Annotated in this window: 72 protein-coding genes; 18 read left to right on the top strand and 54 right to left on the bottom strand. The window is 70.6% G+C overall.

Annotated features, from left to right (window positions below):
• Nucleotides 1-406 precede the first annotated feature (406 nt).
• Nucleotides 407-2,617, bottom strand: a complete 2,211-nt coding sequence (locus IE107_RS10600; RefSeq protein ID WP_189543469.1) for a HelD family protein — start codon at nucleotides 2,615-2,617, stop codon at nucleotides 407-409.
• A 100-nt stretch (nucleotides 2,618-2,717) separates the two neighbouring features.
• Nucleotides 2,718-4,367: a serine hydrolase domain-containing protein gene (locus IE107_RS10595; RefSeq protein ID WP_189543428.1), complete on the bottom strand. Its 1,650-nt coding sequence runs from the start codon at nucleotides 4,365-4,367 to the stop codon at nucleotides 2,718-2,720.
• A gap of 92 nt (nucleotides 4,368-4,459) precedes the next feature.
• Here IE107_RS10595 and IE107_RS10590 point away from each other — a divergent pair, with 92 nt between their 5' ends.
• The 3 genes from IE107_RS10590 to IE107_RS10580 all read left to right on the top strand — a co-directional run bounded on the left by IE107_RS10590 (nucleotide 4,460) and on the right by IE107_RS10580 (nucleotide 6,650).
• Nucleotides 4,460-5,086: a TetR/AcrR family transcriptional regulator gene (locus IE107_RS10590; protein WP_189543427.1), complete on the top strand. Its 627-nt coding sequence runs from the start codon at nucleotides 4,460-4,462 to the stop codon at nucleotides 5,084-5,086.
• A gap of 127 nt (nucleotides 5,087-5,213) precedes the next feature.
• Nucleotides 5,214-5,384 carry a hypothetical protein gene (locus tag IE107_RS10585; protein ID WP_189543426.1) on the top strand — a complete coding sequence of 57 codons (171 nt, stop codon included), beginning with the start codon at nucleotides 5,214-5,216 and terminating at the stop codon, nucleotides 5,382-5,384.
• Nucleotides 5,385-5,843: 459 nt separating this feature from the next.
• Entirely contained in the window at nucleotides 5,844-6,650 is an 807-nt protein-coding gene (locus IE107_RS10580; RefSeq protein ID WP_189543425.1) for an SGNH/GDSL hydrolase family protein, read from the top strand.
• 214 nt (nucleotides 6,651-6,864) lie between these two features.
• Here the strand turns inward: IE107_RS10580 and IE107_RS10575 are convergent, their stop codons facing one another.
• Nucleotides 6,865-7,254: a nuclear transport factor 2 family protein gene (locus tag IE107_RS10575; protein WP_189543424.1), complete on the bottom strand. Its 390-nt coding sequence runs from the start codon at nucleotides 7,252-7,254 to the stop codon at nucleotides 6,865-6,867.
• A 41-nt stretch (nucleotides 7,255-7,295) separates the two neighbouring features.
• Nucleotides 7,296-8,132: a class I SAM-dependent methyltransferase gene (locus IE107_RS10570; RefSeq protein ID WP_189543423.1), complete on the bottom strand. Its 837-nt coding sequence runs from the start codon at nucleotides 8,130-8,132 to the stop codon at nucleotides 7,296-7,298.
• Between the two features lie 70 nt (nucleotides 8,133-8,202).
• Between IE107_RS10570 and IE107_RS10565 the strand changes: the two genes are divergently transcribed.
• Entirely contained in the window at nucleotides 8,203-10,077 is a 1,875-nt protein-coding gene (locus IE107_RS10565; protein ID WP_189543422.1) for a S9 family peptidase, read from the top strand.
• Nucleotides 10,078-10,209: 132 nt separating this feature from the next.
• The gene (locus tag IE107_RS10560) at nucleotides 10,210-11,097 is read left to right on the top strand and encodes an SURF1 family protein (protein WP_189543421.1); all 888 of its coding nucleotides are present in this window, start codon (nucleotides 10,210-10,212) and stop codon (nucleotides 11,095-11,097) included.
• A gap of 166 nt (nucleotides 11,098-11,263) precedes the next feature.
• Here IE107_RS10560 and IE107_RS10555 read toward each other — a convergent pair whose 3' ends face one another.
• The 8 genes from IE107_RS10555 to IE107_RS10520 all read right to left on the bottom strand — a co-directional run bounded on the left by IE107_RS10555 (nucleotide 11,264) and on the right by IE107_RS10520 (nucleotide 20,344).
• Complete coding sequence (locus IE107_RS10555; RefSeq protein WP_308434218.1) at nucleotides 11,264-12,427, bottom strand: hypothetical protein; 1,164 nt, start codon at nucleotides 12,425-12,427, stop codon at nucleotides 11,264-11,266.
• Nucleotides 12,428-12,627: 200 nt separating this feature from the next.
• Complete coding sequence (locus tag IE107_RS10550) at nucleotides 12,628-13,203, bottom strand: SigE family RNA polymerase sigma factor (RefSeq protein WP_148840622.1); 576 nt, start codon at nucleotides 13,201-13,203, stop codon at nucleotides 12,628-12,630.
• 357 nt (nucleotides 13,204-13,560) lie between these two features.
• Nucleotides 13,561-14,625, bottom strand: a complete 1,065-nt coding sequence (locus tag IE107_RS10545) for an aspartate-semialdehyde dehydrogenase (protein ID WP_189543420.1) — start codon at nucleotides 14,623-14,625, stop codon at nucleotides 13,561-13,563.
• Complete coding sequence (locus IE107_RS10540; protein WP_189543419.1) at nucleotides 14,622-15,893, bottom strand: aspartate kinase; 1,272 nt, start codon at nucleotides 15,891-15,893, stop codon at nucleotides 14,622-14,624. Before IE107_RS10540 ends, IE107_RS10545 begins: the two co-directional genes overlap by 4 nt.
• A gap of 420 nt (nucleotides 15,894-16,313) precedes the next feature.
• Nucleotides 16,314-18,428 carry a LamG domain-containing protein gene (locus IE107_RS10535; protein ID WP_229866825.1) on the bottom strand — a complete coding sequence of 705 codons (2,115 nt, stop codon included), beginning with the start codon at nucleotides 18,426-18,428 and terminating at the stop codon, nucleotides 16,314-16,316.
• Nucleotides 18,429-18,533: 105 nt separating this feature from the next.
• On the bottom strand, nucleotides 18,534-19,193 hold the full coding sequence (locus tag IE107_RS10530; protein ID WP_189543418.1) for a DUF5063 domain-containing protein: 660 nt from the start codon (nucleotides 19,191-19,193) through the stop codon (nucleotides 18,534-18,536).
• Nucleotides 19,194-19,324: 131 nt separating this feature from the next.
• Nucleotides 19,325-19,924, bottom strand: a complete 600-nt coding sequence (gene recR / locus IE107_RS10525; RefSeq protein ID WP_124719582.1) for a recombination mediator RecR — start codon at nucleotides 19,922-19,924, stop codon at nucleotides 19,325-19,327.
• Between the two features lie 84 nt (nucleotides 19,925-20,008).
• A complete protein-coding gene (locus IE107_RS10520; RefSeq protein WP_189543466.1) occupies nucleotides 20,009-20,344 on the bottom strand; it encodes a YbaB/EbfC family nucleoid-associated protein in 336 nt (111 codons plus the stop codon).
• A 357-nt stretch (nucleotides 20,345-20,701) separates the two neighbouring features.
• On the opposite strand from IE107_RS10520, the gene IE107_RS10515 reads away from it, so the two are divergent.
• Nucleotides 20,702-21,481, top strand: a complete 780-nt coding sequence (locus tag IE107_RS10515) for an SLATT domain-containing protein (protein ID WP_229866822.1) — start codon at nucleotides 20,702-20,704, stop codon at nucleotides 21,479-21,481.
• A 68-nt stretch (nucleotides 21,482-21,549) separates the two neighbouring features.
• On the opposite strand, the gene IE107_RS10510 is transcribed toward IE107_RS10515, so the two are convergent.
• The 3 genes from IE107_RS10510 to IE107_RS10500 all read right to left on the bottom strand — a co-directional run bounded on the left by IE107_RS10510 (nucleotide 21,550) and on the right by IE107_RS10500 (nucleotide 24,573).
• Nucleotides 21,550-22,200: a putative DNA-mimic protein gene (locus IE107_RS10510; protein ID WP_189543464.1), complete on the bottom strand. Its 651-nt coding sequence runs from the start codon at nucleotides 22,198-22,200 to the stop codon at nucleotides 21,550-21,552.
• A 101-nt stretch (nucleotides 22,201-22,301) separates the two neighbouring features.
• Nucleotides 22,302-23,060, bottom strand: coding sequence for a GntR family transcriptional regulator (locus IE107_RS10505; protein WP_189543417.1), 759 nt, complete (start codon nucleotides 23,058-23,060; stop codon nucleotides 22,302-22,304).
• A 148-nt stretch (nucleotides 23,061-23,208) separates the two neighbouring features.
• The gene (locus IE107_RS10500; protein ID WP_189543416.1) at nucleotides 23,209-24,573 is read right to left on the bottom strand and encodes an aspartate aminotransferase family protein; all 1,365 of its coding nucleotides are present in this window, start codon (nucleotides 24,571-24,573) and stop codon (nucleotides 23,209-23,211) included.
• Between the two features lie 363 nt (nucleotides 24,574-24,936).
• Here IE107_RS10500 and IE107_RS10495 point away from each other — a divergent pair, with 363 nt between their 5' ends.
• Both IE107_RS10495 and IE107_RS10490 read left to right on the top strand, forming a co-directional pair.
• A complete protein-coding gene (locus IE107_RS10495; protein ID WP_189543415.1) occupies nucleotides 24,937-26,904 on the top strand; it encodes a serine/threonine-protein kinase in 1,968 nt (655 codons plus the stop codon).
• A 235-nt stretch (nucleotides 26,905-27,139) separates the two neighbouring features.
• The gene (locus IE107_RS10490; RefSeq protein WP_189543414.1) at nucleotides 27,140-29,128 is read left to right on the top strand and encodes an Ig-like domain repeat protein; all 1,989 of its coding nucleotides are present in this window, start codon (nucleotides 27,140-27,142) and stop codon (nucleotides 29,126-29,128) included.
• 252 nt (nucleotides 29,129-29,380) lie between these two features.
• On the opposite strand, the gene IE107_RS10485 is transcribed toward IE107_RS10490, so the two are convergent.
• The gene (locus tag IE107_RS10485; RefSeq protein WP_189543413.1) at nucleotides 29,381-30,211 is read right to left on the bottom strand and encodes a phosphotransferase family protein; all 831 of its coding nucleotides are present in this window, start codon (nucleotides 30,209-30,211) and stop codon (nucleotides 29,381-29,383) included.
• Nucleotides 30,212-30,281: 70 nt separating this feature from the next.
• On the bottom strand, nucleotides 30,282-31,418 hold the full coding sequence (gene dnaN / locus IE107_RS10480) for a DNA polymerase III subunit beta (RefSeq protein WP_189543412.1): 1,137 nt from the start codon (nucleotides 31,416-31,418) through the stop codon (nucleotides 30,282-30,284).
• Between the two features lie 338 nt (nucleotides 31,419-31,756).
• Here dnaN and IE107_RS10475 point away from each other — a divergent pair, with 338 nt between their 5' ends.
• Nucleotides 31,757-33,241, top strand: coding sequence for a PucR family transcriptional regulator (locus tag IE107_RS10475; RefSeq protein ID WP_189543463.1), 1,485 nt, complete (start codon nucleotides 31,757-31,759; stop codon nucleotides 33,239-33,241).
• Nucleotides 33,242-33,251: 10 nt separating this feature from the next.
• Here the strand turns inward: IE107_RS10475 and IE107_RS10470 are convergent, their stop codons facing one another.
• The 11 genes from IE107_RS10470 to IE107_RS10420 form a co-directional block, all read right to left on the bottom strand.
• Complete coding sequence (locus IE107_RS10470; protein WP_229866820.1) at nucleotides 33,252-34,058, bottom strand: M48 family metallopeptidase; 807 nt, start codon at nucleotides 34,056-34,058, stop codon at nucleotides 33,252-33,254.
• A gap of 4 nt (nucleotides 34,059-34,062) precedes the next feature.
• Nucleotides 34,063-37,755, bottom strand: a complete 3,693-nt coding sequence (locus IE107_RS10465) for a type I restriction endonuclease subunit R (protein ID WP_189543411.1) — start codon at nucleotides 37,753-37,755, stop codon at nucleotides 34,063-34,065.
• A 151-nt stretch (nucleotides 37,756-37,906) separates the two neighbouring features.
• Nucleotides 37,907-38,173 carry a hypothetical protein gene (locus IE107_RS10460; protein ID WP_189543410.1) on the bottom strand — a complete coding sequence of 89 codons (267 nt, stop codon included), beginning with the start codon at nucleotides 38,171-38,173 and terminating at the stop codon, nucleotides 37,907-37,909.
• Nucleotides 38,173-38,499: a hypothetical protein gene (locus IE107_RS10455; protein ID WP_189543409.1), complete on the bottom strand. Its 327-nt coding sequence runs from the start codon at nucleotides 38,497-38,499 to the stop codon at nucleotides 38,173-38,175. Before IE107_RS10455 ends, IE107_RS10460 begins: the two co-directional genes overlap by 1 nt.
• A gap of 192 nt (nucleotides 38,500-38,691) precedes the next feature.
• Entirely contained in the window at nucleotides 38,692-38,880 is a 189-nt protein-coding gene (locus tag IE107_RS10450) for a DUF397 domain-containing protein (RefSeq protein WP_189543408.1), read from the bottom strand.
• A 13-nt stretch (nucleotides 38,881-38,893) separates the two neighbouring features.
• Nucleotides 38,894-39,736, bottom strand: coding sequence for a helix-turn-helix domain-containing protein (locus tag IE107_RS10445; RefSeq protein WP_229866818.1), 843 nt, complete (start codon nucleotides 39,734-39,736; stop codon nucleotides 38,894-38,896).
• A 15-nt stretch (nucleotides 39,737-39,751) separates the two neighbouring features.
• A complete protein-coding gene (locus tag IE107_RS10440) occupies nucleotides 39,752-41,011 on the bottom strand; it encodes a restriction endonuclease subunit S (protein WP_189543407.1) in 1,260 nt (419 codons plus the stop codon).
• Nucleotides 41,001-43,727: a type I restriction-modification system subunit M gene (locus IE107_RS10435; protein ID WP_189543406.1), complete on the bottom strand. Its 2,727-nt coding sequence runs from the start codon at nucleotides 43,725-43,727 to the stop codon at nucleotides 41,001-41,003. The genes IE107_RS10440 and IE107_RS10435 overlap by 11 nt, the downstream gene beginning before the upstream one ends.
• 97 nt (nucleotides 43,728-43,824) lie before the next feature.
• Nucleotides 43,825-44,562: an RloB family protein gene (locus IE107_RS10430; protein WP_189543405.1), complete on the bottom strand. Its 738-nt coding sequence runs from the start codon at nucleotides 44,560-44,562 to the stop codon at nucleotides 43,825-43,827.
• Nucleotides 44,562-45,830 carry an AAA family ATPase gene (locus IE107_RS10425; RefSeq protein WP_189543404.1) on the bottom strand — a complete coding sequence of 423 codons (1,269 nt, stop codon included), beginning with the start codon at nucleotides 45,828-45,830 and terminating at the stop codon, nucleotides 44,562-44,564. The genes IE107_RS10430 and IE107_RS10425 overlap by 1 nt, the downstream gene beginning before the upstream one ends.
• 106 nt (nucleotides 45,831-45,936) lie before the next feature.
• On the bottom strand, nucleotides 45,937-47,220 hold the full coding sequence (locus tag IE107_RS10420) for an adenylosuccinate synthase (protein ID WP_189543403.1): 1,284 nt from the start codon (nucleotides 47,218-47,220) through the stop codon (nucleotides 45,937-45,939).
• A 186-nt stretch (nucleotides 47,221-47,406) separates the two neighbouring features.
• Here IE107_RS10420 and IE107_RS10415 point away from each other — a divergent pair, with 186 nt between their 5' ends.
• Nucleotides 47,407-48,264 carry a diacylglycerol kinase family protein gene (locus IE107_RS10415; protein ID WP_189543402.1) on the top strand — a complete coding sequence of 286 codons (858 nt, stop codon included), beginning with the start codon at nucleotides 47,407-47,409 and terminating at the stop codon, nucleotides 48,262-48,264.
• Nucleotides 48,265-48,485: 221 nt separating this feature from the next.
• Here IE107_RS10415 and IE107_RS10410 read toward each other — a convergent pair whose 3' ends face one another.
• Nucleotides 48,486-49,016: a GbsR/MarR family transcriptional regulator gene (locus IE107_RS10410; RefSeq protein ID WP_189543401.1), complete on the bottom strand. Its 531-nt coding sequence runs from the start codon at nucleotides 49,014-49,016 to the stop codon at nucleotides 48,486-48,488.
• A gap of 100 nt (nucleotides 49,017-49,116) precedes the next feature.
• On the opposite strand from IE107_RS10410, the gene IE107_RS10405 reads away from it, so the two are divergent.
• The 3 genes from IE107_RS10405 to IE107_RS10395 all read left to right on the top strand — a co-directional run bounded on the left by IE107_RS10405 (nucleotide 49,117) and on the right by IE107_RS10395 (nucleotide 52,296).
• On the top strand, nucleotides 49,117-50,040 hold the full coding sequence (locus IE107_RS10405; protein WP_189543400.1) for an ABC transporter ATP-binding protein: 924 nt from the start codon (nucleotides 49,117-49,119) through the stop codon (nucleotides 50,038-50,040).
• Entirely contained in the window at nucleotides 50,037-51,671 is a 1,635-nt protein-coding gene (locus IE107_RS10400; RefSeq protein WP_189543399.1) for an ABC transporter permease, read from the top strand. The genes IE107_RS10405 and IE107_RS10400 overlap by 4 nt, the downstream gene beginning before the upstream one ends.
• A gap of 295 nt (nucleotides 51,672-51,966) precedes the next feature.
• A complete protein-coding gene (locus IE107_RS10395) occupies nucleotides 51,967-52,296 on the top strand; it encodes a hypothetical protein (protein WP_189543398.1) in 330 nt (109 codons plus the stop codon).
• A gap of 112 nt (nucleotides 52,297-52,408) precedes the next feature.
• Here the strand turns inward: IE107_RS10395 and IE107_RS10390 are convergent, their stop codons facing one another.
• The 16 genes from IE107_RS10390 to IE107_RS10315 all read right to left on the bottom strand — a co-directional run bounded on the left by IE107_RS10390 (nucleotide 52,409) and on the right by IE107_RS10315 (nucleotide 68,526).
• Nucleotides 52,409-53,638, bottom strand: a complete 1,230-nt coding sequence (locus IE107_RS10390; protein WP_189543397.1) for a cytochrome P450 — start codon at nucleotides 53,636-53,638, stop codon at nucleotides 52,409-52,411.
• Nucleotides 53,639-53,709: 71 nt separating this feature from the next.
• Nucleotides 53,710-54,387, bottom strand: a complete 678-nt coding sequence (locus tag IE107_RS10385) for a response regulator (protein WP_189543396.1) — start codon at nucleotides 54,385-54,387, stop codon at nucleotides 53,710-53,712.
• Nucleotides 54,384-55,712: a sensor histidine kinase gene (locus IE107_RS10380; RefSeq protein WP_373302420.1), complete on the bottom strand. Its 1,329-nt coding sequence runs from the start codon at nucleotides 55,710-55,712 to the stop codon at nucleotides 54,384-54,386. Before IE107_RS10380 ends, IE107_RS10385 begins: the two co-directional genes overlap by 4 nt.
• A gap of 106 nt (nucleotides 55,713-55,818) precedes the next feature.
• The gene (locus tag IE107_RS10375; RefSeq protein WP_189543395.1) at nucleotides 55,819-56,694 is read right to left on the bottom strand and encodes an alpha/beta hydrolase family protein; all 876 of its coding nucleotides are present in this window, start codon (nucleotides 56,692-56,694) and stop codon (nucleotides 55,819-55,821) included.
• A 122-nt stretch (nucleotides 56,695-56,816) separates the two neighbouring features.
• The gene (gene kynU / locus IE107_RS10370) at nucleotides 56,817-58,010 is read right to left on the bottom strand and encodes a kynureninase (protein ID WP_189543394.1); all 1,194 of its coding nucleotides are present in this window, start codon (nucleotides 58,008-58,010) and stop codon (nucleotides 56,817-56,819) included.
• Entirely contained in the window at nucleotides 58,003-58,851 is an 849-nt protein-coding gene (locus IE107_RS10365; protein WP_189543393.1) for a tryptophan 2,3-dioxygenase family protein, read from the bottom strand. The genes kynU and IE107_RS10365 overlap by 8 nt, the downstream gene beginning before the upstream one ends.
• Nucleotides 58,852-59,002: 151 nt before the next feature.
• Nucleotides 59,003-59,416 (bottom strand): DUF3151 domain-containing protein, encoded by a 414-nt coding sequence (locus IE107_RS10360; protein WP_072487865.1) that lies wholly within the window; start codon nucleotides 59,414-59,416, stop codon nucleotides 59,003-59,005.
• A 56-nt stretch (nucleotides 59,417-59,472) separates the two neighbouring features.
• The gene (locus tag IE107_RS10355) at nucleotides 59,473-60,999 is read right to left on the bottom strand and encodes an MFS transporter (protein WP_189543392.1); all 1,527 of its coding nucleotides are present in this window, start codon (nucleotides 60,997-60,999) and stop codon (nucleotides 59,473-59,475) included.
• A 69-nt stretch (nucleotides 61,000-61,068) separates the two neighbouring features.
• A complete protein-coding gene (locus IE107_RS10350) occupies nucleotides 61,069-61,362 on the bottom strand; it encodes an ankyrin repeat domain-containing protein (RefSeq protein WP_189543391.1) in 294 nt (97 codons plus the stop codon).
• A gap of 11 nt (nucleotides 61,363-61,373) precedes the next feature.
• Nucleotides 61,374-62,549, bottom strand: coding sequence for a MalY/PatB family protein (locus IE107_RS10345; protein WP_189543390.1), 1,176 nt, complete (start codon nucleotides 62,547-62,549; stop codon nucleotides 61,374-61,376).
• 90 nt (nucleotides 62,550-62,639) lie between these two features.
• The gene (gene fbaA / locus IE107_RS10340; RefSeq protein WP_189543389.1) at nucleotides 62,640-63,671 is read right to left on the bottom strand and encodes a class II fructose-bisphosphate aldolase; all 1,032 of its coding nucleotides are present in this window, start codon (nucleotides 63,669-63,671) and stop codon (nucleotides 62,640-62,642) included.
• A gap of 212 nt (nucleotides 63,672-63,883) precedes the next feature.
• Nucleotides 63,884-64,423 carry an orotate phosphoribosyltransferase gene (gene pyrE, locus IE107_RS10335; RefSeq protein WP_189543388.1) on the bottom strand — a complete coding sequence of 180 codons (540 nt, stop codon included), beginning with the start codon at nucleotides 64,421-64,423 and terminating at the stop codon, nucleotides 63,884-63,886.
• Between the two features lie 31 nt (nucleotides 64,424-64,454).
• On the bottom strand, nucleotides 64,455-65,282 hold the full coding sequence (locus IE107_RS10330; RefSeq protein ID WP_189543387.1) for an aldose epimerase family protein: 828 nt from the start codon (nucleotides 65,280-65,282) through the stop codon (nucleotides 64,455-64,457).
• Between the two features lie 25 nt (nucleotides 65,283-65,307).
• Entirely contained in the window at nucleotides 65,308-66,258 is a 951-nt protein-coding gene (locus tag IE107_RS10325) for an SRPBCC domain-containing protein (RefSeq protein WP_189543386.1), read from the bottom strand.
• A gap of 63 nt (nucleotides 66,259-66,321) precedes the next feature.
• Nucleotides 66,322-67,920 (bottom strand): polyamine aminopropyltransferase, encoded by a 1,599-nt coding sequence (locus IE107_RS10320; RefSeq protein WP_189543385.1) that lies wholly within the window; start codon nucleotides 67,918-67,920, stop codon nucleotides 66,322-66,324.
• A 63-nt stretch (nucleotides 67,921-67,983) separates the two neighbouring features.
• Nucleotides 67,984-68,526 carry a DUF2617 family protein gene (locus tag IE107_RS10315; RefSeq protein ID WP_189543384.1) on the bottom strand — a complete coding sequence of 181 codons (543 nt, stop codon included), beginning with the start codon at nucleotides 68,524-68,526 and terminating at the stop codon, nucleotides 67,984-67,986.
• 719 nt (nucleotides 68,527-69,245) lie between these two features.
• Here IE107_RS10315 and IE107_RS10310 point away from each other — a divergent pair.
• Nucleotides 69,246-70,415 (top strand): pyridoxal phosphate-dependent aminotransferase, encoded by a 1,170-nt coding sequence (locus IE107_RS10310; protein WP_229866816.1) that lies wholly within the window; start codon nucleotides 69,246-69,248, stop codon nucleotides 70,413-70,415.
• 69 nt (nucleotides 70,416-70,484) lie between these two features.
• On the opposite strand, the gene IE107_RS10305 is transcribed toward IE107_RS10310, so the two are convergent.
• The 3 genes from IE107_RS10305 to clpB form a co-directional block, all read right to left on the bottom strand.
• Nucleotides 70,485-71,045, bottom strand: a complete 561-nt coding sequence (locus IE107_RS10305) for a type III secretion system chaperone family protein (RefSeq protein WP_189543382.1) — start codon at nucleotides 71,043-71,045, stop codon at nucleotides 70,485-70,487.
• 71 nt (nucleotides 71,046-71,116) lie between these two features.
• Entirely contained in the window at nucleotides 71,117-72,382 is a 1,266-nt protein-coding gene (locus IE107_RS10300; RefSeq protein WP_189543381.1) for an MFS transporter, read from the bottom strand.
• 424 nt (nucleotides 72,383-72,806) lie between these two features.
• On the bottom strand, nucleotides 72,807-75,407 hold the full coding sequence (gene clpB / locus IE107_RS10295) for an ATP-dependent chaperone ClpB (RefSeq protein WP_189543380.1): 2,601 nt from the start codon (nucleotides 75,405-75,407) through the stop codon (nucleotides 72,807-72,809).
• Nucleotides 75,408-75,639: 232 nt separating this feature from the next.
• Here clpB and IE107_RS10290 point away from each other — a divergent pair, with 232 nt between their 5' ends.
• Nucleotides 75,640-76,044, top strand: a complete 405-nt coding sequence (locus IE107_RS10290; RefSeq protein ID WP_189543379.1) for a pyridoxamine 5'-phosphate oxidase family protein — start codon at nucleotides 75,640-75,642, stop codon at nucleotides 76,042-76,044.
• Nucleotides 76,045-76,166: 122 nt separating this feature from the next.
• Here IE107_RS10290 and IE107_RS10285 read toward each other — a convergent pair whose 3' ends face one another.
• On the bottom strand, nucleotides 76,167-76,487 hold the full coding sequence (locus IE107_RS10285) for a Rieske (2Fe-2S) protein (RefSeq protein WP_189543378.1): 321 nt from the start codon (nucleotides 76,485-76,487) through the stop codon (nucleotides 76,167-76,169).
• Complete coding sequence (locus IE107_RS10280; protein WP_229866814.1) at nucleotides 76,484-76,777, bottom strand: 5'-nucleotidase; 294 nt, start codon at nucleotides 76,775-76,777, stop codon at nucleotides 76,484-76,486. Before IE107_RS10280 ends, IE107_RS10285 begins: the two co-directional genes overlap by 4 nt.
• 84 nt (nucleotides 76,778-76,861) lie before the next feature.
• Here IE107_RS10280 and IE107_RS10275 point away from each other — a divergent pair, with 84 nt between their 5' ends.
• The gene (locus IE107_RS10275; protein WP_189543377.1) at nucleotides 76,862-77,875 is read left to right on the top strand and encodes a helix-turn-helix transcriptional regulator; all 1,014 of its coding nucleotides are present in this window, start codon (nucleotides 76,862-76,864) and stop codon (nucleotides 77,873-77,875) included.
• Nucleotides 77,876-77,996: 121 nt separating this feature from the next.
• Here the strand turns inward: IE107_RS10275 and IE107_RS10270 are convergent, their stop codons facing one another.
• The 4 genes from IE107_RS10270 to dnaK all read right to left on the bottom strand — a co-directional run bounded on the left by IE107_RS10270 (nucleotide 77,997) and on the right by dnaK (nucleotide 82,217).
• Nucleotides 77,997-78,443 (bottom strand): heat shock protein transcriptional repressor HspR, encoded by a 447-nt coding sequence (locus tag IE107_RS10270; protein ID WP_072487850.1) that lies wholly within the window; start codon nucleotides 78,441-78,443, stop codon nucleotides 77,997-77,999.
• Between the two features lies 1 nt (nucleotide 78,444).
• On the bottom strand, nucleotides 78,445-79,626 hold the full coding sequence (dnaJ, locus tag IE107_RS10265) for a molecular chaperone DnaJ (RefSeq protein WP_189543376.1): 1,182 nt from the start codon (nucleotides 79,624-79,626) through the stop codon (nucleotides 78,445-78,447).
• 93 nt (nucleotides 79,627-79,719) lie between these two features.
• Complete coding sequence (gene grpE / locus IE107_RS10260; RefSeq protein ID WP_189543375.1) at nucleotides 79,720-80,370, bottom strand: nucleotide exchange factor GrpE; 651 nt, start codon at nucleotides 80,368-80,370, stop codon at nucleotides 79,720-79,722.
• Nucleotides 80,367-82,217, bottom strand: coding sequence for a molecular chaperone DnaK (gene dnaK, locus IE107_RS10255; protein WP_189543374.1), 1,851 nt, complete (start codon nucleotides 82,215-82,217; stop codon nucleotides 80,367-80,369). The genes grpE and dnaK overlap by 4 nt, the downstream gene beginning before the upstream one ends.
• 318 nt (nucleotides 82,218-82,535) lie before the next feature.
• Here dnaK and IE107_RS10250 point away from each other — a divergent pair, with 318 nt between their 5' ends.
• Nucleotides 82,536-83,225 carry a sugar transferase gene (locus IE107_RS10250; protein WP_373302419.1) on the top strand — a complete coding sequence of 230 codons (690 nt, stop codon included), beginning with the start codon at nucleotides 82,536-82,538 and terminating at the stop codon, nucleotides 83,223-83,225.
• 88 nt (nucleotides 83,226-83,313) lie between these two features.
• A partial coding sequence (locus IE107_RS10245) for a (Fe-S)-binding protein (protein ID WP_229866813.1) occupies nucleotides 83,314-84,986 on the top strand: 1,673 nt, incomplete at its 3' end.

Raw genomic sequence — 84,986 nt, 5'->3', positions numbered from 1 at the left:
CGCCGCATGACCCCACCACACCCAAACCACCCCAAACCCAACAGGGGCGCCTTGACGAAAGACATAGAGGCACCCCCGACAGCCGTAAGACCAGGTCAGGCCCGTGCTGAGAGATCAGCGCGGGCCTGTTCTGCTGTGCGGCCCATTCCGTGAGCGGGACTCCCTGCGGATCGGCGTCGATGGCAGTGCCTCGGTGAATCACGGTCTTCAACGAAGTCACCGACGGTGCGAAGAGCCGGACGGTCCAGCCGGTCGTACCCGGACCGGTCGGCGCCCGGAGCGATGACGCGCCCCGTGGACCTGAACCGCGTCGAAGAAGTCGTACCGGCCGACGCCACCGGAGTCCGGGAGGACGAACTCGGTGGCGGGCTCGTCCGCGCCTTCCACGTCCACGGCGCCCCTGGCGTCAGCGCAGCGGCTCGGGCAGTTCTTCCCGGTGGACGATGCCCAGGCACTGGGTCGCCCGGGTGAGCGCCACGTACAGGTCGCTGGTTCCGAAGCGCCCCGGCTCCACGACCAGGACGTGGTCGAATTCGAGCCCCTTGGCCTCGCGCGGGCCGAGCAGCACCACGGTACGGGTGAGGTCGGGTTCGGCGCCGGCCGTGACTCCGTCGAGCGCGGATGCGACCTCCTCGTGCAGGGCGCGCGGCGCGATCACCGCGAGGCATCCCTCCTCGGGCGTCAGCTCCGCGACGGCCTCCGCCACCGCGCCCGCCAGATCCGCACCGGCGTCCCGTGTCCACGGCGTCCGGCCGGTGGACCGTACCGATCCGGGCGGTTCGAACGAAGGATCCTCGGCACGTACGACCCCGGCGGCCAGCTCCATGATCTCCGCAGGCGTACGGTAGTTGACCCCCAGCCTCACGTGCTCGAAGCGGTCACCGACGTACGGCTCCAGGATCCTTTCCCACGAGCCGACGCCCGCTTCCTCGGAGGTCTGCGCCGGATCGCCGACCAGGGTCATCGAGCGCGTCGGTGACCGGCGCATCAGCAACCGCCATGCCATCGGCGACAGTTCCTGTGCCTCGTCGACGATGATGTGCCCGAACGCCCACGTCCGGTCGGCAGCGGCCCGCTCGGCCGCGCTCCGGTGGTCGGCCTCCTCGTGCCGCTCGGCCATCCGTTCGGCGTCGATGACGTCGTGGGCGGCCAGGACCTCGGACTCCTCGTCCTCGAACTCGTACGTCTCCGAACCCCGGGACAGATCCAGGAAGCCCTGCGCATAGGCGACCCGCTGCAGGCGATCGGCCTCGGCGGCGGCCCGCTCGGCGCTGTCGTCCGAACCGAGGAGCTCGGCCGCCTCGTCGAGGAGCGGCACATCGGCCGGGGTCCACTCACGGTCGCCGGGAACGCGCCGGATGGCCTCGGCGTCCTCCTCCGGCAGGTACAGGGGCTCGGCCAGATAGCCGGCGAGGAAGTCCTCGGGGGTGAGCACCGGCCACAGCTCCGCGACGGCGGCGTGCACCTCCTCGCTCGCGGCGACACCCTTGCCGAGCTGGGCGATGTCGTCCGGGCCGAGGAAGTTGGGGCCGCCGTACGGATCGGCGCCGATGCGTTCGGTGAGCTGTGCGGTGAGCGCGTCGATGACGTGGAACGCGAAGTACGGACGGGCGAGGTTGTGCGGCAGACGGGTTTCGCGGGCCGCCTGCCGGGCCTCGTAGGCGATCTCCCAGTCCAGGACGAGGTCCCCGTCGTCGTGCGGGATGACCACCGGCGCGCCGGGCTCGGGCAGCACCTGCCGGTCGCGTACGGCGAGGGCGAGCGCCTCGGCCATCCCCGCGCCGCCCTTGACGGCCGCCGCGCGGGGGGTGTCGGTGCCGTGGGCGTGGACACCGGGAAAGAGCTCGGCCTGCGTGGCGAGCATGACCCCGGTCTCGCCGAGGGCGGGCAGCACCTCGCCGATGTAACGGAGGAAGGCCGGATTGGGACCCACGACCAGCACCACGCGCTTGGCCAGCAGCTCACGGTGCTCGTACAGCAGGAAGGCCGCACGGTGCAGGGCGACCGCCGTCTTGCCCGTGCCGGGGCCGCCCTCGACGACGAGGACACCGCGGTGCGGGGCACGGATGATGCGGTCCTGCTCCGCCTGGATGGTCCGCACGATGTCGCCCATGCGGCCGGTACGGGCGGAGCCGAGCGCGGCGAGCAGCACGGCGTCGCCGCTCGGGTCCTCGAAGCCGCTGCGCTCGCGATCCCCGAGATCGAGGATCTCGTCGTGCAGCTCGGTGACCGTGCGGCCCTCGGTGGTGATGTGCCTGCGCCTGCGCAGCCCCATGGGCACATGTCCGGTGGCGAGATAGAAGGGCCGGGCGACCGGTGCCCGCCAGTCGATCAGAAGGGGCGTGTGTTCGGTGTCGTCCTCGCGAATTCCGATACGGCCGATATGGTGCGCCGTACCGTCGTGGAGATCGATTCGGCCGAAGCACAGTGAGCCGTGCACCGCGTTCAGGGCTGCCAGCAGACCGGAACGTTCGGCGACGAGCACATCGCGTTCGAGACGGGCCTGCTGCCCGTTCCCCACCGGGGTCGACGCGTCCTCGACGTGCTGCGCGGTGACCCCGCGCAGCGTGTCGACGCGGTCGTAGAGCCGGTCGATGAATTCCTGCTCCTTCTGCAATTCGCCGTTTGCGCGAGTTGACAAAATCGCTCCCTGCCGGATAAGGTGATTCTTGTCGGCCCCCTTTTCGAGGGGCCTTTTTTATGGCATACAGAACCATTCAATATACGTGAGAAAATCCCCGTTCCGCAATTGTGGAACGGGGATTTCCTGTGCTTATGGCGCGGTCCGCGGGCGTCGTAGGTCCCAGGCGGCAAGGGCCGCACGCTCCGCGGCGAGCAGCAGGGCGAGCGCGACGGCGGTCACCAGGCTCCGTCCCACGTCGGGGATCCACAGCAGTGCCATGGCCGGCGTGCCGCCCATGATCGAGGGCAGCCACCACAGGAGCGCCGCGAGGGTCAGCGTGGTGGCGAGCGACGCGGTGGTGGTCAGCGCGATCCTGCGCCGGGAGCGGGCGCGGGCCGCCGCGCGTCGTCGGGGCAGGCGGCGCAGGGCCGGGGCCCAGGCAGAACAGGAGGACAGCGGCGAGGCCGGCCGTGGTCCACGGCAGGACGAGGGCGAGGGGGTCCGTCGGCGTGGTGCGGGGACTCGCTCCGGAGAGCATCCGCGCCGCTCCGAACGCCGCGTCGCCGAACTCCTGGGCGCGCAGCTGGTGGTAGGCGTTCTGCAGGACGATCACGGCCCGGTCGCTGTCGGGCAGCATGATGACCATGGCGTGGTGACCGGGCAGCGCTCCGTCCTTCCAGACCATGCGCTCGCCGGTGCCCTTGAGCGTCCCGACCGACCAGCCGAGGCCGTAGCGGCCGACGCTGCCGGCGACATGGCCACGCTGCGTGTCGGCCGTTCCCTTCGCCGAGAGCACCCGCCGCCCGTCCAGCCGGCCGCCGTCGAGTTCGGCGCGGACGAAGCGGGTCAAGTCCCTGAGGCTGCCGCCCACATGGCCGAAGGGGACGCCTGCGGTGTCGTACGGGGCGTCGAACCGCACCGGGACACCGAAGAAGGATCGGTGGCCGGGCGTCACCCGTTCCCGCTCGAAGTCCTGCTCGGTGGCGACGACGTGGTCCATGCCGAGCGGATCGAGGATCTTCTCGTGGAGGTACGTGCCGAACGGTCGCCCCGAGACCTCCTCGACCAGCGCGCCGAGCACGGCGTAACCGGCGCTGGAGTACGCGTACGACTCACCCGGCGGGGCGGTCGGAGCGATCCGCGCGAGATCACGGACCGAGTCGGCGAGGGCGCCCGGTGCGTTGTCGTAGCGGTCGCCGATCTCGCCACTTGCGGAGGCGGGGATGCCGCTGGTGTTGGTGAGCAGGTGCCGGACCGTGATGCGGTCGGACATGTCCGGGTCGGCGAGCCTGAACCGGGGGAGGTACGTCCGCACAGGTTCGTCGAGGTTCACCCGGCCCGCCTCCACGAGCTGCATCACGGCGAGGCCGGTGACCGGCTTGGACACCGAGCCCCAGAGGAACGGAGTGTCCGGTGTGACGGCCCGGCCCCGGCCGTCCTCGCCGAAGCCGCGCTGGTGCACGAAGCGGCCGCCCTCGATCACGGCGAGTGCGGCGCCGGGCGTACCTGTCGCGTCGAGCCGGTCGCGGACGAACGCGTCGATCCTCCGCATGGCCCCTGCACCGTCGGCGTCCGTGGTGCGGGAGGCCGCGCCCGTCGGCGCAGTCGTCCGTGATTCCGCGCCCTGGGCTGCCGCGTCCGCAGGAACGAGCCCCGCCAGCGCACCCGCCACCAGTACCGCCCCGACCGACTTCCCCAGCCCTGTGCGCCATCGGCGCCCCTGTGTCCTGCCTGTCGCCGCCATGTCCGCAGCCACCCCCGGTTCGCATCCGTTTTTACAATATGAGCATATTGTTTAAGCCTCCTGCGAGATCGGTCGACGGTTACCCTGGCGGCATGCCGAAGGTCGTCGATCACCAAGCCAGGCGCGTCCAGGTCGCCGACGCCGTACAGGAGCTGATCACCGAGCAGGGGCTCGACCGGGTGACCGTGGCCCGGACCGCCGCCACGGCGGGCGTCTCCGTCGGCCACGTGCAGCACTACTTCTCGACCAAGGACGAGATGCTGCTGTTCACCCACGATCGCGTCGTACGGAAGATCCTCGACCGGGTCTCGGCACTCGGCGAGCGCGCGACGCGTCAGCGGCTGCCGATTCGCGACGTGGTCGCCGAAGGGCTCGCCGAGTGGCTCCCGGTGGACCCGCGTCGCCGCTCGGCACATCGGGTGGTGCTGGCGTTCCTGGGCCGCACCATCGACAATCCGGAGCTCGCGAGCGCCCATGCCGAGACGGGCCGGCTCATCCGCTCGATGCTCGCCACGGCCGTCCACAACGGACAGGAGTGCGGCGAGGTCCCGCCGGACACCGATCCGGCCCTCGCCTCCCTCGAACTCCACTGCCTGACCGAAGGCCTGGCCCTGGAGCTCGGCTCCGAGCCCGACGCCGATGCCTCCCGCGCCGCTCTCGACCTCGTCGCGGCGCGCGTCCGGGCCGCCTTTCCCGGCCGGTGCCGCCAGTACGAGTGATCTGCCACCGGATCCGGACCCCGGAGGGAGTCGCACCCGGCACCCAGCACCCGGAATGCACCTTTCGCACCCGCATGCGAGTCTGGTGATGGCCCATCGTCCGAGATCCGCAACAGGAGGCACGATCGTGGGCAAGAAGCAGAGTCGGCAGAACCGAGGCGCCCGCACCGGCGGCCACGAACGCAGCGCCGCTCCGGAAGCGAAGGAGCGGACGCGGCCGACGACCGAGCAGGAGACGGTGCGCTCGATCTCAGAACAGGTCTCCCACCGGAAGCAGCGGAGGTTCGGCCACAACTGACCCTCTGACCCACTCAGAACCACGACAACCGCCCTCTGCGGCGGCACCCCCTCGGGGACAGCCGCCGCAGAGGGCGGTTTTTTTGTGTTGCGGACACCCACTCAGGGGGTGCTGGACGGGATGCCGAGGAGCCGGGTGAGATGTGCCGAGGGGCACCACCGGGCGGGGCGCCCAAGGGGGCATCGAGCGGGGTGCTGAGCCGGTCCGCTCCCCGGATCCCGTAGGCCCGCGCGCCCGTTGAACAGCCGCGCGATGCCGCGTGAACTCTGGCCGAAATATCCCCTATTCAGGGTGCGGCCGGAGGTTTATCTACGCGCGGAGCCATGACGCCCGAACGATCATTCGGGCATATCAGACCAGTTCTTCCGCAGCTATTACCGGCCGGTACCGACAGCTGCTAGAAACATGGCGCTCCATCAACCCCCCACCCACCCCCCACACTTCGGAGGGCTGACAGCCATGTCAGTACGGAGATTCTGGGCGTCTGCATCCACTCTGGTCCTCGCCGCCGTGGCCGCGCTGGGCGTTGCCCAGCCGGCCTCGGCAAACTCCTCGGCCGCCACCGGCGGGTACGTTGCCCTCGGCGACTCGTACTCCTCCGGTGTCGGCGCGGGCAGCTATCTTTCCGACAGCGGCGACTGCCGCCGCAGCACCAAGGCCTACCCCTACCTCTGGGCGGCTGCGAACTCGCCCTCCTCCTTTGCCTTCGTGGCCTGTTCGGGTGCCACGACCAGTTCGGTGGCCGGGACCCAGCTGGGGGCGTTGAACTCGTCCACCGGCCTGGTCAGCGTCACCGCGGGCGGCAACGACGTCGGGTTCGCCGATGTCATGCAGGACTGCGTGCTGTCCGGCGAGGCCACCTGCCTCAGCAGCGTCGGCTCGGCCGTCTCGCAGATCCAGAACTCGCTTCCGTCCGGACTGAGTTCGCTCTACGACGCCATCCGGTCGCGGGCCCCGCAGGCCCAAGTCGTGGTGCTGGGCTACCCGCGCTTCTACCAGCTGAGCGGCAGCTGCATCGCCGGGCTCTCGGAGAAGGAGCGGTCGGCCATCAACAATGCGTCCGACGTGCTGAACGGGGTCATCGCCAAGCAGGCCGCCGATGCCGGGTTCACGTTCTCCAGCGTGGTCGACGAGTTCACCGGGCACGAGCTGTGCTCCGGTGACGCATGGCTCCACAGCGTGTCGTTGCCGATCTACAACTCGTACCACCCCAAGGCCGCCGGTCAGTCCGGTGGTTACCTTCCGGCCTTCCGCTCGGCCGCGTAGGACGCGGGCGACGGAGGTGCAGAAGCGCGGCGGGCTGCCGGGGGTTCTCCCGGCGGCCCGCCGCACTGCTGTCACGGCCCGGCGACGGGAGCAGACGGCGCGGCCCCCGGCCGGTGCAGGGCCAGGGCGGTGATCGCGGCGAGTACGGCGGTGGCCGCGGCTTCAAAGTCGGCGTCGGTGTTGGAGTCGGCGGAAGGCCGCCGGTGCGCCGGGCTCAGTACCGCTCGGCGAGATGCTCCCGGCCCGCCGGGGGCTCGTACGGCTCGGGCCAGAAGTCGGTGATCTCCGTGATCCGCCCCGCCGCGTCGAACACGAAGAAATGAATGGCGGGCAGCTCCTCGCCGCCGGCCGTGAACCGCGTACGAACGGCGGCCTGCCCGCCCTGGCCGTCGGCCACCACCTGCTCGACGCGGACACGCCAGTCCCCCGGGTACTCCCGGTTGAATCTCAGATACCGCTCCTTGCCGCGAATGCGCTCGCGGGTCTGCGGCAGGTCGTACAACACCTCATCGGCCAGCGTCGCGGCGAAGGCGTCCCAGTCGCGGGCGTCGGCCGCGCTCCAGTACGTCTCCACCACGGCGCGCAGATCGGCAGTCGTCGTCATGGGTCCGAGTCTGGACCCCGCCACTGACAATCGGCCCTCGTTCAGGAATCGGCCGCCCTCGACGCCTTGATGGAGTACATCAGCGGGATCCGCGGCCGGTCGGCGGGGAAGCGGTAGGAACCGTCGTCCTGTCGTTCCAGATCCGAGAAACGGGCGAAGAGCGAGGCGTCGTGCTCGTGCAGGAACTCGATCCGCAGCCCTGCGGCGGCCAGCGCCGACACCACCTCGCCGATCGGGTGCTGCCATTCGACGCTGCGGTTGTGGAGGGTGGGCGCGTCGAAGTCCGCGTACGTGCCGGGCGTTTCTTCCACCCACGCGTCGCGGCTGAAGTAGTCGTACTCGACCTTCGCGCCGGTGGCGTCGTCGAGGCAGTCCGTGATCGGGTGGAACTCCGCGAGATAGAGGAAACCGCCGGGTGCCACGAGCGATGCGGCGGTCTCGGCCCAACGGCGGGTGTCGGGCAGCCAGTTCAACGCGCCGATGCCGGTGTAGACGATGTCGTACGACGAGTCGGGGACGGCGTCCGCGGCATCGTGGACGTCGGCCGTGACGAACGCCGCCCGGTCCTGGCCGAACCCGAGCTCGCGGGCCAGGGCTCGCGCGGTCTCGACGGCCGGCTCGGAGAAGTCCAGACCGACAACCTGTGCGGCGCCGTGCCGGGCCCAGGAGAGGGTGTCGACCCCGATGTGGCACTGCAGATGCAGCAACGATTTTCCCGTGACGTCCCCGACCTCGGCGAGCTCGAAGTCGCGCAGGGCGTCCTTTCCGGCGCGGAAGGAATCGAGGTCGTAGAAGTCGCTCTTGGCGTGGATGGGGACCCGCTCGTCCCAGTGCGCACGGTTTGCCTCGTGCCAGTCGGCAGGGGTCGATGCATGCATGCCGGGAGGTTATCCACAGGCTGCGGACGAAGCGAACGAATTATCGGCGTTCCGGCGCAGAATGGGGGACATGACTGAGACCACTGGCTCGACGACGACCCCTTCCGCCCAGCCCCCCGCAGCGGCGCCGGAGTGGGAGCAGCGCTTCCGGGCGCCACGGATGTCGTTGCCCGACTGGGCGGAGGACGCACCCGACCGCGCGCTGTTCGTCTCCAACGCGACGGGGACGTACGAGCTGTACGCATGGGACCGCGCCACCGGGCAGCAGCGCCAGGTGACCGACCGGCCGAACGGCACGACGGACGGGGCGCTGACACCCGACGGGGAGTCGGTCTGGTGGTTCAGCGACACCGACGGCGACGAGTTCGGAGTGTGGATGCGCCAGCCGTTCCATGTCGGCGGGGACGGCGAGCCGGCCGCCCCGGTGGACGAACCGGCCACGCCCGGTCTGGGCCCCGCGTACCCGGCCGGGCTCGCCATCGGGCGGGACGGCACGGCGGTGGTCGGCCGCTCGACCGACGAGGACGGGACGACGATCCATGTCGTACGGCCCGGAACGGAGCCCGTGGAGATCTACCGCCACCGCGAGTCGGCGTGCGTCGGCGACCTCAGCCACGACGGGACGCTGATCGCCCTGGAACACACCGAGCACGGCGACGCCATGCACTCCGCGCTGCGCGTGGTGCGCCCGGACGGGACGACGGTCGCCGAGCTGGACGACACCGAGGGCGGTACGAAGGAGCTGGGCCTGTCCGTGCTGGGCTTCGCCCCCGTCGCCGGGGACACAAGGCTCCTGGTCGGGCACCAGCGGCGGGGCCGCTGGGAGCCGATGATCTGGGATCCGACGACGGGCGAGGAGACGGACCTCGGGGTCGATCTGCCCGGCGACGTGGTCGCCGAGTGGTATCCGGACGCCTCCGCGCTGCTGATCGTGCACGCCTTCGAGGCCCGCAGCGACCTCTGGCGGTACGAGCCGGAGGCGGGCGGCACCCCCGTCCGGGTGGAGACGCCTGCGGGTTCGGTGTCGGGTGCCACGGCCCGGCCGGACGGGACGGTGGAGTACCTGTGGTCCTCGGCCGCGCAGCCGCCCGTCATCCGGTCCACCTCGGGTGCGGTGGTGCTCGATCCGCCCGGCGCGAAGGCCCCGGCGTCCGTGCCGGTGGAGGACGTGTGGGTGGACGGGCCCGGGGGCCGTGTCCATGCGCTCGTGCAGCGGCCCGCCGCGCCGGCCGAGGGGCCGTTCCCCACCGTCTTCGAGATCCACGGCGGCCCTACCTGGCACGACAGCGACGCCTTCGCCTCCGGCCCCGCCGCCTGGGTCGACCACGGCTATGCGGTCGTCCGGGTCAACTACCGCGGCTCCACCGGATACGGCCGCGCCTGGACGGACGCGCTCAAGCACCGGGTCGGCCTGATCGAGCTGGAGGACATCGCCGCGGTGCGGGAGTGGGCGGTGAAGTCCGGCCTCGCGGACCCGGAGAAGCTGGTCCTGGCCGGCGGCTCCTGGGGCGGCTATCTGACCCTGCTCGGCCTCGGTACGCAGCCGGAGCATTGGGCCCTCGGCCTGGCGGCGGTCCCGGTAGCCGACTACGTCACGGCGTACCACGACGAGATGGAGGACCTGAAAGCGCTGGACCGCACGCTGCTGGGCGGCACGCCGGAGGAGGTTCCCGAGCGCTTCGAGGCGTCGTCCCCGCTGACGTACGTCGACGCGGTCCGGGCGCCGGTCCACATCTCGGCGGGCGTCAACGACCCGCGCTGCCCGATCCGCCAGGTGGAGAACTACGTCGACCGGCTGAAGGACCGGGACGCGGTGCACGAGGTGTACCGGTACGACGCGGGACACGGTTCGCTCGTCGTGGAGGAGCGGATCAAGCAGGTCCGTCTGGAACTGGACTTCGCCCGACGCCACCTGTCCCCGGAGCCGGGCCCGACCGGCGCGTGACGGCCGGGTGGGACGGGGCGTGACGGCCGGTGGGACGGGCGTCCGTCCCCTCCTCCCGCGCGCGGCCCGGGACACGGCCCTCAGTCGGCACCCCGCTCCCGGCGACCGGAGCGGGGACCGTACCGTGGAGGGGTGTACCGGTTCCTGCTGACCCCGCGATGGTGGGGGATCAACCTCTTCGTCGTGCTGGCCATCCCGTTCTGCGTGTTCATGGGCACCTGGCAGCTCGGCCGCTTCGAGGACCGCGTGCAGACGCACGACGCCGCCGAGAAGCAGCCCGCCCCAGGCTCCAGGCCCGCCGAGCCGATCGACGAGCTCCTACCCGTCGACAAGGTGACCTCCGGCCGCCCCGCCACCGCCACCGGCCGGTACGCCGACCAGTTCCTGGTGCCCGGACGGAAGTTGGACGACAGGAGCGGCTTCTACGTCCTGAACATGCTCCGTACGGACAGCGGCAAGGCACTGCCGGTGGTGCGTGGCTGGCTGCCCGGCAAGCCCGGCAGCACCGCCGTGCCCGCCGCACCGACCGGCGAGGTCACGGTGACCGGCGACCTCCAGGCTTCCGAGAACGCCGGCACCCCGGGGGTCGACACGGCGGGCGGGCTCCCCGACGGCCAGCTGGGCATGATCAGCGCCGCGTCCCTGGTCAACCTCGTCCCGTACGACGTCTACGACGCATGGGTGACCCTCCAGGACACGGGCGCCGAAGCCCGGGCCGGAGCCGGGACCGGGGACAAGGCGGCCGACGCGCTGCGTCCCGTACCTGCTGCCATGGCGCAGGGCACCGGGCTCGACCTGAAGGCCTTCCAGAACCTCGGCTACACCGGCGAGTGGTTCGTCTTCGCCGGGTTCGTGCTGTTCATGTGGTTCCGGCTGGTCCGCCGCGAGGCCGAAGCGGCACGCGACCTGCAACTGGGCCTCGTCCCGGAAACGGAAGCCACCTCGGAAGCGGAGTCCGGGTCCGGGTCCGGGTCCAAGTCCGGGTCCGGCAAGGACGCCGTGGGCACCGGAGCAGCCTGAGACGCGCACAGACGCAGAAGCAGACACACGCGAGGGGCCCGCCGGTCGACATCGACGGCGGGCCCCTCGTCTCATGCGTCGCACGTCGTCACGACATCCCCGAACGACATCCCCGACATCACGCGGTCACGCCACCACACCGCCACGGCGTCACGGCGCCACGGCGTCACGGCGCCGGAGCGAGTACCCCGGTCCGGTAGATCGTGCCCGAGCAGGCGTTGGCGATCTTCGCCTCCGCCACCGGTGCCCCGGCTTCCGGCGTGTGCGTCACGGCGACGCTGCCGTCCTGCATCCCGCCGCCGTCCTCGCTGCCGAACTGCAGGGCCGTCCCCGTCGTGCCGTCGTCGCTCCCCGAACCGGTACCGGCGGCCGCCGCGCCACTCGCACCGCCCGCGTCGTCGGTCGGTGTCGGGCTCGGCGAGCCTCCGACGGTCGGACACGTGTCCTTCGGTACCCAGGCGAACTTCACCTCGTACGCCATCGACGGCTTCAGCAGCACCGTCCCCTGCTCCTGCGAAGGGTCGGGCAGTCCGGCCGCCGCGTCACCCGCGGTGTGCTGAACGACCGCGATCCTGGCCGGGTCGGCCGCGCCGATCGCCTGGAAGCCCACGCTGCCGCTGCCGCTCACCGAGCACTCCGTGCCGGAGATATTGGCGATCCGGAAGGTTCCGTAGACCGTGCCGTCGGCACCGGGCGCACCGGTCTCGGCCGAGGCGACACCGAGCTGCTGCGGGTCGCAGGCCGGCATGGAGACCGTCGCAGGGTCGGTCGTGTCGGCGCCCCCGCCCGACAGGTGCCCGTCGGCCCCCTGGCCACGGCTGTCGGAGGGGCTGCTCGAGCTCGTGGGCCGGTCCCGGTCACCGCCGGTATGCCCGTCGGCGTCGCCGCCGCTGTTCTTGCCGCCGGACTGCGAGCCGGTGTCCGCGCCGTTGCCGCCCTGCGCCTGCTCGCCGTGTCCGGCCATCTCGGGGTTGGCGGCGTTCGAACCGTCGGAGTTCGCGACATGGACGAAGGCCGGCACCGCGGTGCCGATGAGCAGCGCCGCAGCCGCCAGACCGACGACGGCCTGCCGCCGCTTCGCGCGCCGGACGGGAACCGCGCGCTGCAGATGGGCGAGCGTGCCGTCGCTGGGCTCGATGTGCTGGACGGCACCGCGCAGCATGCGGCGCAGCGCGACCTCGTCGAGGTCCGCACCGTCACCGGCTCCCGGGCCGCCGAGTAGGACCGCGTCCGGACCCGAGCCGAAGAGACTGCTCAGACTGCCGAGCTCAGCGGTCTCGGCCGCCCCGGCAGATTCAGCAGCCCCGTCAGCTCCGTCGATCCCATCCATCCCGTCAGTCCCGTCAGCCCCGGCGCCGACGGCCGCCGCGTCCGCGTCCCGGTCCACCCGCGAGGCATTCTCCGGCCCGTGGTTCACAATTCCTTTTCCAGTCCGGTCAATCCGACGCTCACGTTCGGGGCCGTGTTCACGTTCATCAGGGCCCTGTCCGCGTTCATCAGGGCCGTTCTCGTACTCGCGGTCGCGCCGGCTCATCCCTGTGCCTCCATCACGACGCGCAGCGCCGCGATCCCGCGGGAGCCGTAGGCCTTGACCGAGCCCAGGGATATCCCCAGCGTCTCGGCCACCTGGACCTCCGTCATGTCCGCGAAGTAGCGCAGCACCAGAACCTCCCGCTGACGCCGTTGCAGCCCCCGCATCGCCTTGATCAGCGCGTCGCGCTCCAGCTGGTCGTACGCACCCTCCTCAGCGCTCGCCATGTCCGGCATGGGCTTGGAGAGCAGCTTCAGCCCGAGGATGCGGCGGCGCAGTGCGGAACGCGAGAGGTTGACGACGGTCTGGCGCAGATACGCGAGCGTCTTCTCCGGGTCCCGTACCCGGTTGCGCGCCGAGTGCACCCGGATGAACGCCTCCTGCACCACGTCCTCACAGGAGGCCGTGTCGTCCAGGAGCAGGGCCGCGAGACCGAGCAGCGAACGGTAATGAGCCCGATAGGTCTCGGTGAGATGGTCGACGGTGGTTCCGGCAGCCACGCTCTCCTCAGCGCCCTCGCGCTGCGAGGGCAGCCGTGCGGGGCGCGCAGCGGGCATGGGCGCAATCACCGGCATACCGCCGGGTGCGCGGGGCCGTCGGAGCGGACGCACCGAAGCGCCGCGCAAGGAGCCCACCACTGTGATTTCGAGAACCTCTGCCACGCCAGTTGGACACGTTTCCCCCCGTCAGGGTTGTACGCGCGCGGCACCGCGTTCGGCGCTGTGCGACATGCCCTCATACGTACCTGCTCTTCCCCGAATACCCCGAATGTGCGCCCCGCCGCGCCAGAAGTGACGGCATAGACGCACACTCCCCGGCCAGTGGTTGCAGCAGGCCGAAAGTCATCGTCGGATACCCGACACCCCAGCTCAAGAGGTTGAGACGTTCAACTTACCCACAGAGCATTCACAGAGAGTACAAAACAGGTTCGATCAGGACCGGGGGAACTCCGCGGCCACCGCTTCGGCGATCTGCGCCACGTTCAAAGCCGCGCCCTTGCGGAGGTTGTCGCCGCAGACGAACAGCTCCAGACCTCGCGGATCGTCCAGCGACCTGCGCACTCTCCCGACCCAGGTCGGATCGGTGCCGACGACGTCGGACGGGGTCGGGAAGTCCCCCGCCGCCGGGCTGTCGTACAGCACCACCCCCGGTGCCGTCGCCAGGATCTCGTGGGCCCGGTCGACCGCGATCTCGTTCTCGAACCGGGCGTGCACGGACATCGAGTGCGTCGCGACGACGGGTACGTACACACAGGTCGCCGCGACCCTCAGGTCCGGCAGGTCCAGGACCTTGCGGCACTCCTCGCGGATCGCCAGCTCCTCCGACGACCAGCCGTCCCCGGCCTCGGTCCCGGCCCAGGGCACCACATTGAGGGCCACCGGGGCGGCGAAGGGACTGCCTTCCGTCTCCCCCAGGGCCCTGCGTACGTCCCCGGGCTTCGTGCCCAGTTCCGTACCGGCAACCATCGACAGCTGTTCGCGCAGCGCCGCGACACCGTCCCGGCCCGCCCCGCTCACCGCCTGGTACGAGGAGACGACCAGCTCCCGGACGCCGAATTCGGCGTGCAGCGCACCGACCGCGACGATCAGCGCGAGCGTCGTGCAGTTCGGGCTCGCGACGATGCCGCGTGGCCGGATCCGTACGGCATGCGGATTGATCTCGGGCACGACCAGCGGAACGTCCGCGTCCAGTCGGAACGCGGCGGAGTCGTCGATGACGACGGTGCCCTTGGCGGCGGCGATCGGAGCCCACTGCGCGGAGACCTCGTCGGGCACCAGGAACAGCGCCACGTCCACGTCGTCGAAGACCTCCTCGGTGAGTTCGAGGACCTCGCTCTCCTCGCCGCGCACGACCAGCTTGCGACCGGCCGAACGCGGCGAGGCGATCAGCTTCACCTCGCCCCAGACATCCGCGTGCTGCGAAAGGATCTGGAGCATGACGCCGCCGATCGCCCCGGTCGCTCCGACGACCGCGAGCGAGGGACGGCGCGCGGTCATCGGCCGGTGCCCCCGTAGACGACGGCCTCATCGGAGTCGCTGTCCAGGCCGAAGGCGGTGTGTACGGCGCGCACGGCCTCGATGACGTCGTCGGCGCGGGTGACCACCGAGATGCGGATCTCGGACGTCGAGATCAGCTCGATGTTCACGCCGGCGTCCGACAGTGCCTCGAAGAAGCCCGCCGTGACCCCCGGGTTGGTCTTCATACCGGCGCCGACCAGGGAGATCTTCGCGATCTGGTCGTCGTAGCGCAGCGATTCGAAGCCGATGCTTCCGCGGTTGCGCTCCAGGGCGTCGATGGCCTTGCGGCCCTCGGCCTTCGGGAGCGTGAACGAGATGTCGGTCAGACCGGTCGACGCGGCGGAGACGTTCTGCACCACCATGTCGATGTTGATCTCCGCATTGGCGATCGTGCGGAAGATCGCGGCGGCCTCGCCCGGCTTGTCGGGCACGCCGACGACGGTGATCTTGGCCTCGGAGACGTCATGGGCGACTCCGGAGATGATCGCGTGCTCCACCTTCTGGTCCCCTTGCGGCTCGTTGCTGACCCAGGTCCCGCGCAGTCCGGAGAAGGACGAGCGGACGTGGATCGGGATGTTGTAGCGGCGTGCGTACTCCACGCACCGGTGCAGCAGCACCTTGGAACCGGACGCGGCCAGCTCCAGCATGTCCTCGAAGGAGATCCAGTCGATCTTCCGGGCCTTCTTCACGACCCGCGGGTCGGCGGTGAAGACACCGTCCACATCGGTGTAGATCTCACAGACCTCGGCGTCCAGCGCGGCCGCGAGCGCGACGGCGGTGGTGTCGGACCCGCCGCGGCCGAGGGTGGTGATGTCCTTCTTGTCCTGGGACACCCCCTGGAACCCCGCGACGATCGCGATGTTCCCCTCGTCCAGCGCCGTACGGATACGGCCCGGCGTCACATCGATGATGCGCGCTTTGTTGTGGACCGAGTCGGTGATGACGCCCGCCTGGCTGCCGGTGAAGGACTGGGCCTCGTGGCCCAGGTTTTTGATCGCCATCGCCAGCAGGGCCATGGAGATCCGCTCTCCGGCGGTCAGCAGCATGTCGAACTCACGCCCGGCAGGGATCGGGGATACCTGCCCGGCGAGATCGATCAACTCGTCCGTCGTGTCGCCCATCGCCGACACCACGACAACCACCTGGTTGCCGTTCTTCTTGGCATCGACGATTCGCTTGGCGACGCGCTTGATGCCCTCGGCATCGGCTACGGAGGAGCCTCCGTACTTCTGCACGACAAGGCCCACGTGCGCTCCTCGCTCAGTCCATTACTGCGGTCGACTCAGTTTAACGAGCAGTCCGGAATCGCCCCGCTGATACCACATGGTGAGATGTCCCGCTCAGCACGTGATCATCGGCGTGCCGTCCGGACTGCTCGTTACAGGCCCTGCCCGCCGGGCAGCCCCGCACTCCCGTATGTGGTCCAGCCCACACGGCCGGCGGCCCGGGTCCACGATTCGGCCTCCCTCCACCTCCAGCGTGGACCGGAACCCGACCGTCCGCCCTTCGGGGCCCCGCCCTGCGCAAGCCGCTGCGCGTACTGCCTCCTGCTCCTCGCCCTGGCCGCGCCCCCCGCACGACGGCGACCTGCGGTGCGACGGGGGTGAGAACGGGGCACGCCGGGCGTGGGACCTGCCCGCCGCGCCCCCCAGCTCACGCGGCGCCCGCTACCACAGAGCGCTGATCTCGCTGGCGGTCAGCGCGCCGGAGAAGGCCCGGACCTGGTCCACGGCCCCGTGCAGGTACTCGCCCCACCCGTCGGCCGTACGTCCCCGGCCCACCTGGAGGCCGCCGCCGCTGGTCCAGCCGTCTCGGAACTCGGCGGTGCCCGCGGTTTCGGCGTAGCCGTCCACGAAGAGCGTGATCCGGTCCGCCGCGGTGTCGTGGACGACCGCGATCCGGTGCCCCGCGCCCTGGCCGCCGTCGGGCTCCGCGTACCGGGCGACCACCGTCTCGGCCGCTCCCGGCCCGTCCGCGTGGGACATCACCAGTTCCCAGCTGGCGGTGGACGGCTCGTAGCGCACCTTGAAGGCGTCGCCGTGCGCCCCTCCCTGGGAGAGGACGGTCATCGGGTGGTCCGGCTCCTGGTCGGCCAGCCGCACCGTCGCGCTCACCGTGAAGCTGTCACCGGTGTCGACGACCGGCTTCTCCGTGGCCGCGTAGCCCGAGACACCGTCCAGGTTCAGATGGCCCTCGTCCGCGAGGGGCCAGTCCCCGGGGTTGCAGTCGGGGTCCAGCGGATCGCACGTCTCGTCCGTCCGGAAGATCGAGGCGCCCGGGCCGAGCTTCAGCGGCTGCCCGCCGTCCGACTCGGCGCTGATGCCGCCGGGGGCCGTCTCCAGCGCCCAGTGGCCGAGCAGCTGTGCCTTACGGGTGCCGAGTCCCGCGACCTCGTCGGCCACCGCCACACGGTCGTAGACCCGTACGTCGCCGACCTCGCCCTGCCAGCGGTCCCGGTAGCCGGCCGCGCCCTGGGCCCGCCCGATCTGGAAGCTCCCGTCGCCCGCCGCCGGGGTCACGGTCCGCTCGTCGCCCACCGCCCTGCCGTTGACGTACAGCCGGGCCTTGCCCGTCCGGGCGTCGTACCGTCCGAGCACATGCGCCCACTCACCCGTCTCGGGCACGCCCCCGGTCAGCGGTGTACCGCCGACGGCGAACGACCAGACCGGCTTGCCGTCGTCCTGCCGGAGGCCCAGTGTGAATGCGGGCCCCTGACCGGTGTCCTGGCTGACGACAGTCCGGGTGCCGTCCACCGCGGCGGGCCGCACCCAGGCCCCCACCGAAAAGGTCCCGCCCGGCGCGACGACCGGGGCGTCCGGCGTCAGGAAACCGTGCCCCGTCCCGTCCAGGCTCACCGAGGAGGTCAGATCCGTGCCGGACGGAGCGGTCCCGGCGAACGCGGCTCCCGCTCCGGCACGGGCCACCGGACCGGCCTCGGCGGCGGCCGTGTGCGAGCCCGCCGCGTCGGCCAGCTTCCAGCGCGCGGCCGGTGCCCGCCCGGAGCCCACCCGGAACTGGTAGTTCGTGGGCGTGCTGCCGTTGCCCGCACGGTCGAACGCCTGGACCTCCAGGCCGTGGGGCCCGGCCGACTCCGGGAGGTAGTCGATGTCCGCCGCACGGTCCGGGCCCGACGCCTGGACGGTCAGCTGCCGGCCGCCCCGAAAGTTGTACCGGTAGAACTCGACGTCCTCGGACGGCGAGGTGACGTGGAAGGTCCCGTGAACACCGACGCCGTCCGTCCAGGCGTCACCGTCCGGATAGTCGGCCGACGACACCACCGGGGCCCGGGGGGCCTCGCGGTCGTACACGAACTCGCAGGCCGCGCCCGCGCCCTCGGAACTCCAGGGCGAAACCGTCCCGCCGCTGAGGGCACGCACGTGCCACGAGACCACGGTGTCGGCCGGGATCCCCTCGGGCAGCTGCCAGGAGAACACCGACCCCTGGGGCTTGGCAGTCGTGGTCGCCTGCCGGCGCTCGGTGCCGCCGTCGGCCGCCCACCACGCCTCGAACTCGGCCGCGACCGGAGGGGCGTCCGGCTGCCCGCCGTTCACCGGGTCCGACAGCACGGCCCGCAGCGACGGCGTGGCACGGACGTACGCCTTGGTCTCCCCGGCCCCGCACGCCCGGCCGCCGGTCTCCAGCTCCGAGGCCCACGACCGGTCGGGAGCCGGGTCGGCGACCGCGACCGCCATCCCCTGCGTCGTCAGCGCCACCCCCGCGACCAGCGACAAGGCCCCCAGCCGCGCCGATCTCCGACGGCCCGCACCACTTGTTTCACGCATACACCCTCCCTCGTCACGTTCTGTGAGCACCACAGAACATCGGGAGGCTAGCAACGCGCGCCGACAACGGCACGGATTTTCGAACGAGCGACGGGACAGGCCCCGCTACTGCACCGGCCGCAGCCCCAGCGGTCCCGCGATCTCCTCGGCCATCACGCGGCCGGCCTCCTCGGCCAGGTCGTCGTCGATGGTTTCCGAGTCGGTGTCCAGGCCGTCCAGGTCCTGGAGGGGCTGGTTGAGGCGGATGTGGGCGATCAGGGACTGGAGTGCGCGCAGGGCGGCGGAAGCGGTGGAGCCCCAGTTGGAGAAGTAGGAGAACTGCCACCACCACAGGGCCTCGGTGGTGCGGTCCTCCTCGTAGTGGGCCAGGCCGTGGCGCAGGTCGGTGACCAGGTCGGCCAGGTCGTCCGAGATCCGGGCCGGGACCGGGGCCTTGCGGGGCTCGTACGGGTCGAAGACCTCGGAGTAGACGTCGATCGGCTCCAGCAGGGCGGCGAAGCGCTCGCGCAACCCGTCGGCGTCCGGCTCCGCGCCCAGGTCCGGCTCGTAGCGCTCGTCGGGGACGATGTCCTCGTACGCGCCGAGCCGGCCGCCCGCCAGCAGGAGCTGGGAGATCTGGAGCAGCAGGACCGGGACGGCTTCCTCGGGCTCCTCGACCTTGGACACCTCGGTGACCGCGACGATGAATGTCTTGATCTGGTCGGCGATCTGGACGGCGAAGTCGTCCGGGTCCTGCGTGACGGAGTTCAGCGTGGCGTCAGACATCGAGGGGACCTCCCGTGGGCACGGTCGCGAACGGTGAGTAGAACATAGCGTCGCTGAACGTAAAGCCGCCGTGAGTCGTGGGAACGGTCGCGGGAAGGATCACCGGACGAACATCGGAAGACGTAAAGGCGTCAGACATCGAGCAAGCGCCTCCCCTCGAAGGCGCGGCCCAGGGTGACCTCGTCCGCGTACTCCAGGTCGCCGCCCACCGGCAGACCGCTGGCCAGCCTGGTGACCCGCAGGCCCATCGGCTTGACCATCCGTGCCAGGTACGTCGCCGTGGCCTCGCCCTCCAGGTTGGGGTCGGTCGCCAGGATCAGCTCCGTGATCGAACCGTCGGCGAGGCGGGCGAGCAGTTCGCGGATGCGCAGATCGTCCGGGCCGACGCCCTCGATCGGGCTGATCGCGCCGCCGAGCACGTGGTACCGGCCCCGGAACTCACGGGTCCGCTCGATCGCGACGACGTCCTTCGGCTCCTCGACCACACAGATCACCGACGGGTCCCGGCGCGTGTCCCGGCAGATGTTGCACTGCTCCTGCTGGGCGACGTTGCCGCAGACCGAACAGAACCGGACCTTGTCCTTGACCTCCAGGAGGGCATGGGCGAGACGGCGCACATCGGTCGGCTCGGCCTGCAGGATGTGGAAGGCGATCCGCTGCGCGCTCTTGGGACCGACGCCGGGCAGCCTGCCCAACTCGTCGATGAGGTCCTGAACCACGCCTTCGTACAACGGGAACGCCTTCCTTTCCTGTTCTGTCCTTGATGAGCCGGCGCCGTTCTGTCCTTGATGAGCCGCGCCGGAGGATTCAGCGGGTCAGAAGGGAAGACCGGGCACGCCGCCCAGTCCCTGGGCCAGCGGGCCCAGCTTCTGCTGCTGGAGCTGCTGCGCGTTCTCGTTCGCCGCCTGGACGGCGGCGACGACGAGGTCCGCGAGCGTCTCGGTGTCCTCCGGGTCGACCGCCTTCGGGTCGATCACCAGATTGCGGAGCTCGCCGGAGCCGGTCACGGTCGCCTTCACGAGACCGCCACCCGCCTGGCCCTCGACCTCGGTCCTGGCCAGTTCCTCCTGGGCCGCGGCGAGATCCTGCTGCATCTTCTGGGCCTGCTGCAGCAGTTGCTGCATATTGGGCTGACCACCACCGGGAATCACGGTCACTCCTGGCATTTCGACGACAAAATGTTTCGGTATGCCGAGCCTACGTGGTCACCGGGCGGCGCGCTCCACCCACTGGCGAGCAACTCTTTCGGGTGAGTTTCAGGCAGCCCTTGCCGGGTTCCTATACCTGATCACAGGCCCTGCCAACCCGGGAATACCGCGTTTTCTACCCCATGGCCCACCATTCGGCGGTAGGAAGGGCATGCGCATCAGGGCGCCCAGGCACACCGATCGTCACGCAAAGTTACCCACCCGGGACGGTCGGCCATGACGGAGAGCAGTGAGCACCCCGCCGTCCCGAAACACATCGCCACATCAGGCGTCGCTACGCAGAATGCAGAGGAGTACCCGGTGAGTCAGCCGGAGATGCAGCCCGAAGGGCCGCCCCGCAACGAGCCCGGTTCGGCCGGCTCGGCCGGTCCCTCCGGTTCGTACTCCCGCGCACGGGGCCGGGATCTGGCCAGTACGCCGTTCCCGCTCGGCGACTGGAACGAACCCGCCGACCGCCTCGACGAGCTGTACCGCTGGGTCGAGACCGACGCGCTGCGCACCGCCGACTGGTACCTCAACGACCGGGTGTGGAAACGGCGCGGGGCCAGGGCGCTGCGGATCGGCACCGCGTTCGGGGCGGTCGCGGGCACAGCGCTGCCGCTGCTCGATCTGACCGGGGCGCTGCACGGGGCGGCGGGCTGGGGCTATCTGTCGCTGCTGCTGGGGGCCGCGAGCATGGCGTGCGACCGGTACTTCGGCCTCACCTCCGGCTGGATGAGGAATCTCGCCACCGCCCAGGCCGTGCAGCGGCGCCTCCAGGTGCTCCAGTTCGACTGGGCCTCGGAGTGCGTACGGGAGGTCCTCGGCCCGACCGAGGGCACGGCCAGCGAGGCGGCCGAGCGGTGCCTGGGAGTGCTGCGGCGGTTCTCGGAGGACATCACCGAGCTGGTGCGCACCGAGACCGCCGACTGGATGGTGGAGTTCCGGGCCGGGCCGGCGCCGATGGGGATGCAGGCGCTGTCCTCGAACGGCGGCAGCAGTGGGCGTACGGAGCACGGGGTGCTGTCGGGGCGGTTCCCGTTGCAGACGATGACCCGGCCGAACATGCCGCGCCAACGCCCTCCGGAGTCCCCGCGGTGACCTCGCGGGCGCCCGGAAACGGGCGCCCGGGAAAGGCCGGGAACGGACAGGCCCCGAGGGGTCTGCCCTCAACTGAAGATGATCATTGAGCCCTGGGCGAGGCTGCGGGTGGCCGCCGCGTGCAGCCCCAGCCAGACGTGCCGCTCACGGGCGAACGGGCTGTCGTCGTACGGGATCGGGGCCGCCGGTTCCTCCAGGGAGGTCGGTGCGGCGGGCGGCAGCGGGGCGGCCGGCGGATTGGCCGGGTCGATGCCGATGGACGGGGCGACGTACTGCAACTCCCGCAGCAGTCCGTGCGAGGAGCCGAGCGGACCGCCGCCCTCCAGCAGGTCGTCGCCGGACAGCGGGGCGGCGAAGTCCAGCGGGACGTACGCCCCGGCGTGGTCGTAGTGCCAGACCAGGTGGGACTGACGGGCCGTCGCCTCGAACATCTCCAGCAACTGCTCGTAGTCCCCGCCCAGTTCGCCGACCGGCGTGACGGCGAGACCGCTGAGCTGGAGCAGGAAGGCGCGGCGCAGGAAGTGCAGGGCGTCGTAGTCGAAGCCCGCGACCGGGGCGACGTCGCCCGTCAGCCCCGGCATGTAGGCGTACACGGGGACGGGCGGCAGTCCGGCCTCGCCCAACGCCTTGTCGTAGACGGCTATCTCTTCGGCGAACGGGTTGTCGGGGCTGTGGCACAGCACATCGACGAGGGGGACCAGCCACAGGTCACAGGCCACGAAGTCTCGCTCTCCCACGGTGCGCATCGGATGTTCGGGATGGTCGGGACAGCGTAATGCGGTGGGCGCGTTGCGCACAGTGGCCATGGGCGGCGTGGGGGTCACCCGCGCGGCGCCCCGGGGCCCGGCGCCTGTCCGGCCGGCCCGGCGCCGCGCCGCGGATGCCCGAGCTCACCGGCCGCGAGCCGGTCCGCCCAGTTCATCGCGTGGGTCCGGTAGTCGTCCAGCACCGCCCGTACCGCGTCGTGTTCGCCGAGCGTGACCGCCGCGACGAGGTCCTGATGGCCGTGCCAGAGCCAGTCCCGGGCGGCCGCGTCATGGCGCAGGTAGGGCACCGCGAACACCCAGGCCTGGACGCGCAGTCGGTGCAGGAAGTCGTTGATGTACGCGTTGCCCACGAGCGCGCCGAGCTCGCGCCAGAACCGCAGGTCGTAGCCGATGAGGATGTCGAGGTCGCCGCCCCGCGCCGCCCGCGCGGCCTCCTGGGCCCTGCGGCGTACGGAGACCAGGCAGTCCCGATACCCCGTCAACTGCGCGGTCGGGAGCCCGGCGCCGAAGAAGATGCCGCGGATGACCCCGTCGATGACCAGGCTGCGGGCCTCGACCAGGGACCGGTAGTCGGCGACGGTGAACTCCCTTACCCGGAAGCCCCGGTGCTGGTCCGATTCCAGAAGTCCCTGCGCGGAGAGGTCGAAGAGCGCCTCGCGCACCGGTGTCGCCGACACGCCGTACTGCTCGGCGATCTGTTTGACCGTGAACTCCCGCCCCGGCTGCAGACGCCCGGCGAGCACCTCGTCACGCAGCGCGTCCGCGATCTGCTGCCGCAGCGTACTGCGGGTCACAGCTCCGCTCGCGCACATGGCGCCCCTCCCCATTTTTCTCCTGCGGTCACCTTAAGCCAGGGCCGCTGTGCCCGGATCCGGGCAGGGGAGGGGCGTGTCGCACTTTCGGACAGCGATGTCGCCGGTCCGCGCTACCGACTGTGCTGCCGGACCGCGCGGGCCCGGGTCACGCTGTGTGCTCGTCCGCGACCGACAGCGCCGCGTCCAGAGCCGCGAGGCCCTCCTTGGCCTCGGCCTCGGTGATGTTGCAGGCCGGAACGGCGTGCGTGCGGTTCATGTTGATGAAGGGCCACAGGCCGTTCTTCTTGGCCGCGGCGCCGAAGGCCGCCATCGGCGCGTTGGCCTCGCCCGCCGCGTTGTACGGGACCAGCGGCTCGCGGGTCTCCTTGTTGCGGACCAGGTCCAGCGCCCAGAACGCGCCGAGGCCGCGGACCTCGCCGACCGACGGGTGGCGCTCGGCGAGTTCGCGGAGGCCGGGGCCGAGGACGGTCTCGCCGATGCGGGCCGCGTTCTCGACGACCTTCTCGTCCTCCATCACGCGAATGGTGGCGACGGCCGCCGCACAGGCCAGCGGGTGACCGGAGTAGGTCAGTCCGCCCGGGTAGGCGCGGGTCTCGAAGGTCGCGGCGATCTCGGCGGAGATCGCGACGCCGCCGAGCGGTACGTAACCGGAGTTGACGCCCTTGGCGAAGGTCATCAGGTCCGGCACCACGTCGAAGTGTTCGGCGGCGAACCACTTGCCGGTGCGGCCGAAGCCGGCCATGACCTCGTCGAGGATGAAGACGATGCCGTACCGGTCGCAGATCTCGCGGACGCCCGCGAGGTAGCCGGGCGGCGGCGTCATGATGCCCGCGGTGCCGGGGATCGTCTCCAGGATGATCGCGGCGATGTTGCCGGGACCCTCGAAGGCGAGGGTGTCCTCCAGGTGCTGGAGCGCGCGGGCGCACTCCTCGGCCTCGGTCTCGGCGTGGAACGGCGAGCGGTAGAGGAAGGGCGCCCAGAAGCGGACGACGCCCGCCGAGCCGTTGTCGGACGGCCAGCGGCGCGGGTCACCGGTCAGGTTGATCGCGGTGGACGTGGCGCCGTGGTACGAGCGGTAGGCGGAGAGCACCTTCGTACGGCCGGTGTGCAGCCGGGCCATCCGGACGGCGTTCTCGACGGCCTCGGCACCGCCGTTGGTGAAGAAGATCTTGTCCAGGTCGCCGGGGGTGCGCTCGGCGATGAGGCGTGCGGCCTCGGAGCGCGCCTCGATCGCGAACGCGGGGGCGAAGGTGGCGAGCTTGCCCGCCTGCTCCTGGATCGCGGCGACGACGACGGGGTGCTGGTAGCCGATGTTGGTGTAGACGAGGCCGCTGGTGAAGTCCAGGTAGCGGTTCCCGTCGTAGTCCCAGAAGTACGCCCCGTCGGCGCCGGCGACGGCGAGCGGGTCGATCAGACCCTGGGCGGACCAGGAGTGGAACACGTGCGCACGGTCGGCGGCCTTCACGGCCGCGCCGGCGGCGGGGTCGACATGAGGGGCATGAGGGGTCATGCGGCGAGCGTAGGCGGCGCCGGGAGCGGTCCGACATGGCCACCTTGTATGGCGTGGGGCGCTCGGGTGGGCAGGGTGTCGGGTCGTCGGAGTACGGGGCAGTCGTGCGGCCCACCGACGGGACCCCGCGGCGGAGCCGCATCGTCCAGGGGCGCGATGAACCTCCGGGACCCCCACTCCTGGCCCGCGCCCGCGCCCACCACCGCCGCCGGTGCGCGCAGAACGCATGGTCCCGGCGCCCGGATCCCCCCAATACCCCCGAAGCCGCAACCGGCCCGGCCGTGCGCGGCGTGGATCCCTATGATCGAGCGAGCCACGCCAGGCACGGTCAGTTCAATCCCGGGGGAAGGACGTGTCAGCGCCATGCAGAGCCTGACGCCACAGGATCCGCGCGCCATCGGCGCGTACCGGCTGCTGGGCCGGCTCGGTGCGGGCGGCATGGGCCAGGTCTATCTGGCCCGGTCCGACCGCGGGCGTACCGTCGCGATCAAGCTGGTACGCGGGGAACTCGCCGAACAGCAGGAATTCCGCGACCGGTTCCGCCACGAGGTACGGGCCGCCCGCCAGGTCGGCTCCACCTGGACCGCCCCGGTGCTGGACGCCGACACCGAGGCCGCCGTGCCCTGGGTCGCCACCGGATACGTCGCCGGCCCCTCGCTGCACGCCACCGTCACCGGCCGCCCGCGCGTCCCCGAGGGCGCGGCCTCCGGTGCCTACGGCCCCCTGCCCGAGCGTTCGGTCCACATCCTGGGGGCCGGTCTCACCCGCGCCCTCCAGGCCATCCACGCCGCCGGGATCGTCCACCGCGACCTCAAGCCCTCCAACATCCTGCTGACGATCGACGGGCCGCGCGTCATCGACTTCGGCATAGCCCGGGCACTCGACACCGTCACCGACGGTGCTGTCACCCGCACCGGGGCCCTGGTCGGATCGCCCGGTTTCATGGCGCCCGAGCAGATACGGGGCGAGCGGGTGACCGCGGCGTGCGACGTGTTCTGCCTCGGCTCGGTACTGGCGTACGCCTCGACCGGCCGGCTTCCGTTCGGGCCGTCCGACAGCAACCCGCACGCGCAGATGTTCCGGATCGCGCAGGAAGAACCGGATCTGACCGGCGTTCCCGCGGACCTCGTCGAACTGGTCCGGGACTGCCTGCACAAGGACCCGGTCGCCCGGCCGGCGACGGACGCGATCCTGCAGCGTCTGGCCGACGGCGACTCGACCGAACCCTGGCTCCCGGGCGCACTGATAGCCCAACTCGGACGCCATGCGGTGGAGTTGCTGGACTCGGAGGACCCGGAGGAGGTGGCGGCGGCTGCGCAGGCCCCCGTTCCGGACCCCGCACCCCCGACGCCCGCACCTCGCACGCATCCCGCTTCTCCTGCGCCTCCCGCTTCTCCTGCGCCTCCCGCGTCTCCTGCGCCTCCCGCGGACCGCCCCGTGCACACGCCGCCCCCGACGGCCGGCACCCAGCCCCCGGCCCCCGCACCGTCGCCGTCGCACGCCCCCGCCTACGGCTACCCGCCGCCCGCCCAGCCGCACCCCGGCCAGGGCTTCGGCCCCCAGCTCGGCCCTCAGCTCGGCCCCCAGCAGAGCCAGGCCGGGTACGGGTATCCGCCGCAGCAGCACCAGCCGTACCAACAGCCCGGGTTCGGCTCCACACCCCCGTACGGCTCCACACCCCCGTACGGCCCCACACCCCCGTACGGCCCCGCCTACCCCACCGCCCCGCAGCCCGAGCCCGAATCCGCCCGCCGCGGCAGGGGGGCGACCGTCGCGCTCATCGCCGTCGCCGTGCTCGTGGCCATCGGTGCGGGCGGCTCCGTCTACGCGCTCATGAACGGCAAGCCGACGGGCCCCACGCCGTCCCCCACCGACTCCCGGTCCCCCTCGGACAACTCGTCGGGCTCCCCCGGGACCGACGATCCGTCGTCACCGGACCCCTCCCCCACCGACGGCCGGAAGAACGGCGACGGCCCCATCCCGTCCGGCTACCTCGGCAGTTGGTCGGGCTCCATAGACAACGCGGCCGGCCACTCCACCCGGAAACTCGTCATCCAGCAGGGCGAGGTCGGCGAGAGCGTCCTCACCCTCACCGCGGACGGCCCGCTCGACACCGGCGGCTCCTACCACTGCGTGTTCCAGGCGGACCTGACCGCGGAGCCGTCCCCGGGCGGCCCCGTCGAGGTCGGACCCTCCACGGTCACGGTGGGCGAGCCCATGACGTCCTGCACAGCGGGCAAGGCCACCACGCTCACCCTGCTCCCGGACGGCACCCTGCGCCGCGAGAACAACGACAGCGGCGAGAAGCTCACGTACACCAAGGACCAGTAGCAGGACGGGGGTTCAACCCAACAGGGCGGATGCCGCGTTGAGCGGCAACAGCGCATGCCGATGTCTGGCCGGCGTTCCTCACCCGGGCGAACCGACCATTCGCGGGGCCGGAGCCGTCCGGCCCCGCAAATGTGTACGACTTGTGGACGCCATGGCATACCCTGCGTTCCTGGGCCGCACCCCTGACTCATCTCCGGGTGCTATGCGGCCTCTCTTACCGTGGGGGTAAATCATTTTGCGTACGCGCAGAATCTCGACCGCGACCTCGCTCGCGGTTCTCTTCAGCTCAGTGGTTCTGGTCGGCGGGGCGGCGAATCCGGCCGCTGCCGACTCCTCCAAGATTCTTCCCGCCGCTTCCGTCGGCGACGTCGTCGCCGACGGCGTGCACCAGCGGGTCTTCATCAGTGACCCGACCAGCGGCAAGGTCCTCGCCACCGACTACAGCGGCAACGTCGTCGGGACCATCCCGTCCCTGCCCGGCGTGACCGGCCTCGAACTGTCCGCCGACTCCGGCACGTTGTACGCGGGGGTGCGCGGCGCCGACGCCATCGCGGCGATCGACACCTCCGCCCTGGTGGAGTCCGCCCGTTATGCGACCGGCGCGAACACCGAGCCCGCCTACCCGGCGCTGGCGGGCGGCAAGCTCTGGTTCGGCTACGGGGCGGCTGCCGAGGGCAACATCGGGTCACTCGATCTGTCCGGTGCCGAGCCGGTCGTCACCCTGGGCCAGGATCCTGACCGCACCTGGTACTCGGCCCCGACCCTGGCGTCCACGCCGGGCGCCCCGGGCACGCTGGCCGCCGGGATCGAGGGGCAGAGCCCCGTCCAGTTGGCCGTGTACGACGTCGCCTCGGGGACGGCCACGCGCACCGCACAGGTCCGCACCGACGGCAGCAACCTGCGTGACCTGGCGCTGACCCCGGACGGCTCGCAGGTCGTGGTGGCCAGCGGGGCCCCGTACCGCCACCAGGCGTACCGGACGTCCGACCTCACCACCGGGACCTCGTACCCCTCCGACGCGTACCCCAACGCCGTCGACATCGCGCCGGACGGCACGGTCGCCGCGGGCATCGACGGCTCGTACGAGCCGGACGTGTACGTCTACAAGCAGGACACCACCACACCGATCCGGACGTACGACTTCCCCAACACCGGGACCAGCAGCGGATCGGACCTCCTGGTGCCGGCCGGGCTGGCCTGGGCACCGGACACCAGCCGGCTCTTCGCGGTCACCGAGAACAGCACGGGCGTCCGCTCGCTGCGGGTGCTCACCGATGCCGTGAAGTCCCCGACCACCGTCACGGTGAACGCACCGGACAAGTCGGCGCTCGACAAGAAGCTGACCGTCACCGGACGGGTGAAGTCCGCGGGTGCCTTCCCGGCGGGCGCGAAGGCCACGGTCACGCGCACCGACATCGAGTCGCCCAAGGGCAAGGCACTGCCCGCGGTGACGCTCAAGTCGGACGGCAGCTTCTCCTTCACCGACACCCCGACCGCGGGCGGCCAGGTCACCTACAAGGTGTCGTACGCGGGCGACGCGACCCACTCGGCGGCCTACGGCTCCGACAAGGTCGCCGTGTCCCGGTCGGCCACCTCGCTGACCCTGAACCACAACAAGGCGCTGTACTCCTACGGCACCGATGTGTCGTTCACCGCGCACCTCGGCACGACATACAAGAACCGCACCGTCGAGCTGTGGGTGGACCCGTTCGGGCCGGACAAGCCCAACAAACTGGTGAAGACCGGCAAGGTCAACTCCAAGGGCGACCTGTCGACCACGGTGGACATGACCCGGGACACCACGGTCACCGCGGTCTTCAAGGGCGACGGCCGGTACGCCTCGAAGAAGGTCACGTCGACCGCGTTCGCCAAGGTGAAGGTCTCGACGTCCGTCTCCGAGCAGTACAAGACGGCGAAGATCGGCAAGACGTCGTACCGGTACTTCCACAAGAAGACCGACCCGGTCTTCACGACGACGATGACGTACTACAAGAACCGCTCGCACAAGCTGTCCCTGGAGCTCTACTACCAGGGCAAGTGGTACGACGCGGGCTCGCAGTACTTCATGCTCGGCACCGGTGGAAAGACCCTCGTGACGCTGAAGGGCACGCATGACACGGGCTACCGGATGCGCGTCCGTGCCTCGTACGTCAACGGCACCTCGGGCGACACGGTGAACTCCACCACGCACGGCGCCTGGCAGTACTTCATCTTCACGAATTGACTTCCGCTCCCCGCCCTGAAGGGCGTTCCATCGTTCATCAGTACAACGAGCAGCAGAACCGTCCGCTCCAGCCTGCCTGCCAGAGCAGCAATTCAGAATCGCTTCACCACCGGGCTGAAGCCCGGCGCACTGCGATTGGTCCCGGTAGCTGCTCCTGCAAGCGGATGAAGCGTGGGGGCCGGGCGGATCGCCCGGCCCCCACGTCAGCCTCGCCATGGACCTGCACACCACGAGTCCAGGTGTCCACGTCGGTCAGCCGAGCAGCTCACGCAGCCGGCCCGCCTGCCGCTCAGCCGTACCGGGCGGGTTCACGCGATGCGCGGGATCTTCGAACGAGAGGATGAACAACCAGGTCAGCGCGAGCAGACGACGGCACTCGCGCAGGCGGACGTGCTCCTCGGCGGTCAGGTCGAAACAGCCGAGGAAGGCCGTGGCGTCGAAACCTCCGTCGACCCAGCCGGAGACGTGCTCCGTGATCTCCGCCAGTTCGAAGGCACGATCACTGCGGCCGGAGTCCTCGAAGTCGACCACCCGGATCCGGGAAGCGCCCTCGTCCCAGAGGTAGTTGGCGAGGTTACCGTCACCGGGACCGAAGACCGGTGCCCCGGGGACGTCCGGCGCGGTGGCGAGCCCCGGCCGGTCCAGCCAGGCCATGCCCTCGCGCAGCGCCGCCCGCACCACGGATCCGGCAGCCGGCCCGGGTCCCCGGCCGTGCCAGGTGCGCAGCCGCGCGACCAGCCCGGCCTGGTGGTCCGGACGCACCGGCACCCGGGCGAGACGGTCGTACGGGACCGCCCTGTACAGCGCGTCGAGCGTCTCGGCCAGCGCCGCCGTCCGCGCCGCGTCCACCGGGGACCCCCGCAACGGGACCCCCGGCACACGTGACATCACCACCGTCGGCGGAACGGCGTCGCGATCGACGGCGATCGGTGTGGGGGCGAGCCCCGGCGCATGGGCGTCGAGCAGGGTCAGGGCCCGCCACTCGCGGTCGAGCAGGGCACGGACGTCGCCCTTCCGGTACCGCTTCGTCACGTCGTCGTCGCGGATCTCGATCACATGGGTGCTCCACCGCACGGAGTTCATGGCACCGATCCTGCCGAGCGGGGCGCGTACGGCCAACTCCTCCCGGGCGGCCGTCCTGCGGCGCGGCCCCTCAGAGCAGCGGCCTCGCCGACATCAGCAGGTGCTGGTGGGCGGGGCGGGAGCCCTCCTCCGGATCCTCGCCGGGCGTCCGGCCGGTGACCATCGCGCGCTGGCCGGGGCCCATCAGCTGGAACCTGATCACGGGGTTGTCGAACGAGCCCAGGGCGTCCATCAGATACGCGGGGTTGAAGGCGACCGTCAGGTCGTCGGCGCCCTCCAGCGCGGCGGGCAGTCGCTGCGAGGCGACATCGTCCTCGTAGCCCGCCTGGAGCAGCACCGAGCCTTCGGAGAAGGTGAGGTGGAGCGGGCTGCCGCCCTCCGCGACCACGGCGACCCGCTTGACGGCCTCGACCAGGGGCGCCCGGTCCGTCTGTGCCGTGACCGCGCCGGTCATCGTGAACAGCTTGTCGTGACGCGGCAGCCGGCCGTCGAGCAGACGCACCGTCGTACGCATCCCGGCCAGCTCGAATCCGGCCGAGCCGCCATCCAGCGCGAGCCGGACCATGCCGCCCCGGCCGAAGGAGCGGGCGATCTCGGTGAGCCTGCGGGCAGAGACCACGACGTCGGCCGGGGAACTGTCCGGGGCACCGGCCGCGCCGGGCTTCCAGGCAAGGGTGCGCACCGCGAACCGGTAGCGGTCCGTGGCGGCGAGCGTCATCCTGTCGCCGTCCAGTGCCAGCCGGATGCCGGTCAGCGTCGGCAGTGTGTCGTCCCGGCCCGCCGCCACCGCCACATGGGCCACGGCCGCCGCGAACTCCTCCGCGTCCACCTCACCGAGCACCTCCGGCAGCGACGGCAGCGGCGGGTAGTCGTCGAACGGCAGCACCGAGAGGCCGAACCGGGCACCGTCGCTCGCCAGCGAGAACCGTGAACCCTCGACCGCGCACTCCACCGCCTTCTCGGGCAGCACCCGGCAGACATCGAGCAGCCTGCGGCCCATGACCAGCACCCTGCCGGCCCGTACGGTCTCCGCCTCCACCTCGATGCGGGCGGACGCCTCGTAGTCCAGCCCGGAGATGCGCAGCCGGCCGTCGGCCGCCTCCAGCAGCAGCCCGCCCAGCACCGGAACGGGTGAGCGGGTGGGCAGCACCCGGGCGGCCCACGCCACGGCATCGGTCAGTGTGCTGCGCTCAATGCGGAATTCCATGGCGGCGGCCTCTCCCCCGTCGGCTCCGATCACGGTCGTGATCGCGAGGCCGACACTAGGGGCCGCCACTGACAACGGAAGAAGTGGAACGGTTGCGGCCGACGCGACAGCGGCCACCCCCGTGAGCCGCTGCTGTCGCCCCCGTACCCCTCCCCCGAAGGTGCCGCAACCGTGTTCGAACTCTAGGTCCTCGGGTAGGTACCCGGAAGCTTCGATTCGCACTGTGTGGGCTGTCATGGGTATCACTCCGCACAATCAAACCGGTAGCCTGCATTCCGGTTTTGGGCAGGAGCGGAGGATCTGTGCACGCGCGGGAACGGGCCGACGACGTACTGCGGATGTACCGGCTGGCCCGGTCCGGGGGGTCGCGGGAGCTTCTGCACTGGGTGTCCGGCCGGGCGGCGGGCTGGGCCGGGCTGCTCGACGGGGACGGCACCGTGCTGCACGGCGTGACCCGCAGCCCGGACGGTACGGGCGTCGGGGCGGCCGCGCTGGCGGGCGAGTACGCGAGGGGCCTGTCGAAGCTCGACGCGCGCTCCTTCGCCTTCGACCGGGGCCCGCACACCGCACTGCTGTTCCCGCTGGACGGCCCGCCGGACGCTCCCGCCCCGATCCTCGCCGTGGTCGCGCCGCGCCCGCTGCCGGACGGGCTCGCCATCCTGCTCTCCGACGTGACGATGCCGCTCGCCATGTGCTGGGCCGCGGAGGCCGTGGAGCGCAAGCGGCGCCGCGTCGACCTCGCGGAGTCCCGCAGCCGGGAGGCGGTGCTGCACCTGCTCATGACGGGTCAGCTGTCCATAGCGCACCAAGTGGCGGGCGCCCTGCGGCCCACGCTGCCCGACCCCGTCCGGGTGTACGTCGTGGAATGCCCGGTCGGCCGCCGGGACGAGGTGGCACGGATCTGCACGGAACTCTCCGGCGGACGGTCCTGGATCGTCCGTTGCCCGGTCTACGCGCGCCATCTGATCCTCGTCGTGCCGGCGGACGCGGACGCGGCCGAACAGCGGCTCGGCCTCCGGGTCGCCGAGGTGGTGACGGAGTGCGTCGTGGGGGTGAGCGAGGACCTGCCGCTGCCCGACACGGCGACCGGCTACCGCCAGGCGTTCCACGCGCTGGCCGTGGCCCGGGGGCTGCCGGACCGGCACGCTTGCTTCGGCTCGGCGCCGGACCCGGCCGTGGCCGCCGGGGCGGACGGCGTGCGGTGGGCGGACGAGCTGCTGCACCCGCTGCTCACGTATCTGCCCCGGCGCAGTCAGGACCCGGGCAGCCAAGAACTTGCGGCGACGCTCGCCTCCTGGCTCGCGTTCTCCTCGCACGCGACCCAGCATCTGAAGATCCACCGGAACACCCTGGCCGCCCGGCTCCGGCTGATCGGTGAACTGCTCGGCCTCGACCTGAACCGGGTCGGCGACCAGGCCGCCCTCGACCTCGCCCTGCGCATCCGCGCCACCCCCACCGGACACGAAAAGGCCCGCCGCGAGGAGAAGGCGGCTCAGCCGTCCCTCGCCCTGGACGACATCCTGCGCGTCCCGGCCGTACGGGAATGGGCGGTCCAGCAACTGCGCCCGCTGACCGGTCCCGACGCCCCCAGGAGCGCGGCCGACCCGCAGGACACCCTGCGCACCTGGCTGCGCTGCGAGGCCCAGCTCACCCCGACCGCAGAGGCGTTGGACATCTCGGTGCCGGGGGTCCGCAAGCGCCTCACCCGGCTCGAATCGGTGCTCGGCCGCTCGCTGCTCCAGGCACCCAGTGCCCGTTACGACCTGTGGCTCGCCTTCCGCTCCCTGGACGTCACGGGAGCGGGAGCCGCGGGTCCCCGCTGAGGACGGGGCGTCAGCAGCCCAGGTCGCCCATCCATACCCGCCGCCCCAGTTCGTCCAGCTCTTCCTTCAGCCGGTGACACTCCGGAAGCGCTCGGCCCAACAACCGCCAGTACGCGGGTCCATGCCCCGGCACACGCGCATGCGCAAGCTCGTGAGCGACGACATAGTCGACCAGGTGGATCGGCAGCTGGAAGGTGGCCCAGTGCAGCGAGATGACTCCGCCACCCGATGCTCCAGAACGGTAGCTTCCCCAGCGGTGTCCAAGATCCCGGACCCGCACCGACGACTCGGGAACGTCCATCCGCGCAGCGAATGGCTGGAGTCGGCCGCGCATCCAGCGCTCCCCAGCCCGGCTGTACCAGTCGGCGAGCGCCTTCCGCGCGAGAACAGGATCGGCGGCAGTGGTGCTGTCCAGGCGCAGTCGGCCCGCCACGAGCCGTACAGCGGGCGCCGCGGACGGGCCCGTGTCCGGCTCCATGGCGTCGACGACGAGGAGCCTGTAGTCCCGCCCCAGGTAACGGTGGATCTCACCGTCCCTGAGTGAGCGCGTGGGATGGAGTTGGCGGCGCTCTTCGCTGAGACGCGCCTTGGTGTCGATCCAGCCCGCGCTGCCGCGTACGAAGTCTTCCGCGCGCCGGAGCCCGCACCCCTTGGGCACGTGCAGGGTGAGCGACCTGTCCCGCTCGACCGTCAGGCCCAGACGCCGACGGCGGAGACTGATCCGTACCCTCAGCTCCCGCCCGTCGACGACCAGGGTCCCGTCCTCGGTGAGCGCGGGCTCGCCGAGGGCGGCCGGGTCAGGGAGCTGGGTGGGCATGCGGCTATTCTCTCCGCGCCTCGGACCGGAAGGCCTCCAGGTGCTGCGTGGCGTACCCCGCGAGTGTCGAGGCGAGCCGGTTCACTTCCTTGCGCCCCTCGCCCCCGTGCCGGTATCCGGCCGCGCGCAGCCGTGCGTAGAGGCACGCCTCAAGCCTCGCGACGTGCGCCGCGCCACCGCCGAAGGAGGCCAGCCGCACCCGGCTGGTGATCTCGTCGTACACCTCGGCCACGACGCGACGCAGCTCCTCCGGTGCCGGGTCGTCGAAGAGCTCGCTCTCCGCCAGTTTCTCGCCGAGAAGTACGTAGAGCCGCTGCTCCATCGGCGTCAGGTCGGCAATGACGGGGTCGATCTCCTCGGCCTGCCGTGCCCGCTCGACCAGCGGGCCCAGCTCGCGGCTGATCGCGTCCCAGCGTCCGGCGAACTCTTCCAGCACCCGCTCCAGCTCTGCGGACAGCTGCCGGTACACCGCCCGGTCCTCCACCGCCTGCCGCTCCTCAAGGTGGTACCGCAGACCCTGGATCTGTTCGGCCGCCGCCTCCCGGACCGGAAGCCTGCTGACCACCTCGTCGAAGTCGGGAGCGAGGATCGACACCGGCGGAATGGCCTGGGCCACCTCTTGTGCTTCCAGGTGATCGGCGATCAACGCGCGCACCTTGCGCCCGTAGCCACGCATCACGAAGCCACCGCCGGTCTCGTCGCGGTAGTGGCGACGTACGCGCATCTGGAGCACACTCCACGCCCGCGCGTCGGGGACGAACTCCAGGGCGCCCTCGTGCGGCAGAACACGGTCCACCGCCCCCAGGAACGCGCCGAGCGTCCTGTCGAAGTCAGCCCGCCGCGTGGGGTCCGAGAGGGCGAGCACCGCTTGGGCCAGTCCTGCTCTCGTCGTGAGACCGTCCGCGTCGATTCCCTCCGCCGCCAGGAACTCGCTGAACTCCTCCGCCGTCCTGCCGAGCTCCGGCAGCTCGTCGGACATGTCGCGCAGTGAGTCGACGGCGCGCGGGTTGCCCCGGTAGGCGGCGAGGGTCACGGCGAGGTTGCTCAGTACGCCGTAGTAGTCGATCACCAGGCCCTCGGTCTTGCGGCGGGCGGGCCGGTTGACCCGGGCGATCGCCTGGAGCAGTTCGGCGTCGCGGATCGGCCGGTCCAGGTAGAGCGCCTGCTCGATGGGCGCGTCGAAGCCGGTGAGCAGCATGGACTTCACGATGAGGAAGGCGACGGGCGGCGGATCGGCCGCCTCCTTCGTGCCCCAGACCAGATCGCTCCAGGGATTCATACCGCCGGTGGAACCGGCAGGAACGGGATTCGGCTCCGCCCGGGGGGTGACCGCCCAGGGATTGTCCGGGGGCAGCTGGGGGAACGGCTGGAGGAACCGGGCGATGTGCTCGCGCTGGTTCTTCTCATCGGTCCACTCGCGCCACAGCCCGTCCTTCTGCTCCGAGCCCGCCGAGATCACAGGCACGAAGTCGATACGCCGCAGCAGCTCCTGGAACTGCCAGGCACGCAGGAGAAGCGATTCCTCCGGGGTGTACGACTCCGGCGCCCGGCCTCTGAGGGATTCCCTTCGCCCGCTTCTGTCGAAGTCCTGGACTCGCAGCAGCAGTTCGGTCCGCGCGTCCCGCAGCGCGTTGCGGTAGATGACCGCGGCCCGCCTGCTGACGACCGCCACCTGGGCCTTGAACCCGCCGGTCAGCGGACCGGTGACGTAGTGCTCCAGCATGTCGACCGCTTTGCGGCGGATCAGCGGGGCGGACTCGGCCACGGCCCGCTTGGAAGGGGTGCCGTACTTCGCCCGCACCCGCGCCCGTTCGACCTCTTCGAGCGGTTCGATGAGGTCCTCGAAGCACTCGTCCATGTGCTCCTTGGCGCGCACCTCGGCGGAGGTGGCCCGGCCCTCGTATCGCACGGGCACGACGACCTTGTCGCGTTCCGCCTCGGCCATGCGGTAGGTGTCGAGGAATTGCGGCTCTCCGCCCGGTTCGGTGCTCGGCTCCAGACCGAAGATGCGCCCTGTGTCGTTCAGCCTGCCCTCCATGAGCGGGGTGCCGGTGAAGCCGATCCTGGCCGCGTTGGGCAGGGCCTTGCGCAGGCAGGCGTGGAGGACGGAGGTGTGGGAGCGGTGGGCCTCGTCGACGAGGACGAGGACCCGGTCCGAGTCGCTGCACTCGGGGAAGATCCGTTCGGCCTTGCTCAGGGTCTTGGCGTCCGGCGCGGGATCGGCGACCTCCTGCGCGCTCTCACCTGCCGCGATCTTCCGCCGTGCCGCTTCGAAGTCCTCCTCCAGCGCCCGGTCCTCGCCGCCCGCAGTGTCGCCCGCCCCGTCCTTGCCGCCGACCAGATCACCGAGGAACTTCTGAATGGTCGCGAAGACGACCGCTCGCCCGCCGTCTCGTCCGGCCCGGCGCAGCAGGTTCTCCAGGTCCGTCCGGGACTTCGCCTCACGAACGTCGGAGTCACTCAGCGCTACGGCCTTGCGCAATTGCCGCTGGAGGTCGGTGCGGTCGGTGACGGCGACGAGTGTGATGCCGTTCAGCCCGGGGTCCGGGCTCGCGTGCAGCCGCCGGGCGAGGAACTGCATGGTGAAGCTCTTGCCCGCACCCTGGGTGTGCCAGATGACACCACCGCGCTTGTCGAGGTCCTCGCCCGTGACGCGTCGGCTGCGACGGGTACGCAGCCGCTCGACGATCTTCTCGGTCGCCCGGTACTGCTGATGCCGGCAGACCACCTTCGCCGTCCTGGGCTCCACGGTCCGGCTCCGCTTCGCTCCGTCGCTCCTCTCGCCTCCGAGCGGCTTCTCGAAGACGTAGTGCCGGACGATGTTGAGCAGATTGCCGGGCTTGAGGACGATCGCGGTCAACTGCTGCTGGAGCGTGGGCTGCGCCTTGGCATCAAGAAGCCCCCAGCCGCGCAGCTCCTGTCGGAGGTACCCCGGTTTCTCGTAGTCCGATCCGATACTGCGCCACAGGGCGTAGTGCTCCTCGGAGGAGGAGTACGTCCCGAGGGCGGCGTCCTTTCCGTCGGCCGCGACCAACAGTTGAACAGGCGCGAACAGATGGGGGACCCCCCGCAGCGCGCCCGGTCCCCTGCGGGTGTCGTCGTCCACCGGGCGCCCGGTGTAGGCGCGCAGGTCACGGATGGCCTTGCCCAGCGGATCCCGGACGTCCGGCGACTTGCACTCGATGACGACGAGCGGGATGCCGTTCACGAACAGCACGAGGTCCAGCACGGCGGGCTTGCCGTCCGCGTCACAGACCCGGAGTTGGTCGACGACGAGATAGTCGTTACGGGCCAGGACCTCGTCCCGGCTGCCCTCCAGCGCCTCGTACGACCAGTCGACGAACGGCGTCTTCACGTCCCGGTCATCCGGTCCTGGATGCAGGACACCGTGCAGGAGGAGCTGGGTCGCGTCCCGGTTGGCCTGCGGCAGCGACTGCGCGGATACGTGGCGTGCGGCGGCACGCAGTTGATGGACGGCCGGGTCGGTGTGCGCGTCATCCGTCATCCACGACGAGTGCCGGCGCACGGCGGCCCGCAGCCGCGACTCCAGCAGCACGTCCCTGAAGTCGTCGCGCTCCTTCGCTGCCTTCAGCCGGGCGCCCTCGATGTGCTGCCATCCCATCGCCTTGAGATGCTCCAGCAGCGGCCACTCCGCCTCGACCCGCTCGGTCGTGCCCTCGACCGCTTCGGCAGCCATCTCCCGCGCCTCCCCTGCGTACCGACGTACGTGTGAACCGTGCGAGGGTCCATTGTGCGTCAGCCGTCGGACAGGGGTGCGGCCCAGGCCCCGCAACTGCGGTGCGGTGCCTGGGTGTCCGTGGTGTCGGTGATCTCTCCGGAACCGCCCGTCAGGCGCGGTTGCGGCTGGTGAGGACGGCCTTGCGGCAGTCGGGCCGGCTCGCCTCCGGGGTGATCAGCGCGGCGGTCTCGTCGTCCAGCGCGTAACAGAGCTGGGCGTGCAGGACCTCCGCCTCGGCGGGCGTCAACCGCAGTGCCGCGTCGGCCTCGAAGGCCCCGTCACGGCGCAGCCAGAGATCGATGGACAGCGCCCCGTCCGCCTCCCGCCGCACAGGCTTGCTGGGTACCCGGCTGACACGTACCTGGTCTGCGCTCATCAGGCTGCCGCCTTCGTCGTCGTGAGCGCCGGGCTGCCGACACTGTGCGCTTGGCTCACCCCGGGCAGGACCACGATCCCGTCGAGCGCGAGCCGCATCGCGGTGCGGCGGAAACGGCGTTCGTCGTCGAGGGCGTAGGAGCGGGTACGGAGGACGGCGTGGAGGGGGCGGGGCGCGTACGGCGGTTGGGGCTGGGGGCGGGTGCCGACGCGGGGCGCGGACACCGATGCGGGAACGGGAGTGAGCGCGCGCAGGACGCGCGCCAGGGGCAGCAGGACCAGGTGCACGAGTGTTCGTGGCTGGTGGGTGCGGATACGGTGGAACATGCTGACGCTCCTCAGAGGCGTTGGCCATGCCCCGGGGTGGTTGCACACTGCCGGGGCGCTTCACGTGAACCAACCGGCCACCATCACACCGTGTTAGTTACGCAACACCCACAGTACGGCCCACATGTGGCACGAGACAACATGTTGTGCGAACTGGGATGGAATGGCATATGCCGAGACGTTGCCCGCCTCCTACGCGAAGTCGTCGAACTCCCCCGCCTTGGCGCCCGCCAGGAACGCCCGGAGCTTCTTCCGCGTAGTCCGGACGATCACCTCAGGGTCATCGCTCTCCCGCAGGAGGATGTCCCCGCCCTCCTCTGCCAGCTCGACGCAGCTCCCCGTGTCTGCGGAGAAGGACGACTTACGCCAGTGAAGATCCACTGATTCCCAACCTTCAGATCCCTTTCGCCACCCGCCGGATGAAGCCGATGGACGCCTCCGGCTCGATGGCACGTTCGCGCATACGATCAAGAACCGCACGGTAGTTCACAAGGTAGGTCTCTGCGTGCAGGAAGGTCACTCCGGTGGGGACATCGATCTGAACCGTGTCCAGCGCAGGCACCGGGCCGCATGCATACAGGGTCGAACTCCCCGCGTTGGCAAACCCACCCGCGTCGAATGGCACTACGCGGAGAGTGACGTTGGGTCGCTCGATCTGCGCGAGCAGGTACTCAAGCTGCCTGCGCAGTACGTTGCGATCACCGAACCGCATCCGCAACGCGGACTCGTGAACGAGAAATTCACACGCGGGCGGGTCGGGGCGATCAAGGAGCGCGGAGCGCCTGACCCGGAACTCGATGTGTCGCTCCAGATCTGCGGGGTCCATGGTCGGCACCGCTTCCGCGAAAATGCCTCGCATGTAGTCGGGCTGCTGGAGCATGCCCGGCATGTGCATGATCTGCGCCGACCGCAGCATCGACGCGTGATGCTCCATCTCGGCAATGTCCAGCAGGCCGGCGGGCAGCGAGCCCCGGTACTCGTCCCACCAGTTGGGCCCGCGCTCCCTGGCCATGGCAACGAGCCCATCAATGTACTGCGCGTCCGGGCAGCGGTAGTTCGTCGCCCATACCCGCACGCGGTCACTGCTGACGCCGGAGCGTGCGGACTCGGTGTTGCTGACGGTGGTGCGGTGAAGGGTGGCGGCCTCGTTGATCGACATCCCAATGTGCTCGCGCATCCTGCGCAACTCGGCACCGAGACGCCGCTGCCGCTCGGTGGACGGCTTTCTGACAGGCACGCGCCATCTCTCCCGTTACACCAGGTCTACTTTGGCGATCTCCGTCAGGTTCCCGAGAGTTCCAGACAAGCCGCCGAGTAGCGCATCAGAAATCCCCCGCTTCACATCCCGAAGCTTGGCCAGACTCTCTTGTTCTGCCAAGATTCGACGATCACACATTTCCAGACTCGCAATAAGCCTGCCTTGCTCCTCCAAGTCGGTCGGAAAATCGATGACCAACTCCCGAAGTCTCGAAGGGTTAACATTCACTTGCTGAACCGCAACCGTCGAAATCGAACGCACGCGTTGCCGGGTTACAGGATGCTGCAACCACTCAACCAGATACCGCGGAGCGAGTCGCCGAGGATCGGGATTCAGGCGCACCAGGTAGGAAGCAAATGTTGCCCTATCGAGCTCGCCGCCCCACATACACGATTTACCGATGTGCTCAATACTGTTGGTCCTGTTGAAGAGCACGTCGCCCACCTGCAGAAGATGCTTGGAGTGCACAGGCTGCGGACAGTAACGCAGGTCACTGAGCTCAGGGCGTCCATCATGGAGGTTATTCATTCGGAGTGTCGGGATGCCGCGACTCTCCTCGTCCAGCGCAACTGAGATCCCGTAGTCCACTGACGGAACCACCTCGCGAAGACATGTCCGATCCCATCCAGCCGGCACGTCGCGGGCCGTGATCGCCGCCATTCCCCGCAATACACTTCCGCTCCGGACGGATCGAAGCTTCGCGATCGCTACCTCAGCCGCACGCTCCGATTCGGTAACCGCGCCCAAAATCTCGACGATTCGACGCTGCTGAACAAGAGAAGCCAAAGGGAATGCAAGCTTCGCGAACCTGTCTCCGCCAAGGTGCGCAACACTCGTAGTCTTCTTCGCGATCGAAGCAAATGTCCCGTCGTTCAGCCAGCTTCTGAAGACCTCACGCGCATACGCCGGAACCACACCTGGGCCACTCCGAAATCGGATGAGAGTGTTCTGAAAGAAATACTCGCTCGGCGGCCCGTCGTAGATCGCGCTGCGGCCAACCAGCTCCAGGCTCTGCCCCTCATTGAGCAGGATGTCCCCAGGCTCCAGCCCATACTTCTGCCGCTCCGAGGGGCTGAAGCTCATCGTCTTCACATCGGAGTAGTCGATCCGGCCGTCCAGGACGTTGGCGACACGAAGGTATGGAGCATGCATGCCGTCCGCCTGGCTACTGGCCGGCGAAAGCTGCTTACCCATCCGCACCTCACCGACCTCCCCCACGGGAACCCAGCGGATATCGCCCCTTTCAGCCGACATAACCCAGCTCCTTCAGGAACCCGTCCAGCCGCTTCGCCGCAGCCTCGCGACGCGTCTCGATATCGCGCAGCGACACCAGGTACTTCCGCTCCCAGCCCAGATACGTTTCGATCAACTCCCGCCGCCGACGCACGACATGGCCCTCCAGCTTCGACGCCAAGTCGTCCCGGAGGATGCCGAGCACGATCTCGCGCGCACCCGCCTCGTCCAGCGCGTCGCGCACCTCGTGCAGACGAGGCGTGGGCCGCTCCTTGTCGGCAGCGGTATCGGCACCCGTCACGTCCAGCGTCGTCTGCCCGTTGGAGGCGGACTCCGCAGCCTTCGCCCTCTTCTTCCCGACAGTGGCAAGGGCAGCGGCCTTCATGCCGCCCCCCATCCCGTCCAGCGGGTAGAACGCCTCCTCCAGCGCCTTCACCGCCTTGCCGGCCGCCGTCCGCTCCTTCTTCAGCTTCTTCAGGTCCGGCTCGCTGAGCAACGCGTCCGCCACCGCCGGATCGAGGGCCGCAGCGTCCTCGGAGGCCTCGCCCTCGCCCTGCTCCGTAACGCCCGCCGCCGCAGCAGCCCTCGCGGCCTCCGCTTCCTCGGCCGCCTTCACCTTCCCGTCCAGCTTGGCCTTGAGCGCGTCCGCCTCGGCCAGTTCGCGCAGAAAGTCCGGGGCGATCCGGGCCACGACCTTGTGACCATACGCCTGGCGCCGCTCCGCGCCCGACCGCTTGCGGGCGCCGCCCGTCCACGGATTGGGCTCCGGCTCAAGCATCGTCTCGACCGTGTCGACCCAGCCTTCGACGACGCCCTTGAAGCCGTTGCCAGCCAGTGCCTTGAGCTCGTTCCTGGCGTCCTGCCACCACCCGGCTACCGCTCCCGCGAGCGCGTACCGGTCCAGCAGGTCCACGCCGAGCAGCAGCTCACGGAACGAGGCGATCAGGTCGGCTCGCAGCCGGGCAAGCTGGGACCGCTTCTCGAACTCCGTACGGTCGTCATCCTTGTAGGGAGCCAAAGAAGCGATCTGTTCCGTCTCCACCGCCCACCACTTGTCGAACGCCTCCCACAGCTCCCGCTCCCGGCCCTCGGCCAGTGCGGTCAGCCGCCCGGCGTCCGGCCGCTCGTCCTCAGGAAGGAAGTCGACGTACGCGGAATCGGGCGTGCGCTCGGCGAACAGGTCCGTGATACCGATCCGGTACGCACCCAGCACCTCCGCCTTCTCGGCCTCGGCGATCTCCGACTTCGGCACCCCGCCCGTCAGGTGCGCGCGTACGTCCTGCGGCTCGGGCGGCGGGGTGTTGTCCACATAGCGGCGGATGTTGAGGTTGTACGCGTTCTTCTTCAGCTCGTCCCGCTCCACCCACCGGGCGAACCGTGGCACGCCCGTACCGTCGCCCACCTCGTCGTGGAATGTGGAGACGATCTTTTCCACATGCTCCGGCAGCAGAATGTTCTGTGCTCGCTCGGAGTGGAACTCACGGTCGGCGTTGATGAACAGGACCTTGTCCTGCCGGTCCTGGTGCTTCTGGCCCCTCGCCCGCAGCACCAGCACGCAGGCGGGGATGCCGGTGCCGTAGAAGATGTTGGACGGGAGGCCGATCACGGCCTCCAGCAGGTCGTCCTCGATGAGCCGGGCCCGGATGTCTCCCTCCGCGCCACCGCGGAACAGCACGCCGTGCGGCATCACGGTGAAGACCGAGCCGCCCCGACCCTCCACCATGTACAGCATGTGCTGGAGGAACATCAGGTCGGCCTTGCCCTTCTCCGACGTGTATCCGTACTTCATACGGCCGTCGAGGTCGGGCAGCTCGTCCGCGCTGTAGTCCATGGAGAAGGGCGGGTTGCTGAGCACCACGTCGTACGACTTGTCGGCGTGCAACGGGTTGGTGAGCGTGTCACCGATCTTGAGGTCGAAGTCGCTGGCGCCGTGGAACAGCATGTTCATGGTGGCCATGACCCAGGAGCCGTTGTTGGCGTCCTGTCCCGCCAGGGCCAGGTCCTCGGTGTCGCCGCCGTGCTCCTCGATGTACTCCTTGGTGTGGATGAGCATTCCGCCGGAGCCGACGCACGGGTCGTACACATGCTGGCCGGCGTGCGGGCGTGCCAGCTCGACCATCATCCGCACGACCGCACGCGGGGTGTAGAACTCGCCGCCCTTGGCACCCGCCGAGTCGGCGAAGTCCTTCAGCAGGTACTCGTACGCGGCCCCGATGACGTCCGGGAACTCGAAGTCCTCGCCCCGCAGCCGCAGACTCCCGAAATGGCCGATGAGCGCGGAGAGCCGCTTGTCCGCGAGCTTGGCCGCCGACGTTCCGGTGCCGCCGCCTCCGCCGATCCGGTTGAAGTTCACATGCCCGAAGAGGCCACGGAGCCCCTCGTTGCCCTTCTGGCCCTCCAGGACATCGAGGGCGGGCTGGAGGTAGCTCGTCGCCACGTCGTCCACCGCGCCGGCCAGCCGTCCCCAGCGTGCCAACGCGGGGACGTACATGATCCTGTCGGCCGTGTAGCGGTTGGGCTCGTCCGCCTCCTCCTCGGCCTCTTCCCGGCTCGCACCCTGCGCCATCTCTTCGTCGATGATCCGGTCACGGGCGGCGTCGAACTCGTCGTTCACCCGCTTCAGGAACAGCAGCACCAGCAGGAAGTCGCGGTACTCGGCGGCGTCCATGGTGCCGCGCAGGATGTCCGCCGCGGCGAAGAGGTGACGCTCCAGTTGATCGAGCGTGAGCTTGGCCACGGACGGACTCCCAGGTGGTGTGATGCTGTGCCGGCGAAGAAGCAGGGGAAGCGGGCGGTGGGCCGCCCGGCCGATTGAGGACGTACCCCGATGCAGCCTAATAGCCGCTGAGGAGCAGTCCGTCCTCAACGAAACACCAGACATCGGTGTACGGGTCCCACTTCTCGGGATTGACCGGGAGCTGAGCGGCATTGATCTTCTGCGCGAACTTTTTGGCGGACGCGTAACGCTGTCCGTCGGCGCTCAGCACCTGTTCCTCGCGCATGTGCTTCGACTGCTGCTCGGAGACGGTACGTACCTGTCGTCCGTACGTCGCCGCGAAGCCGGGGCGCGAGCGTAGGCGGCTGTTGGCGTCCGAGCAGACACCACCGAAGCTGCTGGTGTAGTTCGTGTAGTGCAGGAGCCGCCAGAGTTCGAAGCAGGGGTGCGAGTAGGCGATCTTGACCCCTTCCTTGTCCGCGAGCTGCCTGGCCTCGGTGATGTTCAGATGGTCGTCACGGTCGAAGAGCACCCACACCTGGGGCCAGTTCCAGTCGTCGTCCTGCTTCAGTCCGGCGTCCCTGGCCTCCCGCTCGACCTTGCGCAGGGTGCGGACGGCGTCCTTGACCATGGCGTACGGCTTGCGGTGCTTGCCTACGGCGTTCTCGTTCTCGAAGTGGTAATCGACGCTGCGGCCCGGCGTGGCCGGGGTGCCCTTCTTCACGATGATGTCGATGTACTCGGGCTCGGTGACCTCGCCCTCGGTGAAGATGTACACCTGGCGGGCGCGGTTCTTACGGCCCTTCGCGCCGCCCTTCTTCCGGGAAACGCTGTCCCCTCCCCTTGGCCTCGCCATCAGACCTCTTCCGCCTCCATCCGAGCCAAGTCGTCCGTCCGCATCAGCCGTCGCCCGATCTGGCCCTCGGAGACCTTCGGCACCGCGCCGAAGGACCCCGCGAGATACGACGCCATCAGGTCTTCCTCGTCCGTGGGATCCCAGTCGGCGACGGACGACAGCTCCGTCGCGCCCCGCTCGTCCTTCTCGGTGAGCCACAGCTGTCCCGGCTCCAGGAGCCGGCCGCCGCCCGGTGTCCGCAGCAGAGAGGGATCGTGCCCGGTGAAGATCAGCTGCGCACCCTTCGGATTCACCCAGGGGGCCTGGAAAAGACGTACGACCTCTGCTGCGAAGCGCGAGTGCAGGCTGGCGTCCAGCTCGTCGATGAGCAGCACCGCGCCGGTGTCGAGGGCGAGCAGGAGCGGACCGATCAACGCGAACCAGGAGCGAGTCCCCCAGGACTCCGAGGACCAGTCCATCGCCGTCCGCTCGCCACCGCCCGCGTGGATCAGCCGTACCACGGGTCGTCCGGACGACGACTGCTCGACTTCCACGCCCGCGATACCGAGATCGGCCACCTTCAGCAGTTCCTCGGCCCTGCGCTGGAAATCCTCGCTTCGCAGCAGCTGCATGGCCGTGTAGTCCTCGCGCTGAGTGCGCTCGGTCTCGGGGGTGACGTCCCAGAGGTTGTTCTTGAACCAGTCGAAGATCGGCGTGAGTTGTTCGTGCCCGTCGTTGGCGGCGCGGGTCAGAAGGAGGGCGTCCGGCCGCGTCGTACGGGCGAGACGCGTGCGGTCGTGGAGCCGTTCGCCAGGGAATTCGAAGTCCTTGTCCCGGCTGGCGTCCCGCTCGAACCACACCTGGCGCCGGCCCTTGGGGTAGGCGTAGAGCCATTCCGCCTCGACCCGCCGCGCGCCCAGCTCGAATCCGTACGTCCAGCGAACACCGTCGTCAAGGACGAAGTCCGCCTCGTACAAGGAGGTCTCCGACGCGGCCTTGGGGTCAAGGGCGAACTCGTCACGAGGGATACCGTCGTAGGACGTCCAGTCGGCGTAGGAGCGCAGGACCGCATGCCGCATGTTCTTCAGCGCGGCGATCACATTGGATTTACCGGAGGCATTGGCTCCGAAGACACCGACGACGGTGTGAACAGGGAGCCGACTGCCGTCCGAGAAGGCAAGCTCACGCGCTGCGGCCCGTTCCCTCTCGCTCCCCTCGGGCACGACGAACGACAGTTCCTGCTCGTCGCGCAGGGACCGGACGTTCGCCACCCGGAATCTCAGCAGCATCCTGTCTCCTTCATGGCGGACAGACTAGTCACACCATCCAGCCCGTGGGGCAGGTGCGCAGCGGCGGCCGACACCTCATGCCTGTCGGCCGCCGCTGCGGTGTTCCCTACAGGAAGGAGTTGATCTCGATGGTCTCGGTGCGGCCGGGGCCGACGCCGATCGCGGAGATCGGGGCGCCGGACATGTCCTCCAGCGCCTTCACGTACGCCTGCGCGTTCTTCGGCAGGTCGGCGAAGGTCTTCGCCTTCGTGATGTCCTCGGACCAGCCCGGCAGCATCTCGTAGACCGGCTTCGCGTGGTGGAAGTCGGTCTGGCTGTACGGGAGTTCCTCGACGCGCTTGCCGTCGATCTCGTACGCCACGCAGACCGGGATCTGCTCCCAGCCGGTCAGCACGTCCAGCTTGGTGAGGAAGAAGTCGGTGAGGCCGTTGACCCGGGTCGCGTACCGCGCGATGACCGCGTCGAACCAGCCGCAGCGACGGTCGCGGCCGGTGGTGACACCGCGCTCGCCGCCGATCCGGCGCAGCGCCTCGCCGTCCTCGTCGAACAGCTCCGTCGGGAACGGGCCGGCGCCGACGCGGGTGGTGTACGCCTTGAGGATGCCGATGACCCGGCTGATCTTCGTCGGGCCCACGCCGGCACCGGTGCAGGCGCCGCCCGCGGTCGGGTTCGACGAGGTGACGAAGGGGTACGTGCCGTGGTCGACGTCGAGCAGCGTGCCCTGGCCGCCCTCGAAAAGGACGACCTTGCCCGCGTCGATGGCGTTGTTCAGGACCAGCGTCGTGTCGGCGACGTACGGCTTGATCTGCTCCGCGTACTGGAGCATCTCCTCGACGATCCTGCCGGACTCGATCGCGCGCCGGTTGAAGACCTTGGCGAGGAGCTGGTTCTTCTGCTCCAGGGCCGCCTCGACCTTCTGCTCCAGGATCGACTCGTCGTAGAGGTCCTGGACGCGGATGCCCACCCGGTTGATCTTGTCGGCGTATGTCGGGCCGATGCCGCGACCGGTCGTGCCGATCTTGCGCTTCCCGAGGAACCGTTCCGTCACCTTGTCGATCGTGACGTTGTACGGGGTGATCAAATGGGCATTGCCGCTGATCAGCAGCTTGGACGTGTCCACGCCGCGGTCGTTCAGCCCACTCAGCTCGGAGAGCAGGACGGCCGGGTCGACGACGACACCGTTTCCGATGACCGGGGTACATCCCGGCGAAAGGATTCCGGAGGGGAGGAGATGCAGTGCGTACTTCTGGTCACCGACGACCACCGTATGGCCGGCGTTGTTGCCACCTTGGTAGCGCACCACATAGTCCACGGATCCACCGAGGAGGTCGGTGGCCTTTCCCTTGCCCTCGTCACCCCACTGAGCACCGAGCAGCACAAGTGCGGGCACAGGCGTACACCCCTTCCGGGCGGGGCATGTCCAAGGTCAGGGGGCGTACGTAAACGTCGTACATGCCGTACGACGATGTACGACAAGGCCTGAACCGTCGAACCGGGTGCCCCGGAATAGACGAAGCCCCTGGCGCAATAGCGCAAGGGGCTCTTGCACCAAGATGCTACCCGAGGAAGGACCGAGGTGTCGGCTGCCCAGCCCCCCGGCGACGGTGCGCACCAGCTGCTGGTGGTCATCGACCCGGTCGCCCGCCGGACCGACGGCGAGTCCGTGCGTATCGCGAAGGACGTGCTGAGCGCCGGTTCACACGCCAAGATCTGCCTGCCCGACGGGCCCGAGGAATTCGCCCGTGCCCTGTCCCGCCGGGGCAGTCGACGGCCGGTGGTGGTCGGCGACGACCGTGCGCTGCGGCGGGCGGTGGCCCAGTTGCACCGGGAGCGGGAGCCGGGCGGGAGCACGCTCTCGCTGGTCCCGGTCGGCACTGCGGCCGCGCTGGAACTCGCCCATTCGCTCGGCGTGCCGATGGGCGCGGTGGCGGCGGCGCGCACCGCGCTGGACGGCGCAGCGCGCAAGCTGGACCTGCTGGTCGACGACAGCGACGGCGTGGTCCTGGGCGCGCTGCACATCCCGGCCCTGAGCACGCTGCCGGGCGCGGCGGCCGGGCACACGGGGGTCACCGCGGTCTGGGACACCTGCCGCAATCTGGTCCGCACCCTGGTGCGCCCCGCTCCGGCGACACCCGCCGCCCCGCCGCCCACGCACCGGCTGCGGGTCGAGGCCGACGGCGTCCTGCTGAACGACCTGGACCGCCCGGTCGAATCGGTGACCGTGACCTCGCAGGGCGGCGACGGGGGCCTCGCGGAGGTGGTGATCCGCCCGCCGTCGGCCGATCCGGTGACGACGGAGGCGAAGGCCGTCACGGTCTCGGGCGCGGACTTCCGCTACCGGGCGGACATCCAGGTCGGCGGCCCGGTGCGGACGCGGACCTGGACGGTGCGGGCGGGCGCCTGGGGACTGATGCTGCCGGTGGCGGAAGGGTAGCTTCCGCCCAGGGGGCGAAAGCGTGTGCTCCCCTCGGCGATCGGAATCGGTGCGGCCTCGCCACCCTGGCGGAAATGATCCCCGGCCCGATGTGACGGGCGCGCACACCCGCCTGTCGGGCCCCGCGCCGCTTGCCACAGCGCCCACAGGCCCGTCAGGCGTTCGCGCGTGCCCGTCAGTCAGGCGATAGCGCGTCCACGCGTCAGGCGGTCGCGGGCCCGTCAGGCGTTCGCGTGCCCGTCGCGGGCCGGAAGGCCGAGCGTCTTGCGGTGCTCGTGCCAGCGGTCCATCGCCCCGGCCAGCTCCGCCTGCAGGAACTCGAAGAACGCCACCGTCTCGGCGATCCGGGCGCCGGCCGGGGTGTCCTCGCCCAGGATGCGGACGCCCTCCTTGAGGGTGCTCTCCCAGCGGGTCAGCACCCGGTCGCGGTTGGTGAACGTGGTGTACCAGACCTCGTCGTGCAGGCGGTAGCGGTCGCGGCGCGAGCCCGGCTCGCGCTCGCGGCCGACCATGCTGACCTGCGTGAGGTAGTTGACCGCGCCGGACACGGCCGCCGGGCTGATCTGCAGCGCCATGGCGAGCTCGGCGGAGGTCATGGAGCCGTCGTCGTCCGCGAGGAGCGCGGCGAAGACCCGGGACGCCATCCGCTGCATCCCCGCCTCGGTCATCTCGGACGCGAACCGCTCCACGAACCGCGACACGGCCTCCGCGTCACGCCCGGAGCTCACGCTCTGTTCGGTTTCGCTGGTCATCGCCCGATCGTCTCCCCTGTCTTCCCCGCCCCCGCCACAACGCCAACTTTATACGCTTCCTTAACTTCACAAATTTGTGAAAGTAGCGTACGTTCAAAACATGACGATGGCAATCACGGTGGCCGGACTGCACAAGTCGTTCGGTCGGACACACGCGCTGGACGGGCTCGACCTCACCGTCGAGGCCGGCGAGGTCCACGGCTTCCTCGGGCCCAACGGCTCCGGGAAGTCCACCACCATCCGGGTACTGCTGGGTCTGCTGCGGGCCGACGCCGGCGCCGCCCAGCTGCTCGGCCGCGACCCGTGGCGCGACGCGGTGGAGCTCCACCGCAAGGTCGCCTACGTCCCGGGCGACGTCACGCTGTGGCGCAACCTCTCCGGCGGCGAGGTGATCGACCTGTACGGGAGCCTGCGCGGCGGCCTCGACCGGACCCGGCGCGCCGACCTCGTCGACCGGTTCGAGCTCGACCCGACGAAGAAGGGGCGTACGTACTCCAAGGGCAACCGCCAGAAGGTCGCCCTCGTCGCCGCCTTCGCCTCCGACGTGGATCTGCTGATCCTGGACGAACCGACCAGCGGGCTCGACCCGCTGATGGAGGAGGTCTTCCAGGACTGCGTCGCCGAAGAGCGTGCGCGCGGCCGGACGGTCCTGCTCTCCAGCCACATCCTCAGCGAGGTCGAGACTCTCTGCGACCGGGTCAGCATCATCCGTCAGGGGCGGACGGTGGAGACCGGTTCGCTGGCCGACATGCGCCATCTGACGCGTACGAACATCAGCGCCGAGCTGGCCGGCCCGCCCGATGGGCTCGCCCGTCTGCCCGGCGTCCACGACCTCGACGTCCAGGGCCTGCGGGTCACGCTCCAGGTCGACACGGACAAGCTGGACGCCGTGCTCAAGTCGCTCTCCGCCTCGGGCGTACGGACGCTGACCAGCACCCCACCCACACTGGAGCAGCTGTTCCTGCGCCACTACGCGGCGGAGGCGCCCGGGAGCGGCGAAGGCAAGGGGGTGGCTGCGCGATGACCGCCGTGACCACGACCGTCCCGGCCGGCACCCGGCACCGGAGCCGGGCCAGCACCGGACAGCTCGCCGGGACATGGATCCTGCTGCGGCTCGCACTGAGGCGCGACCGGATCATGCTGCCGATCTGGGTGCTCGCGCTCGGTGGCTCCTTCTCCTCCGTCGGCAGCTCCATCGCCTCGCTGTACGACACCGCCGCCCAGCGCGCCGAACTCGCCGCGTCGATGAACGGAAACAGCTCGGTCCGGGCGATGTACGGACCGGTCTTCGACGACTCGGTCGGCGGCCTCGTGAGCTGGCGGATGGCCGCCTTCGGAGCGGTGCTGGCGGCCGTGATGAGCCTGATCGTCGTCATCCGGCACACCCGGGAGGAAGAGGAGACCGGCCGCCAGGAGATGCTCTCCTCCGCGATGGTGGGACGCCGCGCCCCACTGACCGCCGCGCTCCTCACCGCGGTGATCGCGAACGTGGCACTGGCGCTGGTGCTCGCGGCGGGCCTGGCGGGGGCCGGCGCGGGCGGCGCCGGGGCGGTGGCTCTCGCCCTGGCGGTCGCCGGGACGGGTGTGCTGTTCGCCTGCACGGCCGCGATCGCCGCGCAGTTCACCGAGAGCGCCCGGCTCGCCAAGGGGCTGACGGCGGCGGTGATCGGTGCCGCGTTCGTCCTGAAGGCGGCGGGCGACTCGGCGGCGGACGACGGCTCGTCCGTGCTGACCTGGCTCTCCCCCATCGGCTGGGCGGAGAACGTACGGGCGTATGCGGACGAGCGCTGGTGGGTGCTGCTCGTTCTCGCGGTGGCCGTGGCGGTCCAGGCCGTCATCGCGTACGGCCTCGCCGGGCGGCGCGATGTCGGGATGAGCTTCCTGGCCACCAGACCGGGGCCCGCGCAGGGGCGGATCGCCACGGCGTTCGGCCTCGCACTGCGGCTCCAGCGCGGTGCGCTGACCGGATGGGTGCTTTCCTTCGCCGTGGTCGGTGTCGCCTTCGGCGGGCTGACCGGCGGGGCGGCCGATCTCGTCGGTGACAACGCGAAGACCCGGGAGATCTTCGAGCGGATGGGCGGGCAGGCCGGACTGACCGACGCGTTCCTCGCCGCCATGGTCTCCGTGCTCGGGATGGTCGCGGCGCTGTACATCGTCGCGTCGGTGCTGCGGCTGCACGGCGAGGAGACCGCCGGGCGCGCCGAGCCGGTACTGGCGGGCGCAGTGGGACGGATCGGGTGGGCGGCCGGTCATCTGGTCATCGCGTTCGGCGGGGCGGCCCTGCTCATGACGGTAGGCGGCCTCGGCCTGGCCGCCGGCTACGGCCACGAACTCCCGGCCGTGCTCGGGGCGTCGCTGGCGCAGTTGCCGGCGATCTGGCTGCTGGGCGGGGTGGCGGTCCTGCTGTACGGGGCGTTTCCGAAGGCGGCTGTGGCGGCCTGGGGCTTCGCCGGGATCTGTCTGGCCCTGGGGTGGCTCGGGCCCGCCGTCGACATGCCGCAGGCGGTGATGGACATATCACCGTTCACGCATCTGCCGAAGCTGCCGGGCGGCACGGGAATGGAATGGGGCCCGGTGCTCGCACTCACCGCCGCTGCAGCGGTGCTGGTCGGGGCCGGGATGGGGGCACTGCGCAGGCGCGATGTCCTGACCTGAGGTGACGCAGGGCCGGACGGCGGCGCGGGACCGGATGGTGACGCCGGGACTTGACGGTGGCACAGGGCCTGACGGCGGCGCGGGCACTGACGGTCGCGGGACCTGACGGCGGCGCGGGCACTCACCGTCGCGGGACCTGACGGCAACACAGGACCTGACGGCAGCACAAGATCCGACGGCAGCACAGGGCCTGACGGTGACGCGGGAACCGAGGGTCGCGGGCCCTGACGGTGACGCGGGGCAGAGAGCCCCGGCGGGTGCAACCCCGCCGGGGTGGCCCTGCGTCACTCCGTTCATGGAGAACCGAAGCGAAGCCGTCCGTGGCCTCGCCGGATGCCTGGTCGTCGCCGCGGGCGGGGTCGCCGGGACACTCGCCTGGGCGCCGTACGGCAGGCGCGGCATCTTCGGCGGCTTCGAGGGCGCGACGGAGTGGAACGTGCTCTGGCTCGGGCTGCCGGTCATGGCGCTCGGCGGCATCACGGCCGGGCTCGCCCTCGTCGCCCTCGCGGGGCGGAAGTGGCGGCGGGCGCTCGGGGCGGCGGCCGTGCTCGCCGCCCTCACCGGTTTCGGGGTGGCCTTCGACGTGCTGGAGGGCCCGCCCCTGGCCTGCGGACCGGGATGCTGAGCGCAGCCCGGCCCACGTCCCGCTCGCGGCCACGCCGCCGCCCCGCTCCCGACGCCCCCGCTCCCGACGCCCCCCGTTCTCGCTCGCAACTCCCGTCACAGCTCCATGCGCGTCACAGCTCCACGCGGAGTTCCTTCAACCCCCTGATCACATAGCCCGGGTTCCACTCCGGTTCGGCCGCCGGCCGCATGGCCGGGGCGCGGCGCAGCAGCTCGCCGAAGGACGCGGCCAGCTCGACCCGGGCCAGCGGGGCGCCCAGGCAGAAGTGGATGCCGGCCCCGAAGGTGATGTGCGGGTTGTCCCGCCGGGCCAGGTCCAGCGTGTCCGGGGCGGTGAAGCGGGCCGGGTCGCGGTTGGCGGAGCCGAAGAGCAGGGCCACCTCCGAGCCGCGCGGAATGACCGTGCCGTCGATCTCGATGTCGTCCAGGACCCAGCGCTCGAACATCTGCAACGGGGTGTCGTACCGCATCAGCTCCTCGATCGCCGTCGGCAGCAACCCGTGGTCGGCGCGCAACGCGGCCAGCTGCTCGGGGTGGCGCAGCAGGGTCCACCAGCCGTTCACGGTGGTGTTGACGGTCGCCTCGTGGCCGGCATTCAGCAGCAGCACACAGGTGGAGATCATCTCCTGCTCGCTCAGCCGCTCCCCCTCGTCGTGGGCGGCGATGAGCGCGGAGATGAGATCCGTACCGGGGTTCTTGCGCCGCTCCTCGATCAGCTCGCGCAGATACGCGGAGAAGTCGAGCGAGGCGCGGACTGCGGCGCGGGCGGTCTCCTCGGACGGGTTCAGTTCGAACATTCCGCAGATCGCCGCGGACCAGGGCCGCAAAGGGGCCCGGTCGGACTCCGGAATGCCGAGCATCTCGGCGATGACGGCCACCGGCAGCGGCTCGGCGACCGCCGTGAGCAGATCGCCGCCGCCCGCCTCGACGAAGGAGTCGACCAGCTCGGCGGCCAGCCGCCGCACGGTCGGGACGAGCTGCTCGACCGTACGCGGGGTGAACGCCTTGGAGACCAGGCGCCGGATCCGGGTGTGGTCGGGGGCCTCCAGGTCGAGCAGCCCCTGCCCGTTGAGGGTCTGGAAGGGCTCGTGCTCGGCGGGCGGCGGCGTGCGGCCGAATTCCTCGTGGGTGAAACGGTGCAGATACGTGCGGCCCAGGCGGCGGTCGCGCAGCAGCGCGGACACATCGGCGTGGTGCGGGATCAGCCACTGGTCGGTCGGCTCGAAGCGGTGCACCCGGCCGGTGGCGCGCAGCACGGCGTAGGCGGGGTACGGGTCGGCGACGAAGGCCGGGGACCAGGGGTCGAAGCGGGCATCGGCCGCGGAACGGTGAGACGGGTGCATAGGCGGACGCTAACCGCACCCCGCCGCCGCCGACCACCCACCCCGCACCCACGCGCGCGGGGCCGGCGTGCTCAGGAGGGTGTGACCAGCCGGGCCTCGTACGCGAAGACGGCCGCCTGGGTGCGGTCGCGCAGCCCCAGCTTCACCAGGATGCGGCTCACATGCGTCTTGATGGTGGACTCGGCGACCACCAGATGCGAGGCGATCTCGGCGTTGGACCGGCCCTGCGCGATCAGGACGAGCACCTCCGTCTCGCGCTCGGTGAGGTCGCCGACCCGGGCGAGGGCGGGCGAGCGCGGGGTCTGCGCGAGCTTCGAGAACTCGTTGATCAGCCGCTTGGTGACGGTCGGGGCGAGCAGCGCCTCGCCGGCGGCCACCACTCGTACTCCATCGGCGAGCTGGCGCGCGGAGGCGTCCTTGAGGAGGAAGCCGGACGCCCCGGCGCGCAGCGCCTGGTACACGTACTCGTCGAGGTCGAAGGTGGTCAGCACCAGCACCTTGGCGTCCGCGTCGGCGGCGACGATCTCGCGGGTGGCCTCGATGCCGTTGAGTTCCGGCATCCGGATGTCCATCAGGACCACGTCGGGGCGCAGGGCCGCGACCTGGGCGACGGCCTGCCGGCCGTCGACCGCCTCGCCGACGACCTCGATCCCCGGCATGGCGTTGAGCAGCACCGAGAAGCCCTCGCGGACCATCATCTGGTCGTCCACGATCAGCACCCGGATGGACGGGGCGGTGGGAGTGCTCATGCCCGGTCCGCCTGTTCGCGGGGCTCGGAACCGGTCTGCTGTTCCCGGGGCTCGGAACCGGCCTGTACGGGGATGAACACGGCGATCTCGTAACCACCCTCGCCCGTCGCCTCGGCCGTCATGTCCCCGTCCAGCATCGCGACCCGCTCCCGCATCCCCGTGATCCCGTGCCCCGCCCCCGGCGAGGGCTTCACCGGACCGGTGGGCGGCCCGTTGACCACCCGCACACCGAGCCCGCCCAGCACATAGCCGATCTCCACCTTGGCGGTGGCGCCCGGCGCGTGCCGCAAGGTGTTGCTGAGGGCCTCCTGGATGATCCGGTACGCCGACAGCTCGACGCCCTGCGGCAGTTCGCGTACCGCGCCGGTGACCGTCTTGTCCGTCTCCAGGCCCGCCTCGCGGACATTGGCGAGGAGCCCGTCGAGCTGGGCGAGGGTGGGCTGCGGGGCGTCCGGGGCCTGGTAGTCCTCGGCCCGTACGACACCGAGAACCCGGCGCAGCTCGGTGAGGGCGGCGACGGCGTTCTCCCGGATCGTGACGAAGGCCTGCTCCAGCTCGGGCGGCGGATTCTCCACCCGGTACGGGGCGGCCTCGGCCTGGATCGCGACGACCGACATGTGGTGCGCGACCACGTCGTGCAGCTCACGGGCGATGGTGGTGCGTTCCTCCAGCAGCGTGCGCCGATCGCGTTCGACTGCGGTCACGGTGCGCTGCACGGTCACCTCGCGCTCCGCGTCCTGGCGGATCTGCACCATGGCGACCACGAGCAGGGCGAACGCGGAGACGACGGCCATGCCCACGGTGGTGGTCCCGGGCCGCCAGACGGCGTTCTCCATGACCGTGCCGAGCAGCACGGTCAGGCCCCACATCCAGCCGGCGGTACGCGGCCCGGTCCTGGCCGCGACGACGACCAGCACGACCAGGTGCGCGAAGAACGAGCTCGGCCCCCACGGCCACCCGCCGTGACCGACCACTGCGGTCACCGGGGTCAGCAGCAACGAGATCCAGAACGCCCCGACCGGCCTCGCCAGCGTCATCAGCACACTGCCGGCCGGGAACACCGCGAGCAGCTCACCGAGGGGGAAGTCCGCCACTGCGGTCCCCGCCAGGAAGGTGATGAGCGCCGCCGCCACCACCAGCACGTGCGGTGCCCATGCGGCGCGCGCCCGTATCCGCTCCGGCAGCAGGCGGATCAGCCGGCCGTCGGTCCGCAGCGGCGGCATCGGGCGGTAGGCGAACGCGTCGTGGATGAGCGCCTGCCGGAGGCCGCCCATCGCCCCGGCGGCCATCCGGTACTCCGGACTTCTGCTCTTGGTCTCGGTCACGCCTCCACGGTAGGGGGCGGGCCGGGGCCCGGTCGTCAGCAGTGATACGGATCCTGCGCCGTCCGTCGCAAGTACTACGGCCTCCGCCGAGCGGCCGGAACCGTACTCACCAGGCCAGTTGCGCGAGCTCCTCCGCCACCACCGCGCAGGCGTCCGCCGCCGGGTCGATCAGCGGGTAGTGGCCCACCTCGGGCAGCAGGGTCAGGCCCACCGTCTCGCCCGCCTTCGCCGCCGCGTCGACGAACGCCTCCGCGACCGCCTGCGGCACGTCGACGTCGGTGGTGCCCTGCACCACGGTGGTCGCGATGCCGGTGGGCAGCAGCACGGCCGGGTCGGCATGCGCCGCCCGCTCCCCGAAGTCCTCCGCGCGGCCGAGGAACTGGCCGACCGCCCCGGAGCACACGTCCAGGGCGACGGCCGTGGCGAAGTCGGCGATCGGTGCCAGGGCGACCACGCCCCGCAGCTGCGGGGGCGCGGGAAGCCGCCACGGCGACCCCGCCGGCAGTACATGCCGGGCGGCGGCCCACAGGGCCAGCTGCCCACCCGCCGAGTGCCCGGTGAGGACCGTCCGCCGGCCGTCGGCCTGAGGGAGCTCCCGGGCCAGCAGCTCCGGCAGAGCGTCCATCGCCGCGGCGACGTCGTCGAAGGTCTCCGGCCAGCGGCCCGCCACCGGACCGGCACCCCGCTGCTGCGGGATCCCGCCGCCGCGCCGGTACTCGACGCTGGCGACGGCGAATCCGCGCCGGGCCAGGAAATCCGCGAACGGCGACACGTGCTGCCGGTCGTACGGCGCCCGCCACGCCCCTCCGTGCAGGACGACCACGACGGGCGCCCCGCTCCGCCCGTCGCGCGGGGCGTAGAAGTCGATCAGCTGGTCGGGGTGGCTGCCATAGGCGGCGGACGCGTCGGGGACGACCGGTGGATGCGAGAAGGCCGACTCGGCCTCGGCGGCGTCCCGATCGCGCGCGGCAGAATCCGACATGCTGCTCCAACCGTCCTGTAGCTGAGCCCAACTGGCCTGACCTGCGGGGACGGTACCAGTACAGAAGGCTCCCGTCCCCGCTCAGGATCACAGCAGGAGACCGGCTCCTGCGGAGGGTCCCGCTACCTCTGCGCCAGCACCTCGCCCAGTACCCGCGCCGCCCGCTCCACGTCCGCGAACCCGACGTACAACGGCGTGAACCCGAACCGCAGCACGTCCGGCCGGCGCAGGTCCCCGACGACGCCCCGGGCGATGAGCGCGCTCATCACCTGCTTCGCGTCCTCGCAGCGCAGCGCGACCTGGCTGCCGCGTTCCACGTGCGCGGCCGGGGTCACCGAGGTGACCCGGCCCTCGGGCACGTACCCGGCGACGCACTCCAGGAAGAAGTCCGTCAGCGCCAGGGACTTGGCCCGTACCTCGTCGATGAACACCCCGTCCCACACGTCCAGCGATGCTTCGAGCGCCAGCATCGAGAGGATGTCGGGGGTGCCGACCCTGCCCCGTACCGCGCCGTCGGCCGGGGTGTACTCAGGGGTCATGCCGAACGGGTCGGCGTGCGACGTCCACCCCGGCAGGGGCGAGTCGAAGGCCGCCTGGTGGCGTTCGGCCACGTACAGGTAGGCGGGCGAACCCGGGCCGCCGTTCAGGTACTTGTACGTGCAGCCGACCGCCAGGTCCACGCCGTGCGCGTCGAGGCCGACGGGCAGGGCGCCCGCGCTGTGGCACAGGTCCCAGACCGCGATCGCGCCCGCCTCGTGCACGGCGGCGGTGAGTCCGGGCAGGTCGTGGAGCCTGCCGGTGCGGTAGTCGACATGGTTGAGCAGCACGGCCGCGGTACGGGGGCCCAGCGCTCCGGGCACCTCGGCGGGGGCGACCGGAACGAGCCGGTGGCCGGTGATCCGGGCCGCGGACTCGGCGATGTACCCGTCCGTGGGGAAGGTCGTCGCGTCGACGAGGATCTCGTCGCGCCCCTCCGGCGCCAGCCGGGTCGCCGCGACGACGGCCTTGAAGACGTTCACACTGGTCGAGTCCCCGACGACGATCTGTCCGGCGGCGGCCCCGACGAGCGGGGCGATCCGGTCACCGATCCGTTCCGGCGCGGTCCACCAGCCGCTCTCGTCCCAGGACCGGATGCGCAGCTCGCCCCACTCGCGGGTGAGGACCTCCTGCACCCGGGCGGGCACGTGCGCGGGCAGTGCGCCGAGCGAGTTGCCGTCGAGATAGACGGTGTCGTCGAGGGTGAACAGCTTCCGCCGGTCCGCGAGCGGGTCGGCGGCGTCGAGTGCCGCGGCCCGCGCGGCGAAGGACTCAGACATGGCTGCGCGCCGTCCACAGCTCGGGGAAGACGTTCTTCGTGGCCCGCTTCTCCAGCCAGGCGACCCCGGCGGAGCCGCCGGTCCCGGTCTTCGAGCCCATCGCGCGCCGGGTGGCGACGAGGTGGTCGTTGCGCCAGCGCCACACCAGTTCGCCGACATCGGTGAGCGCCTCACCGAGCCGGACCAGGTCATCGTGCCGTTCCGGGTCGGCGTATATCTCCGCCCAGACCGCCTCGACCTCGAAGGACGGTTCGTACTTCTGCGTCAGGTCCCTGGTGAGCACGGACCGGGGCACGGCGAACCCGCGCCGGGCGAGCAGGGCGAGCGTCTCGTCGTACAGACCCGGCTCGCCGAGCGCCTTCTCCAGCTCGGCATGGACGCGGGGCGCGCCCCGGTGCGGCACCAGCATGGACGCGGACTTGTCGCCGAGCAGGAACTCCATCCGCCGGTACATCGCCGACTGGAACCCGGAGCCCTCGCCGAGGGCCGAGCGGTAGGAGTTGAACTGGGCGGGGGTGAGCTGGGCGAGCGGGGTCCAGGAGGCGTTGAGCGCCTCCAGCTCCCGCACCGACCGCTTGAGCGCGTCGCGTGCGACGGTCAGCCGGTCCTCGCGCAGGGCGTGCGCGGCGGTCTCCCACTCGTGGACGATGACGGTGAACCACAGCTCCATCACCTGGGTGGTGACCAGGAAGACCATCTCGCCCGGATCGTCGGAGAGAGGGTGCTGGAGATGGGTCAGGACATCCGCCTGGACGTAGTCCTCGTACGGAGTCGTTCCCGCGAAGTCGAGGTGCGGGGTCTGCGCACCGGTGGCTTCGGGGTCGGGGTGGATCGTCGACATTGCTGTCTCCTCGACACGAGCTTCCGGGTAGCGGTCCGCCCCTTCCGTGAGGTGGTGGAGCTCCGGTCCCCTGTCGGCATCCTAGACGGACGCCCCAGGGGCCCGCAGACCCCACAGACGTACCACCGTCCGCGGGGTCCGGGGCAGGGTTCTAACCGAGGGTCTCGGCGGCGGTCGGCGAGGAGTCGCGCAGGAAGGCCGAGCAGCGCTCGTACTCCTCCTGCTCACCGATCGCCTGGGCGGCCCGTGCCAGGGCATGCAGGGCGCGCAGGAAGCCGCGGTTCGGCTCGTGCTCGAACGGTACGGGGCCGTGGCCCTTCCAGCCGGCTCTGCGCAGTGCGTCGAGGCCGCGGTGGTAGCCGGTGCGGGCGTAGGCGTACGACTCGACGACGCGGCCGCCGTCGAAGGCCTCGTCGGCGAGCTGGGCCCAGGCCAGGGAGGAGGTCGGGTACTTCGCGGCGACATCGGCGGGGGCCGTGCCGTTCGCGAGCAGCTCGCGCGGCTCCGGGTCGTCGGGCAGATGGGTCGGGGGAGGGCCCCCGAGCAGGTTCTCGTGGATCGACATGGGTTCAAGTGTGCCTGGCACATGCGTGCCGGGGTACCCGGGCACCGCGCGCACGGTCAGCCGGTGCCCGGGTTCTCCGGCTCCTCGTGCGCGGGTTCCAGGGGCGGGGCGGAGATGCCGCAGTGCACCGTGCACTCGGGGCGGGCCTGCTCCTCCTCGCCGGCCGTGACCAGCGGTCCGCGTACCGTCGTCCAGGCGATCGCCGCCCCCAGCACGAGCAGCCCGGCGCACATCGGCATGGCCCGGCGGAAGGTCGAGGCGAACTCGTCGGCGTTCCGGTAGGCCTCCGGGCCCATTCCGGCGAGCAGCGGCAGCGCGGCCACCGCGATCAGCCCGGCGGCGCGGGCGGCCGCGTTGTTGATCCCGCTGGCGAGCCCGGCCCGCGCGGTGTCCACGGAGGCCAGGACGGTCGCGGTGAGCGGTGCGACCAGGGTGACGAGCCCGATGCCGAGGACGCCGACCGCGGGCAGCACATCGGTGAGGTAGCCGGAGACGGAGTTCGACCCCGGCCCGACCCGCAGCATCAGCAGCATTCCCGCGGCGGCGACCAGCGGGCCCACGGTGAGCGGGATGCGGGGTCCGATGCGCTGCCCCAGTTCGCCCGAGGCGGCCGAGAAGAGCAGCATCAGGACGGTCGACGGCAGCAGCGCCGTGCCCGCGCCGAGCGCCGAGTACCCGGCCACCACCTGGAGCTGGATCGCGGCGAGGAAGAAGTAGCCGCCGAGCGCCGCGTACACGCAGAGGGTGATGACGTTGACGACGGTGAACTGCCGGGACGCGAAGACCGAGGGCGGCACCATCGGCTCCTTCCGGGTGCGCTCCACCCGTACGAAGGCCGCCCCGAGCAGAACCCCGGCGACGGCCGCCCCGATCACCGCACCGGACGCCCCCTGTCCCGGCGCCTCGATCAGCGCATAGGTCACCAGGGCGAGGGCGAGCGCCCCGAGCACGGCACCCAGCACGTCGAAGCGCCCGTGCGCGTGCGGGTCGCGCGATTCCGGTACCTGGCGCAGCGCCACCGGCACGCAGACCGCGGCGAGCGGCACATTGAGCAGGAACACCCACCGCCAGCCCGGCCCGTCGACGAGCCATCCGCCGACGAACGGCCCGACGGCGGCCCCGACCCCGCCGAGCCCCGACCACAGCCCGACCGCGCGGGCCCGGTCGTCGGGGTGGAAGCTCGCCTGGATCAGGGCCAGCGAACCGGGGGTCAGGAGCGCCCCGCCGATGCCCTGGAGGGCGCGGGCGGCGATCAGGACGGCGGCGTTCGGCGCCAGGCCGCACAGCACGGAGGCGGTGGCGAACCAGATGACGCCGACGACGAAGACCCGCCGCCGCCCGTACCGGTCACCCAGGGCTCCCCCGAGCAGGATCAGCCCGGCGAGGGTCAGCATGTAGGCGTTGACGGTCCACTGGAGGGCGGCCAGGTCGGCGCCGAGGTCCTTGCCGATGCGGGGCAGGGCGACATTGATGACGGTGGAGTCCAGCATGGCCATGCTGGAGCCGAGGACGGTGGTGAGGACGACCCAGCGTCCGGTGGCGGAGGCGACGCGGATGGCGCCCGTCTCGGCTGCGTCAGGCATACGAGCAGCATCCCCGCTCCGTGCCGGGAAGGCCATCGCGCGGGGCGCCCGGCCGACGGGGTCAGCCCGTCAGGTCGACCAAGGGGCGGCTGTCGGCCGCACCGTTCCAGTCCACGGCGAAGCCGGCACCGCGGAACGCCCGGACGACGAGCTCACCGGCGTGTTCCGTCCTCCGGGTGCTCCAGCGTCCAGCAGCGCGGCAAGGACGGCTGCCGCGCAGGCCGGGTCCGTCTCCGCTCCCATCGCGGCCCGGTGCAGGAGGCTCCACCCGTACTCGTCGACCGCGGCGGCGTCGAACCCGGCGTCCAGGACGGCCCGTACCGCGGCGAGGTCGCCGTCGCGTGCGGCTTCGAAGGCGTCCATCGGCGGCATCCCTACGACACCCCTCCCGTCACGGCCCGTACGCCCCTGATCAGCGCCTCCACCCCGGCCTCCGCCTTGGCACGCGGGCACCCCACGTTCAGCCGCACGAAGCCCTCCGCGCCGTACACCCCGCCCGGCATCACCGCGACCTTCTCCCGCTCCACCAGCACCCGCTGCAACGCCTCGTCGCCGTCGACGCCCGAGGGCCGAAGGTCGATCCACGCCAGATAGCCGGCCTGCGGCGGCCGCCACCCCAGCTCCGGGAGCTCTTCGTCCAGCCGCCGCGCGACCAGCGCCAGATTCCCGGCGACATACGCCCGGAGCGCGTCCAGCCAGGTCGCCGACTCCCGGTACGCGGCGATGTGCGCGGTCAGCGACAGCACCGCCGGGGAGGCGAGCCCCTCGGCCGTCTCCATCCGGCGCAGGTACTCCGCCCGGTCGGCCGGGTCGCCGATCAGCCCGTACGAACCGGTCAGCGCCGGGAAGTTGAACGCCTTCGACGCGGAGGTGATCAGCGCCCAGCGCCCCTGGCCCGCGACCCTCGTCCACGGCACATGCGTGTGGCCCTCGTGCACGAAGTCCGCGTGTATCTCGTCGCTGATCACCGCGACCCCGTACCGCGCCGCGAGCGACGCCATGCCGCCCAGCTCGGCCTCCGTCCACACCCGGCCCGTCGGGTTGTGCGGCGAGCACAGGATCAGGACCTTGCTGTCGGGGCGGGCCAGTTCGCGTTCCAGCGCGGCGCCGTCCCCCACCGGCACGCCCCGCAGCTCCCGCCCGAGCCCGGTGACCGCCTTGCGGAAGCCGTCGTACGTGGGGGTGTGGACGACCACGCCCTCGCCCCTCGACGTCCACATCTGCAGCAGCTGCGAGAGCTGGCTGAGCACCGAGGGCCCGTACACCAGCTGCCCGGTGTCCACCTCCGTGCCGTACCGGGTCGCGTACCAGTGGGCTATCGCCGAGCGGAAGTCGTCCTGCCACCAGTTCGTGTAGCCGAACACCCCGTGGTCGAGGCGGGAGCGCAGCGCGCTCAGCACCTGCGGGGCGGTCTCGAAGTCCATGTCGGAGATGGTGAACGGCAGCAGCCCGTCCACCCCGAACCGGTCCGCGACCCCGTCCCACTGGACGCACCAGGTGCCCCGGCGGTCGACGACGGTGTCGAAGTCATAGCGCGTACTGGAACCCACAGCGACCCCTTACGTATGCGTCTGTCGGACATGCCGTGGGCCCGGCACCCCACGGGGTACCGGGCCCACGGCCACACTTCGTACCGGCTGCTACTTCAGCTTGGTGCCGGTGGAGCGCAGGTTGGCGCAGGCCTCCGTGACGCGCTTGGCCATGCCCGCCTCGGCGGACTTGCCCCAGCTGCGCGGGTCGTAGACCTTCTTGTTGCCGACCTCGCCGTCGACCTTCAGCACACCGTCGTAGTTGCGGAACACATGGTCCACGATCGGGCGGGTGAAGGCGTACTGGGTGTCGGTGTCGAGGTTCATCTTCACGACGCCGTTCTCCAGCGCGGTGGCGATCTCCTGCTCGGTGGAGCCGGAGCCGCCGTGGAAGACGAAATCGAACGGGTGGCTGCCGGCGGCCTTGCCGTACTGGGCGGCGACGCCCTCCTGGAGGTCCTTCAGCAGCTCGGGACGGAGCACGACATTGCCCGGCTTGTAGACGCCGTGGACGTTGCCGAAGGAGGCGGCCAGCAGGTAGCGGCCCTTCTCGCCCAGGCCGAGCGCCTCGGCGGTGCGCAGCGCGTCGTCGACGGTGGTGTACAGCTCGTCGTTGATCTCGTGCGTGACGCCGTCCTCCTCGCCACCGGTCGGGGTGATCTCGACCTCAAGAATGATCTTGGCGGCGGCGGCCTTGGCCAGCAGCTCCTGGCCGATGGCCAGGTTGTCGGCCAGCGTCTCGGCCGAGCCGTCCCACATGTGACTCTGGAACAGCGGGTTCTCGCCCCGGGCGACGCGCTCGGCGGAGATGTCGAGCAGCGGACGTACGTAACCGTCCAGCTTGTCCTTGGGGCAGTGGTCGGTGTGCAGCGCGACCGAGATGTCGTACTTGGCGGCGACGATGTGCGCGAACTCGGCCAGGGCGACGGCGCCGGTGACCATGTCCTTGTTGTGCTGGCCGCCCAGGAACTCCGCCCCACCGGTGGAGATCTGGACGATGCCGTCGCTCTCCGCCTCCGCGAAGCCGCGCAGTGCAGCGTGCAGGGTCTGGGTCGACGTCACGTTGATGGCCGGGTAGGCGAACTTGCCTGCCTTCGCCCGGTCGAGCATCTCGGCGTAGACCTCGGGGGTTGCGATGGGCATCTGACCGCTCCTTGGGGTATGCGGGTGTGCGTGCTGGTTCCCTGACCTGGGGGCGACGTCATCGTCGCCCCCATCCTCCCAGACTCTCGTTCCGGCTCCACCCGGCCCGTCGCCCCTCCGGTCCCCCAGGTGCTCATCGGGCATGCGGAAGGGGTGGGCCGTTTCACGTGAAACAGCCCACCCCCGGGAAAAGCCGCAGGTCAAGCCGGACGTCAGGCCAGGTCGAGATCGGCCACCGAGTAGACGTGGACGTACGGGAGGCCGGCCTCGGCGATGGCCCCGGCCGCACCGCGCTCCACGATCACGGCCACGGCCACGACCTCGCCGCCGGCCTCGCGCACCGCCTCGACGGCCGTCAGCGGCGAACCACCGGTGGTCGAGGTGTCCTCGACCACCAGACAGCGGCGGCCCTTCACGTCCGTGCCCTCGATGCGGCGCTGCATACCGTGCGCCTTCTGCGCCTTGCGGACGACGAACGCGTCCAGCTCCTGCCCGCGCGCGGCGGAGGCGTGCAGCATCGAGGTGGCGACCGGGTCGGCGCCCAGCGTCAGCCCGCCCACGCAGTCGTAGTCCAGCTCGGCGGTGGCGTCGAGCATGACCTGACCGACCATCGGAGCGGCCTTGCCGTCCAGCGTGATGCGGCGCAGGTCGATGTACCAGTCGGCCTCAAGACCCGAGGAAAGGGTCACTTTGCCGTGTACCACGGCCTTGTCCTTGATCTGCTGGAGCAGGTCAGCACGTACGTCAGTCATGGCTACGAGCTTAAGGCGCGCACTCCCCGCATCAACTTTCGCCGGCTCCTGCGCCGGGCCGGAGCCTGCGCCAGCTCCACGTCGTCGAGATCTCCAGCGGGTCGATCGGGGTGACGTAGCGGGGCGCGGTGTTCAGCCCGTTCGGCGGGCCCGACTGCGGCTCCACGCAGACCGCCTCGTCCTGCTCGTCGTAGATCACGACCCACTCGGCCCGGCTCTGCACGGTCAGCTCCAGCTGTTCCGGCCAGGTGAGCGTCACCTCGACCCCGTCCGGCATCCCGAAGCAGTCGTCCCAGGGGCCGCTCAGGGGCGGGATGCGGCGGCCGGTCGGCAGATGGTCCGCGCCGCGCTCCTCCTGCCAGGCCGGGTCGAAGGAGAGCTGCACTTCCTTGCCCCCGCCGCCGAGGTTGCGCAGGAACCAGGGGTGCCAGCCGGCCTGCGCCGGGAACGAGTCCCCGTACGTCTCGATGCCGAAGGCGAGCGTGAGCGAGTCCTCGGCCAGCTCGAAGGTCTGGGTCACCCGGCCCGGATACGGCCAGGGGTCGGCGAGGTCGTAGTAGAACGCCGCCTCCCGCTCGCCCAGTCGGGCGGTGCGCCACGCGCTGTCCCTGCCGGTGCCGTGGATGGCGTGCGGCGGGGCGTTCAGCGGCAGCCCGTGCAGGACGTCGCCGTTGTGGAACAGTCCGTTCCCGGTGCGCCCGCACCACGGCACCATCGGGAAGCAGCCGTACCGCTCCCCTTGCCGCAGCAGCTCGGTACCACCGATCCGCAGGCTGCCGATGCGGCAGCCATGGGCGGGACTCACGGTCAACTCTGTGTCGCCGACGGACAGCCGGACATCCTTCTCGCTGCTACTCACCCGACCGAGATTACTGGCGCGAGGGCTACCGTCGCCGCCTCAGTGCCCGGGTCACCACCACGGCGGAGGCCAGCGCCAGCGCGGCGGCCGGGGCGACCCAGCGGAGCGTGGCGCCCGCGGTGGTCGAATCGGGTGACGGGACCGGCGCGTACCGGCCGCGCGGCGGCGCGTGGTCGACCTCCTCGGCGCTGCGGCCGATCATGGTGCGCCTGGCGTGCGCGGCCTCCGCCGGGGGGCCGTCGGGGACGGTGAACTCCGCCTCGGAGGCCGGGTCGAGCGAGGGCGGGGGCACGGGCGCGTCGAAGACGGAGCCCGGGGGGTTCCCGGAGTCCTCGGGCTCTTCGGGCTTCCGGGGCTCTTCGGGCTTCCCGGCGGCGGGCGCCGCGTCGTCGACGGTGGGCGCACCGGTCGTGTCGGCCTCCTCGGCCGCCTCCTCGATCGCCTGCTCCACGGCTTCCCCGACGGACCGCTCGGCCTCCCCGAGCGCCTCCTCCGGCACACCGCCGCTCTGCGCACCGGAGGCCAGCGTCTCCGTCACCAGCTGCTGGGCAAAGCGGTCCAGCAGGCGGCGGGCCGCCGCGAGCGCGGCCGCCGCGTCCAGCTCCAGGAGCCGGCCGTCACCGCCGGCCGTACCCGCGAACCCGATCACCGTGCCGCCGTCCCGCTCGGTCAGTGAGATCGTCAGGGTCAGCTCCGCCGAGCCGCTTCCTCTCGCCTCGGAGCCCTCGCCGGTCACCAGGACCGCTTCCCCGGGCGCCCCTCCCGGACCGTCCTGCGGCGCTTCGCTGAATCTCAGCGCGCCGCGGTACGTGATCGTGTGGCCGTCGACCCGGATTCTGAGCCGGCCGGACAGCGGGCCCGCGGACGCGTCGGCGTCCTGCTGGAGCCCCGGCACGCATCGCGCGACGCGGGCGGGGTCACCCAGCGTCCGCCTCAGTGACGGGACCGGAACCGGAACGAACACCTCATGCTCCATGGAAACCGAGCCTACTCAGCCCCGGCCGCCACGTCAGCGGTTCCGCGTCCGTGAGGCCGCCGCTCACCGGTCCTCCCAGTACCGCGGATGCACCAGCGTCGACGGCGGCAGCCCCGGCAGCCGCCCCCGCTCCGCCTCCCGCCCCGCGTCCAGGAGCGCGGGCTCCGTCATCGACCGCAGCGCCGGTGCCTGCGCGGCGAGGCCGAGATCCGGCCGCTTCCCCGCGGCAGCGAGCACGAAGCCCCAGCCGTGCACGGGGCGTGCCCGGTGGGTGGCCCGGTCGGGACCGGCCGCGGAGTCGGAGAGCCGGCCGCTCATCCGGTACGGCCGGGTGTGCAGGCCCGCCGCCCGCATCGACGCCTCGACCGTCCAGAACGTGCGCGGCCGGGAGAGCGGCGGGCCCCCGTGCACCACCAGCCGGCCGCCGGGCGCGAGCGACTCGGCGACCAGGCCGTAGAACTCCGCCGAGTAGAGCTTCGTACTGGTGGAGATCCCCGGATCGGGCAGGTCGGAGATCACCACGTCGTAGCGGCCGTGCGCCGCCCGCAGCCAGTTGAAGGCGTCCGCGGTGACGGACGTGACCCGCGGGTCGCGGAACGCGTGGCGGTTCAGCTCCGAGAGCGCCTGGTCGGTACGGGCCAGGCGGGTGACTCCCCGGTCGAGCTCGACCACGGTGACGGCGCGTACGTCCGGGTAGCGCAGCACCTCCCGGGCGGCGAGGCCGTCGCCGCCGCCCAGGATCAGGACGCGGGTCTGCGGCCCGTTCATCGCCGGGTGCACCAGCGCCTCGTGGTAGCGGTACTCGTCGCGGGCGCTGACCCGCAGCCGTCCGTCCAGATACAGGTCCAGGGAGCTGCGGCCCGACCCCGTCAACACCACCTCCTGGACCTCGGTCTGCACCGCGACCCGCACCCCGTCCCCGTACACCGCGCGCCGCGCCGCGCGCTCGAAGTCGTCGACCAACGTGGTGGCGACGGCCAGCACGGCGATCACCGCCACGTTGGACAGGATCAGCAGCCGGCGCGAGCGCGGGGTGAGATCGCGCCGGAACACACAGAGCACCAGCACCCCGCCCGCCGCCGCGTTGACCGCGCCGGTGCCCAGCGCCCCGGTGAGCTGCCCGAGCCCCGGCAGCAGCAGAAAGGGGAACGCGAGCCCGCCGACCAGTGCGCCCACGTAGTCGGCGGCGAAGAGATCCGCGACGGCGCCGCCCGCGTCCTGCCGGTCGACGCGCTGGATCAAGGTCATCAGCAGCGGGATCTCCGCACCGATCAGGATGCCGATCGTGAGCGAGAAGCCCACCAGGGCGTACCGCGACTCCCCGATCCAGGCGAACGACGCGTACAGCACGAGCGCCGAGGAGCCGCCGACGAGCGCGAGAGCCGCCTCGATCAGCCCGAACCCCACTGCGGCACGGCTGCGTAAACGTTTCGCGAGAAGCGATCCGACGCCCATCGCGAACACCATCACGGAGAGCACGACCGATGCCTGGGTGACGGAATCACCGATCAAATAGGAGGCGAGCGCCACCAGTTCGAGCTCGTACACCAGACCGCAGGCGGCACAGACGAAGACTGCGGCCAGCACGAGACATCGACCGGTCCTCGGCCGTACGGGAAGAAACGCCGCGCCCCCTCGCAGCGGCACCTGCTGGTCGATCATGAGGCGAACGCTACGTCACGACTCCGTGGCAGCCTGTCACCCACAAGGATGCAAGTGGTGTGATCACAACGGAGTTGGGACTTCTCGGGGCGCATCCGACGGCATCCGCGCCCCCACCCGGGTGCGCGTCACCACCAACTGCCCCTCCTGCGGGTACGCATGCCAGGTGCGCCACCGCACCTGGCCCTCGGCCCGCTGGGCCAGCATCGCGGTGAAGGCGTGCGGGCTGCCGGGGAACGTCCCGGCGAGGCCGTGGGGATGGTCGGCCACCAGCGCGAGGAGTTCCTGCGCGCGCCCCGCGAACGAGCCCGCCGAGAGCGTCTCGACGCGCGCCGCGAATTCGTACTCCCACTCCCCGAGCCGCTTGGAGACACCGAGCGGCAGCGGTGTGCTGCTGCCGGAGATGCACGCGACGGTTTCGGAACAGGTGCCGCGGTCCTCTTCGAGGAGCACCTGGTGGGAGGCGCCGAGCAGGCGCATCTGCAGCCGGGCACCCGCGAGATCGAGGTCGAGCACGGCCAGGGCGGGGAGCGGTTCACGCCCCAGCGCCCAGGCCAGGTCGGCCGCACGGGTATCGGAATATGCCGTCTGGAGGGTCGTGAGCATGAGTCGGCTCCGCAAGCAAGCATGGACACATGGACAGGGGACGCCCCCGACGCGATGCACGTGGGAGGTGGGTAGCGCCCGATCAGGTCCAACTAGGGTCCGAGGGCTGAATGTTCTCTCCACCGAGGGAACCACGAATAGGTCGCATCCACAGCGTTTTTACCCAACTTGCCGTGGTTTCCATCCGCTCGGGGGCCTCTCGGATCACCTGTTCAACGGCCACGCGCAAAAGCCCCAACAAAAAGGTGCCCGGCGGGAGTTCACCCGCCGGGCACTTGGGAACCAGCGGCCCGGGTCAGCTGCCTCCGCCGCATCCGCCCCCGCCGCCGCACGACGATCCGCCGCCGCACGAGGAGTGGCCGCCGCCGCACGAATGGCCTCCGGAGTGACTGCTGCTGCTTCCGCAGGACGTACCGCCGCCGCTGTCACCCCCCGCCCACCAACTGCCCCCGCCCGAGCTGCCGCCGGACCTCCGCCGCGAGCCGCGCCTGCCCGCCTTCGACCTGTTCCCGGCTTTCACCAGGACCGAGACCAACAGCGCGATCAGGCCGACCGCTATCACCACTCCCACCAAGACCGTCACCTACCTCACGTCCTTCCGTCCCCCGAAGCGAGGTCCCCCCGCTTCCGCGCGTATCGCGTGTGTGGGGGATGCCCCCAACCCCGGAGGGCCAAAGCAGACTTGAGCAACTCCAGAGCTTCCGCGCAGGATGACAGCCATGACACAGGGACGACCGCTGCTCAACCGCCGCCTCGCCGGGTTCGGTACGACGATCTTCGCGGAGATGTCGGCGCTTGCCGTACGGACCGGCTCCATCAACCTCGGCCAGGGCTTCCCCGACACCGACGGCCCCGAGGAGATCCGGGAGGCCGCGGTACGGGCCTTGCGCGACGGGCGCGGCAACCAGTACCCGCCGGGCCCCGGCGTGCCCGAACTGCGCACCGCGATCGCCGACCACCAGCGACGGCGCTACGGCCTCAGCCTCGACCCCGACACCGAGGTCCTGGTCACCGCCGGTGCCACCGAGGCCATCGCCGCCGCGATGCTCGCCCTGCTCGAACCGGGCGACGAGGTCATCGCGTTCGAGCCCTTCTACGACTCGTACGCCGCCTGCATCGCCATGGCCGGCGGCGTACGAGTCCCGCTGACCCTGCGCGCCCCGGACTTCCGCCCCGATCTCGACGCCCTCCGGGACGCGATCACGCCCCGCACCCGGCTGCTGCTGCTGAACAGCCCCCACAACCCGACGGGCATGGTCCTCACCCGCGAGGAGCTGACCACGATCGCCGGACTGGCCGTGGAGCACGACCTCCTGGTGGTCACCGACGAGGTCTACGAGCACCTGGTCTTCGAGGGCGAACACATCCCGCTGATCTCACTGCCCGGCATGCGCGAGCGCACGGTCTCGATCTCGTCCGCCGGCAAGACCTTCTCGTACACGGGCTGGAAGGTCGGCTGGGTCGTCGCGGCCGCCCCGCTCGTCGCCGCCGTCCGGACGGCCAAGCAGTACCTGACCTACGTCAGCGCGGGCCCGTTCCAGTACGCCGTCGCCGAGGCGCTGCGCCTGCCGGACGCGTACTTCGACAACTTCCGCGCCGACCTGCGACGCAAGCGCGACCTGCTCGGCGACGGCCTGCGCGTGGCCGGGTTCGAGGTCCACCAGCCCCAGGGCACGTACTTCATCACCACCGACATCACCCGCTTCGGCGAGAAGGACGCCTACGCCTTCTGCCGCGTCCTCCCCGAACGCTGCGGCGTCGTCGCCGTCCCCAACTCCGTCTTCTACGACGACCCCGAGGCGGGCCGCGCTCAGGTCCGCTTCACCTTCTGCAAGAAGGACGAGGTCCTGCACGAGGCGGTCGGCCGCCTGCGACGCCTGGCTTCCTGAAACGACAGCACCCCGGGACGGCGGCCATGAGGACCGCCGCCCCGGGGTGGGGTGTCACTGCCGTGGGACTCAGGCGCCCGGCGGGACCGGGTCCTCGCCGTCCGTCTTCTCCTCGGCCGGGGCCAGGCCCAGACGTTCCTGGAGCCACTTGTCGAACTCGATCGAGGCGCGCACCCAGCTGACCGTCGACGAGACGAAGTGCTCCAGGCTGACGCCGGTACCGATGAGCATCTGCGCCTCACCGATCAGACGGACCGAGGTCTCGGTGTCCTCGGAGCCCTCCTCGGGCTCGTGGGTGTGCGTGTAGACCTTGGGCCACAGGGTGCGGCGGTTCCAGTCGTCGATCGCGTCGAGGAGGACCGGACGCTGGTCCGCGGCGTGCGGGCGGTCGTAGAACGTACGGACCGAGAAGACCTGCTGCTCGTCCTCGCCCCGGAACATGAAGTACGTGCGGAAGTCCTCCCACGGCGCCGCGAGGTCGCCCTCGTCGTCGACGACGTACTTCAGCTCCATCTGGTCGAGGAGCTGCTTGACGAGGTCCTGGTCAGGGACAACGGGGCCCTCGGGTCCTGCCGCCTGCGGTTCGGGCTGGCCCCCGAAATTCGGAATCGAGGACGGATCGATAGACATCGCTGGGTACTCCTGTGGATCGCACGTGGTTTCCTGCCGACGACCCTAGCCGCGATTCGCCGCCAGGGGGTCTACGCCCTCCGGGGAATCATCTGCGCATCGGCTCCCCTCGCCCGTGACCAGGCGGCGGCGGCGAGGATCGCGCACAGCACCCCGAGGAGTCCGGACGCACCGATGGTGTTCGCCGACGAGCCGGTCAGCTCCGTCGCCACACCACCCACGGCGACGCCGATCCCCTGGATGGCGGTAATGCCCGACCTGGCGAGCCCCAGCACCTGGCCACGCCGTTCGACCGGCGTCAGCAGCACGAAGGTGGCCCCGGCGGTGACCTGGTAGGCGGAGCACACCCCGGCCACCAGCAGCAGGAGAACGGCCATGCCCACTCCGGGGTCGAGCCAGTAGGCGAGCAGCGGCAGATTCGCACCGACCGCCAGCGGCCCGAGCAGGCGGCGCCGCGACTCGTCGCCGACCTCGGCCCGCCCCAGCAGGGCCACTCCCAGCACCATTCCCGCCGGGTGCGCGGCGAGCAGGAGTCCCACCGAGGAGGCGCCGCCGCCGGCCTCGTCCGCGAACGGGGCGGCCAGCCCTTCCGGCAGGACGACGAACCCCGCGAGCCACCCCAGGGCGAGCAGCGACCGGAGCCTGCGGTCCGACCAGATCAGCGCGGCCGCGCCCCCGACCTGTGCGCCGAGCCGCGCCTTGCGGGCATCGGCGCTCGCCGCGGGACGGGCCGTCACGCCGAACGTGACCAGGGCCGCCGACAGAAGGAAGGTCAGCGCGTTCACGCCCAGGGAGAGGTTGCTGCCCAGCCACGCGGCCAGCAGACCTCCGCCGGCGAAGCCGACCAGCTGTCCGACCTGGTGGGTGATCTGCATGACCCGCTGCCCGCGTTCGTACTTCTGCGCGCCGAGCACGGTGGGCAGCAGCGCGCCCTGGGCGGCGCCGAAGGGCGCCTCGGCCAGCTGCGCCAGCACCAGCAGCCCGGCGAGCAGCGGCAGGGGCATCCCGGGCAGGGCCATCAGCCCGACCAGCACCATCCGCACCAGGTCGCAGCTGATCATGACCGTGCGCCGGGGGAACCGGTCCGCCAGGCCGGACAGGAACACCCCGGACAGCAGAGCCGGCAGGGTGGTCAGCGCATACGTCGCAGCGGTCCAGCCCGGCGAGTCGGTGCGTTCGAACACGAGCAACGACAGGGCCACGCGTGCCAGCTGGTCGCCCAGGATCGACTGAGCGTACGCAGCCCAAAGGGTTCGGAATTCGCCAAGGTGAAAGAGATTGTCAGATCTGGGCTCTTTTGGCCCCGGATTGATCTCATCGCCTATCCGCTCGTTCATGCGGGCACGCTATCGACTGCCGAATTCGGTCCCCAGCCCTGCTTGCGAGCAGGGCACGACGGACGCCCCGAGCTGTCCTGATTATGCGCGCACCGCTGGGCGGACGCTGTCCGCATCCGAGCGGAAGTCCCTTGTCAGGGGCGGGTGATACGGCTCGGGACGGAGCCGGGACGAGGGGTGCCGCCCGTCGGCGCGAGGCAAGGCGTTTGGCGCAATACCGATGTTGAACAATGGATCACCGATGACGGCGGCCACTTCCCCTTCCTCCCGGAATCACCGCAATCCCTCGTCTTCAGCACGGCGGCGCCGTCGTGTCCCGGCCGGGGCACGACGGCCTTCCGCCCGGCGGTGCGGACGAGATGTCCCCGGCCGGAACACATGGTTCTCCGGCCGGGGACTCGGCATCGAACGGGCCGGGTGCCGCCTACGCGGCCCCGCCCGAGGCCGCGGGCCCGACGAGCAGGTCGTCCCCGACCCGGTCCACCCGGACGGTGTCCCCGTCCCTGACCTCGCCCGCGAGGATCTCCTTCGCCAGCCGGTCGCCGATCGCCGTCTGGATGAGGCGGCGCAGCGGCCGTGCCCCGTAGGCCGGGTCGTTGCCCTCCTCGGCCAGCCAGGCCAGGGCCTCGGGCGTGACGTCGAGGGTGAGCCGGCGGTCGGCCAGGCGACCGGCGAGCCGGTCGATCTGGAGCTGCGCGATGTGCGACAGCTCGTCGCCGGAGAGCGCGGAGAAGACCACCAGGTCGTCGAGCCGGTTGAGGAACTCCGGCTTGAACGAGGCCCGCACGAGCTCCAGGACCTGTGCCTTCTTCTCCTCGGGCTTGGTCAGCGGGTCGACCAGGAACTGGCTGCCGAGGTTGGAGGTCAGGATCAGGATGGTGTTGCGGAAGTCCACCGTCCGGCCCTGCCCGTCGGTGAGCCGGCCGTCGTCGAGGACCTGGAGCAGGATGTCGAAGACCTCGGGGTGGGCCTTCTCGACCTCGTCCAGCAGCACGACGCTGTACGGGCGGCGGCGGACCGCCTCGGTGAGCTGGCCGCCCTCCTCGTAGCCGACGTAGCCGGGCGGGGCGCCGACGAGCCGCGCCACGCTGTGCTTCTCGCCGTACTCGCTCATGTCGATGCGGACCATGGCCCGCTCGTCGTCGAACAGGAAGTCGGCGAGTGCCTTCGCCAGCTCAGTCTTGCCGACACCGGTCGGGCCGAGGAAGAGGAACGATCCGGTGGGCCGGTCGGGGTCGGCGATTCCGGCGCGGGTGCGACGTACCGCGTCGGACACCGCCCGCACGGCCTCGCTCTGCCCGATGAGGCGCTTGCCGATCTCGTCCTCCATGCGCAGCAGCTTCTGGGTCTCGCCCTCCAGCAGGCGTCCGGCGGGGATGCCGGTCCAGGAGCTGACGACGTCGGCGATGTCGTCCGGGCCGACCTCCTCCTTGACCATCGTGTCCTTGGCGGCCTCCTGCTCGGCCTCGGACGCCTCGGCCAACTCCCGTTCCAGGCCCGGGATCTCCCCGTAGAGAAGCTTGGATGCGGTGTCGAAGTCACCGTCGCGCTGGGCGCGTTCGGCCTGGCCGTGCAGTTCGTCGAGACGTTCCTTCAGCTCACCGACGCGGTTGAGGCCCTGCTTCTCCTTCTCCCAGCGGGCGTTGAGGCCGCGCAGCTCCTCCTCCTTGTCGGCGAGGTCGCGGCGCAGCTTCTCCAGGCGCTGCCGGGAGCCGGGGTCGGTCTCGGTCTTGAGCGCCAGCTCCTCCATGTGGAGGCGGTCGACGGCGCGCTGGAGCTCGTCGATCTCGACCGGCGAGGAGTCGATCTCCATGCGCAGCCGGGACGCCGACTCGTCGACCAGGTCGATGGCCTTGTCGGGGAGGAAGCGCGAGGTGATGTAGCGGTCGGAGAGCGTCGCGGCGGCCACCAGCGCGGAGTCGGCGATGGAGACCTTGTGGTGGGCCTCGTAACGGCCCTTGAGCCCACGCAGGATCGCGATGGTGTCCTCGACGCTCGGCTCGGCCACCAGCACCTGCTGGAAGCGGCGCTCCAGGGCGGGGTCCTTCTCGATCCGCTCGCGGTACTCGTCGAGCGTCGTCGCGCCGACCATGCGGAGCTCGCCGCGGGCCAGCATCGGCTTGAGCATGTTGCCGGCGTCCATGGCGGAGTCGCCGCCGGCACCCGCGCCGACGACGGTGTGCAGCTCGTCGATGAAGGTGATGATCTGCCCGTCGCTGTCCTTGATCTCGGAGAGGACGGTCTTCAGGCGCTCCTCGAACTCGCCGCGGTACTTGGCGCCCGCGACCATCGCGCCGAGGTCGAGGGAGACGAGCCGCTTGTTCCTCAGGGACTCGGGGACGTCGCCCTTGACGATGCGCTGGGCGAGGCCCTCGACGACGGCCGTCTTGCCGACGCCGGGCTCGCCGATGAGCACGGGGTTGTTCTTGGTGCGGCGGGAGAGGACCTGGACGACGCGGCGGATCTCCTGGTCGCGCCCGATGACCGGGTCGAGCTTGCCCTCGCGCGCGGCCGCTGTGAAGTCCGTACCGAACTTCTCCAGTGCCTTGTACTGCCCTTCCGGGTCGGGTGTGGTCACCCGGCGCCCTCCCCTGCTCTTCTCGAATGCGTCCAGCAGCTTCTTCGCGCCGGCCCCCTGTCCACTGAGGATCTCACCGGCGCGGCCGCCCTCGGCCGCGATACCGATCAGCAGGTGCTCGGTGGAGAGGTAGTCGTCGCCGAGCTCCTTCGCGCGCTGCGCGGCATCGGCGATGACGGCGAGCAGCTCGCGATTGGGCTGCGGCGGGGCGACGGTCGAGCCGGTGACGCTGGGCTGGGCGCCCAGCAGCCGTTCGGTCGCGGCGCGTACGGCGATCTGGTCGGCCTCGACGGCGGCGAGCAGATCGGTGATGTTCTCGTTGTCCTCGCCCGAGAGCAGCGCGAGCAGCAGGTGCCCGGGGGTCAGATCGGGGTGCCCGTCCTTCACGGCCCTGCTGGTGGCCGCGTTGATGGCGTCCCGGCTCTTGTTGGTCAGCTCGGCGTCCACGTGCGCTTTCTCCTCCTTGCGGCGACTGGCTCTCTTCACAACACTGACTTATTCAACGTGCATAAAGTTGAGCCTATTCCACTCAATCCCATGTTGAGTCTACTCCACTCAACTTGATGCCGTGAGGTATCCGCGCCGGGCCCCTGCTCCGAGTGGACCGGCCGCACGGCCCCCGGGCCACCGGGGCGGGGCAGCGGACCCGCACCGTTCCCGCGCTGCCTACGCTGTCCCCATGGCAGTCGACGTGACGAATCCCGGCCCCGAGTACCTCGCCTTCTGGCGGGCGCGGCATGTGTGCACCCTGACCACGCCCCGCCCCGACGGCACACCGCACGTGGTGCCGGTGGGCGTGACGTACGACCCCGAGACGAGGCTGGCGCGGATCATCACCGGCAAGAACACCCGGAAGGCCGCCAACGTCCTGGCCGCGGGCCCGGACGGCGCCCGGGTGGCGGTCTGCCAGATGGACGGGCGCCGCTGGGCGACGCTGGAGGGGCGCGCGACGGTGCGCACGGAGCCCGAGGCGGTGGCCGACGCCGTACGCCGCTACGCCGAACGCTACGGGCGCACGCCGAGGCCCAACCCGGACCGGATCGTTATCGAGATCGCCGTGGACCGGGCGCTCGGCAGGGCCTGACCGCCCCACGGGCCGCGGGGCGGGCACGGCCGGGAAAAGCACAACGGCGCCATCGTGTTCAGGTCACGATGGCGCCGTTGTGTGGGGGAGTGACTGAGCGACATGGAACGACGGGGGATCGCTCAGGCACTGCGGGGGGTGGCGGAAATAGTCTCTGGCTCGAACAGCTGGTGGTCCCGCCGGTCGAGGTTGACGAAGATCATGTCGTACCGAATCGCACAGCGAACGGGCTGCGGGGCTCCACGCGGCTTGCGGAGGCAACGGTAGGCACGTACTTCGTCGTCTTCTTCACGTGCGACAACGATGGGGTCGCCGAACAGAGTGACCATCAACGAGTCGCCACGGTGGGGGATGGCAGTGACGAGATCGATGAAATGCCAGCCTGATCGGTAGGCCGTGGCCATCTCTCGTCGGAAGGTCCGGTCGTCCGGCGGGATGGTCATGCGCCCGGTCGGGTCGGTGCGACGATCCAGCTGATCTCGTCGGACGCGGCCGACGCTCCGGAGAACCAGCTGATCTCACCATCGGAACCCGCGGCCTTGATGCCCCAGCTGATCTCGCCCGTTCCGGCGCCCGCTTCGGTACTCCAGCTGATCTCACCGCCGGACTTGGCGGCCTGCGAGCCCCAGCTGATCTCATCGCTTCCCAGAACGCCGAAGCCCAGGGCCGCGACGAATGAGACGGCAAGCGCCGAGCGAAGCAATCGCTTATACATAGTCGGCTTCGTCCTCACTTGTGGATTCTTCTCCCCCCGCACCTAAGACGATGTCTCACCTGGGCACACGAACACCACCGAGTCGATGCATCATGTTCCTGCATGTTCAGGAACCTGGGGGGTGGAGATATGACCACAAGCAACACAAAAGGTACGCATCCTCACGGGATCACCGAACTATGCGAAGACGGAGGGCGCCTTTATGCCAGTGCGCTGCGCTCCGGCCGGATATCGCGCGCCGAGGCGGCCACCGCACCCTGTCTGATGGACTTCGCCCTGCTGCACCCCGACCCCGACGACGCGGAATGGCTCCGCCCCGTACCCCCGTCCGCGGCGCTCGCACAGCGGCTGAACCCCATCGAACGCGAGATCCAGGAACGCAGGCGGCTGTCCCTGGAATTGGCCGAATCGTTCGAGCCCTTCATGGACATCAGCGCCCAGGATCCCCCCATCACCCACGCCATCACGGTGCTGGAGGGCAGCAACCGCATCAACGCGGCCCTCGACCTCGCCACCGCCGAGTGCCGCACCGAGGTGCTCACGGTCCAGCCGGGCGGCGACCGGGGCGAGGACCGCCTCCGGGAGGGCCTGGAGCGCGCCCTGGTGGTGGTCGACCGCGGGGTGAGCATGCGCACCCTCTACCAGCACACCGTCCGGCACAGCCAGGGCACGCGGGCCTACGCGGAGCGGCTGGCCGAGGGCAAGGTCGAGATCCGCACGCTGGAAGAGCTCATCTCGCGGCTGATCGTCTTCGACCGGTCCGTCGCGTTCATACCGGCCAGCGACGACGACCAGGTCGCCCTCGAACTGCGTCACCCCGGGCTGGTCGAGTACCTCATCACGGTCTTCGAACAGCTCTGGAACCGCGCGTCGCCGCTCCTGGAAGAACTCCCCTACGACCCGGCCCCCCAGGGCATCAGCGGCGTTCAGCGCTCCATCGCCCAACTCCTCGTGGAGGGCCACGTGGACGACTCGATCGCCCGCCGCCTCGGCATGAACGTCCGCACCTGCCGGGCGCACGTCGCCAAGCTGTCCGCCGTCCTGGGCAGCACGAGCCGCGCCCAGCTCGGCTATCTGATCGCCCAGTCGAGGATCCTCGAAGAGGAAACCGATTGACCGCAGTGGATGAACCCGGTCCGGCCGGGCCCGCCGTCGGTCCCGCCCGAGCACGTCCGGGTACGGCGAAGGGCCGGGGAGCCGGCCCGTGAGCCGTCTCCCCGGCCCTTCGCCGGTCCGTTCAGTCCTTCGGCCGCTTCGGCCGCCAGACCACCAACGCGCTGGTCTGCTGCACATCCTGATACGGCACCAGATCGCGCCGGTACGAGGCGTGCACCTGGGCCTCGCGCTGCTGCATCGCCTGTGCCGCGCCGTCCACGGCCGCAGACAGCTCGGCGACGCGCTGCTGGAGCGCGGCGACCTGGTTCTCCAGCTCGATGATGCGCTTGATGCCGGCGAGGTTGATGCCCTCGTCCTGCGACAGCTGCTGCACGGTGCGCAGCAGCTCGATGTCACGGGCCGAGTAGCGCCTGCCGCGCCCGGCCGTGCGGTCGGGCGAGACCAGGCCGAGACGGTCGTACTGGCGCAGCGTCTGCGGATGCAGGCCCGAGAGCTGGGCCGCGATCGAGATCACGTACACCGGGGATTCATCGGTCAGTTCGTACGGATTACGTCGTCGGCCGTCCACCTCAAGCTCCCTTCGCCGCCTGGAACAGTTCCGCCCGCGGGTCCTGGCCCGCGGTCGCCTTCCGGTAGGCCTCCAGCGCGTCCCTGGCCGCGTCGCTGAGGCCCGTGGGGACCGTCACCTCGACGGTGACCAGCAGGTCGCCCCGGGTGCCGTCCTTGCGTACGGCGCCCTTGCCGCGGGCGCGCATCGTGCGCCCGTTGGGGGTGCCTGCGGGCAGCTTCAGGGTGACCGGCGGACCGCCGAGCGTGGGCACCTTCACCTCGCCGCCGAGCGCCGCCTCCGTGAAGTCGACGGGCACGGTGACCGTGAGGTTGTCGCCCCTGCGGCCGAAGACGGGGTGGGCGTCGACATGGACCACGACGTACAGATCGCCGGCCGGTCCGCCGCGCTCGCCCGGACCGCCCTTGCCGCGCAGCCGGATCCGCTGGCCGTCCGAGACGCCCGCCGGAATCCTGACCTGCATGGTCCGGGAGGACTTCGCCCGTCCGCTGCCTTTGCAGACATCGCAGGGGTCCTGGGCGATGAGGCCCCGGCCCTTGCAGTCCACACAGGGGTCGGTGAGCGAGAAGCCGCCGCCGGTGCCGCGCGAGACCTGGCCGGTGCCGAGACAGGTCGGGCAGACCCTGGGGGTGCCGTTCTTGTCACCGGTGCCGGAGCATGCCTTGCAGGGCGCCTGGCTGGACATCCGCAGCGGGACCGTGGCCCCGTCGACCGCCTCGGTGAAGCTGAGCGTCACCTCGGACTCGATGTCCTGGCCGCGGCGCGGCTGCACCCGCGTCCCCGTACCGCCCCGGTTGAACAGGCCGCCGAAGACATCGCCCAGGCCGCCGCCGAAACCGCCGGCTCCGCCGCCCTGGCCCCCGCCCTGGGCGCCTCCGAAGAGGTCGCCGAGGTCGAAGTTGAAGTTGCCTCCCGCGCCTCCGGGACCGGCCCTGAAGCCGCCGTTGCCGAAGAGGGCGCGCGCCTCGTCGTACTCCTTGCGCTTCTTGCTGTCACCGAGGATGTCGTTCGCCTCGGAGATCTCCTTGAAGCGCTCCTCCGCCTTGTCGTCGCCCTTGTTGGCGTCCGGGTGGAACTCGCGGGCGAGCTTCCGGTACGCCTTCTTGATCTCGGCGTCGGTGGCGTCCTTGGGGACGCCGAGGACCTTGTAGTAGTCCTTCTCGACGAAGTCCTTCGTGCTCATCGACGTCCCTCCTTCCGGACGATCGGCCATGCGACCGGCCCGTGGGCCGGTCGCATGGCCGGGCGGTGGGCGGCGAGGTGGTCAGACGGGATGTCAGACCTCCTCGGTGCCACCGCTCTCCTCGTCGGTTGCCTTCTCTTCCTTGGCCGCTGCCGGTGTCGCACCCGGCTGGGGTTCGGCCACCGCCACCCGCGCGGGGCGGATGGTGCGCTCGCCGATCCGATACCCCGGCTGCAGGATCGCCACGCAGGTCGTCTCGGTGACATCCGGCGCGTACGAGTGCATCAGGGCTTCGTGGATCGTCGGGTCGAAGGGCTCACCCTCCTTGCCGAACTGCTGCAGGCCCAGCTTGGCGACGACCGTCTCCAGAGACTCGGCCACCGACTTGAAACCGCCCACGAGCTCGTTGTGGTCCCGGGCCCGGCCGACGTCGTCGAGCACGGGCAGGAGCTCGGACAGGAGACCCGCGACTGCGATCTCCTTGACCGTGGCCCGGTCCCGCTCGACGCGGCGGCGGTAGTTCTGGTACTCGGCCTGGAGCCGCTGGAGGTCGCCCGTGCGCTCGTTGAGCGCGGTGCGGACCTGGTCCAGCTGGGCCGTCAGGCCGACTGTCTGTACTGCGTCCCCGGCCGGGGCCGCCCCCTCCTCCGAAGAGGAGGCGGCGTCCTTCGGCTCAGCTCCGTCAGGGGTGGCTCCGGAGGGGACGTCGGGCTTCTCCTCGAAACCCGGAGTCTCCTCGGTCACACCGCACCTCCCTTGGCGTCCTTCTCGTCGTCCACGATCTCGGCGTCGACGACGTCGTCGTCGGCCTTGGCCTGGGCGCCCGGCTGCGGGTCGCCCTGCGGGCCGCCGTCGGCCTGGGCGTTGGCGTACATCGCCTGGCCGAGCTTCTGCGAGACGGCCGCGACCTTCTCGGTGGCGGTACGGATCTCGGCGGTGTCCTCGCCCTTGAGCTTCTCCTTCAGCTCGGTGAGCGCGGTCTCCACCTCCGTCTTCACATCGCCGGGGATCTTGTCCTCGTTGTCCTTGAGGAACTTCTCCGTCTGGTAGACGAGCTGCTCGCCCTGGTTGCGCGACTCGGCGGCCTCGCGGCGGCGGTGGTCCTCCTCCGCGTACTGCTCGGCCTCCTCACGCATCCGGTTGACCTCGTCCTTCGGCAGCGAGGAGCCGCCGGTGACGGTCATCTTCTGCTCCTTGCCGGTGCCGAGGTCCTTGGCGGCGACGTGCATGATGCCGTTCGCGTCGATGTCGAACGCGACCTCGATCTGCGGGACGCCGCGCGGGGCCGGCGGCAGGCCGGTCAGCTCGAACATCCCGAGCTTCTTGTTGTACGCCGCGATCTCGCGCTCGCCCTGGTAGACCTGGATCTGCACGGACGGCTGGTTGTCCTCGGCCGTGGTGAAGATCTCGGACCGCTTGGTCGGGATCGTGGTGTTGCGCTCGATGAGCTTGGTCATGATGCCGCCCTTGGTCTCGATACCGAGGGACAGCGGGGTGACGTCGAGGAGCAGGACGTCCTTGACCTCACCCTTGAGGACACCGGCCTGGAGCGAGGCACCGATGGCGACGACCTCGTCCGGGTTCACACCCTTGTTGGCCTCCTGGCCACCGGTCAGCTCCTTGACGAGCTCGGCGACGGCCGGCATACGGGTGGAGCCACCGACGAGAACGACGTGGTCGATCTCGGTGAGCTGGATGCCCGCGTCCTTGATGACGTTGTGGAACGGCGTCTTGCAGCGGTCCAGGAGGTCGGCGGTGAGCTGCTGGAACTGCGAGCGCGTGAGCTTCTCGTCCAGGTGCAGCGGGCCCTCGGCGGACGCCGTGATGTAGGGCAGGTTGATCGTGGTCTCGGTCGAGGACGAGAGCTCGATCTTCGCCTTCTCCGCGGCCTCGCGCAGACGCTGGAGCGCCATCTTGTCCTTGGACAGGTCGACGCCGTGTCCGTTGGCGAACTGCTTCACCAGGTAGTCGACGACGCGCTGGTCCCAGTCGTCACCACCGAGGTGGTTGTCACCGTTGGTGGCCTTCACCTCGACGACGCCGTCACCGATCTCCAGCAGCGACACGTCGAAGGTGCCGCCACCGAGGTCGAAGACGAGGATCGTCTGGTCGTCCTTGTCGAGCCCGTACGCCAGCGCGGCGGCGGTCGGCTCGTTGACGATGCGCAGGACGTTCAGGCCCGCGATCTCGCCGGCCTCCTTCGTCGCCTGACGCTCGGAGTCGTTGAAGTACGCGGGGACGGTGATGACCGCGTCGGTCACCTTCTCGCCCAGGTACGACTCGGCGTCACGCTTCAGCTTCTGCAGGACGAAGGCGCTCATCTGCTGCGGGTTGAAGCTCTTGCCGTCCAGGTCGATCTTCCAGTCGGTGCCCATGTGGCGCTTGACCGAGCGGATCGTCCTGTCGACGTTGGTCACTGCCTGGCGCTTGGCGACCTCGCCGACCAGCACCTCGCCGTTCTTCGCGAAGGCGACGACGGACGGCGTGGTCCTGGCGCCCTCTGCGTTGGTGATGACGGTGGGCTCGCCGCCTTCGAGAACGCTGACGACGGAGTTAGTCGTGCCCAGGTCGATGCCGACCGCACGTGCCATTTCAGTTCCTCCAGCTTGACTACTTGAGTGGATCTGACTCAAGGATGCATGACACCTGCCCCACTGTCAACAGACTTGAGTCATAGGGACTCAACTATCGTGCATGCAGTTCGCGCCAGCTGCGGATTCCGACTCGCGAGGACTCACGAGAGCGCGCTCAAGAGGCACGTGCCCGGCGCGTACGGGCCGATCGCGCACGACACTCCCCACCCCCTGGCGGCGCAGCCCCTCCCCATCATCGCCACATGGGATCGTTCTGTCACAAAGTGCCGTGAGCCACACAAAGCCGACACTCGATCCACCGTGAACCCCGGGCAGGTGCGAACGATGCAGACCCAGCAGAGGCAGAAGGCAGTACGGACACCGGCGCGGGTACGCGCCCGGCGACGGAAACCGCACCGGGAACGCCCGTCCGCCAAGCGCGTACTGGACCTGACCCTCGGCTCGGCCCTCCTGGCCCTGTCCTCCCCCCTGCTCGCCGCGGGCGCCGCCGTCCTGGCGGTGCGGCGGCCCCCCGGCGGCGTACTGACCCACTCGCCCCGGGTCGGCCTGGACGGCCACGTCTTCGTCCTGCGCTCGCTGCGCACCCGGCGGCTCCGGCTCGACCTGCTCTCCAGGCTGCCGTACGTCGTACGCGGAGACCTCTCCCTGGTCGGCCCGGAGCCCCTGGCACCGGACGAGGAGGACGGAAGCCGCACCGAGGCCCCGGGCACCTCCCCCGCCGCGAGACACTGGCGGCAGGAACTGAAGCCGGGCCTCACCGGCCTGGCTCAGGTGCGCTCCCGCTCCGGAATGCCGTGGGACGAGCCGGCCCTGCTGGACCAGCACTACGCCGAGCACCACGGGGTGGGGATGGACCTGGCCATTCTGGCGAGGGCCGTGCACGGCCCGCTGCGCGAGGCGGCCCAAGGGCTCGCCCGGCGCGGGAAGGCACGCCTGAGCGACACAGATCACCGCCTGTCCGGCTACAGCGCGGCGGAAGAAGTGGGTAGTGTCAGCACAGACTGATTAAGTTACTGCTTAGTAATCCCGGATAATCGCCAGTACTCGCTCATTGACGCTGGATCCCACCCTCGCAGGCCCGAGGAGCCCCCAAATGCAACTCGCCGCGATCATCGTGTCGCTGGTTCTGATCGTGGTCGGCGTGGCCCTGTTCCTCCGCGCCCTCCTGCAGATCTACAACTTCATGCGGCTCGGTCAGAACGTGCCCGCGGGCACCCGCACGGACGAGCCCGCACAGCGCACCGTCACCGTGGTCAGGGAGTTCCTCGGCCACACCCGGATGAACCGCTGGGGCATCGTCGGTGTCGCGCACTGGTTCGTGGCGGTGGGCTTCTTCTCGCTGCTGCTGACGATCGTCAACGCCATCGGCCAGCTCTTCAAGGCCGACTGGATCCTGCCGGTCATCGGCGACTGGGCGCCGTACAACGTCTTCGTCGAGTTCATCGGCACGATGACCGTGCTCGGCATCCTGACCCTGATCGTCATCCGCCAGCTGGCCCATCCGCGCAAGCCGGGCCGCAAGTCCCGCTTCGCCGGGTCCAACTTCGGCCAGGCGTACTTCGTCGAGGCCGTCATCCTCATCGTCGGCGTCTGCATCTTCATGCTGCACGCCCTCGAAGGCGCCCAGCACCACGTGGACAGCTACGAGGCCTCGTTCTTCATCTCGTACCCGGTGGTCAACTGGCTGGAGGGCATGGACGTCTCCACCCTCCAGAACCTCACCTACTTCTTCGCCGGCCTGAAGATCGCGACCTCCTTCATCTGGATGATCACGGTCGCCCTGAAGACCGACATGGGTGTCGCCTGGCACCGCTTCCTGGCCTTCCCCAACATCTGGTTCAAGCGCAACGCCAAGGGCGAGACCTCGCTCGGCGAGCTGCTGCCGATGACCTCCGGCGGCAAGGAGATCGACTTCGAGGACCCGGGCGAGGACGACGTCTACGGCGTCTCACAGGTCGAGCACTTCTCCTGGAAGGGCCTGCTGGACTTCTCCACCTGCACCGAGTGCGGCCGCTGCCAGTCGCAGTGCCCCGCCTGGAACACCGGCAAGCCGCTCTCCCCCAAGCTCCTGATCATGTCCCTGCGCGACCACGCGCACGCCAAGGCCCCGTACCTGCTGGCCGGCGGCGGCAAGACGATGGAGGGCGAGGAGAAGGGGTCCGAGGAGCAGCTGAAGGACGTACTGGCCGCGGCTCTCGCCGAGGCCGAGCGCCCGCTGATCGGCACCGCCGAGGAGAACGGCGTCATCGACCCGGACGTGCTGTGGTCCTGCACCACCTGCGGCGCCTGTGTCGAGCAGTGCCCGGTCGACATCGAGCACATCGACCACATCGTCGACATGCGCCGCTACCAGGTGATGATCGAGTCCGCGTTCCCGTCCGAGGCGGGCACGATGCTCAAGAACCTGGAGAAGAAGGGCAACCCCTGGGGCCTGGCGAAGAAGCAGCGCGTCGAGTGGACCAAGGAGGTCGACTTCGAGGTCCCGGTCGTCGGCAAGGACGTCGAGGACCTCACCGAGGTCGACTACCTCTACTGGGTCGGCTGCGCCGGCGCCCTGGAGGACCGCGCCAAGAAGACCACCAAGGCCTTCGCGGAGCTCCTGCACATCGCGGGCGTCAAGTTCGCGATCATGGGCGGCGACGAGAAGTGCACCGGTGACTCCGCCCGCCGTCTGGGCAACGAGCCGCTGTTCCAGCAGCTCGGCCAGGAGAACGTCGCGATGCTGAACATGGCGTTCGGCGAGGACGACGAGGAGCCGGAGACGAA

The sequence above is a fragment of the Streptomyces gelaticus genome, assembly GCF_014649535.1.
GTDB classification, from domain to species: Bacteria; Actinomycetota; Actinomycetes; order Streptomycetales; family Streptomycetaceae; genus Streptomyces; species Streptomyces gelaticus.
This window is presented reverse-complemented; position numbering and strand designations above follow the sequence as displayed.

Excerpts from the sequence above, each read along its gene's own strand:
- IE107_RS10305 (WP_189543382.1), bottom strand. The coding sequence starts at position 71,045 with ATGTCTATCGATCCGTCCTCGATTCCGAATTTCGGGGGCCAGCCCGAA.
- IE107_RS10535 (WP_229866825.1), bottom strand. The coding sequence starts at position 18,428 with ATGCGTGAAACAAGTGGTGCGGGCCGTCGGAGATCGGCGCGGCTGGGG.
- IE107_RS10465 (WP_189543411.1), bottom strand. The coding sequence starts at position 37,755 with ATGGCTGCCGAAGCGGTCGAGGGCACGACCGAGCGGGTCGAGGCGGAG.
- IE107_RS10350 (WP_189543391.1), bottom strand. The coding sequence starts at position 61,362 with ATGGACGCCTTCGAAGCCGCACGCGACGGCGACCTCGCCGCGGTACGG.
- dnaJ (WP_189543376.1), bottom strand. The coding sequence starts at position 79,626 with ATGAGCACGAAGGACTTCGTCGAGAAGGACTACTACAAGGTCCTCGGC.
- IE107_RS10575 (WP_189543424.1), bottom strand. The coding sequence starts at position 7,254 with ATGACGACGACTGCCGATCTGCGCGCCGTGGTGGAGACGTACTGGAGC.
- IE107_RS10500 (WP_189543416.1), bottom strand. The coding sequence starts at position 24,573 with ATGACCCCTCATGCCCCTCATGTCGACCCCGCCGCCGGCGCGGCCGTG.
- IE107_RS10595 (WP_189543428.1), bottom strand. The coding sequence starts at position 4,367 with ATGGCGGCGACAGGCAGGACACAGGGGCGCCGATGGCGCACAGGGCTG.
- dnaN (WP_189543412.1), bottom strand. The coding sequence starts at position 31,418 with ATGGAATTCCGCATTGAGCGCAGCACACTGACCGATGCCGTGGCGTGG.
- IE107_RS10440 (WP_189543407.1), bottom strand. The coding sequence starts at position 41,011 with ATGTCGGCTGAAAGGGGCGATATCCGCTGGGTTCCCGTGGGGGAGGTC.
- IE107_RS10290 (WP_189543379.1), top strand. The coding sequence starts at position 75,640 with ATGGCAGTCGACGTGACGAATCCCGGCCCCGAGTACCTCGCCTTCTGG.
- IE107_RS10390 (WP_189543397.1), bottom strand. The coding sequence starts at position 53,638 with ATGCACCCGTCTCACCGTTCCGCGGCCGATGCCCGCTTCGACCCCTGG.
- pyrE (WP_189543388.1), bottom strand. The coding sequence starts at position 64,423 with ATGACTGACGTACGTGCTGACCTGCTCCAGCAGATCAAGGACAAGGCC.
- IE107_RS10310 (WP_229866816.1), top strand. The coding sequence starts at position 69,246 with ATGACACAGGGACGACCGCTGCTCAACCGCCGCCTCGCCGGGTTCGGT.
- IE107_RS10315 (WP_189543384.1), bottom strand. The coding sequence starts at position 68,526 with ATGCTCACGACCCTCCAGACGGCATATTCCGATACCCGTGCGGCCGAC.
- IE107_RS10570 (WP_189543423.1), bottom strand. The coding sequence starts at position 8,132 with ATGCATGCATCGACCCCTGCCGACTGGCACGAGGCAAACCGTGCGCAC.
- IE107_RS10530 (WP_189543418.1), bottom strand. The coding sequence starts at position 19,193 with ATGTCTGACGCCACGCTGAACTCCGTCACGCAGGACCCGGACGACTTC.
- IE107_RS10565 (WP_189543422.1), top strand. The coding sequence starts at position 8,203 with ATGACTGAGACCACTGGCTCGACGACGACCCCTTCCGCCCAGCCCCCC.
- IE107_RS10395 (WP_189543398.1), top strand. The coding sequence starts at position 51,967 with ATGGAGAACCGAAGCGAAGCCGTCCGTGGCCTCGCCGGATGCCTGGTC.
- IE107_RS10555 (WP_308434218.1), bottom strand. The coding sequence starts at position 12,427 with ATGGATGGGATCGACGGAGCTGACGGGGCTGCTGAATCTGCCGGGGCG.
- dnaK (WP_189543374.1), bottom strand. The coding sequence starts at position 82,217 with ATGGCACGTGCGGTCGGCATCGACCTGGGCACGACTAACTCCGTCGTC.
- IE107_RS10275 (WP_189543377.1), top strand. The coding sequence starts at position 76,862 with ATGTTCAGGAACCTGGGGGGTGGAGATATGACCACAAGCAACACAAAA.
- IE107_RS10355 (WP_189543392.1), bottom strand. The coding sequence starts at position 60,999 with ATGCCTGACGCAGCCGAGACGGGCGCCATCCGCGTCGCCTCCGCCACC.
- IE107_RS10300 (WP_189543381.1), bottom strand. The coding sequence starts at position 72,382 with ATGAACGAGCGGATAGGCGATGAGATCAATCCGGGGCCAAAAGAGCCC.
- IE107_RS10475 (WP_189543463.1), top strand. The coding sequence starts at position 31,757 with ATGTACCGGCTGGCCCGGTCCGGGGGGTCGCGGGAGCTTCTGCACTGG.
- IE107_RS10590 (WP_189543427.1), top strand. The coding sequence starts at position 4,460 with ATGCCGAAGGTCGTCGATCACCAAGCCAGGCGCGTCCAGGTCGCCGAC.
- IE107_RS10325 (WP_189543386.1), bottom strand. The coding sequence starts at position 66,258 with ATGGAGCATGAGGTGTTCGTTCCGGTTCCGGTCCCGTCACTGAGGCGG.
- IE107_RS10430 (WP_189543405.1), bottom strand. The coding sequence starts at position 44,562 with ATGGCGAGGCCAAGGGGAGGGGACAGCGTTTCCCGGAAGAAGGGCGGC.
- IE107_RS10405 (WP_189543400.1), top strand. The coding sequence starts at position 49,117 with ATGACGATGGCAATCACGGTGGCCGGACTGCACAAGTCGTTCGGTCGG.
- IE107_RS10425 (WP_189543404.1), bottom strand. The coding sequence starts at position 45,830 with ATGCTGCTGAGATTCCGGGTGGCGAACGTCCGGTCCCTGCGCGACGAG.
- IE107_RS10400 (WP_189543399.1), top strand. The coding sequence starts at position 50,037 with ATGACCGCCGTGACCACGACCGTCCCGGCCGGCACCCGGCACCGGAGC.
- IE107_RS10375 (WP_189543395.1), bottom strand. The coding sequence starts at position 56,694 with ATGTCGGATTCTGCCGCGCGCGATCGGGACGCCGCCGAGGCCGAGTCG.
- IE107_RS10365 (WP_189543393.1), bottom strand. The coding sequence starts at position 58,851 with ATGTCGACGATCCACCCCGACCCCGAAGCCACCGGTGCGCAGACCCCG.
- IE107_RS10580 (WP_189543425.1), top strand. The coding sequence starts at position 5,844 with ATGTCAGTACGGAGATTCTGGGCGTCTGCATCCACTCTGGTCCTCGCC.
- IE107_RS10495 (WP_189543415.1), top strand. The coding sequence starts at position 24,937 with ATGCAGAGCCTGACGCCACAGGATCCGCGCGCCATCGGCGCGTACCGG.
- IE107_RS10545 (WP_189543420.1), bottom strand. The coding sequence starts at position 14,625 with ATGACCGCGCGCCGTCCCTCGCTCGCGGTCGTCGGAGCGACCGGGGCG.
- IE107_RS10320 (WP_189543385.1), bottom strand. The coding sequence starts at position 67,920 with ATGATCGACCAGCAGGTGCCGCTGCGAGGGGGCGCGGCGTTTCTTCCC.
- IE107_RS10285 (WP_189543378.1), bottom strand. The coding sequence starts at position 76,487 with ATGACCATCCCGCCGGACGACCGGACCTTCCGACGAGAGATGGCCACG.
- IE107_RS10385 (WP_189543396.1), bottom strand. The coding sequence starts at position 54,387 with ATGAGCACTCCCACCGCCCCGTCCATCCGGGTGCTGATCGTGGACGAC.
- IE107_RS10360 (WP_072487865.1), bottom strand. The coding sequence starts at position 59,416 with ATGTCGATCCACGAGAACCTGCTCGGGGGCCCTCCCCCGACCCATCTG.
- IE107_RS10410 (WP_189543401.1), bottom strand. The coding sequence starts at position 49,016 with ATGACCAGCGAAACCGAACAGAGCGTGAGCTCCGGGCGTGACGCGGAG.
- IE107_RS10470 (WP_229866820.1), bottom strand. The coding sequence starts at position 34,058 with ATGCCCACCCAGCTCCCTGACCCGGCCGCCCTCGGCGAGCCCGCGCTC.
- IE107_RS10455 (WP_189543409.1), bottom strand. The coding sequence starts at position 38,499 with ATGTTCCACCGTATCCGCACCCACCAGCCACGAACACTCGTGCACCTG.
- IE107_RS10505 (WP_189543417.1), bottom strand. The coding sequence starts at position 23,060 with ATGTGCGCGAGCGGAGCTGTGACCCGCAGTACGCTGCGGCAGCAGATC.
- IE107_RS10550 (WP_148840622.1), bottom strand. The coding sequence starts at position 13,203 with ATGCCGGTGATTGCGCCCATGCCCGCTGCGCGCCCCGCACGGCTGCCC.
- kynU (WP_189543394.1), bottom strand. The coding sequence starts at position 58,010 with ATGTCTGAGTCCTTCGCCGCGCGGGCCGCGGCACTCGACGCCGCCGAC.
- fbaA (WP_189543389.1), bottom strand. The coding sequence starts at position 63,671 with ATGCCCATCGCAACCCCCGAGGTCTACGCCGAGATGCTCGACCGGGCG.
- IE107_RS10460 (WP_189543410.1), bottom strand. The coding sequence starts at position 38,173 with ATGAGCGCAGACCAGGTACGTGTCAGCCGGGTACCCAGCAAGCCTGTG.
- IE107_RS10485 (WP_189543413.1), bottom strand. The coding sequence starts at position 30,211 with ATGAACTCCGTGCGGTGGAGCACCCATGTGATCGAGATCCGCGACGAC.